This is a genomic window from Thauera sp. SWB20 (assembly GCF_000831325.1).
GTDB classification, from domain to species: Bacteria; Pseudomonadota; Gammaproteobacteria; order Burkholderiales; family Rhodocyclaceae; genus Thauera; species Thauera aminoaromatica.
Genome location: NZ_JTDM01000019.1, coordinates 168,708 through 280,339, shown reverse-complemented (window position 1 = coordinate 280,339; position 111,632 = coordinate 168,708). Strand labels below are relative to the sequence as shown.

General features: G+C 68.3%; 108 protein-coding genes, 1 tRNA gene and 1 pseudogene (2 of these 110 cut by a window edge). 38 read left to right on the top strand and 72 right to left on the bottom strand.

Translation table 11 applies throughout. From position 1 onward, the window contains the following. Positions 1-1,573, top strand: the 3' portion of a protein-coding gene (locus tag PO78_RS13135) for an ABC transporter ATP-binding protein/permease (protein WP_004323406.1). Its footprint begins 236 nt before the window's first position; the window shows 1,573 of its 1,809 coding nt (coding positions 237-1,809); its start codon lies beyond the left edge, outside the window; it ends in the stop codon at positions 1,571-1,573. On the opposite strand, the gene PO78_RS13130 is transcribed toward PO78_RS13135, so the two are convergent. Next, entirely contained in the window at positions 1,559-2,665 is a 1,107-nt protein-coding gene (locus PO78_RS13130; protein WP_043744299.1) for a glycoside hydrolase family 5 protein, read from the bottom strand. The two genes, PO78_RS13135 and PO78_RS13130, sit on opposite strands and share 15 nt — an antisense overlap. Positions 2,666-2,926: 261 nt before the next feature. On the opposite strand from PO78_RS13130, the gene PO78_RS13125 reads away from it, so the two are divergent. After that, positions 2,927-3,943 (top strand): nucleoid-associated protein, encoded by a 1,017-nt coding sequence (locus tag PO78_RS13125; RefSeq protein WP_043744296.1) that lies wholly within the window; start codon positions 2,927-2,929, stop codon positions 3,941-3,943. Between the two features lie 347 nt (positions 3,944-4,290). Here the strand turns inward: PO78_RS13125 and PO78_RS13120 are convergent, their stop codons facing one another. The 4 genes from PO78_RS13120 to PO78_RS13105 form a co-directional block, all read right to left on the bottom strand. Then, a complete protein-coding gene (locus PO78_RS13120; RefSeq protein WP_043744293.1) occupies positions 4,291-5,631 on the bottom strand; it encodes a chromate transporter in 1,341 nt (446 codons plus the stop codon). A 135-nt stretch (positions 5,632-5,766) separates the two neighbouring features. Next, positions 5,767-6,609: a cation transporter gene (locus PO78_RS13115; protein WP_231570714.1), complete on the bottom strand. Its 843-nt coding sequence runs from the start codon at positions 6,607-6,609 to the stop codon at positions 5,767-5,769. Positions 6,610-6,688: 79 nt separating this feature from the next. Beyond that, complete coding sequence (locus tag PO78_RS13110; RefSeq protein WP_043744287.1) at positions 6,689-7,123, bottom strand: bacteriohemerythrin; 435 nt, start codon at positions 7,121-7,123, stop codon at positions 6,689-6,691. Between the two features lie 74 nt (positions 7,124-7,197). Further along, positions 7,198-7,827, bottom strand: a complete 630-nt coding sequence (locus tag PO78_RS13105) for a DUF938 domain-containing protein (protein WP_012584677.1) — start codon at positions 7,825-7,827, stop codon at positions 7,198-7,200. A gap of 123 nt (positions 7,828-7,950) precedes the next feature. On the opposite strand from PO78_RS13105, the gene PO78_RS13100 reads away from it, so the two are divergent. Continuing rightward, on the top strand, positions 7,951-9,150 hold the full coding sequence (locus PO78_RS13100) for a CaiB/BaiF CoA transferase family protein (RefSeq protein WP_043744285.1): 1,200 nt from the start codon (positions 7,951-7,953) through the stop codon (positions 9,148-9,150). A 117-nt stretch (positions 9,151-9,267) separates the two neighbouring features. Here PO78_RS13100 and PO78_RS13095 read toward each other — a convergent pair whose 3' ends face one another. The 7 genes from PO78_RS13095 to PO78_RS13065 all read right to left on the bottom strand — a co-directional run bounded on the left by PO78_RS13095 (position 9,268) and on the right by PO78_RS13065 (position 16,033). Next, positions 9,268-10,452 (bottom strand): Bcr/CflA family efflux MFS transporter, encoded by a 1,185-nt coding sequence (locus tag PO78_RS13095; protein ID WP_043744282.1) that lies wholly within the window; start codon positions 10,450-10,452, stop codon positions 9,268-9,270. A 182-nt stretch (positions 10,453-10,634) separates the two neighbouring features. Beyond that, positions 10,635-11,279 carry a maleylacetoacetate isomerase gene (gene maiA, locus PO78_RS13090; RefSeq protein WP_043744279.1) on the bottom strand — a complete coding sequence of 215 codons (645 nt, stop codon included), beginning with the start codon at positions 11,277-11,279 and terminating at the stop codon, positions 10,635-10,637. Between the two features lie 5 nt (positions 11,280-11,284). Beyond that, positions 11,285-12,295, bottom strand: coding sequence for a fumarylacetoacetate hydrolase family protein (locus tag PO78_RS13085; protein WP_043744274.1), 1,011 nt, complete (start codon positions 12,293-12,295; stop codon positions 11,285-11,287). Then, positions 12,292-12,843, bottom strand: a complete 552-nt coding sequence (locus PO78_RS13080) for a VOC family protein (protein WP_004299450.1) — start codon at positions 12,841-12,843, stop codon at positions 12,292-12,294. Before PO78_RS13080 ends, PO78_RS13085 begins: the two co-directional genes overlap by 4 nt. Before the next feature lie 153 nt (positions 12,844-12,996). Continuing rightward, positions 12,997-13,233, bottom strand: coding sequence for a DUF2783 domain-containing protein (locus tag PO78_RS13075; RefSeq protein WP_004299452.1), 237 nt, complete (start codon positions 13,231-13,233; stop codon positions 12,997-12,999). 11 nt (positions 13,234-13,244) lie between these two features. Further along, positions 13,245-14,912, bottom strand: a complete 1,668-nt coding sequence (locus tag PO78_RS13070; protein ID WP_004299454.1) for an FAD-dependent oxidoreductase — start codon at positions 14,910-14,912, stop codon at positions 13,245-13,247. A 155-nt stretch (positions 14,913-15,067) separates the two neighbouring features. Beyond that, on the bottom strand, positions 15,068-16,033 hold the full coding sequence (locus tag PO78_RS13065) for an MBL fold metallo-hydrolase (RefSeq protein WP_043744268.1): 966 nt from the start codon (positions 16,031-16,033) through the stop codon (positions 15,068-15,070). 146 nt (positions 16,034-16,179) lie between these two features. On the opposite strand from PO78_RS13065, the gene PO78_RS13060 reads away from it, so the two are divergent. Together PO78_RS13060 and PO78_RS13055 are read left to right on the top strand one after the other, a co-directional pair. Beyond that, positions 16,180-17,007 carry an IclR family transcriptional regulator gene (locus PO78_RS13060; RefSeq protein ID WP_004299458.1) on the top strand — a complete coding sequence of 276 codons (828 nt, stop codon included), beginning with the start codon at positions 16,180-16,182 and terminating at the stop codon, positions 17,005-17,007. A 67-nt stretch (positions 17,008-17,074) separates the two neighbouring features. Then, entirely contained in the window at positions 17,075-17,689 is a 615-nt protein-coding gene (locus PO78_RS13055; RefSeq protein ID WP_012584671.1) for a hypothetical protein, read from the top strand. 94 nt (positions 17,690-17,783) lie between these two features. Here PO78_RS13055 and PO78_RS22320 read toward each other — a convergent pair. The 12 genes and pseudogenes from PO78_RS22320 to PO78_RS13000 all read right to left on the bottom strand — a co-directional run. Further along, positions 17,784-18,146: pseudogene (locus PO78_RS22320) on the bottom strand (sulfite exporter TauE/SafE family protein); the annotation flags it as partial. 16 nt (positions 18,147-18,162) lie between these two features. Further along, a complete protein-coding gene (aroQ, locus tag PO78_RS13050; protein WP_043744267.1) occupies positions 18,163-18,600 on the bottom strand; it encodes a type II 3-dehydroquinate dehydratase in 438 nt (145 codons plus the stop codon). A 204-nt stretch (positions 18,601-18,804) separates the two neighbouring features. Continuing rightward, positions 18,805-20,268, bottom strand: coding sequence for a glutamate synthase subunit beta (locus tag PO78_RS13045; RefSeq protein WP_043744264.1), 1,464 nt, complete (start codon positions 20,266-20,268; stop codon positions 18,805-18,807). Continuing rightward, positions 20,269-24,951, bottom strand: a complete 4,683-nt coding sequence (locus PO78_RS13040) for a glutamate synthase-related protein (protein ID WP_043744262.1) — start codon at positions 24,949-24,951, stop codon at positions 20,269-20,271. A gap of 413 nt (positions 24,952-25,364) precedes the next feature. Beyond that, positions 25,365-26,489 (bottom strand): deoxyguanosinetriphosphate triphosphohydrolase, encoded by a 1,125-nt coding sequence (locus tag PO78_RS13035; protein WP_012584668.1) that lies wholly within the window; start codon positions 26,487-26,489, stop codon positions 25,365-25,367. Between the two features lie 87 nt (positions 26,490-26,576). Next, positions 26,577-27,659 carry a 3-dehydroquinate synthase gene (gene aroB, locus PO78_RS13030; protein WP_012584667.1) on the bottom strand — a complete coding sequence of 361 codons (1,083 nt, stop codon included), beginning with the start codon at positions 27,657-27,659 and terminating at the stop codon, positions 26,577-26,579. Beyond that, on the bottom strand, positions 27,647-28,177 hold the full coding sequence (locus PO78_RS13025) for a shikimate kinase (protein ID WP_004299493.1): 531 nt from the start codon (positions 28,175-28,177) through the stop codon (positions 27,647-27,649). The genes aroB and PO78_RS13025 overlap by 13 nt, the downstream gene beginning before the upstream one ends. A 91-nt stretch (positions 28,178-28,268) precedes the next feature. Continuing rightward, entirely contained in the window at positions 28,269-30,404 is a 2,136-nt protein-coding gene (gene pilQ / locus PO78_RS13020) for a type IV pilus secretin family protein (RefSeq protein WP_197068774.1), read from the bottom strand. Next, positions 30,401-30,925, bottom strand: a complete 525-nt coding sequence (locus PO78_RS13015) for a pilus assembly protein PilP (protein WP_004299495.1) — start codon at positions 30,923-30,925, stop codon at positions 30,401-30,403. Before PO78_RS13015 ends, pilQ begins: the two co-directional genes overlap by 4 nt. Beyond that, positions 30,922-31,596, bottom strand: a complete 675-nt coding sequence (locus PO78_RS13010; RefSeq protein ID WP_004299496.1) for a type 4a pilus biogenesis protein PilO — start codon at positions 31,594-31,596, stop codon at positions 30,922-30,924. The genes PO78_RS13015 and PO78_RS13010 overlap by 4 nt, the downstream gene beginning before the upstream one ends. Further along, a complete protein-coding gene (locus tag PO78_RS13005; protein ID WP_004299497.1) occupies positions 31,593-32,198 on the bottom strand; it encodes a PilN domain-containing protein in 606 nt (201 codons plus the stop codon). Before PO78_RS13005 ends, PO78_RS13010 begins: the two co-directional genes overlap by 4 nt. Further along, the gene (locus tag PO78_RS13000) at positions 32,195-33,271 is read right to left on the bottom strand and encodes a pilus assembly protein PilM (protein WP_004299498.1); all 1,077 of its coding nucleotides are present in this window, start codon (positions 33,269-33,271) and stop codon (positions 32,195-32,197) included. The genes PO78_RS13005 and PO78_RS13000 overlap by 4 nt, the downstream gene beginning before the upstream one ends. A 187-nt stretch (positions 33,272-33,458) precedes the next feature. On the opposite strand from PO78_RS13000, the gene PO78_RS12995 reads away from it, so the two are divergent. Further along, positions 33,459-35,882, top strand: a complete 2,424-nt coding sequence (locus PO78_RS12995) for a penicillin-binding protein 1A (protein ID WP_043744258.1) — start codon at positions 33,459-33,461, stop codon at positions 35,880-35,882. A gap of 134 nt (positions 35,883-36,016) precedes the next feature. On the opposite strand, the gene cyaY is transcribed toward PO78_RS12995, so the two are convergent. Beyond that, positions 36,017-36,343: an iron donor protein CyaY gene (gene cyaY / locus PO78_RS12990; RefSeq protein WP_004299500.1), complete on the bottom strand. Its 327-nt coding sequence runs from the start codon at positions 36,341-36,343 to the stop codon at positions 36,017-36,019. Positions 36,344-36,430: 87 nt separating this feature from the next. Here cyaY and lptM point away from each other — a divergent pair, with 87 nt between their 5' ends. After that, positions 36,431-36,598, top strand: a complete 168-nt coding sequence (gene lptM, locus PO78_RS12985; protein WP_231570712.1) for an LPS translocon maturation chaperone LptM — start codon at positions 36,431-36,433, stop codon at positions 36,596-36,598. Continuing rightward, positions 36,595-37,866, top strand: a complete 1,272-nt coding sequence (lysA, locus tag PO78_RS12980) for a diaminopimelate decarboxylase (RefSeq protein ID WP_004299502.1) — start codon at positions 36,595-36,597, stop codon at positions 37,864-37,866. The genes lptM and lysA overlap by 4 nt, the downstream gene beginning before the upstream one ends. A gap of 94 nt (positions 37,867-37,960) precedes the next feature. On the opposite strand, the gene PO78_RS12975 is transcribed toward lysA, so the two are convergent. Further along, positions 37,961-38,311, bottom strand: coding sequence for a hypothetical protein (locus PO78_RS12975; protein WP_004299503.1), 351 nt, complete (start codon positions 38,309-38,311; stop codon positions 37,961-37,963). Between the two features lie 143 nt (positions 38,312-38,454). On the opposite strand from PO78_RS12975, the gene dacB reads away from it, so the two are divergent. Continuing rightward, on the top strand, positions 38,455-39,888 hold the full coding sequence (gene dacB / locus PO78_RS12970) for a D-alanyl-D-alanine carboxypeptidase/D-alanyl-D-alanine endopeptidase (protein WP_043744251.1): 1,434 nt from the start codon (positions 38,455-38,457) through the stop codon (positions 39,886-39,888). A 173-nt stretch (positions 39,889-40,061) separates the two neighbouring features. Here dacB and PO78_RS12965 read toward each other — a convergent pair whose 3' ends face one another. The 10 genes from PO78_RS12965 to PO78_RS12920 all read right to left on the bottom strand — a co-directional run bounded on the left by PO78_RS12965 (position 40,062) and on the right by PO78_RS12920 (position 49,239). Next, the gene (locus tag PO78_RS12965) at positions 40,062-40,475 is read right to left on the bottom strand and encodes a DUF4870 family protein (RefSeq protein ID WP_004299505.1); all 414 of its coding nucleotides are present in this window, start codon (positions 40,473-40,475) and stop codon (positions 40,062-40,064) included. 111 nt (positions 40,476-40,586) lie between these two features. Further along, positions 40,587-42,077: a 4-hydroxy-3-polyprenylbenzoate decarboxylase gene (gene ubiD / locus PO78_RS12960; RefSeq protein ID WP_043744248.1), complete on the bottom strand. Its 1,491-nt coding sequence runs from the start codon at positions 42,075-42,077 to the stop codon at positions 40,587-40,589. Between the two features lie 87 nt (positions 42,078-42,164). Beyond that, a complete protein-coding gene (gene pyrF / locus PO78_RS12955; protein WP_004299508.1) occupies positions 42,165-42,989 on the bottom strand; it encodes an orotidine-5'-phosphate decarboxylase in 825 nt (274 codons plus the stop codon). Positions 42,990-43,036: 47 nt separating this feature from the next. Further along, complete coding sequence (ubiA, locus tag PO78_RS12950; RefSeq protein WP_012584657.1) at positions 43,037-43,915, bottom strand: 4-hydroxybenzoate octaprenyltransferase; 879 nt, start codon at positions 43,913-43,915, stop codon at positions 43,037-43,039. Further along, entirely contained in the window at positions 43,912-44,505 is a 594-nt protein-coding gene (locus PO78_RS12945; protein WP_197068773.1) for a chorismate--pyruvate lyase family protein, read from the bottom strand. The genes ubiA and PO78_RS12945 overlap by 4 nt, the downstream gene beginning before the upstream one ends. Positions 44,506-44,782: 277 nt before the next feature. Continuing rightward, the gene (gene recG, locus PO78_RS12940; protein WP_269429744.1) at positions 44,783-46,906 is read right to left on the bottom strand and encodes an ATP-dependent DNA helicase RecG; all 2,124 of its coding nucleotides are present in this window, start codon (positions 46,904-46,906) and stop codon (positions 44,783-44,785) included. Positions 46,907-47,000: 94 nt separating this feature from the next. Further along, positions 47,001-47,381 (bottom strand): RidA family protein, encoded by a 381-nt coding sequence (locus PO78_RS12935; RefSeq protein WP_004326450.1) that lies wholly within the window; start codon positions 47,379-47,381, stop codon positions 47,001-47,003. Positions 47,382-47,462: 81 nt separating this feature from the next. Beyond that, positions 47,463-47,900, bottom strand: coding sequence for a flagellar assembly protein FliW (gene fliW / locus PO78_RS12930; RefSeq protein WP_004326451.1), 438 nt, complete (start codon positions 47,898-47,900; stop codon positions 47,463-47,465). A gap of 74 nt (positions 47,901-47,974) precedes the next feature. After that, positions 47,975-48,634, bottom strand: a complete 660-nt coding sequence (locus PO78_RS21925) for an SPOR domain-containing protein (protein ID WP_052484417.1) — start codon at positions 48,632-48,634, stop codon at positions 47,975-47,977. Next, a complete protein-coding gene (locus PO78_RS12920) occupies positions 48,631-49,239 on the bottom strand; it encodes a DUF2802 domain-containing protein (protein ID WP_004300947.1) in 609 nt (202 codons plus the stop codon). The genes PO78_RS21925 and PO78_RS12920 overlap by 4 nt, the downstream gene beginning before the upstream one ends. Positions 49,240-49,403: 164 nt before the next feature. Between PO78_RS12920 and PO78_RS12915 the strand changes: the two genes are divergently transcribed. Next, positions 49,404-50,183, top strand: a complete 780-nt coding sequence (locus tag PO78_RS12915; protein ID WP_004300946.1) for a YdcF family protein — start codon at positions 49,404-49,406, stop codon at positions 50,181-50,183. Between the two features lie 141 nt (positions 50,184-50,324). On the opposite strand, the gene nqrF is transcribed toward PO78_RS12915, so the two are convergent. From nqrF to PO78_RS12850, 13 genes are all read right to left on the bottom strand, one after another. Next, on the bottom strand, positions 50,325-51,548 hold the full coding sequence (gene nqrF / locus PO78_RS12910; RefSeq protein WP_004300944.1) for an NADH:ubiquinone reductase (Na(+)-transporting) subunit F: 1,224 nt from the start codon (positions 51,546-51,548) through the stop codon (positions 50,325-50,327). Between the two features lie 15 nt (positions 51,549-51,563). Next, entirely contained in the window at positions 51,564-52,172 is a 609-nt protein-coding gene (nqrE, locus tag PO78_RS12905) for an NADH:ubiquinone reductase (Na(+)-transporting) subunit E (RefSeq protein WP_004300942.1), read from the bottom strand. Between the two features lies 1 nt (position 52,173). Continuing rightward, the gene (locus PO78_RS12900) at positions 52,174-52,842 is read right to left on the bottom strand and encodes an NADH:ubiquinone reductase (Na(+)-transporting) subunit D (protein WP_004300940.1); all 669 of its coding nucleotides are present in this window, start codon (positions 52,840-52,842) and stop codon (positions 52,174-52,176) included. Between the two features lie 2 nt (positions 52,843-52,844). Beyond that, complete coding sequence (locus PO78_RS12895) at positions 52,845-53,630, bottom strand: Na(+)-translocating NADH-quinone reductase subunit C (protein ID WP_012584651.1); 786 nt, start codon at positions 53,628-53,630, stop codon at positions 52,845-52,847. Further along, positions 53,620-54,834: an NADH:ubiquinone reductase (Na(+)-transporting) subunit B gene (locus PO78_RS12890; RefSeq protein WP_043744241.1), complete on the bottom strand. Its 1,215-nt coding sequence runs from the start codon at positions 54,832-54,834 to the stop codon at positions 53,620-53,622. Before PO78_RS12890 ends, PO78_RS12895 begins: the two co-directional genes overlap by 11 nt. 2 nt (positions 54,835-54,836) lie before the next feature. Next, positions 54,837-56,177: a Na(+)-translocating NADH-quinone reductase subunit A gene (locus tag PO78_RS12885; RefSeq protein ID WP_004300934.1), complete on the bottom strand. Its 1,341-nt coding sequence runs from the start codon at positions 56,175-56,177 to the stop codon at positions 54,837-54,839. 351 nt (positions 56,178-56,528) lie between these two features. After that, on the bottom strand, positions 56,529-57,728 hold the full coding sequence (locus tag PO78_RS12880; protein ID WP_043744237.1) for an acetyl-CoA C-acyltransferase: 1,200 nt from the start codon (positions 57,726-57,728) through the stop codon (positions 56,529-56,531). 14 nt (positions 57,729-57,742) lie between these two features. Beyond that, entirely contained in the window at positions 57,743-60,124 is a 2,382-nt protein-coding gene (locus PO78_RS12875; protein ID WP_043744233.1) for a 3-hydroxyacyl-CoA dehydrogenase/enoyl-CoA hydratase family protein, read from the bottom strand. A gap of 155 nt (positions 60,125-60,279) precedes the next feature. Continuing rightward, a complete protein-coding gene (locus PO78_RS12870; RefSeq protein WP_043744230.1) occupies positions 60,280-61,575 on the bottom strand; it encodes an OmpP1/FadL family transporter in 1,296 nt (431 codons plus the stop codon). A gap of 222 nt (positions 61,576-61,797) precedes the next feature. Beyond that, a complete protein-coding gene (locus tag PO78_RS12865) occupies positions 61,798-63,834 on the bottom strand; it encodes a 3-hydroxyacyl-CoA dehydrogenase NAD-binding domain-containing protein (protein WP_043744228.1) in 2,037 nt (678 codons plus the stop codon). After that, on the bottom strand, positions 63,834-65,183 hold the full coding sequence (locus tag PO78_RS12860) for an acetyl-CoA C-acetyltransferase (RefSeq protein WP_082047758.1): 1,350 nt from the start codon (positions 65,181-65,183) through the stop codon (positions 63,834-63,836). The genes PO78_RS12865 and PO78_RS12860 overlap by 1 nt, the downstream gene beginning before the upstream one ends. Beyond that, a complete protein-coding gene (locus tag PO78_RS12855) occupies positions 65,180-67,666 on the bottom strand; it encodes an acyl-CoA dehydrogenase (protein WP_043744225.1) in 2,487 nt (828 codons plus the stop codon). The genes PO78_RS12860 and PO78_RS12855 overlap by 4 nt, the downstream gene beginning before the upstream one ends. Positions 67,667-67,718: 52 nt before the next feature. Then, the gene (locus tag PO78_RS12850; protein ID WP_043744221.1) at positions 67,719-68,384 is read right to left on the bottom strand and encodes a TetR/AcrR family transcriptional regulator; all 666 of its coding nucleotides are present in this window, start codon (positions 68,382-68,384) and stop codon (positions 67,719-67,721) included. A 151-nt stretch (positions 68,385-68,535) separates the two neighbouring features. On the opposite strand from PO78_RS12850, the gene PO78_RS12845 reads away from it, so the two are divergent. The 3 genes from PO78_RS12845 to PO78_RS12835 are packed head-to-tail and all read left to right on the top strand — an operon-like array spanning position 68,536 to position 73,241. Continuing rightward, positions 68,536-70,410 carry an ABCB family ABC transporter ATP-binding protein/permease gene (locus PO78_RS12845; protein ID WP_043744218.1) on the top strand — a complete coding sequence of 625 codons (1,875 nt, stop codon included), beginning with the start codon at positions 68,536-68,538 and terminating at the stop codon, positions 70,408-70,410. A gap of 31 nt (positions 70,411-70,441) precedes the next feature. Beyond that, positions 70,442-72,193, top strand: coding sequence for a cation:proton antiporter domain-containing protein (locus tag PO78_RS12840; protein ID WP_043744216.1), 1,752 nt, complete (start codon positions 70,442-70,444; stop codon positions 72,191-72,193). A gap of 25 nt (positions 72,194-72,218) precedes the next feature. Continuing rightward, a complete protein-coding gene (locus PO78_RS12835; protein ID WP_004300911.1) occupies positions 72,219-73,241 on the top strand; it encodes an asparaginase in 1,023 nt (340 codons plus the stop codon). A 33-nt stretch (positions 73,242-73,274) separates the two neighbouring features. Here PO78_RS12835 and cysB read toward each other — a convergent pair whose 3' ends face one another. Further along, positions 73,275-74,216, bottom strand: a complete 942-nt coding sequence (cysB, locus tag PO78_RS12830) for an HTH-type transcriptional regulator CysB (RefSeq protein ID WP_043744211.1) — start codon at positions 74,214-74,216, stop codon at positions 73,275-73,277. A 104-nt stretch (positions 74,217-74,320) separates the two neighbouring features. Between cysB and PO78_RS12825 the strand changes: the two genes are divergently transcribed. The 9 genes from PO78_RS12825 (at position 74,321) to PO78_RS12790 (ending at position 82,080) form a co-directional block, all read left to right on the top strand. After that, a complete protein-coding gene (locus tag PO78_RS12825; RefSeq protein WP_004300907.1) occupies positions 74,321-75,103 on the top strand; it encodes a sulfite exporter TauE/SafE family protein in 783 nt (260 codons plus the stop codon). Positions 75,104-75,171: 68 nt separating this feature from the next. Next, positions 75,172-76,854, top strand: coding sequence for a nitrite/sulfite reductase (locus PO78_RS12820; protein ID WP_043744208.1), 1,683 nt, complete (start codon positions 75,172-75,174; stop codon positions 76,852-76,854). Then, positions 76,847-77,401 carry a DUF934 domain-containing protein gene (locus PO78_RS12815; RefSeq protein ID WP_004300903.1) on the top strand — a complete coding sequence of 185 codons (555 nt, stop codon included), beginning with the start codon at positions 76,847-76,849 and terminating at the stop codon, positions 77,399-77,401. The genes PO78_RS12820 and PO78_RS12815 overlap by 8 nt, the downstream gene beginning before the upstream one ends. Continuing rightward, positions 77,398-78,168, top strand: a complete 771-nt coding sequence (locus tag PO78_RS12810; protein ID WP_004300901.1) for a phosphoadenylyl-sulfate reductase — start codon at positions 77,398-77,400, stop codon at positions 78,166-78,168. Before PO78_RS12815 ends, PO78_RS12810 begins: the two co-directional genes overlap by 4 nt. A gap of 3 nt (positions 78,169-78,171) precedes the next feature. After that, the gene (locus PO78_RS23200; RefSeq protein ID WP_004300900.1) at positions 78,172-78,324 is read left to right on the top strand and encodes a hypothetical protein; all 153 of its coding nucleotides are present in this window, start codon (positions 78,172-78,174) and stop codon (positions 78,322-78,324) included. A 7-nt stretch (positions 78,325-78,331) separates the two neighbouring features. After that, entirely contained in the window at positions 78,332-79,246 is a 915-nt protein-coding gene (cysD, locus tag PO78_RS12805) for a sulfate adenylyltransferase subunit CysD (RefSeq protein ID WP_004300898.1), read from the top strand. A gap of 76 nt (positions 79,247-79,322) precedes the next feature. Continuing rightward, positions 79,323-80,603: a sulfate adenylyltransferase subunit CysN gene (gene cysN, locus PO78_RS12800; RefSeq protein ID WP_004300897.1), complete on the top strand. Its 1,281-nt coding sequence runs from the start codon at positions 79,323-79,325 to the stop codon at positions 80,601-80,603. Between the two features lie 239 nt (positions 80,604-80,842). Then, positions 80,843-81,580 carry a complement resistance protein TraT gene (locus PO78_RS12795; RefSeq protein WP_043744203.1) on the top strand — a complete coding sequence of 246 codons (738 nt, stop codon included), beginning with the start codon at positions 80,843-80,845 and terminating at the stop codon, positions 81,578-81,580. A 98-nt stretch (positions 81,581-81,678) separates the two neighbouring features. Continuing rightward, positions 81,679-82,080: an RNA-binding S4 domain-containing protein gene (locus tag PO78_RS12790; RefSeq protein ID WP_004300894.1), complete on the top strand. Its 402-nt coding sequence runs from the start codon at positions 81,679-81,681 to the stop codon at positions 82,078-82,080. A gap of 68 nt (positions 82,081-82,148) precedes the next feature. Here the strand turns inward: PO78_RS12790 and PO78_RS12785 are convergent, their stop codons facing one another. From PO78_RS12785 to PO78_RS12770, 4 genes are all read right to left on the bottom strand, one after another. Continuing rightward, positions 82,149-83,024, bottom strand: coding sequence for an AEC family transporter (locus PO78_RS12785; protein ID WP_004300892.1), 876 nt, complete (start codon positions 83,022-83,024; stop codon positions 82,149-82,151). Between the two features lie 118 nt (positions 83,025-83,142). Further along, positions 83,143-84,480: an ATP-dependent protease ATPase subunit HslU gene (gene hslU, locus PO78_RS12780; RefSeq protein WP_004300891.1), complete on the bottom strand. Its 1,338-nt coding sequence runs from the start codon at positions 84,478-84,480 to the stop codon at positions 83,143-83,145. 10 nt (positions 84,481-84,490) lie between these two features. Continuing rightward, entirely contained in the window at positions 84,491-85,027 is a 537-nt protein-coding gene (gene hslV, locus PO78_RS12775) for an ATP-dependent protease subunit HslV (RefSeq protein ID WP_004300889.1), read from the bottom strand. A gap of 43 nt (positions 85,028-85,070) precedes the next feature. After that, positions 85,071-86,252 carry an STAS domain-containing protein gene (locus PO78_RS12770; RefSeq protein ID WP_043744199.1) on the bottom strand — a complete coding sequence of 394 codons (1,182 nt, stop codon included), beginning with the start codon at positions 86,250-86,252 and terminating at the stop codon, positions 85,071-85,073. 159 nt (positions 86,253-86,411) lie between these two features. On the opposite strand from PO78_RS12770, the gene ybgC reads away from it, so the two are divergent. The 11 genes from ybgC (at position 86,412) to PO78_RS12715 (ending at position 94,374) form a co-directional block, all read left to right on the top strand. Further along, positions 86,412-86,864: a tol-pal system-associated acyl-CoA thioesterase gene (ybgC, locus tag PO78_RS12765; RefSeq protein WP_043744196.1), complete on the top strand. Its 453-nt coding sequence runs from the start codon at positions 86,412-86,414 to the stop codon at positions 86,862-86,864. Beyond that, entirely contained in the window at positions 86,861-87,529 is a 669-nt protein-coding gene (gene tolQ / locus PO78_RS12760; RefSeq protein ID WP_004300886.1) for a protein TolQ, read from the top strand. The genes ybgC and tolQ overlap by 4 nt, the downstream gene beginning before the upstream one ends. Before the next feature lie 19 nt (positions 87,530-87,548). Beyond that, a complete protein-coding gene (gene tolR, locus PO78_RS12755; RefSeq protein ID WP_012584638.1) occupies positions 87,549-87,965 on the top strand; it encodes a protein TolR in 417 nt (138 codons plus the stop codon). Then, positions 87,962-88,900 (top strand): energy transducer TonB, encoded by a 939-nt coding sequence (locus PO78_RS12750; protein ID WP_043744194.1) that lies wholly within the window; start codon positions 87,962-87,964, stop codon positions 88,898-88,900. The genes tolR and PO78_RS12750 overlap by 4 nt, the downstream gene beginning before the upstream one ends. A 40-nt stretch (positions 88,901-88,940) precedes the next feature. Next, entirely contained in the window at positions 88,941-90,218 is a 1,278-nt protein-coding gene (gene tolB, locus PO78_RS12745) for a Tol-Pal system beta propeller repeat protein TolB (RefSeq protein ID WP_004300883.1), read from the top strand. Positions 90,219-90,286: 68 nt separating this feature from the next. Beyond that, the gene (gene pal / locus PO78_RS12740) at positions 90,287-90,799 is read left to right on the top strand and encodes a peptidoglycan-associated lipoprotein Pal (RefSeq protein ID WP_004300882.1); all 513 of its coding nucleotides are present in this window, start codon (positions 90,287-90,289) and stop codon (positions 90,797-90,799) included. A gap of 12 nt (positions 90,800-90,811) precedes the next feature. Further along, a complete protein-coding gene (gene ybgF, locus PO78_RS12735) occupies positions 90,812-91,609 on the top strand; it encodes a tol-pal system protein YbgF (RefSeq protein WP_043744192.1) in 798 nt (265 codons plus the stop codon). 3 nt (positions 91,610-91,612) lie between these two features. Next, entirely contained in the window at positions 91,613-92,284 is a 672-nt protein-coding gene (gene queE / locus PO78_RS12730) for a 7-carboxy-7-deazaguanine synthase QueE (protein WP_043744189.1), read from the top strand. A 70-nt stretch (positions 92,285-92,354) separates the two neighbouring features. Continuing rightward, positions 92,355-93,056: a 7-cyano-7-deazaguanine synthase QueC gene (gene queC, locus PO78_RS12725; RefSeq protein ID WP_043744186.1), complete on the top strand. Its 702-nt coding sequence runs from the start codon at positions 92,355-92,357 to the stop codon at positions 93,054-93,056. Positions 93,057-93,070: 14 nt separating this feature from the next. Further along, complete coding sequence (locus PO78_RS12720) at positions 93,071-94,177, top strand: YeeE/YedE family protein (RefSeq protein ID WP_043744183.1); 1,107 nt, start codon at positions 93,071-93,073, stop codon at positions 94,175-94,177. Between the two features lie 121 nt (positions 94,178-94,298). Beyond that, positions 94,299-94,374: transfer RNA gene (locus tag PO78_RS12715), tRNA-Lys, on the top strand. Between the two features lie 318 nt (positions 94,375-94,692). Here the strand turns inward: PO78_RS12715 and PO78_RS12710 are convergent. The 5 genes from PO78_RS12710 to PO78_RS12690 all read right to left on the bottom strand — a co-directional run bounded on the left by PO78_RS12710 (position 94,693) and on the right by PO78_RS12690 (position 96,411). Then, complete coding sequence (locus PO78_RS12710; RefSeq protein WP_043744179.1) at positions 94,693-95,076, bottom strand: hypothetical protein; 384 nt, start codon at positions 95,074-95,076, stop codon at positions 94,693-94,695. Positions 95,077-95,268: 192 nt separating this feature from the next. Then, the gene (locus tag PO78_RS12705) at positions 95,269-95,526 is read right to left on the bottom strand and encodes a helix-turn-helix transcriptional regulator (protein WP_052484416.1); all 258 of its coding nucleotides are present in this window, start codon (positions 95,524-95,526) and stop codon (positions 95,269-95,271) included. Next, a complete protein-coding gene (locus PO78_RS12700; RefSeq protein WP_043744176.1) occupies positions 95,523-95,738 on the bottom strand; it encodes a hypothetical protein in 216 nt (71 codons plus the stop codon). The genes PO78_RS12705 and PO78_RS12700 overlap by 4 nt, the downstream gene beginning before the upstream one ends. Then, positions 95,735-96,067 (bottom strand): hypothetical protein, encoded by a 333-nt coding sequence (locus PO78_RS12695; RefSeq protein WP_043744172.1) that lies wholly within the window; start codon positions 96,065-96,067, stop codon positions 95,735-95,737. Before PO78_RS12695 ends, PO78_RS12700 begins: the two co-directional genes overlap by 4 nt. Next, positions 96,064-96,411, bottom strand: coding sequence for a hypothetical protein (locus tag PO78_RS12690; protein ID WP_043744170.1), 348 nt, complete (start codon positions 96,409-96,411; stop codon positions 96,064-96,066). The genes PO78_RS12695 and PO78_RS12690 overlap by 4 nt, the downstream gene beginning before the upstream one ends. A 443-nt stretch (positions 96,412-96,854) precedes the next feature. On the opposite strand from PO78_RS12690, the gene PO78_RS21920 reads away from it, so the two are divergent. Then, complete coding sequence (locus PO78_RS21920) at positions 96,855-97,907, top strand: hypothetical protein (RefSeq protein WP_052484415.1); 1,053 nt, start codon at positions 96,855-96,857, stop codon at positions 97,905-97,907. Between the two features lie 65 nt (positions 97,908-97,972). On the opposite strand, the gene PO78_RS23195 is transcribed toward PO78_RS21920, so the two are convergent. The 8 genes from PO78_RS23195 to PO78_RS12650 form a co-directional block, all read right to left on the bottom strand. After that, on the bottom strand, positions 97,973-98,308 hold the full coding sequence (locus PO78_RS23195; protein ID WP_197068772.1) for an HGGxSTG domain-containing protein: 336 nt from the start codon (positions 98,306-98,308) through the stop codon (positions 97,973-97,975). 472 nt (positions 98,309-98,780) lie between these two features. Further along, positions 98,781-99,266: a hypothetical protein gene (locus PO78_RS12680; protein ID WP_043744169.1), complete on the bottom strand. Its 486-nt coding sequence runs from the start codon at positions 99,264-99,266 to the stop codon at positions 98,781-98,783. An 11-nt stretch (positions 99,267-99,277) separates the two neighbouring features. After that, the gene (locus PO78_RS12675; protein WP_043744166.1) at positions 99,278-99,793 is read right to left on the bottom strand and encodes a hypothetical protein; all 516 of its coding nucleotides are present in this window, start codon (positions 99,791-99,793) and stop codon (positions 99,278-99,280) included. Between the two features lie 71 nt (positions 99,794-99,864). Further along, complete coding sequence (locus tag PO78_RS12670) at positions 99,865-100,803, bottom strand: DUF7146 domain-containing protein (RefSeq protein ID WP_043744164.1); 939 nt, start codon at positions 100,801-100,803, stop codon at positions 99,865-99,867. Continuing rightward, positions 100,796-102,355: a DEAD/DEAH box helicase gene (locus PO78_RS12665; protein WP_052484414.1), complete on the bottom strand. Its 1,560-nt coding sequence runs from the start codon at positions 102,353-102,355 to the stop codon at positions 100,796-100,798. Before PO78_RS12665 ends, PO78_RS12670 begins: the two co-directional genes overlap by 8 nt. Continuing rightward, positions 102,355-102,948: a hypothetical protein gene (locus PO78_RS21915; RefSeq protein WP_052484413.1), complete on the bottom strand. Its 594-nt coding sequence runs from the start codon at positions 102,946-102,948 to the stop codon at positions 102,355-102,357. Before PO78_RS21915 ends, PO78_RS12665 begins: the two co-directional genes overlap by 1 nt. Further along, entirely contained in the window at positions 102,948-103,310 is a 363-nt protein-coding gene (locus PO78_RS12655) for a hypothetical protein (protein ID WP_043744160.1), read from the bottom strand. The genes PO78_RS21915 and PO78_RS12655 overlap by 1 nt, the downstream gene beginning before the upstream one ends. Then, positions 103,311-103,541: a hypothetical protein gene (locus PO78_RS12650; RefSeq protein ID WP_043744157.1), complete on the bottom strand. Its 231-nt coding sequence runs from the start codon at positions 103,539-103,541 to the stop codon at positions 103,311-103,313. 169 nt (positions 103,542-103,710) lie between these two features. Here PO78_RS12650 and PO78_RS12645 point away from each other — a divergent pair, with 169 nt between their 5' ends. Continuing rightward, the gene (locus PO78_RS12645; RefSeq protein ID WP_004357889.1) at positions 103,711-105,072 is read left to right on the top strand and encodes an IS1380 family transposase; all 1,362 of its coding nucleotides are present in this window, start codon (positions 103,711-103,713) and stop codon (positions 105,070-105,072) included. A gap of 308 nt (positions 105,073-105,380) precedes the next feature. Here the strand turns inward: PO78_RS12645 and PO78_RS12640 are convergent, their stop codons facing one another. Beyond that, a complete protein-coding gene (locus PO78_RS12640) occupies positions 105,381-106,196 on the bottom strand; it encodes a hypothetical protein (protein WP_043744154.1) in 816 nt (271 codons plus the stop codon). Between the two features lie 98 nt (positions 106,197-106,294). Then, positions 106,295-107,704, bottom strand: a complete 1,410-nt coding sequence (locus PO78_RS12635) for a tyrosine-type recombinase/integrase (RefSeq protein ID WP_043744150.1) — start codon at positions 107,702-107,704, stop codon at positions 106,295-106,297. 311 nt (positions 107,705-108,015) lie between these two features. On the opposite strand from PO78_RS12635, the gene PO78_RS12630 reads away from it, so the two are divergent. From PO78_RS12630 to PO78_RS12620, 3 genes are all read left to right on the top strand, one after another. Continuing rightward, positions 108,016-108,240 carry a hypothetical protein gene (locus PO78_RS12630; RefSeq protein WP_043744147.1) on the top strand — a complete coding sequence of 75 codons (225 nt, stop codon included), beginning with the start codon at positions 108,016-108,018 and terminating at the stop codon, positions 108,238-108,240. A gap of 335 nt (positions 108,241-108,575) precedes the next feature. Continuing rightward, the gene (gene infA, locus PO78_RS12625) at positions 108,576-108,842 is read left to right on the top strand and encodes a translation initiation factor IF-1 (RefSeq protein ID WP_002925671.1); all 267 of its coding nucleotides are present in this window, start codon (positions 108,576-108,578) and stop codon (positions 108,840-108,842) included. Between the two features lie 160 nt (positions 108,843-109,002). Then, the gene (locus PO78_RS12620) at positions 109,003-109,905 is read left to right on the top strand and encodes a dienelactone hydrolase family protein (protein WP_012584632.1); all 903 of its coding nucleotides are present in this window, start codon (positions 109,003-109,005) and stop codon (positions 109,903-109,905) included. Positions 109,906-110,128: 223 nt separating this feature from the next. Here the strand turns inward: PO78_RS12620 and PO78_RS12615 are convergent, their stop codons facing one another. The 3 genes in view from PO78_RS12615 to rapZ are tightly spaced (each overlapping or abutting the next) and all read right to left on the bottom strand, a layout consistent with a single transcriptional unit that may run on beyond the window. Beyond that, entirely contained in the window at positions 110,129-110,680 is a 552-nt protein-coding gene (locus tag PO78_RS12615) for a Gx transporter family protein (protein WP_012584631.1), read from the bottom strand. After that, the gene (locus PO78_RS12610) at positions 110,661-111,050 is read right to left on the bottom strand and encodes a NusG domain II-containing protein (RefSeq protein ID WP_004307994.1); all 390 of its coding nucleotides are present in this window, start codon (positions 111,048-111,050) and stop codon (positions 110,661-110,663) included. Before PO78_RS12610 ends, PO78_RS12615 begins: the two co-directional genes overlap by 20 nt. Then, positions 111,047-111,632, bottom strand: the 3' portion of a protein-coding gene (gene rapZ, locus PO78_RS12605; protein WP_004307996.1) for an RNase adapter RapZ. The gene runs 314 nt beyond the window's last position; only the last 586 of its 900 coding nucleotides appear in the window; its start codon lies off the right edge, out of view; the stop codon is at positions 111,047-111,049. Before rapZ ends, PO78_RS12610 begins: the two co-directional genes overlap by 4 nt.

Sequence of the window (111,632 nt, the reverse complement as noted above, 5' to 3'; positions counted from 1 at the left end):
GTCCGAGCTGATGAAGCTGGTCGGGGTCTTCGTGCTGATCTTCGCGCTCACCATGGGGGTGACCGCGCTGCACATGCACGTCAAGCGCCGGCTGCAGCTCGACTGGCGGCGCTGGCTCACCGACCTGCTGCTCGAGCACTGGCTGGCGCACGGCCACCTGTACCGCCTGCAGTTCACCGCCGGCGAGCACGACAACCCCGACGGCCGCATCGCCGAGGACATCCGCATCGCCACCGACGTGGCGGTCTCGCTCGCCCACTCGCTGCTGTTCGCGCTGCTGATCCTGGGCAGCTTCATCGACATCCTGCTGCGCGTATCGGGCAGCGCGCCGCTGCCGGGGACCTCGATCGCGGTGCACGGCTACATGGTGCTCGCCGCCTTCCTGTATGCGGGCGTGGGCGCGGCGCTCGGGCTCATGCTCGGTCGCCCGCTGATCCGCGCCACCAACCGCCTGCAGACCGTCGAGGCCAACCTGCGCTTCGGGCTGGCGCGCGCGCGCGAGCACGCCGAGCCGATCGCGATGATGCACGGCGAGCCGCACGAGCGCCGCGAGGCGGCGCGCCTGTTCGACGACGTCGGGCGGGGCTGGAACCGGCAGACTCTGGCCTACCTCGGCATCGTGTCCTTCTCCACCGGCTACGGCACCCTGCTGCCGGTGTTCCCCATCCTGATCGCCGCGCCGCAGTACATCGCCGGGGCGATGACGCTGGGCGTGCTGATGCAGGCGGCGCAGGCCTTCCAGCGCCTGACCACGGCGCTGTCGTGGCCGATCGACAACCTCGGCGAGCTGGCGCGCTGCCGCGCCTCGATCGACCGCGTCGCCAGCCTCTACGAGGACATGCTCGCGCTCGAGCGCGCCGAAGCCCGCAGCCGCGGCCGCGAGCGCATCGCGGTGTGCAGTTCGCCCCACCCCGAGCTCGAACTGCGCCAACTGCGCCTGCAGACGCCTGCGGGCGAGATCCTCCTCGACGACTTCGACCTGCGCGTGCGCCGCGGCGAGCGCGTGCTGATCTGCGGCGACCCTGCGGTCACCGTGAGCCTGTTCAAGGCGGTGGCCGGGCTGTGGCCGTGGGGCAGCGGGGAGGTGAGGCTGCCGCTCGGGCGCGACCTGATGTTCGTGCCGCGCCAGCCCTTCCTGCCCGCGGGCAGCCTGCGCATGGTGCTGAGCTATCCCGACGACGCCGACCGCCACGCCGACGCCGTGCTCGAGCGTGCGCTCGAATGCGCCGGCATCGCCTGGCTGGCCCCCAAGCTCGACACCCAGGAGGACTGGGGGCGCGAGCTGCCGCTGCGCATCCAGCAGCGCCTGGGCGTCGCACGCGTGTTCCTGCACCAGCCGGGGTGGATCTTCATCGAGGAGGCCACCGACGCGCTCGCGCCCAAGGAAGAGGTCGACACCCTGGAGCTGCTGCACCACGAGCTGCCCAGCTCGACCCTGCTGGTGATCAGCCGGCGCGCGCGCCAGAACCACTTCTTCGAGCGCCGGCTGCTGCTGCAGCGCCCGCGCCCGGGCCTGCAGCCGCCGACCGCGCCCGCGGCGCGGCCGGAAACGCCCTCCCTACCCGAAGCGTGAGGGCAGCCAGCCGCGCTCCACGCACGCGCGCAAGCACCAGGCGGGCGTGGTCTCGGTCTTGTAGCTCCAGAAGAACCAGCCCGCCAGGCGCTCGAAGGTCATCAGCTGGCTGTCGCCGTAGGCGCGGCTGGCCACGTCCTGCTGGAAGTCGTCCATGTGCTCGAGGGCGTGGTTGAACGGCCCCTCGGCCCACAGCGACACCACCTTCAGGTCCAGCCCCAGGCTCCACTCGCCGCACACCGCCGGCAGGCCGAGCTCGGCGTTGATCGCGTCGGCTTCCTCGCGCCAGTCCACCGCCGCCTTGCGGATGTGGCCGTGGATGTCCATGTCGATGTCGCCGCGCTCGAAGCACTGGTAGCGGTGATAGTCGAACACCACATTGCGGAAGGCCGGCGCCTGCATGAAGCCGAGGTACTCGCGGAAGCTGCGGAAGCCGTCGTGGAACACCACTGCCACCGTCTCCGGCGCGCAGTGCTTGCGGATGCGCGCGTAGGCCTTGAGGTAGTAGGACTTCAGGTAGTCGGTCGGCACGTCCCAGCGCGGCTCGTTGAGCAGCTCGATGCCGTGCAGCGCCGGGTGCGCGCGGTAGCGCTCGGCCAGGCGCTCGAGCACGGCGAGCGAGTGCTCGAGGTATTCCTTCTTCGTATGCCACTCCACCACGTCCTTGATGCCGCCGTTATCGAAGCCGTTCTGGCAGCCGGGCGCGGCGTGCAGGTCGATGATCACGCGCAGGCCGAACTCCTGCGCCCAGTCGAGGGCGCGGTCGAGCACCTCGATGCCACCGGTGACGAAGGGGTGGCGGTGGGCGCCGTACTTGGGGTGGTAAGGGTAGTCGGGGCCGAAGATCCAGTGCCCGATCGGGATGCGCACCGCGTTGAGGCCGCGTGCGGCGATCCAGGCGAAGTCCTCGCGGGTCACGAAGCTCGCCCAGTGCCGGCGCAGGCGCTCGGCCGCGGCGGGACCGAGCTCGGCGCACCAGGTGGTCTCGTCGGTCGCCTCCAGGCCCTCGAACAGGCTGGGCACCATCCACTTCTCCAGCAGCAGCCAGCTACCCAGGTTCACCCCGCGCAGCTTGGTACGCGTCGTTTCCATGAGAACCTCCCCTTGCCCGGATCGGGCGTGATGGACATGGCTCATTCTGGCAGTCAAACGCCTCGCCCGACCGTGAAAAAGCTCGCGCCCACAGTGCGCCGCCCTTTCGCGACTCGCGTCGCTCCCACGGGCCGGCCCACGCCGCGGCGGCAATGTGATTCTCGTAGGAGCGACGCAAGTCGCGATCGTGACTCGACACGGCGACACACGTGGCAGAATCGCCCCCCGCCCCCCGCCCCCCGCCCCGCCCGAGCCCGCCCCATGCGCACCGTCGAACACGTCGTCACCCATCTGATCCTCCACGCCCTGGTGCGCGAGCCCGGCGCACCCTCGCGCCTGGTGCTGCGCGAGGCGCCCTGCGCACTCGACGCTGCGGCGCTGCGCCTGGCCGAGCACCTGTGCGCGCAGTACGAGAGCCGCAGCGCCAAGGGCTTCGGCCGCTTCGAGGAGGACGAGGAGCGCTTCCCGCTCGCGCGCTGGCTCCGCGAGCACCTCGTCGACGACACGCTCGACTTCACCGCCCTGTCGCGCCAGCTCGCCGAGCGCGTGCAGGCGATCGCCGACGAGGAAGAGCTGGAAGACGGCGGCCATCTCGTGCTCGCGCGCATCCGCGAGGGCGAGGGCGACAGCCTGTGGGTGGCGCTGCTCGGCAGCAGCGACGGGGTGGCGATCGGCGGCGACCTCGCACCGCTCGACTGCACCCATGTGGACTTCTCCGCCCTGCACGCCGCCGGGCGGGTCGACCTCGCCGGCTGGCGGCGCGGCGACGAGCGCTACCTCGGCTTCCTGCGCGGACGCGGCAAGGGCGGTGCCTGGTTCAAGCGCGTGCTGGGCTGCAGCGACGTGATGGTGGCGCTGCAGGAGACCAAGAAGCTGGTCGCCACCCTCGACCGCTTCGTCGACACCGAGCGCCTCGCCCCCGCCACCCGCGACGCCGTGCTCGAACGCGCCCACGACTACCTCGACACCCTCGGCGAGGCCGGCGCCCCGGTGGTGTTCGAGGAGCTCGCGCGCGAGGTCTTCCCCGAACAGCCCGAGCGCCTGGACGCGCTGCTGCGCGCCGAGGAGACGAAGATCGCCCCCGGCTTCGTGCCCAACCGGCGCGCCATCCGCCCGCTGGTACGCTTCAGCGCCAGCGCGGAGAACTGGAAGCTGGAGTTCGAGCGCAGCGGCCTGCATTCCGGCGCCGTGCACTACGACCGCGCCACCGACACCCTGGTGCTGTCGGGCGTGCCGGATTACCTCAAGCGCATGCTGGAGGAAGACGCCAAGGGCTGAGGAGACCGCCGGGGCCGCGCAGGACGGCGGCGAGCGTTTGCGCGCGCGATCGTCGCCGCGCGCCTTCCACCGCCGCGATCGCGACTTGCGTCGCTCCTACATTCCACCCGGGGCGTTACGGATTTCTCGCAGGAGCGACGACAGCCGCAATCGCGACTTGCGTCGCTCCTACGCTCGCCCGCGAGCGCGGCGGTACGCGTAGGCGCCCACGCTGCCCGATCGCGACTTGCGTCGCTCCTACATTCCACCTCGGGCGTTGCGGGCTTCTCGTGGGAACGACTCCACCCCGGGCGTTGCGGGCCTCTCGTGGGAGCGACGCAAGTCGCGATCGGGCTCTCGGTCCCGCGCTACGCGGCCAGCCCCCCCAGCACCCCGCCCGCCACCCCGCACGCCGCCACCACCAGCCAGGGCGGCCACTTCCACGACATCAGCGCGACCAGCGCCACCAGGCCGAGCGCGAAATCCTGCGGGCGGTGGATCGCGCTGGTCCACACCGGCTGGTACAGCGCAGCCAGCAGCAGCCCCACCACCGCCGCGTTGATGCCGGCGAGCGCGGCCTGCATGCGCGCATCCCCGCGCAGGCGCTCCCAGAAGGGCAGCGCGCCCGCCACCAGCAGGAAGGACGGCGCGAACACCGCGAGCAGGCACACGATTCCGCCCACCCATCCGCCATAGCCGTCCTGCGCCGCGGCACCGAGGAAGGCGGCAAAGGTGAACAGCGGCCCCGGCACCGCCTGCGCCGCGCCATATCCGGCGAGGAAGGCCTCCCCGTCCACCCAGCCCGTCGGCACCACCTCGGCCTGCAGCAGCGGCAGCACCACGTGCCCGCCGCCGAACACCAGCGCGCCCGAACGGTAGAAGGCATCCACGCGCGCCAGCCAGCCATCGGGCTGCAGCGCGACGAGCAGCGGCAGGGCGGCGAGCGGCGCGAAGAAGGCCGCCAGCCACAGCCACCCCGAGCGCGGCCCCGGCGCACCCGTATTCGCCCCCAAGACCCCCGAGTCCGGCTCGGACACGCCCGCAAGTGGCACCGACACACTCGGAAGCGGCCCGAGGTCCCCCGCACGCGCGCCCGAGGAAGCCGCGCGCCGCGTCGCCGCCGAGGGCTCGCGCACCCCGGCCTCCGCCTGCGCTCTGAACACCGCCAGCCCGGCCAGCCCCGCGAGCGCGATCACCCCGACCTGGGTCCACGCCGTCGGCAGCGCCAGCACCATGCACGCCGCGAGCGCCATCAGGGTGATGCGGGCGCGGCCGATGCAGAGCTTGCCCGCCATGCCCCACACCGCCTGCGTCACCACCGCCACCGCCACCACCTTCAGCCCGTGCAGCACGCCCGGCGGCAGCGCGTCGCCATGGCGGGCGAGGCCGAGCGCGAAGAGGATCAGCGCGATCGCCGAGGGCAGCGTGAAACCCGCCCACGCCGCGAAGGCGCCGGCGTAGCCGGCACGCTGCAGGCCGAGCGCCATGCCCACCTGGCTGCTCGCCGGCCCGGGCAGGAACTGGCACAGCGCCACCAGATCGGCATAGGCGCGTTCGCCCAGCCAGCGCCGGCGCGCGACGAACTCGGCGTGAAAATAGCCCAGGTGCGCCACCGGCCCGCCGAAGGAGCTGAGCCCCAGGCGCAGGAAGATCAGGAAGACCGCCCAGGGGCTGTGCTCGGCGTCTTTCGCGTCATGCGCTTCGTTCATGTCGGCTTTCACAGAAGTTGATCGGGTCTTGCTGGATGTTCGGAGCCTGCGTCACCCGGCGCAGGCGCACCCGCATCGACGAGGCCCGGTCGAGCATCACCCATCCCAGGCAAGGTACCGGCCCCCCCGTGGCGTTCACCCGAGTCGCAGGATGCGCACCGCGCCCATCAGCACCACCGCGCCGATCACCAGGCCGATGATCCAGTCCGGCCACGCGCTGCCGGTCCACGCCACCAGCACGCCGGCGACGATCACACCGAGGTTGGCGACGACGTCGTTGGCCGAGAAGATGTAGCTCGCCTTCATGTGCACGCCGCCCTCGCGATGGCGGGCGATCAGCACCAAGCAGGCGACGTTGGCGGCGAGCGCGAGCAGCGCGATGCCCATCATGCCGATCGGCTCCGGCGTGGCATCGCCGACGATGCGACGCACGACCTCGGCAAGCGCGCCAAGGGCCAGCACCAGCTGCAGCCCCCCCGCCAGGCGCGCGGCACCCAGCTTGTAGCGCGCGGCCCGTCCCACCGCGTAAAGCGCGACGCCATAGACGGCGGCGTCGGCGAACATGTCCATCGCGTCGGCAACCAGGCCGGCCGAGCGCGCCCAGATGCCGGCGCCGAGTTCGACCACGAACATCACGGCATTGAGCGCCAGCAGGATCCACAGCACGCGGGCCTCGGCCGCGTCGTCGGCGGGCGCGGCGGGCGCGGCCTCATCGGCGGCGAGCGTATGCGACTCCGCCAGCTCGGCGCCGTAACCCAGCGGGACGAGACGGGCGAGGATCGCCTGCGGGTCGCCGTCGTGCTCCACCGTCAGCCGCCGCCCGGCGAGGTCGAACGCCAGCGCCGCCACCGGCGCCTCGGCCAGGCGCAGGCGGATCATCTGCTCCTCGGACGGGCAGTCCATGCCGGGGATGCGAAACACGCTGCGCGTGCGCGCCTCGGCGGCCGCCAGCGGCTGCAGCCGCGGCTTGGGCGCCACGCCACCGCACGTGCCGCAACAGCCGCCCGCACCAAGATCTTCTCCATCCATCGAGGGCTGCCCGCTCAAAGCGGAGCTCCTAACGCACGACCGGCTTGCGGAACAGCGGCACGAGCTGCATGTCCGACTTCATCACGTGATCCACCAGCCATTTGCGCAGAAAGGCGGTGATCTCGCCGCTCTGCGCCTTGACACCTTCCACCCCGCCATCGGGATCCTCGAGCGTGGCGTGGATGCGCTGCACGAGGATGTCGAGCTCGGCCAGCAAGGCGCGGTGTTCGAGCTTGTGCTGGTCGAGGTGGAGGTAGCCGTAGGCGATCTGGATGCGCTCCTCGCGCTCGAAGTGGTCCTCTGCGTAGCGTCGCAGCTCGGTCAGCGCCAGCTCGACATTGCGCGGGTCGTCCGGAAAGCGCAGCACGAGCTCCACCGTGTTGATGAGCAGGATCAGGTAGCGGTGGTCGGCGTCGATGTCGTCGTGGCCAATGCGGAACTGCGGTCGCCAGAAGATGGGCATGGGAGTCTCAAGAACGGTTCAGGGGCGTGGAAACGCGGCAGCATCGATTGTCGCCGATGCGCCGGCCGCGCACATCATGCGCGCACGCCGAGCCCCCCACCGCGACGGAAGACCAGGCTGAAGTTGTTCGCCGGCATGTCGACCACCGCCTCCAGCCCGAAGCCACAACGCCGGGCCTCGGTCTCCACCGCCTCCAGGTCGCGCACCGCGAAGCGCGCATCGACGCTGCGCAGCCACTCGTCGAAGTCGGCGTTGCTCGGCGCGGTGTGGGCGCCACCGCGGCGATACGGGCCGTAGCACACCACCACGCCGCCTTCCGGCACGACCGCCGCCGCGCCCGCAAACAGCGCCGGCGTGCTCTCCCAGGGCGAGTAATGCAGCACGTTGATCGCCACGATCGCGTCCGCGGCGGCGACCGGCCAGGGGGTGGCGGCGAGGTCGAAGCACACGGGCGCCAGCAGGTTGGGCAGCCCGCTGTGCGCCACCCAGTCCGTGATCGAGGCCAGCGCCGCGGGGTCGGCGTCGCTCGGCTGCCAGCACAGCGCGGGCAGGTGGCGGGCAAAATGCACCGCATGCTCGCCGGTGCCGCTGCCGAGTTCCAGAACCAGCCCGTCGACCGGCAGCACGCGCTGCAGCACGGCGAGGATGGGGCCGCGGTTGCGCGCGGCGGAGGGGGAGAACTGGCGGCGGTCGAGGGTGGGCATGGGGCGCGGCGGGCAGGATGGAAGACGTCGCGATTATCGCCTGCTCCGGTTCGGCCAAGTGACGCAGGATGCACGCCCGGAGGCTGAGATAATGACGCACCCACTTCACGGCCCTACCCCACCATGACCGCACCCGCCAAACCCCTCGCCGGCATCAAGGTCGTCGAGCTCGGCACGCTCATCGCCGGCCCCTTCGCCGCCCGCATCCTCGCCGAGTTCGGCGCCGAGGTGATCAAGATCGAAGCGCCCGACGGCGGCGACCCGCTGCGCAAGTGGCGCAAGCTCTACGAGGGCACCTCGCTGTGGTGGTACCTGCAGGCGCGCAACAAGAAGTCGGTGACGGTCAACCTCAAGCACCCCGACGGCGTCGAGGTGGTGCGCCGGCTGGTCGCCGAGGCCGACATCGTGGTGGAGAACTTCCGCCCCGGCGTGCTCGACAAGCTCGGCCTGGGCTGGGAGGCGCTGTCGAAGATCAACCCCGGCCTCGTCATGGTGCGCCTGTCCGGTTTCGGGCAGAGCGGGCCGATGGCGCAGCAGCCGGGCTTCGGCGCGATCGGCGAGTCGATGGGCGGGCTGCGCTACGTGACCGGCTTTCCCGACCGCCCGCCGGTGAAGACCGGGATCTCGATCGGCGACTCGATCGCCGCGCTGTGGGGTGCGCTCGGGGCGCTGATGGCGCTGCGCCACAAGGAAGTGAATGGCGGTGCAGGCCAGGTGGTGGATGTCGCGCTCTACGAGGCGGTGTTCGCGATGATGGAGTCGCTGGTGCCCGAGTTCGACGTGTTCGGCTTCGTGCGCGAGCGCACCGGCAACATCATGCCCGGCATCACGCCGTCCAACACCCACACCACCCGCGACGGCCGCCACATCACCATCGGCGCCAACGGCGACGCGATCTTCCGCCGCCTGATGCGTGCGATGGGGCGCGACGACCTCGCCGAGGACGCCACGCTCGCTGACAACGCCGGCCGCGACGCTCGCCGCGAGGAGTTGTACGCGCTGATCGACGCCTGGGTGGCGCAGCACGACGAGGCCGCGGTGCTGGCGACGCTGGCCGCCGCCGAGGTGCCGGCCTCGCGCATCTACTCGGTGGCCGACATGTTCGCCGACCCGCAATTCCTGGCGCGCGAGATGTTGCACACGGTGAAGCTGCCCGACGGGCGCGACTGCCGCATGCCGGGCGTGGTGCCGAAGCTGTCGGGCACGCCCGGCGGCAGCGAATGGATCGGGCCGGCGCTGGGCGCGCACACCGACGCGGTGTTGGCGGGCCTGGGTTACGACGAGGCCCGCATCGCCGCGCTGCGCGCAGCCGGCGCGATCTGATCCGGCAAACTCAATGCAGGCGCCCCGTGCAGGAGCGCCGCAAGGCGCGAATGCGGCGGAGGAGCGAGCGCCGTTCCGATCGGAGCCGCCCCGCTTCGCGCCAGCCGCCCCATGCATTCAAGCCTGGCGCGGCACCCGGCCGACCAGCCCCCAGGCCACCGCGGCCGTCGCCACGCCCCAGAACCACATGCCGTGGGTCATCGGCAGCGGCGTCCCGTCCATGCTCGCGCCCAGCCACTGCCCCATCGCGAACGCCACCACCATCATCAGGAAGCCGCTCATCGCCGAGGCGGCGCCCGCCGCCTTCGGGAAGGGCCCGACCGCGCCCGCCTGGCCGCAGGGCTGGTGGATGCCGTGGCCGACCATGTAGATCAAGGCGGGGAGCAGGATCGGCCACACGCCCTCCAGGCCGGCCAGCCCGCCGAGCCCGAGCAGGCTGCCGCCCGCGAGCGAGAACACGCCGCCGATCGCCACCGTGCGCTGCACGCCGAAGCGCACGAGCAGGCGGCGGCACAACAGGGTCCCGCCAACGTAGGCGAGCACGATCACGAACATCAGCGCGCCGTACTCGATGCGCGACAGCTCCATCAGACGGATGAACACGAAGGACGAGGCCGCCAGCAGGGTGAACAGGCCGCCGTAGGTCGCCGCAGCCAGCAGCGCGAAGGCGAGGAAGGTGGGGTTGCGCAGGATGGTGATCCAGGTGCGCACCAGCGTGGCCGGGCGCAGCGCATCGGGGTCGGGACGCTGCAGGGTCTCCTCGAAGCGCAGCGCGATCAGTGCCAGCGTGGCCGCGCCGAACAGCGCCAGCGCCGACAAGGCGCTCCGCCAGCCGAAGAACTCGGCGAGCACGCCGCCGAGCGGGATGCTCAGGCAGGCGATCACGCCCAGCCCGGTGAGCCCCTTGCTGATCGCGCGCGCCCCGACCTCGGGGCTGTAGAGGTCGCGCACCAGCGCACGCGCGCACATCACCGACGCCCCCATCGCCGCGCCCTGGGCGATCCGCCACAGCAGCAGCGCCTCCATCGACCCGGCGAGCGTGCTGCCCACCGCCGCCACGACGTAGATCGCCAGCCCGAGCAGGAGCACCGGCCGGCGCCCGAAGCGGTCCGAGATCGGTCCCCACACCAGCTGCGACAGGCCGAAGGCGAGCAGCAGGCCCGACAGCGTGAGCTGCGCCTGCGCCACCGAGGCGCCCAGGTCCTGGGTGATCGAGGGCAGCGCGGGCAGATAGAGATCGGTGGTGACCGGCTGGAGGCCGAGCAGCAGCGACAAGGCAAGGACGACGAAAGCGGTCGACATCGGGACTCCGAAAACGGGGACCAAGCCCGCGGAAGATACCGCCGGTGGCAGGACGAAGGGCAAAAAAAGATCGTCGCCGGGCATCCCTGCGCGACTCGCGCACGCGCCCCGGTCTCCCTCGCCTGCGCGCGCAGCCATTCGCAACCGCTCACCCGCAAGGCCGGAAAGCCCGACTGCGCCGCTCACTCGGCGTCGGGCTGGGCCTCGGGCGCGGCGCGCTGGAAAGCCTCCAGCCCGGCGCAGGTCTCCGCGATGCGCAGCACCGTCGGCATCGCTGACAGCTCGCAGCCGAAGCGGCGGGCGTTGAAGACCTGCGGCACCAGGCAGCAGTCGGCCAGGCCGGGCGTATCACCGTGGCAGAACGCACCGGTACGCGCATCGCCGGCGAGCATCGCCTCCACCGCCTGCAGGCCGACGCCGATCCAGTGCCGGTACCAGGCGTTCTTCTGCTCTTCGCTGGCATCGAGCTCGCGCGTGAGGTACTGCAGCACGCGCAGGTTATTCACCGGGTGGATGTCGCAGGCGATCGCCTGCGCGATCGCACGCACGCGGGCGCGGTCGAGCGGCGCGGCCGGCAGCAGTGCCGGCTGTGGATGGCTCTCCTCGAGATACTCGATGATCGCCAGCGACTGGGTCAGTACCTGGCCCTGGTCCTCCAGCGCCGGCACCAGGCCGGCGGGATTGAGGCCCAGGTAGGCGGGCTGGCGGTGCTCGCCGCCGCCGCGCACCAGATGCACCGGCACGGCCTGGTAGTCCAGGCCCTTGAGGTTCAGTGCGATGCGCACGCGATACGCGGCCGAACTGCGGAAGTAGGTGTAGAGCTTCACTTGCCTCAGCCCTTGCGCGCCGTCACCCGGTTCTCGATCGTGCCGAAGACGTTGCGGCCCTGGCGGTCGAACATCTCGATGCGGACGACGTCGCCGTCGCGCATGAAGGGCGTGGCCGGCTTGCCCTGCTCGATGGTCTCGTAGGTGCGTACTTCGGCGAGGCAGCAGTAGCCGACGCCGCCGTGATCGATCGACGAGCCCCACAGGTCGCCCTGCTTGTTGGAGACCGTGCCCGAGCCGATGATCGAGCCCGCCTCGAGCTCGCGCGTCCTGGCGACGTGGGCGACGAGCTGGCCGAAGTCGAAGGTCATGTCGACGCCGGCCTCGGGTTTGCCGAAGAGCTTGCCGTTGAGGTGCACCACCAGCGGCAGGTGCACCTTGGCATCCCTCCAGGCTTCGCCGAGCTCGTCGGGCGTGACCGCGACCGGACTGAAGGCCGAGGCCGGCTTGCTCTGGAAGAAGCCGAAACCCTTGGCGAGCTCGTTGGGAATCAGATTGCGCAGCGACACATCATTCACCAGCATCACCAGCCGGATCGCCTGCGCCGCCTCGGCGGGGGTGGCGCCCATCGGCACGTCGCCGGTCACCACCGTGACCTCGGCCTCGAAGTCGATGCCCCAGGCCTCGTCGGCCACCACCGCGTCGCGCGGGCCGATGAAGCTGTCCGAGCCGCCCTGGTACATCAGCGGGTCGGTGTAGAACGAGGGCGGCATCTCGGCATTGCGCGCCTTGCGCACCAGCTCGACGTGGTTGATGTAGGCCGAGCCGTCGGCCCACTGGTAGGCGCGCGGCAGCGGCGAGGCGCAGGCGGCCTGGTCGAAGGGCTGGGCGTCGACCGCGCCGCTGTTGAGCGCCTCATACACCTGGCGCAGCTGCGGCTCGCAGGCCTGCCAGTCGTCGAGCGCGGCCTGCAGGGTGCGGGCGATCGCCGGCACGGCACGGCAGCGGGTGAGATCGCGGCTGACGACGACCAGGGTGCCGTCGCGGCCGCCTTGCTTGAGGGTGGCGAGTTTCACTGGAACATCTCCTTGTAGCGGCCGTCGTGCATCCAGGCCGCGTGCCTGGGGGCCTTCTTCGTCTGCGCCCACTCCTCGAGCATGTCCCATTTGACCTTGTCGAGCGCCTCCAGCATGCCCGGGCGGTTCGTGTTGCAGGCGAGCTCGAGGCGGTGGCCGTTCGGATCGAAGAAGTAGATCGACTGGAAGAGCGCGTGGTCGGTGGGACCGACCACCTGGATGCCCTCGGACTCGAGGCGGGCCTTGGTGGCGAGCAGGGTCTCCATCGAGTCGACCTCCATCGCCAGGTGCTGGGTCCACGCCGGGGTGTTCTCGTCGCGGCCCATCGGCGCACGCGTGGGCAGCTCGAAGAAGGCGAGCACGTTGCCCATGCCGGCGTCCATGAAGATGTGCATGTAGGGATCGGGCTCGCCGGTAGAGGGCACGGCGTCCTCGGCGATCGACAGCACGAGCTTCATGCCGAGGTGCTTCTCGTACCAGCGCGCGGTCTCGAGCGCGTCCTTGCAGCGGTAGGCGACGTGATGGATCTTCTTCACGATCGGGGTCATTGCGGTCTCCTCGTCCTTGGTTCAGTGCCGAAGCTCCGTTGCGGCATTTCGGGAAGATAACGGAGCGCTCCGGTCCGGGCATCATCATTGCAGCGATCCCGCTCGCTGCACGTCGTCTGCAGCACGGCCACCATCGACCGGCTCGCGTAACGATCAGTCCTTTGCGACCACCCCTGCGCGAGCGATGCTCATCGCCTCGCGCAGCACCGCGATGTCGCCGATGTGGTTGGCGAGCAGCAGGATCAGGCGGGCGTTGACCATCTCGCTCTGCTCGTCGCTCAGATCACGGTGGGTCTCGATCAGGGCTTCGTAGAAATCGTCGCCGGGCGAGAAGGCACGGAAGTAGCGCTTGCCGGGTTCGAACAGGTTGGGCTGGGTGTTCAGGGCCATGACGGTCTCCTTCAGGCGTTGCAGGTGGCGCGGGCGACGGCGGCGCGCACGCGGGCCGGGTCGAGGGCGCGCCAGCGCGCGGCGACGTGCTGGTCGGGGCGGGCGAGGTAGGTGGTGCCGGGCTGCAGGTCGTAGCGCTCGCGGATGCGGCCCTTGGCGTCGATCAGCGTGCGCAGTCCGGCCGGCGCCCGGCCGCGCGCCGCGACCACGATCGGCTCCACCGGAATCGGCCCTTCCGCGAGCGACTGCAGCGCGGCCACGCTGGCGGCGTCGAGGTCGGCGGCGTCGGCCACGTAGTGCAGCAACTGGAAGCGGTCGCCGAGCACCTGCAGCAGCCAGGGCTCGCCGCCGACGGACTCGATCGGGGCGTCGTCCATCGGCGCGCCCGGCACCATGTTGCCGGCGAACACCGCATCGTCGGCGGTGTTGAGCCGCGAATCGACGAGGAAGCTCGGCACCGACAGGCGCCCGGAGTTGACCAGGGCGCGCGCGAAGGGATGGTGCTCGGCCAGGCCCAGCACCGCGTTGCGGAAGGTCCTGCTGGTGCGGCTCTTGGGCGTGATGAAGTCGGTCGAGCGCGTCGAGTTCATGATGTTCTCGTCCGCCGCGAAGCCGCGCTCGTCGCCGTAGGTGTCGAGCAGCGTGGCGGGCGCCTTGCCGTCCATCACCAGCGCGAGCTTCCACACCAGGTTGTCGGCGTCCTGGATGCCGGAGTTGGCGCCGCGCGCCCCGAAGGGCGAGACCTGGTGCGCCGAGTCGCCGACGAAGAGCACGCGACCGTGATTGAAGCGGTTCATGCGCCGGCACTGGAAGGTATACACGCTGACCCACTCGAGCTCGAACTCGCGATCGTCCCCGATCATCGCCTGGATGCGCGGGATCACGTTCTCGGGCTTCTTCTCCTGCTCCGGATCCGCCTGCCAGCCGAGTTGGAAGTCGATGCGGAAGACGTTGTCGGCCTGGCGGTGCAGCAGCACCGACTGGTTGGGATGGAAGGGCGGGTCGAACCAGAACCAGCGCTCGGTGGGGAAGTCCGCCTTCATGACCACGTCGGCGATGAGGAAGCGGTCCATGAAGACCTTGCCCTCGATATCCAGCCCGAGCATGGTGCGGATCGGGCTGCGCGCGCCGTCGGCCACCACCAGCCAGTCGGTGGTGAGCGTATAGGCGCCATCGGGCGTCTCCACGCGCAGGCTCGCCTGCTTCTCGCCGGGGGTGACCGCGATCACGTTGTTCCTGAAGCGCATCTCGAGGTTCGGGAGCTTGCGCGCGCGCTGCACCAGGTAGTCCTCGAGGTAGTACTGCTGCAGGTTGATCATGCCCGGGCGGTGGTGGTCGGGTTCGGGGCAGAGGTTGAAGTTGAATACCTCGTCCTCGCGGAAGAAGGTGCGGCCGACGTTCCACGACACGCCCTTCTGCACCATCTCCTCACCACAGCCGAGGCGGTCGAGCACCTCGAGGGTGCGCTTGGCGTAGCACACGCCGCGCGAGCCGATCGACACCGTGTCGTCGTTGTCGAGCAGCAGCACCTGCCGGCCCTGGCGGGCGAGGTCGATCGCGGTGCACAGACCCACCGGGCCGGCGCCGACGATCACCACCGGGTAGTGGCCGTCGCGCCCTTCGGCGATCTCGGGCGGACGGACGTATTCGAACTTGGGGTATTGGTACGTGCTCAGCACGGCGGTCTCCTCCGGGTTTGTTCGTGTGCGCCGGGGCCGCGTCTTGGCGCGCGGTCCTGCGGTGCGGTGCGGGGCGCCGCAGCCGGCGCCGGACGCTGCTGGAAATCAGGGGTGCGAGAGGCGCGGCGCCACACGACGCCCTGCCCGCTGCAGGCTCAGCCCTGCTGCAGCGCGTGCCACATCTGCTGGTCGCGCTCGGCGGTCCAGATGCGCGGATCGCGGATGCCGCTCGCCTCGTCGTGGGCGCGGGTGACGTCGAAGGGCAGGCAGTGCTCGTAGATGAAGACCTGGCCGAACTTCGGGTCCATGTTGGCGCGGGTGTGCGCCATCGTCGCCTTCAGGTCCATGCCCTTCGCGACCGCCTCCTGCGCGCTGCGGTACAGCGTGGAGACAAAATCGCGCGTGTAGGCGAGGCCGGCCTGGACCTTCTCCGGCGTCATCAGCGCCGGGCCGCGGCCGGGCACGAGCTTGGCGAAGTTCATCGCCGCCAGGTTGTCGAGGGTCTGCGGCCAGTCGGCGAGGTAGGCGTCGCCGGTGTAGCAGGCGGCGTCGGCCTCGACCAGGTCGCCCGAGAAGCAGATGTCCTGGGCGGGCAGATAGACGATGGTGTCGCCCTTGGTGTGGCCGCGGCCGAGCTGCTTGATGCGGACCTCGAGCTTGCCCATCCACACGGTCATCTCGCCACTGAAGGTCATGGTCGGCCAGGTCAGTCCGGGCACGCTCTCGACCGCCTGGAACAGGCGCGGGAAGCGGCCGATCTCGGAGTCCATGTCCTGCTGGCCGCGCTCGGCGATGAGGTCCCAGGTGTCCTTGCTGGCGATGATCTGCTCCAGGCCCTCGGCCTTGTAGCCCGAGGCGCCGAGCACGCGCACCGCGTGGTAGTGGGTGAGCACCACATACTTGATCGGCAGGTCGGTGATCTCGCGCACCTTGGCGATCACGCCCTGCGCGGCCACCGGGGTGGCGGTGGCGTCGATGATCATCACGCCGTCGTCGCCGATGATCACGCCGGTGTTGGGGTCGCCCTCGGCGGTATAGGCATAGGCGTTTTCGGACAGTTTCTCCCAGCTGATCTTCTTCTCTTCGAGGTCGGCCTGGGAGGCGAATTTCTTGGTGCTCATGAGGGGAGGTCTCCGGTGATGTGCAGCGATGGATCCATACTAGTTGCGAGTTCGTTAATAGTCAATACGTTTGTTATAGGCGAATCTTTCGGATACGCGGCCAGTCCGGTGGACTGTTAAGATGCGCCGCGAATCCGGAGAGCAGCATGCAGGACATCCCTAATCCCTCCCCCTCGACCGCACGCGATGCGGCCGAGTCCGCCGCCGAGCGCCGCGGCATCCAGTCCATCGAGGTCGGCGGCAGCCTGCTGTCCGCCCTGGTGCGCGAAGGCAAGCCGATGATGCTGAAGGACCTCGCACGCGAGGCCGGCATGCCGGCGGCCAAGGCGCATCCCTACCTGGTGAGCTTCGGCAAGCTCGGCCTGGTGGAGCAGGACGCGCTCACCGGCCGCTATGGGCTCGGCCCGTTCGCGCTGCAGATGGGCCTGAGCGCGCTGCACGGCCTCGATCCGATCAAGGCGGCCCTGCCCGAAGCCGCCCGGCTCGCCGACGACATCGAGCTCAACGTGGCGATCGCGGTGTGGGGCAACCACGGCCCCACCGTCGTGCACATCGAGGAGTGCAGCCGCCAGATCCACATCAACATGCGGCCCGGCACGGTCATGACGCCCTTGCTGCTGTCGGCCACCGGGCGCGTGTTCGCGGCCTTCCTGCCGCAGCGCATCGTCGCCCCCGTGCTCGCCGCCGAAGCGGCGGCGGTGGGCGCCCCACCGCTGGAGATGTCCCCCGCCGACGTCCGGGCGGTGCTCGACGAGATCCGCACGCAGCGCCTCGCGCGCGCACTCGGCAATCCGATCCCGGGCATCCATGCGTTTTCCGCGCCGGTCTTCGACGGCGGCGGCCAGCTCGCGCTCGCGATCACCGCGATGGGACCGGTCGGGAGCGTCGATCCGGACTGGGAAGGCCTCACCGCATGCCGGGTGCGCGCGGCAGCGAAGGCGATCGAGCGCCGCCTCGGCAAGCAGGCGGCCTGAGCCACGTCAAGGCGGCCGACACCGGCGCGGACGGAGAATCGGCGCTCCCCAACGCCCCGGAGCGAGCATGTCCAGCGAACGTTTTCCCGCTTTCTTCGACCAGGTGCCACGCCTCGTGGTGCGCGATCCGCTCGCCGAGTTCCTCGGCGCCGCCGAGGGGGGCGTGCTCGAGTACGGCTACGCCGACGCGGTGCGCCTGGCCGGCCATTCCTGCCCGACGGTGGCCTCGGCCTACGCCCTCGCCCATCACGCGATGACGCGGCTCTTCCCCGGCGCATTGCCCGTGCGCGGCTTGGTGCAGGTGGGCTTCCAGCATCCTCTCGACGAGGGCGTGACCGGCGTCGTCGCCGCGGTGGTCGGGCTCCTCACCGGCAGCGCCCAGGACGGCGGCTTCAAGGGCATCGCCGGGCGCTTCGTGCGCCGCAACCTGCAGCGCTTCGGCGAACCGCAGCCGCTCGCGCTGCGCTTCAGCCGCAGCGACACCGGCGCCTCCGTGGACGCTGCCGCCGAACTGGCAAAGGTGCAGCCCCACCCCGAGATGGCCGAGCGCATGGGCCGCTGCATGCGCGGCGACGCCGACGCCGGCGAACTGCAGCGCTTCGGACAGCTGTGGCAGGACCGCGTCCGGCGCGTACTCGTCGAGCACTGGGACGACCCCGAGGTGTTCCACTTTTCCGGCTGATCGGCCGGCTTCCGCCGCCCAGCCCGTCCCATAGCAGCTTGGCGCCGCACGACCGGGCGAAGGGCAGCACGCGCGGTCCTTCGCCGGTCGCGGCGACCGCGGTGCGCCGGCGCAGCAGGCGGTCGGCAACGAAGGCGAGCACGATCAGCCCGAGCACGAGCTTGACCATGCGGTCGGAGAGCACGCCGCAGAGCAGCGTCCCCGCGCCGATGCCGAGCAGCGCGGCCGGGATCAGGTGGCGGAGGTCGCCGCGATCGGCCTTGCCGCGCCACACCCGGATGCCGACCATGTCCATCACGATCAGGATCGGCAGCACCACCGCGACCGCGTCGCGCGGCGGGATCCACATCGACATGAAGGGCACCGCCAGCCCGCCGAGCGCCCCGCCCAGCCCGGCCTTGGAGATGCCGGTGAGCACGATGGCGATGGCGGTGACGAACCAGCCGAGCGCGTCCATCTCGGCGCGGGCGCGGTCAGCGCAGGCGGAGGGCGATGTATTGCAGCGCGAGGCCGTAGCCGTGCACGCCGAAGCCGGCCATCACCGCCTCGGCGACGTCGGACAGGTAGGAGTGGTGGCGGAAGGCTTCGCGCCTGTGCACGTTGGAGATATGCACCTCGACGAAGGGGATCGCCACCCCGACGAGCGCGTCGCGGATCGCCACGCTGGTGTGGGTGTAGGCACCCGGGTTGATGAGGATCCACGCCACGCCCTCGGCGCGCGCGGCGTGAATGCGATCGACGATCGCGCCCTCGTGATTGCTCTGGAAGCACGACAGCTCGATGCCGACCGCCTCGCCCTGCGCGCGCAGTCCGTTCTCGACGTCGGCGAGCGTGGTCGCGCCGTAGATCTCGGGCTCGCGGGTGCCGAGCAGGTTGAGATTGGGGCCGTTGATGACGAGGACCTTGGGCATGGGTGGCGCGCTCCGGAAGACAGGGTCGAAAAAAAGGCGGTCCGCGGACCGCCTTTCGCAAATCGCTTCAGCGCAGAGGATATCAGCGCGGCAGCAGGCTCTCACCCATCAGGAACGCATCGACCGCGCGGGCGCACTGGCTGCCCTCACGCCTTGCGGGCCGGTCGGCCCGCAATCGTCAACTCCCCCCCGTGGGCGATTCGCCTATCGGGGCAACAAGCTCTCACCCATCAGGAACTCATCGACCGCGCGGGCGCACTGGCGGCCCTCACGAATCGCCCACACGACCAGCGACTGCCCGCGGCGCATGTCGCCGGCGGCGAAGACCTTGGGCACGTTGGTGGTGTAGCAGCCGGCGCCGTCGGTAGTGGCCTTGGCATTGCCGCGTGCGTCCTTGTCCACGCCGAAGGCCTCGAGCACGCCGCCCACCGGCTGGGTGAAGCCCATCGCGAACAGCACTAGGTCGGCCTTGATCTCGAACTCCGAGCCTGGCACCTCGGACATCTTGCCGTCCTTGAACTCCAGGCGACAGGCCTTGAGCGCCTTGACCTTGCCGTTCTTGCCGATGAACTCCTTGGTGGCGACGGCGAAGTCGCGCTCGCAGCCCTCCTCGTGCGAGGACGAGGTGCGCAGCTTGGTCGGCCAGTAGGGCCAGGTCAGCGCCTTGTTCTCCTGCTCGGGCGGCATGGGCATGAGCTCGAACTGGGTCACGCTCGCCGCGCCATGGCGGTTGGAGGTGCCGACGCAGTCCGAGCCGGTGTCGCCACCGCCGATCACCACCACGTGCTTGCCCTTGGCCGAGATCGGGTTGGGCTTGTCGCCGGCGACCTGCTTGTTCTGCGGGATGAGGAACTCGAGCGCGTAATGCACGCCGCCGAGTTCGCGGCCGGGCACCGGCAGGTCGCGCGGGATCTCGGAGCCGCCGGCGAGCACCACGGCGTCGAAGTCCTGCTGCAGCTGCTCGGCGCTGATCACCTGCTTCGCATCATTGACGATGCCGGCGGGCACGTTGGCGGCGCCGACCAGCACGCCGGTGCGGAACGCCACGCCCTCGGCCTGCAGCTGCTCGACGCGGCGGTCGATCAGCGACTTCTCCATCTTGAAGTCGGGGATACCGTAGCGCAGCAGGCCGCCGATGCGGTCGTTCTTCTCGAACACGGTGACGTCGTGGCCGGCGCGCGCGAGCTGCTGCGCGGCGGCCAGCCCCGCGGGGCCGGAGCCGACCACGGCGACCTTCCTGCCGGTCCTGGTTTCGGCGGGCTGCGGCACCACCCAGCCCTCTTCCCAGGCCTTGTCGATGATCGCGTGCTCGATCGACTTGATGCCCACCGCGTCGGTGTTGATGTTCAGCGTGCAGGCCGCCTCGCAGGGCGCGGGGCAGATGCGGCCGGTGAACTCGGGGAAGTTGTTGGTCGAGTGCAGCACCTCGATCGCCTCGCGCCAGTGGCCGCGATACACGAGGTCGTTCCAGTCCGGGATGATGTTATTGACCGGGCAGCCGTTGTTGCAGAACGGGATGCCGCAGTCCATGCAGCGCGCGCCCTGCACCGACGCCTGCTCGTCGGTGAGGCGGACCACGAACTCCTTGTAGGTCTTCAGGCGCTTGTCGACCGGCTCGTAGGCCTCGGACAGACGCTGATATTCCATGAATCCGGTGGGCTTGCCCATTTATGCGGCCTCCTTCTCAGCTTCGCGCTGCTGCGCCATCTCGGTCAGCGCACGGCGGTACTCATGCGGGAACACCTTGACGAACTTCTGCCGCCAGACGCCCCAGTTGTTCAGGATCTCGCGCGCGCGTACGCTGCTGGCGAAGCGGACGTGGCGCTCGATCAGGCCCTTGAGGATGAGCTCGTCGCCCATCGTCAGGTGGTCGATGTCGACACGGCCGTGGGACTCGAGTTCGTCGCCCGACTCCGAGCCCTTGCGCGCGGCGATCTCGTCGGGCAGCGGCTCGAGCGCGACCTGCGCCATGTTGCAGCGCTGCTCGAACGTACCGTCTTCGTCGAGCACGTAGGCCACGCCGCCCGACATGCCGGCGGCGAAGTTGCGCCCGGTCTGGCCGAGCACCACCACGGTGCCGCCGGTCATGTACTCGCAGCCGTGGTCGCCCACGCCCTCCACCACCGCGGTGGCGCCGGAGTTGCGCACCGCGAAGCGCTCGCCGGCGACACCGGCGAAATAGACTTCGCCCTCGGTCGCGCCGTAGAGCACGGTGTTGCCGACGATGATGTTCTGCGGCGTGTCGCCGCGGAACTCGGCCTTCGGACGCACGATGATGCGACCGCCCGAGAGACCCTTGCCGACGTAGTCGTTGCCCTCGCCCACCAGCTCGAGCGTGACGCCACGCGCCACGAAGGCACCGAAGCTCTGGCCGGCGGTACCGTTGAGGCGGATGTGGATGGTGTCGTTGGGCAGGCCGGCGTGGCCGTAGCGCTTGGCCACCTCGCCCGAGAGCATCGCGCCCACGGTGCGGTTGATGTTGCGCACCGGCAGGTCGATGTTGACCTTCTCGCCCTTCTCCAGCGCCGGCTTGGCGAGGGCGACGAGCTGGCGGTCGAGCGCCTTGTCGAGGCCGTGGTCCTGCGTCTCGCTGTGCAGGCGCGGCACCTCGGCAGGCACGTTGGGCAGGTAGAAGATGCGCGAGTAGTCCAGGCCTTGCGCCTTCCAGTGCGCGATGCCCTTCTTCATGTCGAGCAGATCGGCGCGGCCGATGAGCTCGTCGAAACTGCGTACGCCGAGCTGCGCCATGAGCTCGCGCACTTCCTCGGCGACGAAGAAGAAGTAGTTGACCACGTACTCGGGCTGGCCGGAGAAGCGCGCGCGCAGCACCGGGTCCTGGGTGGCGACGCCGACCGGGCAGGTGTTGAGGTGGCACTTGCGCATCATGATGCAGCCCTCGACGACCAGCGGCGCGGTGGCGAAGCCGAACTCGTCGGCGCCGAGCAGCGCGCCGATGACGACGTCGCGACCGGTCTTGATCTGGCCGTCGACCTGCAGGCGCACGCGCCCGCGCAGACGGTTCAGCACCAGGGTCTGCTGGGTCTCGGCCAGGCCCAGCTCCCACGGCGAGCCGGCGTGCTTAATCGAGCTCCACGGCGAGGCGCCGGTGCCGCCGTCATGGCCGGCGACCACGATGTGGTCGGCCTTGGCCTTGGCGACGCCCGCGGCCACCGTGCCGATGCCGATCTCGGACACCAGCTTGACCGAGATGCTGGCCACCGGGTTGGTGTTCTTGAGGTCGTGGATGAGCTGCGCGAGGTCTTCGATGGAGTAGATGTCGTGGTGCGGCGGCGGCGAGATGAGGCCGACACCCGGCACCGAATGGCGCAGGAAGCCGATGTACTCCGAGACCTTGTGGCCGGGCAGCTGGCCGCCCTCGCCGGGCTTGGCGCCCTGGGCCATCTTGATCTGGATCTGGTCGGCGTTGACCAGGTACTCGGTGGTGACGCCGAAGCGGCCCGAGGCCACCTGCTTGATCGCAGAGCGCAGCGAGTCGCCGGCGTTGAGGTCGAGGTCGCGCGCGATGCGCTTCTCGCCGATCACCTGCGACAGCTTGATCGCCTCGGTCAGCGGCTTGAAGCGCATCGGGTCTTCGCCGCCCTCGCCGGTGTTCGACTTGCCGCCGATACGGTTCATCGCCACCGCCAGGGTGGTGTGCGCCTCGGTGGAAATCGAGCCAAGCGACATCGCGCCGGTGGCGAAGCGCTTGACGATCTCCTTGGCGGGTTCGACCTCGTCGAGCGGCACCGGGGTAGTCGCGGCCTTGAGCTCGAACAGGCCGCGCAGCGTCATGTGGCGGCGGCTCTGGTCGTTGATGATCTTGGCGTATTCCTTGTAGGTGTCGGCCTTGCCCGAGCGTGTGGCGTGCTGCAGCTTGGCGATCGCGTCCGGCGTCCACATGTGCTCCTCGCCGCGGATGCGGAAGGCGTACTCGCCACCAGCATCGAGCATGTCGTGCAGCACCGGGTCGGTACCGAAAGCGGCCTTGTGCAGGCGGATGGACTCCTCCATCACCTCGAACACGCCGATGCCCTCGACCTGGCTGGTGGTGCCGGTGAAGTACTTGTCGAGCAGCGCCTGCTTGAGGCCGACGGCCTCGAAGATCTGTGCGCCGGTGTAGGACATGTAGGTCGAGATGCCCATCTTGGACATGACCTTCATCAGGCCCTTGCCGATCGCCTTGACGAAGTGCTTGACGTACTGGGCCGCGGCCTCGCCATCGTCGGCCAGGTGGGCCAGGGTCTCGAGCGCGAGGTAGGGGTGCACCGCCTCGGCGCCGTAGCCGGCGAGCACCGCGAAGTGATGCACCTCACGCGCCGAGCCGGTCTCGACCACGAGGCCGGTGCGGGTGCGCAGGCCTTTTTCCACCAGGTGCTGGTGGATCGCGGACAGCGCCAGCAGCGCGGGGATGGCGACGCGATCGGCGGCGAGCTTGCGGTCGGAGACGATGAGGATGTTGGTGCCCGCCAACACCGCGTTCTCGGCGTCGGCGCACAGCGAGGCAAGGCGCGCCTCGACGCCCTCGTTGCCCCACTCGGCCGGGTAGCAGATGTCGAGCTCGGCCGAGCGGAACTTGTTCTGCGTGTAGCGCGCGATGTTGCGGATCTTGGCCATGCCCTCGAAGTCGAGCACCGGCTGGCTCACCTCGAGGCGGAACGGCGGGTTGATCTCGTTGATCTCGAGCAGGTTGGGACGCGGGCCGATGAAGGACACCAGCGACATCACCATCTGCTCGCGAATCGGGTCGATCGGCGGGTTGGTGACCTGCGCGAACAACTGGCGGAAGTAGTTGAACAGCGGCTTGTTCTTCGAGGACAGCACCGCCAGCGGCGAGTCGTTGCCCATCGAGCCGGTGCCCTCCTCGCCCGCCTTGCCCATCGGCTCGAGGATGAACTTGATGTCCTCCTGGGTGTAGCCGAAGGCCTGCTGGCGGTCGAGCAGAGGCGCGACGCGCTCGTCGGCGGCGGCGGTGTCGATCACGGCCGGGGCCTCGAGGGTGTCGAGCTTGATGTTGATGCGGCGCAGCCAGTCGGCGTAGGGGCGCGCGTGGGCGAGCGACTCCTTGATCTCCTGGTCGCCGATGATGCGGCCCTGCTCCATGTCGATCAGGAACATCTTGCCCGGCTGCAGGCGCCACTTCTTGACGATCTTGCTGTCGGGGATGGGCAGCACGCCGGACTCGGAGGCCATCACCACGAGGTCGTCGTCGGTGATCAGGTAGCGCGCCGGGCGCAGGCCGTTGCGGTCGAGGGTGGCGCCGATCTGGCGGCCGTCGGTGAAGGCCACCGCCGCGGGGCCGTCCCAGGGCTCCATCATCGCCGCGTGGTACTCGTAGAAAGCGCGGCGCTTCTCGTCCATCTGCGTGTGCGATTCCCAGGCCTCGGGGATCATCATCATCATCGCGTGGGCGAGCGAGTAGCCGCTCATCACCAGCAGCTCGAGCGCATTGTCGAACGAGGCCGAGTCGGACTGGCCGGGGTAGATCAGCGGCCAGATCTTCTGCAGGTCGTCGCCGAGCAGCGGCGAATGCACGCCCTTCTCGCGCGCGCGCATCCAGTTGTAGTTGCCGCGCAGGGTGTTGATCTCGCCGTTGTGCGCGATGTAGCGGAACGGGTGGGCGAGGTTCCACTTCGGGAAGGTGTTGGTCGAGAAGCGCTGATGCACCAGCGACAGCGCCGACACGGCGCGCTTGTCGAGCAGGTCGGGGTAGTACTCGCCGACCTGGTCGGCGAGCAGCAGGCCCTTGTAGTTCACGGTGCGCGCCGAGCACGACACCATGTAGAACTCCTTGGCGTGCTTGAGCTTGAGCGCGCCGATGGCGTTGGCCGAGCGGCGACGCACGACGTAGAGCTTGCGCTCGAGCGCCTCGGTGACCATGACGTCGGGGCCGCGGCCGATGAAGATCTGGCGGATCACCGGCTCCATGGCCTTGACCGTGGGCGACATCGGCATGTCGCGGTTGACCGGCACGTCGCGCCAGCCGAGCACGACCTGGCCTTCGGCCACGACCGCACGCTCGATCTCCTGCTCGCAGGCGAGGCGCGAGGCGGCTTCCTTGGGCATGAACACCATGCCGACGCCGTACTCGCCGGGCAGCGGCAGGGTGACGCCCTGCGCGACCATCTCCTCGCGGTAGAGCTGGTCGGGGATCTGGATCAGGATGCCCGCGCCGTCGCCCTGCAGCGGGTCGGCGCCCACCGCGCCGCGGTGGTCGAGGTTTTTCAGGATCTCGAGGCCCTGCAGAATGATGTCATGACGTTTCTCGCCCTTGATGTGGGCGATGAAACCCACGCCACAGGCATCGTGTTCATTGGCGGGGTCGTACAGACCCTGCTTTTGGGGCAGATCCATCTTCGATTCCTCAAACGACACTCAAGATCACGCGCTCGGAGCCGGAAAAATCGGCCGCAAGGCCATCACCGACAAACCGAACGCGCACAAAAAAGCCGGGCGCGCGCGCACCGGCTTTGTAGTCTGCACCAATCTGGTGCAGAAACAGCGACTAGACGGGGTCGAAGGCTAGCCTTTTCAGGCCTCATGCACCATTTTGGACACTACCGTCCTGTTCGCTGCGGTCGAAAAAACTATACCCCCCAAAGCTCGCCGGATTCAACAGTTTTTTTGCACTGCGGCACGCGGCGAAAACCCCAACCACGACGCTTTCCGCAGCAGCGCCAAACGGCGCGAATGCGACCGTGACGACGGCGAAACGCTTCGACCGCAGGAAGGCGGCCTTCCCCGCCTCACACCTCACGCCTCACGCCTTAATGGATCTCCCCCACCGCGAACAGCCGCCGGTGCTCCTTCATCGCATAGCGGTCGGTCATGCCGGCGATGTAGTCGGCGATGGCGCGCGGCTTGTCCTCGCGCGCCATCGCCTGATACTGCGGCGGCAGGATGTGGGGGTCGTCCATGAACGCCGTGAACAGGTCGCCGACGATGCGGCGCGCCTTGTTGGTCATGCGCAGCACCTGGTAGTGGCGATAGAGCTTGTCGCGCAGGAAGACCTTGAGCTCGCGCAGGCGCGGCAGCAGCGTGTCGGAATACGCCACCAGGCGCGGCGCGGCATGGACGTCGGCGAGCGTCCGGACGCCTTCGGCGGCGATGTTGGCGCGGGTCTGCTCGATGAGGTCGATCACCATCAGGTGGATCATGCGTCGCACCGTCTCGTTGATCAGCTTGCGCCCCGACAGCCCCGGCCAGCGCGCCTCGGCCTCGCGCCGCTGCACCGCGAAGATCGGCACCTCGTCGAGCTGCTCGAGCGTGATCAGCCCTGAGCGCAGGCCGTCGTCCACATCGTGGTTGTTGTAGGCGATCTCGTCGGCGAGATTGGCGAGCTGGGCCTCGAGTGAGGGCTGGGTGCTGTCGAGGAAGCGCTGGCCGAGCTCGCCGAGGCGCTCGGCGTTGGCGCGCGAGCAGTGCTTGAGGATGCCCTCGCGGGTCTCGAACATCAGGTTGAGCCCGTCGAAGCCGGCGTAGCGGTCTTCGAGCAGGTCCACCGTGCGCAGCGACTGCAGGTTGTGCTCGAAGCCGCCGAAGTCCTTCATGCAGGCGTTGAGCGCATCCTGCCCGGCGTGGCCGAAGGGGGTGTGGCCGAGGTCGTGGGCGAGCGCGATCGCCTCGGCGAGGTCCTCGTTGAGACCGAGCTCGCGCGCGAGGCCGCGGGTGAGCTGGGCGACCTCGAGGCTGTGGGTGAGGCGGGTGCGGAAGAGGTCGCCCTCGTGGTTCACGAACACCTGGGTCTTGTATTCCAGGCGGCGGAAGGCGGTGGAATGCACGATGCGGTCGCGGTCGCGCTGGAACTGGCCGCGCGCGACCGGGGCGGGCTCGTCGTGGACGCGGCCGCGCGAGGCGGCCTCGGTGACGGCATAGGGGGCGAGTTGCTGCATGCGGGCTCCTCAAATGACGCGGCATGACGAAAACAGCCAGGCGTTTGTGCGGCACCACGCGCGGGCGAGCCTGCGCCCGCCGCCGGCTCAGCGGCAGCGCGCCTCGATCGCCGCGGCGATCTCGGAGGCCGGCGCCTCGCCGTGCATCACCGCGCGCCCCATCTCGCGCAGCAGTACCAGGCGCAGCTTGCCGGCCTCGACCTTCTTGTCGTGCGACATCAGCTCGACGTAGCGCTCGACACCGAGCCGCGGCCCCCACACCGGCAGGCGAGCGCGCTCGAACAGCGCCTCGATGCGCGCCACCGCGGCGGCGTCGATCCAGCCCAGGCGGCACGACAGCTCGGCGGCCATCATCGTGCCGGCGGCAACGGCCTCGCCGTGCAGCCACTCGCCGTAGCCGAGGCCGGTCTCGATGGCATGACCGAAGGTGTGGCCGAGGTTGAGCAGCGCGCGCTCGCCCTGCTCGGTCTCGTCGGCCGCCACCACCTCGGCCTTGTTGCGGCAGGAGCGCTCGATCGCCCACGCCAGCGCGTCGGTGTCGCGCGCCACCAGGCGGTCGAGGTTGACCTCCAGCCAGGCGAGGAACTCGGGGTCGCGGATCAGCCCGTACTTGATGACCTCGGCCAGGCCGGCGGAGAGCTCGCGGTCGGGCAGGGTGTCGAGGGTGTCGATGTCGGCCAGCACCATACTGGGCTGGTAGAAGGCGCCGATCATGTTCTTGCCGAGCGGGTGGTTGATCGCGGTCTTGCCGCCCACCGAGGAGTCGACCTGCGAGAGCAGCGTAGTCGGCACCTGGATGAAGGGCATGCCGCGCTGGTAGCAGGCCGCGGCGAAGCCGCCCATGTCGCCCACCACCCCGCCGCCGAGCGCGACCAGGGTGGTCGAGCGCTCGCAGCGCTCCGCGAGCAGCATGTCGAAGATGCGGTTGAGCGTCTCCCAGTCCTTGTGCGCCTCGCCGTCGGGCAGCACCACCGCTGCGGTGCGCACCCCCGCCCCTTCCAGCCCGGCGCGCAGACGCTCGAGGTAGAGCGGCCCCACCACCGCGTTGGTGACGATCGCGACGCGCCGCGTCTTGAGGTGGGGGAGGATCAGGTCGGTGCGTCCGAGCAGGCCGCGGCCGATGTGAATGGGATAGGCGCGCTCGCCGAGCGCCACGTTCAGGGTCTGCATGTGTCGGCCTTGTAGCGGGCGAGCGCCTCCTCGATCTGGCGCACCATGTTGCAGGGGTTGCCGCGCCCGCCTGCGAGGATGATGTGGGCGGTCTCGCGATAGAGGGGGTCGCGCGCGCGGTGAAGCTCCTCGATGCGCTGGCGCGGATTTTCGACCTGCAGCAGCGGGCGGTTGCGGTCGTGGCGGGTGCGCTCGAACAGCACCTGCGTCGGCACGTCGAGGTAGATGACGATGCCGCGCTCGCGCATCAGCTCGCGGTTGAGCGGGGTGACGACGACCCCGCCGCCCGTGGCGAGCACGAGGTCGGGCTCGCGGGTGAGCTCGTCGATCATCTGCGTCTCGCGGCGGCGGAAGCCCGCCTCGCCCTCGAGCTCGAAGATGGTCGGAATGCTGACGCCGGTGCGCGCCACGATCGCCTGGTCGCAATCGGCGAAGCGCATCCTGCGCCTGCGCGCCAGTTCCTTGCCGACCGTGGTCTTGCCGGCGCCCATCATGCCGATCAGTATCAGACAGCTCACGCGTGACTCGCCGGAAATCCAGATGAAAAAGGGCGGGCATCCATGCCGGACGCCCGCCCCGAGGATTGTATCAGCAGAAGGAGCGTTAGCCTCAGCGCAACGTAAGACTTTCGGAGACAAGTCGAGGCGTTATGAAAACCAACAACTCCTTCTTCTCGGCAATCGTCGATCGAGTTCGGAACAGGCCGCCAAGGACCGGCAGTTCGCCTAGCACGGGCACTCGGTCCTCTCCATTCAGCTCTTGCTCTTCGTACACACCACCGATGACAAGCGTTCCCCCATTTTCAACTGTAACTTCAGTCTGGACGCTCTTCGTGTCAATCGACGGGCGACCGAGAACAACGTTCGTAAAATCCGGCCGATCCTTGTTTACCAATACCGATAACTGGATTCGGCCATCTGGAGTGATGCTGGGCCTAACTTTAAGCGAGAGAACGGCATCCTTATACTCCACCGTTGGCTCTCCACCGACTTGCGTCGATGGAATCGGGATTGGGATTTGCGTGCCCTGCTTGATCAACGCTTCGACTTGGTTAGCGGTTAAAACCCTCGGGCTCGAAACAACCCGACCACGCCCGTCAGACTCAAGAGCCTGCAATTCCAGATTAAGGAAACGCGTAACGCTGCTGTTAAAGATGCTTAGCGCAAAAGATCCGTAGGGATTTTGAATATCAGCGCCACTTGTAGCTGTCTCTGGTCTAAAGGAGCCGGAAGATCCTGCGGAGCCTCCCAAGGTAGAGGACCCAAATCCGATCTGGGCACCACCGTCGTTTATCTTCCAAGGCTTGGACTTTCCTAAACCGAGCCTCACCCCAAGATCCCGGGAAAATGTCTTGTTTGCCTCCACGATGCGTGCCTCTATAAGGACCTGTCGCGGAGCGACATCGACATCACTGATGAGGTTGCGTACAGACTGCAATCGAGACGACACATCTGTGACAAAGATACGATTAGTGCGCTCGTCGAATGCAACCTTTCCCCTCTTTGAAAGAAAACCGCGATCACCTTTTCCACCACTCGACAGCAAATCGCCAATCTCTCTCGCTTTGTGGTAGTTTAATCGGATGCTCTCTGTGCTCAGCGGCTCCAAGGACTCGATGTCCGCCAGCGCCTCGTTCTGAGCCTTTTCACGCAATGCAAGTTCATCCCTCGGCGCCACCCAAATCACATTGCCGTTCTTTCGCATATCCAAATCTCTGGCCCGCAAGATAATGTCAAAGGCCTGATCCCAGGGCACGTCCTTCAGGCGCAGGGTCAAATTTCCCTGTACCGAGTCGGAGGTGATGATGTTGAAGTCGGTGAAGTCGGCGATGACCTGCAGCACCGAGCGCACGTCCACGTTCTGGAAGTTGAGCGAGAGCTTCTCGCCCTTGTAGTCGCTGCGCCCGCCGCCGAGCTTGGCGGGGTCCTCGGCGACGCGACGCACCTCGAGCACGAAGCGGTTGTCGCTCTGGTAGGCGTTGTGCTCCCACAGGCCGTTGGGCGTCACGGTCAGGCGCACGCGGTCGCCCACCTGCTGCGCGGTCATCGAGGTGACCGGGGTGGCGAAGTCGGTGACGTCGGAGCGGCGGCGCAGGTGCTCGGGCAGCGCGGCCTGCAGGAAGTCGATGACGAGGTTGCCGCCCTGCTGGCGGATGTCGATGCCGGTGTCCGGGTTGGACAGGTCGACCACCACGCGCCCCTCGCCGCCCGTACCGCGGCGGAAGTTGATGTCGCGCACCGCCAGCCCGCCCGCGGCCGCCGCATTCGAACGCGGCGCGGCGAAGTTGGCCGCAGCTTCGCTCACCACCGTGCCCTGCACCGCGCGCGCAGCGGCCGGCGAGAGCGCGATGATGAGGTCGCGACCCTGCACGCGCGCCTCATAGGGGCTCATGCGGGTGAGGTTGAGCACGAGCCGGGTGCGGTCGCCGGCCTGGACGATGTTGGCGCTGCGCAGGTCGCCCTGGTCGATGGTCTGCACGTTGCGCCCGAGGGCGTTCGCGGTACCCGGAAAATCGAAGGCGATGCGCGCCGGGTTGGCCACGCTGAAGCTCGGCGGCGGGCTGGCGAGCGGCTCGCGCAGGGTCAGGCGCACGTAGATCGCGCCGCCCTGTTCGGCGACCTCCAGCGCCTCGATCCGGTTGTCGAAGCTCTGCGTCTGCGACGCGTCCTGGGCCAGCACGGCAGGCGCGGGCGCCAGGCCTGCGAAAGCGGCTGCGGTCAGCAGCACTCCGATGCGGTGTCTCATTTTCCTGCCTCCTGGCGCTCCTGCAATGTCAGCGTGCTGGTCCGTTCAACCCAGTCGCCATAGACATCCTCGACCAGTTCGCGCAGCTTGATCTCGTTCTCGGTGACCAGAGTGATCACGCCGAAATTCTGTCCCATGTAGTTCCCGGCCTTCACCTGATGGAGCACGGTCCCCGCCTTGACCAGCGCATGGGTGTTGTTTCCCTGCATCAGCACGCCCACCATCTGCAGCGATTCGAGCGGGAAGGCCTCGAGCGGCTCGCGGCGGCGATCGAGGTCGGGGCGCAGCGCGCTCGCCGAGGCCCGCCGCTCGGGCTCCATGCGCGCACTGCGGAAGGGATCGTCTCCCTGCGTTCCCGCATAGGCGACGACCGCGACCTGGCGCAATTCGGGCAGGGGCCGCACCGCGCCGCGCATGGTCTTGGCCTGCTCGCCCATCCAGGCCTCGAGGTCGTCCTGGCCACCCCCGGCACAGCCGGCGAGCAGTACACAGGCGCCGATCAACACGGCCCTGTTCATCATTTGTTCCCCTGCTTCGCGGCCTGCGCCGCCTTGCGTTGCTGCGCGAGCTCTTCCTCGTCGAGGTAGCGGTAGGTGACCGCCTTGGCCTGCAGCTTGAGGCGTCCATCCTTGTCGGCCTCGATGCCGACGTCGCCCAGGGTCACCACTCGCGGCATGCTGGCGAGGTCGGCGACGAACTCCCCGAGATCGTGATAGACGCCGGTCACGCGCACGTCGATCGGCATCTCGGCGTAGAACTCCTTGATCACGTCCGCGCCCGGCTTGAAGAGCTCGAACTGCAGGCCACGCCCGAGGCCGGCCTGGTTGATGTCCGAAAGCAGCGAGTCCATCTCGGCGCGGTTGGGCAACTGCTTGAGCAGGGCGCCGAACTGGCGATCGATCTCGGCGAGCTGGCGGCGGTGCTCCTCGAGATTGACTGCCTGGCGCTTCTTCGTCACCCAGCTCTCGCGCAGCTGCACCTCCTCGGTCTGGCGCGCCTCCAGGGTCTCGACCTGGCCCTGCCAGTCGAACCACCAGAACCCGGCGACCGTAAGCAACAGCAGACAGACCGCGACCACCACGCGCGGCGCGGCGGGCCACATGCCGGGATCCTGCGGATCAAGGCCGCGGAAATCCTCCGCCAGGCGGCGAAAGTCGATGCCGTCGCGCAGCGCGCCCAGATCGAAGCTCATTTTTGCGTCCCCTTCGCGGCCGCCTTCGCGGCGCCGGCGGCCCCCTCGGGCTCCGCCTGCACCGGCGGGCGGATGGCGATGTCGAGGGAGAACTCGCTCAAGCGGCGGTTATCCTGGGTGACGGCCTTGGCCTCGATCAACCGGGGCTGCTCTAGGAAGGCGGAGGCCTCGACGTTGCGCATGAAGTGCGACACCCGCGCGTTCGACTGCGCCAGCCCGACGACCCTCACCTGCCTGCCGGTCTGCTTGACCGATTTCAGATATACGCCGTCGGGCAGGCGCTGGGCGAGCTCGTTGAACAGATGCACGGTTTCGGCCCGGGTCCCCTGCAGCGACTCGATCACCTGCTTGCGCGCCAGCATCGCATCGATCTGTTCGCGCAGGCGGCGGATCTCCGCGATTTCGCGGTCGAGCCGGACGATCTCCTCCTTGAGGAAGGCGTTGCGCGCCTCCTGGTCCTCGATGTGTGCGGTGTAAACCATGTGCACGCCGAAGCCGATCAGCGCCCCCAGCAGCACCATGCTGCCGGCGAGCGCGTAGAACTGCCGCCTGCGCTGCCTGCGCTTGGCAATCCGGTGCGGCAGCAGATTGATGCGGATCATGCGTCGAACCTCCGCAGCGCCAGCCCGCACGCGACCATCAGCGCCGGCGCGTCGGCGAGCAGCGCCTTCGGGCGGACCTTGCCGCTCAAGGTCATGCTCGCGAAGGGATTGGCGATGAGCGTATCGACCTGCGTACGCGCCGCGACGACGTCGCCGAGTCCCGGCAGCACCGCGCAGCCGCCCGCAAGCACGACGTGGTCGACCTGGTTGAACGGCGTGGAGGTGAAGAAGAACTGCAAGGCGCGCGAGACCTCGAGCGCGAGGCTGTCCATGAAAGGACGCATCAGGTCGCGCGGGTAGCTGTCGGGCAGCGAGCCGGCGCGCTTGGCGGATTCCGCTTCCTCGAAGCTCATGCCGTACTGGCGTGCGATGTCCTGGGTCAACTGGCTGCCGCCGAAGGCCTGCTCGCGCGAATAGATGGAGTGGCCGTTGCGGAACATCGTCACGTTCATGACCGAGGCGCCGATGTCGACCAGCGCGATCACCTGGTCGGCTCCGCCGCGCGGCAACTGCCGGCACACCAACTCCAGGGCGGACTCGGTGGCCAGCGACTCCACATCGACGATCACCGCCTTGAGCCCGGCCGCCTGCGCCACCGCGACGCGATCCTCCACCTTGTCCTTGCGCGAGGCGGCGATCAGGACCTCGACATCCCCGGGGCTGCCGGGTGCGGGGCCGATCCTCTGGAAGTCGAGATTGACCTCCTCGAGCGCGAAAGGGATGTACTGATTGGCCTCGGCCTCGACCGCGAACTCCATCTCGGTCTCGCGCAGGCCTTCGGGGAGAATGATCTTCTTGGTGATGACCGAGGACGACGGCAACGCGAGCGCCACGTTGCGCACGCCGGAGCCGAAGCGGCGCAGCGCGCGCCGCACGGATTCGCTCACCGCGTCGAGGTTGGCGATGTTGCCATCGACCACCGCATCGCGCGGCAGGGTCTCGACCGCATAGCGCTCCACTTTGTAAGCGTCCTTTTCCCCGGCCGATAGCTCGACGAGCTTCACGGATGAAGACGAGATGTCGAGCCCGACGAGCTGGCGCGCCGAAGGGCTGAAAAAGGGGAGGTCGATCACAAAGAAAACCCTTGTATTTCTTTATGTTACGCGCTATTGCTCAGCAACGCTCTAGCATGCTAGCAACAAGCCATTGGGGTGTAAAGCGAACCCCGTCACGGTCGAGACCGGCTCATCCACGGACACACGAGCCACGCGGGCGCATCCCGTATAATGCCGCTCCGCTCGAAACCATCCTGGATTGCCCATGCGCTGGGTCCTGTATCCGATCGCAGCGCTGCTCGCGCTGGCCATTCTCGGCATCGCCACGCTCGCGGCGATGGCGTTCTTCGCCTGGCCCAACCTGCCCGCGCTCGACACGCTCACCGACTACCGGCCGCGTGTTCCGCTCCGAGTATATACGGCCGATGGCCACCTCATCGGCGAGTTCGGCGAGGAGCGCCGTGACGTAGTTCGCATCGCGGAGGTTCCCTCCCACCTCAAGCACGCCATCCTCGCCGCCGAGGACGAGCGCTTCTACGAACACCGCGGCATCGACCCGCTCGGCCTCGCCCGCGCCGCACTCGCCAACCTGTCGTCCGGGGGCCGCGGCCAGGGGGCCTCGACGATCACCATGCAGGTCGCGCGCAATTTCTTCCTCTCCCGGGAGAAGACCTACAACCGCAAGCTCTACGAGATCCTGCTCTCGCTCAAGATCGAGCAAAACCTCGGCAAGGACCAGATCCTCGAGCTCTACATCAACCAGATCTTCCTCGGCCAGCGCGCCTACGGCTTCGCCGCCGCCGCACGCGCCTACTACGGGAAGACACTCGAACAGCTCACCCTGCCAGAAGCGGCGATGCTCGCCGGCCTTCCCAAGGCCCCCTCGGCCTTCAACCCGATCGTGAACCCCACGCGCGCCGCAGTGCGGCAGCAATACGTCCTGCGCCGCATGCTCGAAGCCGGCTTCATCGACGACGCCCAGTATCAGCATGCGCTCGCCTTCGCCACTCCGAAGCAAAGCCAGCGCGACATCGCCGCGGCCCGCCGCGTCCAGGACATCGTCGTCCCCGGAGACTACGTCGCCGAGATGGCGCGCCAGATCGCGGTGGAACAGTTCGGCGAGCAGGCCTACGAGCTCGGCATCCGCATCATCACCACGGTCACCCGCAAGGACCAGGAAGCGGCCTACGCCGCGCTGCGCCGCGGCGTGCTCGACTACGACCGCCGCCACGGCTATCGCGGCCCCGAGGCCTTCGTCGAGCTGCCCTCCGGGCAGGTGCCCGACGAGCAACTCGACGAGGCACTCGGCGAGACCAACGACCACGACGACCTGCTTGCCGCACTGGTGCTCAGGGCCAGCCCGAAGGAGGTGCTCGCCTACCGCCGCGGCCAGGAGATCCGCATCACCGGCAAGGGCCTGTCCTTCGTCGCGCCGATGCTCTCGGACAAGGCCCCGCAAGCCCGACGCGTGCGCCGCGGGGCGATCGTGCGCGTGCGCAATACCGGCAAGGATGGTTGGGAGCTCGCACAGCTGCCGGAAGTGCAGGCCGCGCTGGTGGCGATCGACTCGCACAGCGGCGCGGTGCGCGCGCTGATCGGCGGCTTCGACTTCCACCGCAACAAGTTCAACCATGTGACCCAGGCGGTGCGCCAACCCGGATCGAGCTTCAAGCCCTTCATCTTCTCGGCCGCGCTCGACCGCCAGTTCGGTCCGGGAAGCGTGCTCGAGGACAACCCGCTCTACTACCCGGCGGGGGTCACGGGCAGCAAGGCCTGGGAGCCGAAGAACTACGACGGGCGCTATGCGGGGCCGATGACCCTGCGCGACGGCCTGGCGCGCTCGAAAAACATGATCTCGATCCGGCTGCTGGAGAAGATCACCCCCGACTACGCACGCGACTACCTCGCCCGCTTCGGCTTCGACCCTGCGCAGAATCCCCCCTACCTGACCATGGCGCTCGGCGCCGGCGCCGCCACCCCCTGGCAGATGGCGGCGGGCTACGCGGTGTTCGCGAACGGCGGCTACCGGGTCGATCCCTTCGTGGTCAAGGAAATGTACGACGGCAGCGGCCGCCTGATCGCGCGTACCGACCCGCCGGTGGCGGGCCAGAGCGCGCCGCGCGTGATCGATGCGCGCAACGCCTGGCTGATGGACTCGATGATGCGCGACGTGGTCCAGCGCGGCACCGCGACACGCGCGCGCAGCCTCAAGCGCGAGGACATCGCCGGGAAGACCGGAACCACCAACGACTACGTCGACGCCTGGTTCTGCGGCTACAACCCGGACCTCGTCGCGGTGAGCTGGGTCGGCCACAGCCAGCCGCGCAACCTCGGCAAGGGCGAGACCGGCGGCGCGGCCGCGCTGCCGATCTGGATCAACTACATGGCCTCCGCGCTCGAAGGCGCGCCGCAGGTCGAACTGCCGCGCCCCGAGGGCCTGATGCAGGTGCAGAACGGTCTGGGCACCAGCCAGGACTGGCAGTATGCCGAATACGCTCCGCCCGCGCCGCCGCCGGTTCCGGACTGGCTGCGCGACATGTTCGCCAACGACAGTGCACCGGCGATGGAGGCCGAAAGCGAGGCGATCCCGCCCGGCCCGGCACCGCTGATCCTGCCGCCGCCCAGCCCGGCGCGCGCGCAGGCGCCCGCCCCGGTCGAGGAACGCCGGCCGATGCCGATCCGGCCTTGAGCAGGCGGGCGCTCGCGGGATGGCGATTCGCGTCGATCCTGCAAGGGGCGGAACCCGCGATGACGACTCCGCGGCCGCCGTGCAGGAACGACGCAAGTCGCCATCGGGCGCCCCGGAAGGAGCGCCCCTTCCGCTCAGTTCGGCCGCAGCAGCCTCACCGCTTCGCCGGACTGCTCGCCCACCAGCGCGGCGAGCATCGCCCACAGCTCGCGACCATCGCGGGTGTTGACCCAGCCCCCGTCCAGCGGACGGAAGTGGAAGCCGCCCGACTTCGCCGCCACCCAGATCTCGCGCGCCGCGGTGTGGCGGTTGATGATCATCTTGCTGCCGTTGTCGAACTCGATCTCGAGGATCCCACCCGGCTTGGGCTCGACGTCGAGCTCGGCCCCGCAATCCTCCAGGGCCGTCTCGATGCGCGCCAGCTCGGCCTCGGCGAGTGCATTGAACACAGACTCTTCCATGCTGATTCCTTCTGTTAGCATTCCGGTTTTTTGCGAAGAACGGCGATGCGAGTCCCTCAGCGAGTCCCGTTGCGAGTCCCCCTACGCGTGCAATTCCCCGCGATCGCGATCGCCTGCGCGCTGCTGACGGCCTGCGGCATCAAGGGCCCGCTCTATCTGCCGGCGCCCGGCACCGCCTCGGCGCCCCCGGCGGGCGCCGATCATAGCAAACCCGTCGTGCCGAAGGATCTGATCAAGGAATCGCCGCTCGAATGAACGCCCCCGCCTCCCGCTGGCCCGCCCCCACCCTGTCCGCGCGCGACGGCGCGCTCTGGCTGGAGGAGCTGCCGCTCGCCGAGATCGCCGCGCGCTTCGGCACCCCTACCTATGTGTACTCGCGCGCCGCGCTCGAGGCCGCCTTCGCGGCCTGGAAGGACGCGCTCGCCGGGCGCCGAGCGCTGGTGTGCTACGCGGTCAAGGCCAACTCCAACCTCGGCATCCTGTCGGTGTTCGCGCGCCTGGGCGCAGGCTTCGACATCGTCTCGGGCGGCGAGCTCGCGCGCGTGCTGGCCGCCGGCGGGCGTGCCGACAAGGTGGTGTTCTCGGGCGTCGGCAAGACCCGCGCCGAGATGCGCCAGGCGCTGCAGGCGGGCATCCGCTGCTTCAACGTCGAGTCGGCCGCGGAACTCGAGCACCTCGACGCGGTGGCGGGCGAGCTCGGCGTGCGCGCGCCGGTGTCGCTGCGCGTGAATCCGGACGTCGACCCCAAGACCCACCCCTACATCTCCACCGGCCTCAAGGGCAACAAGTTCGGCGTCGCCTTCGCGGACGCCCCGGCGCTCTACCGCCGCGCCGCGGCGCTGCCCAACCTGCGCATCACCGGCGTCGCCTGCCACATCGGCTCGCAGCTGCTCGACCGCGCGCCCATCGCCGAGGCCGCACAGAAGCTGCGCGGCCTGGTCGAAGGCCTCGCCGCCGACGGCATCGTGCTGGAACACATCGACCTCGGCGGCGGCCTGGGCATCCGCTATCGCGACGAGACCCCACCACCGGTCGCGGAATACCTCGCCCCGCTGCTGGAGGTCTTTGCGGATCGCGAGGAAGAGCTCTGCTTCGAGCCCGGCCGCTCCCTGGTCGGCAACGCCGGTCTGCTGCTGACCCGCATCGAATACCTCAAGCCGGGCGAAACGAAGAACTTCGCGATCGTCGATGCGGCCATGAACGACCTCGCCCGCCCCGCGCTCTACGACGCCTGGCACGAGGTGGTCGAGGTCACGCCGCGCGCCCTCGCCCCCACCACCTACGACGTGGTCGGGCCGATCTGCGAGAGCGGCGATTTCCTCGCCCGTGCGCGCAGCCTCGCGGTGGCCGAGGGCGACCTGCTCGCGATCCTGTCGGCAGGCGCCTACGGCATGACCATGGCTTCAAACTACAACACCCGCCCACGCGCTGCCGAGATCCTGGTCGACGGCGCCAGCGCGCACGTGGTGCGCGAGCGTGAGACGGTGGAAGAGCTGTTCGCGCGCGAGCGCACGCCGGGGTAAGACGGCGGGAGCCCGGTGGCGAGGGCAACGGCCGCAGATCCCGCGATCGGCCCGCGATCGGACCGACGCACCTGCTCGGCGTATGGGGCCCGCCTCAGGCGCTCGCCACCGGCGGGCGCGCCCCGGCGTCGTATTCCTCGTTGAGCGCGCGCCCGAAGGCCTTCCAGGCCGGTCCGCCGTGCGTTTCGAAGCCGATCTCGGCGCTCTGGCGCATGTTCTGCAGCATCAGCTCGGAGAGCGCGAAGAGCTCGCCGGTGAGCTTGTCCTGGCGCACCGGGCTGCGCAGCAGCTTCATCATGCAGGCGGGCGTGCAAGTCAGCGCACGGTGTGCCAGCTCGCGCATCCTCGACGCGTCGTCCCAGTCGATGCCGATCGCGATGCCGCGCTTGACGATTTCACGCTCCAGTTCATCCGCGGTGCGCGTGTAGTGTCCGAATCCGCTCATCTTTCCCGTGTATGCCTGCCGCGTGACTGCAGATGCGCGGCGGGTGTGCCGCTCCGAATGGAAACCGCCGCGCAGCTGCGCCGGCGAAGGGCGCATTCTAGCGCCTCGCCCGCCTGCACTCGATCAGGATCCCTGTGCTGCCCATGAAGAATCCTTCCCTTTGCGCGCTATTCATCGCCGGCCTGCTGCTGGCCCCGATCACCCACGCCGGCGTCGCCGGCCTGCCGCCCGGGGTGCGCCTTGCACTCGACAGCGCGCGCATCCCGGCAGAGGCGGTGAGCCTCTGGACCCGCCCTGTGGACCACGCCACGCCCACGCTCGCAATCAACGCCACCGCACCGATGAATCCGGCATCGGTGATGAAGCTCGTCACCGCCTTCAGCGCGCTCGAACGCCTCGGCCCCGCCCACACCTGGACGACCCGCATCGCCCGCGACGGCCCGATCCGTGCCGGGGTGCTGGAAGGCAACCTCTACCTCGTCGGCGGCGCCGATCCGGTACTGGGCTACGACCGCCTGTGGAAGGTGCTGCGCCGCTTGCGCGCGCTCGGCATCGAGCGCGTGGCGGGCGACATCGTGCTCGATGCCTCGGTGCTGCGCCTGCCGCCGCACGACCCCGACGCCTTCGATGGCCGCGGCGTGCGCCCCTACAACAGCGGTCCGTACGGCCTGTTGCTGCAGTACAACACCCTGCTGCTCGGCCTGACCCCGGGCAAGGCGGCCAACGCGCCGGTCGCCCTGGCCGCCGAGCCGCCGCTCGCCGGCCTCGTCATCGACAACCGCGTCCTCACCTCGGACGCCCCTTGCGGCAGCTGGTACCAGGACCTGCAGGCCGTGGTCGAACCCGGTCGCCGCCTGGTACTGAGCGGCAGCCTGCCCGCCGCCTGCGGCCCGCGCACCTGGAGCGCCGCGCCGCTGCCGCCAGCCGAATTCGGCAGCGCACTGGTCGCCGCGTTGTGGAGCGAGGTCGGCGGACACCTGGGCGGGACGGTGCGCGAAGGCCGCCTGCCGACCGGGGCGGAAGAACTGTTCTCCGATGACTCGGATCCACTCGCGGACGTGGTGCGCGACATGAACAAGTGGTCGAGCAATGTGATCGCGCGCCAGCTGCTTGCCACGCTGGGCCGGGTGAGCCTGCGCGAGGACGCGACCGAGGACATGGTGACCGCGGGCGCACGCGCGGCCGCCGCGACGCTGGCCGCCGCCGGCATCGACACCGACGGGCTGGTGATCGAGAACGGCTCGGGGCTGTCGCGGATCGAGCGCATCCGCGCCGACAGCCTGGGAATGCTGCTGCTGGCCGCCTGGCAGCGGCCGTGGATGCCGGAGTTCATCGCCGCCCTGCCGGTGGCGGGCGTCGACGGCACCGCCCGCCGCCGCCTCGGCGACAGCCCCGCACGCGGCCAGGCCCACATCAAGACCGGCACGCTCAATGGCGTGCGCGCGATGGCCGGCTACCTGCTCGACCGCAATGGCCAACGCCACGCGGTGGTGATGATGGTCAACCACCCCGAGGCCGCTGCCAGCGCCGCGGCGCAGGACGCCCTGCTGGAGTGGCTATGGAGCGGCGGGGAATGAGGCCCACGCGCAACGGCGGCGCCGCATTCGCGCCTTCCGGCGCTCCTGCGGGTCAGGAAGCACCGCGGCTCCTGTAGGAGCGGCGCAAGCCGCGAATGCGGCGCTCCGGCAAGCGCTGCGGCAAGCACAGGCGCCCGCTGGCTCGCGCCAGCCACGACTCCTCCATCGCGACGTCACGCCATCGGCATCGTCTGCCGCTGCATCAGGTTCCACCACCCGCGCACCACGCGGTAGAGGATCCACAGCCCGGCGATCAACAGCAGCGCGAGCGCGAAGGGCACGCCGATGATGGTCACCACCATCAGCACCGACACCGCGATCCACAGCACCGCGAACCAGAAGGTGCGGATCTGCCAGCGGAAGTGGCTCTCCAGCCAGGTACCCCGCACCGCATTCTGATTCCAGTAGTTCAGGATCACCGCAGCGATCGAGGGCAGGCTGGCCACGAAGCTGAAGATGATGGTGGCCGAGCCCACCACCGCCGAGAACACCGCGAAGGCATGCAGCGCATACACCAGGTGGGTGACGGTGACCATGTTCTCGGACGGCTGGCCGGCCTCGAGCGGGGCGGGGTAGGGACTGTTCATCGACTTTCCTCGAACGGAAGCCCGCGCCGGGGACATCCGCAGCGCATGACGAGGGCTTCGACCGCGGACCATGCCGGGTGTTCGGCTGCAGTGCAACAACAAAACGTAAGCCTACAGCCCCAGCTCGCCCCACATCGCATCCACCTTCGCCTTCACGGCCGCATCCATCACGATCGGCGTCCCCCACTCGCGGCTGGTCTCGCCCGGCCACTTGTTGGTCGCGTCCAGCCCCATCTTGCTGCCCAGCCCCGCCACCGGACTGGCGAAGTCGAGATAGTCGATCGGCGTGTTGTCGACCAGCGTGGTGTCGCGCGTGGCGTCCATGCGCGTCGTGAGCGCCCAGATCACCTCCTTCCAGTCGCGGATGTTCACATCCTCGTCCACCACGATGATGAACTTGGTGTACATGAACTGGCGCAGGAAGCTCCAGATGCCGAACATCACCCGCTTGGCGTGGCCCGGGTACTGCTTGCGGATGCTGACCACCGCCAGGCGATACGAGCAGCCCTCCGGGGGCAGGTAGAAGTCGACGATCTCGGTGAACTGCTTCCGCAGCAGCGGCACGAAGACCTCGTTCAGGGCGACGCCGAGCATCGCCGGTTCGTCGGGCGGCTTGCCGGTGTAGGTGCTGTGATAGATCGGATCGCGCCGCATGGTGATGCGCTCGATCGTGAACACCGGGAAATCGGAGACCTCGTTGTAGTAGCCGGTGTGGTCGCCATAGGGGCCTTCGGGCGCCATGTCGCCCGGGTGAATCGCGCCCTCGAGCACGATCTCGGCCGACGCCGGCACCTGCAGGTCGCTGCCGAGACATTTCACCAGCTCGGTCTTGGCACCGCGCAGGAGGCCGGCGAACTGGTACTCCGAGAGCGAATCGGGCACCGGCGTCACCGCGCCGAGGATGGTCGCCGGATCGCAGCCCAGCACCACCGCGACCGGGAAAGGCTCGCCCGGATGCGCGCGCTGGTGCTCGAGGAAGTCGATCGCCCCGCCCCGGTGCGCCAGCCAGCGCATGATCACCCGGTTGCGGCCGATCACCTGCTGGCGGTAGATGCCCAGGTTCTGGCGCTTCTTGTGCGGCCCGCGCGTCACCACCAGGCCCCAGGTGATCAGCGGCGCGGCGTCGCCCGGCCAGCAGTGCTGGATCGGCAGCTTCGCCAGGTCGACCTCGTCGCCCGACCACACCACCTGCTGGCAGGGCGCGGAGCGCACCTCCTTGGGCGCCATGTTGAGCACCTGCTTCAGCACCGGCAGCTTGTCCCAGGCGTCCTTCAGCCCCTTGGGCGGCTCGGGCTCCTTGAGATAGGCGAGCAGCTTGCCGACCTCGCGCAGGGGCGTGCTCCAGTCGCCGTCGGCGACCTCCTCCCCCATGCCCATCGCCACCCGCTGCGGCGTGCCGAAGAGGTTGGCGAGCACGGGGATCGCCTGCGCCACGCCCCTGGTCACCGGCCTCTCGAACAGCAGCGCCGGCCCGCCGGCGCGCAGCACGCGGTCGGCGATCTCGGTCATCTCGAGGTGGGTGTCGACGGGGGTCTTGATGCGCCGGAGCTCGCCACGGGCTTCGAGCTGGGCGAGGAAGTCGCGGAGGTCGTCGTATTTCATTCGTGCGTCTCGTGATGGGTGCGAAGCAGCGGCCGGCGTTGACGCACCCGCCGCCGGTAAGTTGCCGCCGCGAGCGATCGGACTCGATCAGCGGTACGCATTGATCGCGTCCCGCGTCTCCTCCGCCACCCTCCGCGCCGCTTCCGCGAAGTCTTCCCCCTTCCCCGCATACAGCACCGCGCGCGAGGAATTGATCATCAGCCCGGTGCCGTTCTCCGTGCGCCCCGCCGCCAGGGTCGCGGCGATGTCGCCGCCCTGGGCGCCGATGCCCGGCACCAGCAGCGGCAGCTCGCCGACGAGCGCACGCACGCGTGCGATCTCGGCCGGGAAGGTGGCGCCGACGACGAGCGCGCAGTTGCCGCTGGCGTTCCAGTCCTCGGCGACGGTGCGCGCGACGTGTTCATACAGCTTCATGCGGCCCTTCGACGTATCGACCTCCAGAAACTGCAGGTCCGAACCGCCCGGGTTGGAGGTGCGGCAGAGCAGGATCACGCCCTTGTCGGGGTAGGCCAGGTAGGGATCGACCGAGTCGCGGCCCATGTAGGGATTGACCGTGATGGCGTCGGCCTTGAAGCGCTCGAAGGCCTCGATGGCGTACTGCTCGGCGGTGCTGCCGATGTCGCCGCGCTTGGCGTCGAGGACGACCGGGGTGCCGGGATGGCGGGCGTGGATGTGCTCGACCAGCGCCTCGAGCTGATCCTCGGCGCGGTGCGCGGCGAAGTAGGCGATCTGCGGCTTGAAGCAGCACACCAGGTCGGCGGTGGCGTCGACGATCTGCGTGCAGAACCGGAGGATGGCGTCGGAGCGCCCCTGCAGGTGGGCGGGGAACCTGGCGGGGTCGGGGTCGAGGCCGACACAGAGCAGGCTGTCGCGCTGCTGCCAGGCGGCGCGGAGGGCGGTCATGAAGTGCATGGGGATCGGTCCGGTGTGAGGCAGAGCGCGCCGCGCGCCGACAGGGCTCAAGCGCGCAGCAGGAGGTCGATGAAGAGGCCGGCGAAGATCGCGCCGCCGACCCAGTTGTTGTGGCGGAAGGCCTTGAAGCAGTCGGCGCGGTCGCGCGCGCGGATCAGGGTGTAGTGGTAGCCGGCGATGGCGCAGGCGACGACCAGGCCTGCGTACCAGGCGAAGCCCAGCCCGGCGAGCGCGCCGACGACGGTGAGCAGCACGAAGGTGGCGGCGTAGCACAGCATGACCGCCAGCACGTCGTGGCGGCCGAAGGTGATCGCCGAAGTCTTGATGCCGATCTTGAGGTCGTCCGGGCGATCGACCATCGCGTATTCGGTGTCGTAGGCGACAGCCCAGAAGATGTTGGCCAGCAGCATCAGCCAGCCGGTCGCCGGCACCGTGCCGGTGACGGCGGCGAAGGCCATCGGGATGCCGAAGCCGAAGGCGATGCCGAGGTAGGCCTGCGGGATCGCGAAGAAGCGCTTGGTGAAGGGATAGCTGCCGGCGAGCAGCAGCGCGGGCACCGAGAGCAGGATGGTGAGGGTGTTGAGCGGCAGCACGAGGACGAAGGCGGCCGCCGACAGCGCGGCGGCGAGCGCGAGCGCCTCGCCGGGGCTGACCACGCCGGTGGCGAGCGGGCGAGTGCGGGTGCGCTCGACGTGGCCGTCGAAGTCGCGGTCGGCGTAGTCGTTGATGACGCAGCCGGCGGAGCGCATCAGGAAGGTGCCGACGATGAAGATCACCAGGATGTGCAGCGGCGGCCAGCCTGCCGCGGCAATCCACAGCGCCCACAGCGTGGGCCACAGCAGCAGCAGGGTGCCGATCGGCTTGTCGATCCGCATCAGGCGGGCATAGTGGGGAAGCTTGTCGCTCAGGCTCATGGCGGGGGTCATTTGCGCAGTTCCAGGATTGCGGGGAGGAAGGCCTCGCTCACCATCAGCGCGCGGCCCCGCAGCAGGAAGACCGAGCGCCGCGCCCACAGCGCGCGCGGCAGTGCCGGCGCGCGGGACTGGCGGGCGAGCGCCGCGGCCGCGCGATGATACCGCGCATCGCGCCCGTCCAGACGCCTGCAGGCGAGCGGCAGGCGCGCGATCGCCGGGTCGGAGAACAGCGCCGCGCCGAGCGGGCGGGCGCCGATGCCGTGGAAGAGGTTCCACGCCCCGCGCAGGTTGCGGCGGGGCAGCAGCGAGCGCGCGAACACCACCGGACGGCCGTCTGCCACCAGCAGCACCTCGCGCAGCCAGGCCAGCTCGCCGACGCGCAGGCCGAGCAGCCACGCCTCGTCGCGCCGCACACGGGCGAGGCGCTGGCACAGCACGCGCACCTCGAAGCGGGTGCAGCGCGCGCGGATGCGCGCGGTGAGCGAGCCGGCATCCTTCAGCCAGGGCAGCAGCGCGGGCGGGAGCAAGACGCGCGGCGGATGGGCGAGCCAGGTCTCGTGGCGCGGGCCGGTGTGCAGGGGGAAGGCGGTCAGGGGGCGCATCGGGTCAGGAGCGGGTTTCGGTTTCTTCGTGCAGGAGCAGGCCGCTTGCAACGCAAGGGCACGCGAGGGGCGTCCGGACGGCAGCAATCGCGACTTGCGTCGCTCCCACGGGAGATGCGGTGCGTCCGGGCGGCAGCAATCGCGACTTGCGGTGCTCCTGCGTCCCACACCGGGCGCTCCGGGTTTTCCGTGGGAGCGACGCAAGTCGCGATCTGCCGTTCTCCACCCGATGCGCGGCGAAAAGTGCCACAGGGCACCGACAGCACTCGCCAGCCCATCATGCGCGCAGCAAGGCTTCGCGCCCGCCCAGCCAGCGCCGCATCAGCGCGTTGGCGGCGGCGGGGTCGTGGGCGAGCAGGTGCTCGGCGAGCTCGCGCGCGGGCTCGGCCAGCCCGGCGTCGAGTTCGAGATCGGCGTAGCGCAGCAGGGGCACGCCGCTCTGGCGCGCGCCGACGAATTCGCCCGGACCGCGGATGCGCAGGTCCTCGCGCGCGATCGCGAAGCCGTCGATGTTCTCGTAGATCACCTTGAGGCGCTCGCGGCCGGTCTGCGACAACGGCTGGGCATAGATCAGGATGCATACCGACTCCGCCGTGCCGCGCCCCACCCGGCCGCGCAGCTGGTGCAGCTGGGCGAGCCCGAAGCGCTCGGCGTGCTCGATCACCATCAGGCTGGCGTTGGGCACATCCACCCCGACCTCGATCACCGTGGTGGCCACCAGCAGATCGAGCGCGCCGGCGGAGAAGGCGGCCATGGTGGCGGATTTCTCCTCGTTCCTGAGGCGGCCGTGCACCAGGCCCACGCGCAGCTCGGGGAGCGCCTCGACCAGCGTCGCGAAGGTGTCCTGCGCGGTCTGCAGTTGCAGCGCCTCGGACTCCTCGATCAGCGGGCACACCCAGTAGGCCTGGCGGCCCTCCAGACAGGCCGCGCGCACGCGCGCGACGACCTCGTCACGACGCACGTCGGAGACCAGGCGGGTGCGGATCGGCGTGCGCCCGGGCGGCAGCTCGTCGAGCACCGACACGTCGAGATCGGCGTAGTGGGTCATCGCCAGCGTGCGCGGGATCGGCGTCGCCGACATCATCAGCATGTGCGGCCGCCGCCCGCCCTCGCCCTTCTCGCGCAGCGCCAGGCGCTGGCGCACGCCGAAGCGGTGCTGCTCGTCGACCACCACGAGCGCCAGCCGCGGCAGGGTCACCGGGTCCTCGATGAGCGCATGGGTGCCGACCGCGAGCAGCACCTCGCCGCTCGCCAGGCGGGCGAGCTCGGCCTCGCGCGCGCGCTTCCTGCGGCTGCCCGACAGCCAGGCGACGCCGATGCCCAGGGGCTCCAGCCAGGCCGAGAGCTTCTTCCAGTGCTGCTCTGCGAGGATCTCGGTGGGCGCCATCATCGCCGCCTGCCACCCGTTCTCGGCCGCCTGCAGCATCGCCAGCGCGGCGACCAGGGTCTTGCCCGAGCCGACGTCGCCCTGCAGCAGGCGCTGCATCGGATGCGGCGCCGCGAGGTCGGCGGCGATCTCCGCGCCCACCCGCGCCTGCGCCCCCGTGGGACGGAAAGGCAGCGATTCGAGCAAAGCCGCGGTCAGCAGGGCGCGCGCCGGCAGCGCCACCGCCGCCTGGGCACGGCGCGCGAGCCAGGCGCGGCGCAGCGAGAGCTGCTGCACCAGCAGCTCCTCGAACTTCATGCGCTGCCAGGCGGGATGCTCGCGCTGCTCGAGCGCGAAGGGGTCGGCGTCGGGCGCGGGATGGTGCAGCGCATGCAAGGCCTCGGCGAAGCCGGGCAGCCCCAGGCGGTGCAGCCAGGCGGCCGGCAGCAGTTCGTCGAGCGGCTCGCTCTGCAGCGCCTGTGCGACCAGCTTGCGCAGGGTGATCTGGCCGACGCCGGCGGTGGTGGGATAGACCGGGGTGAGCGCATCGGGCAGCGCCTCGCCGGGCGCCACGGCGCGCAGGCGCGGATGCACCATCTCGAGCCCGAAGAAGCCGCCGCGCGCCTCGCCGAACAGGCGCACGCGCCCGCCCGGCGCGAGCGGTTTCTGCTGCGAGGGGTAGAAGTTGAGCCAGCGCGCCACCAGGGTGCCGCTGTCGTCGGCGATCCGCGCCACCAGCTGGCGGCGCGGACGCAGCACCACCTCGCTACCGAGCACCTCGCCCTCGACCTGAGCGGGAAAGCCGGGGCGCAACCGGGCAATCGGGGTCAGCCGGGTCTCGTCCTCGTAGCGCAGCGGCAGGTGGAGCAGGACATCGCGTGGCCCGCGCAGGTCGAGCCTGGCCAGCCGCCCCGCCAGCTGCGCCCCGACCCCCGGCCAGCCGCGCGGCGGCTGCGTCGCGTTCAATCGTCGATCCTTCTCGGAAGGAGGAAAGGGGCAACAGGTCTCGCGCGCCCGCCGTTGATCGGCCGGCACGCGACCGGGACACCGAAGCGGTATGCCAAGGAGGCAGCGCTCCGAGCGCCCCGCCCCTTAAGTTTCACACCTCGTGCCTTGCCCCTTGCAGGCCTCAGCCGAGCACGAGCACCAGATCCGCCTCGACCAGCGCGCCGCGCGGCAGCTCGCGCACGCCGACGGTGGCACGTGCCGGATAGGGCTCGGCGAAGCAGGACTTCATGATCTCGTTGACCACGCCGAAGTTGGCCAGGTCGGTGAGATAGATGGTGATCTTGACCACGTCGGCGAAGGAGCCGCCGGCCGCCTCGGCCACCGCGGCGAGGTTGTCGAACACGCGACGCGCCTGCGCCTCGACGCCCTCGACCATTTCCATGGTGACGGGGTCGAGACCGATCTGGCCGGAGAGGAAGACCTGGTTGCCGACCTTTACCGCCTGCGAATAGGGGCCGATGGCGGCGGGTGCCTTGGGGGTGGAGATGATCTGACGGGCCATGGTTTTGCCTCTGCTTGGGGAAAGCCGGCATTGTACCCGCGGGCGCGGGCGGACATGCCGCCCGCAGGGCACCCGGGCGGCTCAGCCGCCGGCGCGCAGGGTGATCTCGCAGCCGAGGCGATCGATCAGTTTCTGCAGGCCGACACGCTCGCCGGTGTTGATGACCAGCGGCGCCATGAAATTGGCGCGCAGGCCGGTGCCGGCCGGGCTTTCGCCTTCGTCCTTGCGCACGATCACCGCGACCGCGGCATCCTCGGGCGTGCGCAGGCGCAGCATCGCGACTTCCTCGTCGCTCAGCGGGAATTCCAGGTGAACGCCGAGGCGCTCGGGCGCGGTCACCGAGAAGGCGACATCGGGCTCGTCCACGCTCTGCAGCAGGAACACATGCGCCTCGCGTCCTTCCTCGTGCAGCAGGGTGAAGCGGCGGCACTCCTCGAAGCCGGGCAGGCCCTTGGGAAACTCGATGATCTTGTCTTCGGCAATCTCGGCGCTGCCGAACAGCGGACTCTTGATCTGCATGACTGGAACCTCGCTTCAAAAAAACATCATCATCCGAGGCACGGCGGACCCGCCGTGACACGCTTCACGTCCGCTCAACGCGGGCGTTCTGGGGGGATCAACACGCCAGGCCCGGCACCCGCCGCCTGCAGCCGCTTGCGCGCATGCTCGGCGGCCTCGCGGTCGACGAAAGGACCGAGCACCACCCGGCTCTGGATGTGCGCCGGCTGCCCCGCGGCTGCGGCCTGCTGGTAGATGCGCAGCGCGTTGTCGGGGGCGGCGAAGACGCCGAGCTGGACGAGATAGCCGGAGCCGGCGGGCGCCACGGCGGCACGGGGAAGCAGGACACCATCGAGCTTTGCGGTGGGAACCGGAAGCGGAGTGCATGCCGGCGCAGGTGGCGGAGTCGGGCAGGAGGGTGGGGGCGCGGATGGGGGCGCGCATGCAGCCCCCTGCCCGGCCCCGAGCGGCACGGCGGCCTCGTACGCTGGCGCACCGGGGCCGGGCTTTCCGGCCGCCGACAGCGGGTTCGCGGGCATGGCAGGAGGAGTCGAGGCCGCAGCGCCGGGCGCCGCCCCACCAACCGCCGCGCCAGCGCCCGCGCGCGACGGCACCGGACGGTCGCGGTCGAGCAGCCCGAGCACCAACAGCACGAGAGCGGCGGCCAGCGCCGCGGCTGCGCGGAGCAGCGCTGCGCGCCGCGGCGAGCCGCGCGGCAGCGCGGAGCGGGTGGCCGGAAAGCGCGGCAGCTTCATCCGTGCCCTTCCGCACCGCGCCCGAGTGCGAGGACCAGCTCGGCCTCGGCGAGGGTGATGCCGCAGCGCACGGCGATCATCTCGGCGTTAAGCCCCTGCCTGGCGAGCACCATGGCTTCGGAGTATTCGGGCGAGCTGGCGACGGACGACGCCTGGGCGTCCAGTTCGTCGCGCAACGCGGCGATGTCCTCCACCAGACGATCGATCTCGGTCTGCTGCAGCGCCACCAGGTCCCGCTGCGCCTGCAGTGCCTGGCGCAGCCGGGAGTTCTCAAGCTCGAGCTCGAAGCGCGCTGCGGCGGCCGCCTCGGCCTCGGCAGCGCCGGAAGAGGCGGCAGGAGCGGAGGTGGGGGCGGAAGGCGCAGCGCCTGCAGGCGCCGCAGAGGAAACGGAGGAAGGCAAGGGTGCGTAGGCGAGGAAGTCGTCATCCTCGTCATCTCTCGCGTCGTGGGCTGCCGCGGCCGCCGCCGTCCGCGTCCCCGTGACGGGCTGCGGCCCGACGGCAAGCCCGGACGCCCCTTCGCGCGGCAGGCGCAGCGCGCGCAGGAACTCGAACGCGGCATAGGCCGCCAGCAACAGGGCCAGCGACCACAAGGCCTCACGCATGAGCGGCGATCCTCCACGAGGCACGGTCACCCACGCGGAATCGGCAGCGATCTCGCAGCGGGCGACGGCGGGAGTTCAGGAGAGGGCGCATGAGGGCAACAGAGGCTCGATGCACCGATAATACTTGGCCGCGGCAGCCGCCGCCAAACCCGCCCCGACCGACCATGGAACTCGACCCCGACACCCTGCTCTTCTGGCTCAAGAAGCTGGTCGCAGTGCTCGCGCTGCCACCGGTGCTGCCGCTGCTGCCGATCGTGATCGGCCTGATCACCCTGCGCCGACGGCCTCGGCTCGGCCTGGCGCTCGCGTGGGCGGGCGTGGCGCTGAACCTGCTGCTGATCTTCCCGCCGAGCGTGGGGTGGCTGGTGGCGCGCGTCGAATATCCGCAGATGCTCGATCGCGCGCGGGCGCGCGAGGCGCAGGCGATCGTGGTGCTCGGCGCCGGCAAGCGCACGCACGCGCCCGAGTTCGGCGGCGAGACGGTCAACCGGCTCGCGCTCGAGCGCCTGCGCTACGCTGCCGCGCTCGCACGCGAGACCCGGCTGCCGGTCCTGGTGAGCGGCGGCGCACCGGCCGGCGACACCCCCGAGGCCTACCTGATGGAGGCCTTGCTGCGCGACGAATACGGCGTGCCGCCGCGCTGGGTGGAATCGGCCTCGCGCGACACGCGCGAGAACGCACGTTTCTCGGCGGTTCATCTGCAGGCTGCGGGGGTGAAGCGGATCCTGCTGGTGACCCACGCGATGCACATGGAGCGCGCGCGCCCCGAGTTCGAGGCCGCCGGACTCGACGTGATCCCGGCTCCGACGGCCTGGCTGGGCGGCGGCGACAGCCCCGGCGACGCCCAGCCCCTGCCTTTCGCGCCAAGCCAGAACACCGCCTACGCGGCCTGGTTCGCGCTGCACGAGCTGCTGGGCCGGCTCGCCTACCGCTGGTCGCGCTGAGACCTGCGGGGAGGTCAGAACACGACGACCGCCCCGTCGTACCGCAGGGCACCGGCAGACCGTCTCGCCGTTCATGAAAAAACCCGCGCCCGTCTCTGAAGGCGGATGCGCGGGCGGGTGCGGTCGCGGATGCGGCAGCCTTCAGCCGCCGAAGTCGTCGAGCATGATGTTCTCGCGCTCGACACCGAGGTCGAGCAGCAGCTTGATCACCGCGGCGTTCATCATCGGGGGACCGCACATGTAGAACTCGCAGTCTTCGGGGGCCGGGTGGTCCTTGAGGTAGTTCTCGTACAGCACGTTGTGGATGAAGCCGGTGTAGCCGGTCCAGTTATCCTCGGGCAGCGGGTCGGAGAGCGCGAGGTGCCACTTGAAGTTGGGGTTCTCGGCAGCGAGCTTGTCAAACTCCTCGACGTAGAAGGCCTCGCGCATCGAGCGCGCGCCGTACCAGAAGCTGATCTTGCGCTTGCTGTGCAGACGCTTGAGCTGGTCGAAGATGTGCGAGCGCATCGGCGCCATGCCCGCGCCGCCGCCGACGAAGACCATCTCGTGGTCGGTGTCGCGCGCGAAAAACTCGCCGAAGGGACCGTACACCGTGACCTTGTCGCCCTTCTTGAGGTTGAACACCCAGGACGACATCTTGCCGGGCGGGACATCGTCGCGCCCCGGCGGGGGCGAAGCCACGCGGATGTTGAACTTCACCACACCCTTTTCGTCGGGGTAGTTCGCCATCGAGTAGGCGCGGATCGTGGTCTCGTCGACCTTGGAGACGAAGCGCCACAGGTTGAACTTGTCCCAGTCGCCGCGGTACTCGTCCTGGATGTCGAAGTCCTTGTAATTGACCACGTGGGGCGGGCACTCGAGCTGCACGTAGCCGCCGGCGCGGAAGTGCACGTCCTCCCCTTCGGGCAGGCGCAGGGTGAGCTCCTTGATGAAGGTGGCGACGTTGGGGTTGGACTCGACGGTGCACTCCCACTTCTTGACCCCGAAGACCTCTTCCGGGACCTCGATCTTCATGTCCTGCTTGACCGGGGTCTGGCAGGACAGACGCCAGCCTTCCTTGGCGTCGCGCTTGGTGAAGTGGGACTCCTCCGTGGGCAGCATCGAGCCGCCGCCTTCCATGACCACGCACTTGCACTGCGCGCAGGTGCCGCCGCCGCCGCAGGCCGAGGGCAGGAAGAGACCGTTGCCGGCGAGCGTCTGCAGCAGCTTGCCGCCGGCGGGGACGACGATCTTCTTCTCGCCGTTGATGTCGATGGTGACGTCGCCCGACGAAACCAGCTTGGAGCGGGCAGCGATGATGAACACGGCCAGTGCGAGCACGATGGCGGTGAACATCCCGATGCCGAGGATGATTTCGGTATTCATCGTTGCACGGTCTCCTTAGAGCTGCACGCCCGAGAACGACATGAAGCCGAGCGACATCAGGCCGATTGTGATGAAGGTAATGCCCAGGCCCTGCAGGCCCTCGGGCACGTCGCTGTACTTGAGCTTCTCGCGGATGCCGGCGAGCAGCGCGATCGCCAGCGCCCAGGATGCGCCCGAGCCCACGCCATACACCGCGCTTTCAGCAAGCGTGTAGTCGCGTTCGACCATGAACAGCGAGCCGGCCATGATCACGCAGTTGACCGTGATCAGCGGCAGGAAGATGCCGAGCGCGTTGTAGAGGCTGGGCATGTACTTGTCGAGCAGCATCTCGAGGATCTGCACGATCGCCGCGATCACGCCGATGTAGGACAGCAGGCCGAGGAAGGACAGGTCGACCTCCGGCAGCCCCGCCCACGCCAGCGCGCCTTCGCGCAGCAGCAGGTTGTACATCAGGTTGTTGGCCGGCACGGTGATCGCCTGCACGACGACGACCGCCACGCCCAGGCCGATCGCGGTCTCGACCTTCTTGGAGATCGCGATGAACGAGCACATGCCGAGGAAGAAGGACAGCGCCATGTTCTCGATGAACACGGAGCGCACGAACAGGCTGATGAGGTGTTCCATTTCAGTAGGCCTCCTTTTCCACGACCTGCGGCGCCATCCGGAAGGCAGGCTTCTCGACCTGCTCCTTCTTCCAGGTGCGCAGGCCCCAGATGATCAGGCCGATCAGGAAGAAGGCCGAGGGCGGCAGCAGCAGCAGCCCGTTGGGCACGTACCAGCCGCCGTCCTTGGCGAGCGCGATGATCTCGATGCCGAACAGCTTGCCGGCACCGAAGAGCTCGCGGATCACGCCGAGCGTGATCAGCATCGCGCTGTAGCCGAGACCGTTGCCGATGCCGTCCATGAAGGACAGCAGCGGCGGGTTCTGCATCGCGAAGGCTTCCGCACGGCCCATCACGATGCAGTTGGTGATGATCAGGCCGACGAACACCGAAAGCTGCTTGGACAGGCTGAAGGCGTAGGCGCGCAGGAGCTGGTCCACCACGATGACCAGCGAGGCGATGATCACCATCTGCACGATCATGCGGATCGAGCTCGGGATCTGGCTGCGGATCATCGAGATGAACATGCTCGAGCACGCCGTCACCAGGGTCAGCGCGATCGACATCACGACCGCGGTCTTGAGGTTGGAGGTGACCGCGAGCGCCGAGCAGATGCCGAGGATCTGCAGCGCGATCGGGTTGTTGTTGAGGATGGGGTTGAGGAGGACTTCCTTGACGGTGGGCTTGGACATGATCAGACCCCCTGGGTGCGGAGTTTGGCGAGATAGGGGCCAAAGCCCTGTTCGCCGAGCCAGAACTGGAGCAGCCGGTCGACGCCGTTGCTGGTCAGCGTGGCACCGGCGAGGCCGTCGACCTGGTGCTTCGCGTCGGGGCTGGCCGGATCGACCCCGCCCTTGACGATGTGGATCGCGGGCTTGCCTTGCGCGTCGAACAGCACCTTGCCGGGCCACAGCGCCTTCCACTTCGGGTTGTCGACCTCGCCGCCGAGGCCCGGTGTCTCGGCGTGCTGGTAGAAGCCGAGGCCGACCACGGTGTTGAGGTCGCCCTTCAAGGCGACGAAGCCATGCAGCGTGGACCACAGGCCGTAGCCGCGCACCGGCAGGATCAGCGATTCGAGCTTGCCGTCCTTCTCCACCATGTAGACCGTGGTGAAGCGCTCGCGGCGCTTGATCAGCGCGATGTCTTCCTCGCCGTCGAGGGCGTCGGAGAGCTTGGGATCGCGCGCAGCCTTGAGCGGGTCGAAAAGCTGGGCATCGTGGGCGTCGGTGTATTCGCCGGTCTGCAGATCGACCACGCGCGCCTTGATGCGCCCGGCGAAGAGATCCTTGACCTCGCGCGAAGACATCTCGGCATCGCCCAGGCCGGCAATCGAAAGGATGCTGCGCTGCTTGTCGAGCAGGCGGTTTTCCACCTGCACCGGCTTCAGCGACACCGCCGCGCCGGCGACGAAGACCGAGCTCACCAGACTGACCGCGAGCGCCACCATCAGCGTTCGGCTTGTGGATTCTCTATTGGACATTGCGCGCAAGCCTCCGCTTGATGTTGGCCGTGACCACGAAGTGGTCGATCAGCGGCGCACAAAGGTTGCCGAACAGGATGGCGAGCATGATGCCTTCGGGGAAGGCGGGGTTCACCACGCGCACCAGCACGGTCATGATCCCCACCACCGCACCGAAGATCCATTTGCCGGTGTTGGTCATCGAGGCCGACACCGGATCGGTGGCCATGAACATCATGCCGAAGGCGAAGCCGCCCATCACCAGGTGCCAGTGCCAGGGCACGGCGAACATCGGGTTGGTGTCGGAGCCGATCGCGTTGAACATCAGGCTGGTGGCGACCATGCCCAGCATGACGCCGGAGACGATGCGCCACGAGGCGATCTTCATCACCAGCAGCACCGCACCGCCGATCAGGATGGCGAGCGTGCTGGTCTCGCCGATCGAGCCATGCACCGTGCCGAGGAAGGCGCTCATCCAGTCGATGCCGGCGCCGGCCACCGCCTCGATCCCGCCGGCAGCGCCGAGAGACAGCATGGTGGCCCCGGTGAAGCCGTCGACCGCGGTCCACACCGCGTCGCCCGACATCTGCGCCGGGTAGGCGAAATACAGGAAGGCGCGGCCGGCGAGCGCCGGGTTGAGGAAGTTCTTGCCGGTGCCGCCAAAGACTTCCTTCGCGATCACCACACCGAAACTGATGCCCAGCGCCACCTGCCAGAGCGGGGTGTCGGGCGGCAGGGTGAGCGCGAACAGCACCGAGGTGACGAAGAAGCCCTCGTTGACCTCATGCTTGCGGATCGAGGCGAACAGCACCTCCCAGAAGCCGCCGACGATGAAGGTCGTCAGGTAGATCGGCAGGAAGTAGGTCGCCCCGTGCAGGAAGTTGGCCCACAGGCTCGCGGGATCGAGCCCGGCCAGCGCGCTGGTGAGCGCGATGCGCCAGCCTTCCTGCGCCGCCATCAGCTCGGCGCTGCCGGCGAGGATGGTGTTGGCCTGGTAGCCGACGTTCCACATGCCGAAGAACATCGCCGGGAAGGTGCACAGCCACACCGTGATCATCATGCGCTTGAGGTCGAGACCATCGCGCACATGGGCGGTGTTGCGGGTGACCAGGGGCGGCTTGTAGAGCGCGGTGTCCACGGCCTCGTACAAGGCGTAGTACTTCTCGTACTTGCCGCCCTTCTCGAAATGATGCTCGATGCTGTCGAGCCAGGAGCGCAGACTCATGCTCAACCCTCCTTCTCGATGCGGGTCAGGTTGTCCCGCAGGATGGGACCGTATTCGTACTTGCCCGCGCACACGTAGGAACACAGCGCGAGGTCTTCCTCGTCCAGCTCGAGACAGCCGAGCTTCTGCGCCATGTCGGTGTCGCCCACGATGAGCGCGCGCAGCAATTGCGTGGGCAGGATGTCGAGCGGCATCACCTCTTCGTAGTTCCCGATCGGCACCATCGCGCGCGGCGAGCCGTTGGTCGAGGTGGTGAAGTCGAACAGCCTGCCCGGCGAGAGCTTGGAGATGTAGAGGTTCATCACCGAGTGCTTGTTCGCCCCGGCGCGCAGGTAGTGCAGCATCTCGCGCTCGGAGCCTTCTTCCAGGCAGGACACCTGCAGGTGGTAGCGCCCGAGGAAGGCGCAGGCTCCGCGCGAGGTCCGCCCGCCGAACACCGAGCCGGAGATCACGCGCACCTTCTTGCCGGTCTTCAGTTCGCCGGCGACGAGCTCGTCGAGGTTGGCGCCGAGGCGGGTGCGCACGAGGCGCGGCTTCGCGGCCATGGGGCCGGCGATCGACACCACGCGCTCGGTCCACAGGCGGCCGGTGGAGAAGAGCTTGCCGATCGCGATCGCGTCCTGGTAGTTGAGCGACCACACCGACTTCTCGGCATGCACCGGATCGAGGAAATGGATGTGCGTGCCGGCGAGGCCGGCCGGATGCGGGCCGGCGAAGGTCTCGGTGCGCACGTCGGCCAGCCCGGAACAGGGCATCCGGGTCCCATCGGCGTGGCACACGACGACCGGCGCGATGCGCGCGAGCACACGCACGCCGCGAGCGAAGTCGTCCGTGTGCTCGGCGATCACTACGGTCGGGTCGGCGGCGAGCGGATGGGTGTCGATCGCGGTGACGAAGATCGAGTGCGGATTCGCGTCGATCGCCGGCACCTTGCTGAAGGGCCGCGCGCGTAGTGCGGTCCACAGTCCGGAGTCGATCAGCTTGCTGCGCACCGTCGCGTCGTCGAGCCTGTCGAGTTCGGCGTCCGTGTAGCGCGTGAATTCGACCGCATCATCGCCGTCGAGGTCGATCACCACCGACTGCAGCACGCGCTGCTCGCCGCGATGGATGGCGCTGACGGTGCCGGCACCCGGCGCGGTGAAGACCACACCGGGCGTTTTCTTGTCGGAGAACAGGACCTGGCCGAGCTTCACCCGGTCACCGACCTGCACCGCCATGGTCGGTTTCATGCCGTGATAGTCGAAGCCGACGACGGCCACGCTGCGCACCGGCCTGCCGGCCTCGATGCGCTGCTCGGGCGCGCCGGCGATGGGCAGGTCCAGACCGCGTTTGATTCTGATCATGCGCTTCTCGCCCGTTGATTCCACTGGAGGCACGGGCGCCGTCAACGCATCCGGGAGCGCCAGGCGTCCGGACGCCGGAGGCGGTCCCGCGTCGATAAACGCGCGGATTATAAAAGATTGTTACCAGACGATCACGCCGGGGAATACCCGAAGGCAGCGAACTAGGTGAAATCCACAATACGCCGAGCGCGCCATCAACCGGCCAAGAAATTCCGTTCGCATGAGAATGCTGCAAATGGGATGCGCTCCCGAAGCACGCGAGGCGCCCTCCAAAACGACAGCTCACGCTCAGCATGGTAGAAGCTCGGCGCAAGGGAAGTCGGGGATGGACTTCCCGTGCGCCGGTCACGCTCACACGCGCTCGAACACCCCCGCCGCACCCATGCCGGTGCCGATGCACATGCTGATCATGCCGTAGCGCAGGCCGGGGTCGCGCTGCATCGCCGCCATCAGGGTGGCGGTGCGGATCGCGCCGGTGGCACCGAGCGGGTGGCCGAGGGCGATCGCCCCACCGAGCGGGTTGACCTTCGCCGGATCCATCCCGAGCTGGCGCATCACCGCCAGCGCCTGCGCGGCGAAGGCCTCGTTGAGCTCGGTCCAGCCGATGTCGGCCAGCGCCACGCCGGCACGCGCAAGCGCACGCGGGATGGCCTCGACGGGGCCGATCCCCATGACCTCGGGCGGCACGCCGGCGACCGCGAAGCTGGAAAAGCGCGCGATCGGGGTCACGTCGTAGCGCTTTAACGCGGTCTCGCTCATCAGCAGCACCGCCGCGGCGCCGTCGGACATCTGCGAGCTGTTGCCCGCGGTCACCGAGCCGCGTGCGGCGAACACCGGCTTGAGCTTGCCGAGCCTGTCGGCAGCGGCGTCCGGACGCGGGCCCTCGTCGTGCTCGACCAGGCGCTCGGTGATGCGCACCGTGCCGTCGACACCCGGGGCATAGGACTTCACCGCATAGGGCAGGATCTCGTCCGCGAACTGGCCGGCGGCGATCGCGGCGCAGGCGCGCCGGTGCGACTCGACGGCGAACGCATCCTGGTCCTCGCGGCTCACCTTCCACTGCTGCGCGACCTTCTCCGCGGTCAGGCCCATGCCGTAGGCGATCGAAACGTTCTCGGCGCGGGCGAAGACCTCGGGGTTGAGGCTGACCTTGTTGCCCATGATCTGCGGCATGGCGCTCATGCTCTCGGTGCCGGCGGCAATCATCACGTCCGCCTCGCCCAGCCGGATGCGGCTGGCGGCGTCGGCCACCGCCTGCAGACCGGAGGCGCAGAAGCGGTTGATGGTGATGCCCGGCACACGATCGGGCAGGCCGGCCAGCAGCAGGCCGATGCGCGCCACGTTCATGCCCTGCTCGGCCTCGGGCATCGCGCAGCCGGTGATGACGTCGCCGATCTCGGTGGCGTCTAGGCCGGGCACCTTGGCGACCACCTCGCGCAGCACCCTGGCGAGCATGTCGTCGGGGCGCACGTGGCGGAAGGCGCCGTTGCGCTTGGCCACCGGCGTGCGCACTGCGGCGACGATGTAGGCGTCCTGGATCTGTTTGCTCATTGTCTGGTTCTCCCTCAGTTGCGCAGCGGCTTGCCGGTCTGCAGCATGTGCGCGATGCGCTGCTGGGTGGGCTCGGTCTTGAGCAGCTCGACGAACTGCGCGCGCTCGACGTCGAGGATCCACTGCTCGCTCACGCGCCGGTTGGTGTCGACCTCGCCGCCGCACAGCGCGGTGGCCGCGGCCTTGGCGACGCGGTAATCGTGGGCGGAGATGAAGCCGCCCTCGGCCATGTTCACCAGCATCATTTCGCAGGTGGCGATGCCGTTGCGCCCGGCCACGGTGACCGCCGGGTTCGGCAGCGCCGGGCGCCAGGCCGACTCGGCCATGGCGCGCGCGCGGCGGATCGCAGCAAAAAGGATCTCGTGCGCGTTGAACAGCACATCGTCGCCCGCCCGACCGAAGCCGAGCTGCACGGCCTCGAGCGCGCTCTTGGCCACGGTCGCCATGGCGATGGTCTGGAAGGCGTTCTGGATGTAGGGGAACACGTCGCCGCCCGCAGCGCGCTGCGCCAACGCATGCGCCTGCAGCGCGAACTCCTTGCAGCCGCCACCGGCCGGGATCAGGCCGACGCCCGCCTCGACCAGGCCGACATAGCTCTCGAGCGCGAACACCCGGTGCGCGGCGTGCATGACGAACTCGCAGCCGCCGCCCAGCGCCATGCCCTGCACCGCGGCCACCACCGGCACCTGTGCGTGCTTGATCGCCATCGAGGTGCGCTGGAACTTGGCCACCATGGCCTCGAGCAGGTCGAACTGCCCGGCACGGCAGGCCTCGCCCACCTGCTGCAGGTTGGCACCCACCGCGAACGGCGCCGGCTGCCAGATCACCAGGCCATCGAGCTCGCGTTCGGCGCGTGCGATCGCCTCGAGCAGGCCGTCCATGACCTCGTCGCCCACGGCGTGCATCTTGGAGGTGATCGACACGATGCCGATGCGCGCATCCTGATCGGCGCGCCGCCAAAGGCGCACGCCGGCGTTTTCCCACAGGGTCTCGCCGCGGTCGTCCGGCGCCTCGCCGAGCACGCGGTCGGGGTAGAGCTGGCGCTGGTACACCGGCAGCGCGGAGCGCGCCTTCAGGGTGTCCTCGGCCGCGCTGTAGGAGCCGGCCGGCGCATGCACACCCTCGCGCTCGAACACCCAGGCCGGCAGCGGCACCGCGGACATGGCGCGGCCATGCGCGATGTCGTCGCGGATCATTTCGGCGACTGCCCTCCAGCCCGCAGCCTGCCAGGTCTCGAACGGCCCCTGCGCCCAGCCGAAGCCCCAGCGCATCGCGAGGTCGATGTCGCGCGCGCTGTCTGCGATGTCGCCCAGATGCACCGCGCAGTAGTGGAACACGTCGCGAAAGATCGACCACAGGAACTGCGCCTGCGGATGAGGGTGCGCGGCGAGCTGGGCGAACTTCTCCGCCGGGTTCTTGAGCTTGAGGATCTCGGCCACCTCGGGGAGCACCTCGCCGCCGCTCTCGCGGTAGTCCTGCAGATGCAGGTCCAGCACCTGGATCTGCCTGCCCTGCTTGCGGTAGATGCCGCATTTGGTCTTCTGGCCGAGCGCGCCCTTGGCGATCAGCGCCTGCAGCCACTCGGGCGTCCTGAAGTGCGCGCACCAGGGGTCGTCGGGCAGCGTCGCCTGCATGGTGCCGAGCACATGCACCAGGGTGTCGAGGCCAACCACGTCGGCGGTGCGGAAGGTGGCGCTCTTCGGACGGCCGATGCGCGGGCCGGTGAGCAGGTCCACCTCGTCGAAGGCCAGCCCGAGGCGGGCGGTGTGGTGCAGCACGGCGAGGATGGAGAACACGCCGACGCGGTTGGCGACGAAGTTGGGCGTGTCCTTGGCACGCACGATGCTCTTGCCCAGGTGCGTGGTCAGCCAGGCCTCGAGGCCGTCAAGCAGCGCCGCGTCGGTGGCGGCAATGGGGATCAGCTCCACCAGCGGCATGTAGCGCGGCGGGTTGAAGAAGTGGATGCCGCAGAACTGGCTGCGGCGATCGGCCGGCATGCCCGTGGCGAGCGCCTCGATCGACAGTCCGGAGGTGTTGGAGGCGAAGATCGCCCCCGCCTTCAGGTGCGGCGCGACCTTGGCGTAGAGGTCGAGCTTCCACTCCATCTTCTCGGCGATCGCCTCGATGACGAGGTCGCACTCGCCCAGGCGGGCGAGGTCGCTGCCGTAGTTGGCGGCCTCGACGTACTGCGCGCGGTCCTTGGCGGCGAAGGGCGCGGGGTCGAGCTTCTTCATGCCGGCGAGCGCCTTGTCGACGACGCCGTTGGCCGGGCCTTCCTTGGCCGGCAGGTCGAACAGGATCACCGGCACGTCGGCGTTGGCGCAATGGGCGGCGATCTGCGCCCCCATGACACCGGCGCCGAGCACGGCGACTTTACGGATGATGAGACGGCTCATGCGGTTCTCCGGATGGCGGGAAAATGCTGAACTCAAGCATTGGTTTTGGGAGATGCGCGTCCCGTGCGCGCATGGCTCTCACGTTACGCCCGGCGATCGGCAGCAATCAAAACGGCCCGCACCGCCAGGAGCGCGGGCCACGGATGAAGCGTCGTTCAGAACGACATCGAGTACTGTGCGCCAAGGATCCAGACGCTGGAATCGTATTCGCCCTTGACGAGGCCCTTGCTCAGATCAGCCGCGTTGCCGTTGTTGATCTTCGTGTCGTCCACGTACAGGTAGGACACGCCCATGTCGAGCGCGGAAGCCTTGCTCGGCTTCCACTGCCCACCGAACGAAAACCAGATGCGGTCGTTGTCGGGCAGCGAGGTCAGGCGCTTCTCGGCGTTCTTGACCGGCGTCTCGTCGAAGGCCACGCCGAACTTCAGCTTCCATGCGTCGTTGAGCTGGTAGTTGGCGCCGAGCGCGACGCGCCAGGTGTCCTGGAAGTCGGTATCCAGGGTCTGAGCCAGGGCTCCGGAACTGCGCATGATGTCGACCTTGTCGACGCTGCTCCAGCCAGTCCAGGAGATATCACCAAGCAGCTCCCACTTCGGGTCAAGCTCGTGGGCGACACTGAAAATAAACGTATCAGGCAGTTCCACTGTGGCATTCGCACCAGACGAGCCCACAGTGTTGAACACCGGATTCGGCCCCGTCACCGACAGGCTTCCCTCAAGTTCGTGCTTGATCTTCGAGCGATAGGAGACGCCGACCTTGGTCGCATCGGAAACAGTGAAGAGTGCCCCGACGTTCCAGCCCCAGGAGTCATCATCCGCATCAAGCGTGGCGAACGACTGGCTCAAAGGACGGGGAATAGGCACCCCACCTGCACCCGCCGGGAGATCCACGATACCTGCCCGGCGCACGTACTCCGCCTCCATGCGCTGCCAGTTCAGACCAAAGCCGAACGAGACCTTCTCATTCACGCGCCACGCAATCGACGGGTTGATGTTGATCGTCTTGATATCGAACTTGATCGAGTGTGCCGAGCCGATCCAGTCACGGTTGTACTCCGTCACGAGGCCAAACGGGGCGCCCATGCCGACACCGACGTAGAGATCCTTGTTCAGCGCCCACGACAGGTAAGCATTCGGCAGCGCCGCCCAGTCTCCTGCGTCCTGAGCGTTGCCGGAGAGCACGCCCGCGCTCGACCCCTGATCCGTAAACTTGAAACTCGGCCGCACCAACGACAGCCCCGCGGACACCTCGCGCGCCTGCAACTGCGTCATGCCGGCCGGGTTGAAGAAGATCGTGCTGGCGTTCTCGGCCACCGCGGCCGAGCCGGCGTAGGCGTTGCCGATGCCGCTGGCGTTCTGTTCCAGCAACTGGAAGCCGGCCGCCGAGGCGGTGCCGCTGGCAAGGGCCAGCATTGCTGCAGGCAGCACACGGGCGATCAGGGTTTTCTGCATTTCGGGTCTCCTCACTTCGATCAAAAAATGCCCCGGGTTTCTCCCGGTGGCGTGCCTGGCACCTGGTATCGGAATCTGCACCCCGGCGCCCTGGGGGGGTGCGACTGATTGCTGCAAACCATCCTGCATGCCCGGCTGCGGTCGCCATCTCTCGCAGCAAGGTGGCCGTACATGCGAGTCACCTATGATGTCCGCACCATCCGCCACCTCGCTGAGGGGTTTCTAGTCGGGTTTTCCCTTGCTTTCACAATAGTTCAACGGACCGCCCGTATGCGGCGCGAAGCCGGTGCCGAAGATCACGCCGGCATCGGCCAGATCGGCATCGGCAACCACGCCCTGCTCGACGCAACGCCGGGTCGCGGCCAGAAGGGGCGCGAGCACACGCTCGGCCAGGCCGGCGGGGATGGGCGGCGGCGCCTCCGACGCGGGCTTGCCCCGCAGCCTGCTCAGAAGTCCGCCGAGCAGCCCCTTCGCCGCGTCTTTGCCTGTTCCCTTCACCACCTTGCCATCCACCCAGCGGTAGTACCCCTCGCCGCTCTTGCGTCCGAGCTTGCCTTCGCCGACCAGCTTCAGCAGCCGCGCGGGCGGCTCGGCGCCCTCGCCCGCGAGCGCCTTGCCCGCGGCCACGGCGATGTCCAGGCCCACGGTATCGACCAGTTCCACCGGTCCCATCGGCATGCCGAATTCGACCAGCGCAGCATCCACCGTCTCGGGCGCGACGCCTTCCTCGACGCAGCGCAGGGCCTCGAGCATGTAGGGGCCGAGCACGGCATTGACCAGAAAGCCGGGCGCGCTCTTCACCGGCAGCGGCAGCTTGTCGATGCGGCGCACGAAGCCGGTGGCGCGGCGCAGCACCTCGGCGTCGGTAGCCTCGCCCTGCACCACCTCGACCAGCGGCAGCATCGGCACCGGGTTGAAGAAGTGGATGCCGACCAGGCGCGAGGGGTTCTTCAGCGCGGTGGCGATGTCTTCCAGGCGCAGGCTGGAGGTGTTGGTGGCGAGCACCGCATCCGGCTTCGCGCGTGCCTCGAGGTCGGCGAACAGCGCGCGCTTCGCGTCCAGGTTCTCGAAGATCGCTTCGATGATCACGTCGGCGCGCGCGGCGCCCTCGCCCTTGGGGTCGGGGATCAGGCGGTCGAGGGTGAAGCGCACCTGCTTCGCATCGCCCTTGTGGCGGCGGTCGAAGAGCTTGGCGGCGCGGGCGATGGCGGGGGCGATGCGCTCGACCGACTGGTCCTGCAGCGTCACCGTCATGCCGCGCAGCGCGCACACCGCGGCGATGTCGCCGCCCATCACGCCGGCGCCCACCACATGCACATGACGCGGCGCGAAGTCGCTGTCCTTGCCGAAGGCCTTCAGGCGCTCCTGCAGGTGGAAGACGCGCACCAGGTTGCGCGCGGTGGGCGAGGTGAAGATGGCGTCGAGCGAGGACGGGTCGCTGGCTGGCACGTCGAGCGCGTTACCGCCGTACTTTTCCCAGATATCGACGATGGCGAAGGGCGCCGGATAGTTGGCACGGCTGACCTTGCGTGCGGCCTGGGCGCGCGCCTTGTCGGCGACCATCTTGCGCAGCGGGCCGTTCATGGCCCAGCGCGTGGCACGCTCCTGCACTGGCAGTTTTCGGGCGGGCTTGCCGCCGAGCGCCACGATGCGCGCGGCCGACTCCATCACCCGCGCCGGCACGCAGTCGTCGGCCAGGCCGAGGCGCTTTGCCTTCTTCGCATCGACGCTCTTGCCGGTCAGCATCAGATCGAGCGCCGCGGCCGGGCCGATCAGCGCGGGCAGGCGCAGCATGCCGCCCCAGCCGGGCACGATGCCGAGCATGACCTCGGGGAGCGCGAGCTTGGTGCCCGGCTCGTCGACCACGATGCGGTAGCGGCAGGCGAGCGCGAGCTCCAGGCCGCCGCCCATGCAGTGGCCGCGGATCAGCGCCAGCGTCGGGTAGGACAGCGCGGCGAGGCGCTTGAACAGCAGCCAGCCACGCTCGACCAGCATGCGCGCGGCGAGCACCGAATCCAGCCGCGAGAACTCCTCGATGTCGGCGCCGGCGATGAAGCCGGCCGGCTTGGCCGAGGCGATCACCAGCGCCTTGGGCGGCGCGGCGTCGAGCGCGTCGAGCACGCGGGCGAATTCGCTCATCACCTCGGACGACAGCACGTTCGCGCTCGCGTCCGCCTTGTCCAGCTCCAGCCAGGCCAGGCCGGTGTCTTCACGGCGCAGGCGCCAGTGCTTCCAGTCTTGTTGCATGTTCGCGCTCATCACACCGTCTCCACCAGCATCGCCCCGCCTTGCCCGCCACCGATGCAGATGGTCGCCAGGCCGCGCCCGCCGCCCTTGCGGCGCAGCACCTCGAGCAGATGCAGCACGATGCGCGCACCGCTCGCGCCAACCGGGTGGCCGAGCGCGACCGCGCCGCCATCCACGTTGAGCCGTGACGCCTCGGGAGCACCCGGCGCATCGACGCCGAAGTGCGTGCGGCAGTAGTCGTGGTCCTCGAAGGCACGCAGGCAGGCGATGACCTGCGCGGCGAAGGCCTCATTGAGCTCCCAGGCGTCGAGATCATTGGGCGCCAGGCCATGGCGCTGCAGGATCGGCATCGAGGCGTGCACCGGGCCGAGCCCCATCTGGTCGGGCGCGAGGCCCGCCCACTGGCTATCGACGATGCGCCCGAGCGGCTTCAGGCCATGGCGCGCGACCGCCTCTTCCGAGGCCAGCACCAGCCAGGCCGCGCCGTCGGTGATCTGCGAGCTGTTGCCCGGGGTGACGCGACCGTATTTCTTGTCGAAGAAGGGTTTCAGCTTGGCGAGGTTGGCCATCGAGGAGTCGCGCCGCACACCGTCATCGGCCGCATGGACCTGGCCGTCGCGGTCGATCAGCGGGACGATCTCGTCGGCGTAGTGCCCGGCGTCCTGCCCGGCGCACACGCGGCGGTGGCTCTCGACCGCGAAGGCGTCCATGTCCTCGCGCGTGATGCCGAACTTCCACGCCAGGTTCTCGGCGGTCTGCCCCATCAACTGGCCGACGATCGGGTCGGTGAGGCCCTTCATGATGCCGATCACCGGAGCGAGATGGCCGAGGCGGAAGCTCTTCAGCATCGCCAGCCGGTCGCCGGTGCTGCGTGCCGCATACCAGCCGGCGAGCCAGCGCACCATCTTTTCGGAGAACAGCAGCGGCGCATGCGAGAGCGCATCGACACCGCCGGCGAGCACGAGCTGGCTGCGGCCGCACTGCAGGTTGGCGATCGCCGAATCGATCGCCTGCATGCCCGAGGCGCAGTTGCGCATCACCGTCCAGCCCGGCACCTGGTTGCCGCAGCCCAGGCGCAGCGCCACCACGCGGCCGATGTTGACCTCGTCGGGCGAGGGGCTGGCGCAGCCGAGGATGACCTCGTCGAGCTGGTCCGTGGCAAAGGGCTGGCGCATCAGCAGCGCGCTGCCTGCGGCAGTGGCGAGGTCGGAAGCGGTGAAGGGGCCGGGCGCGTTCTTCGCCTTCAGGAAGGGCGTGCGCGCGCCATCGACGATGTAGATCGGCCTGGGCGCCGGACTCGCCGCCGTCTTCCCCGCGGGACGCGCGTGCTTGCCTTCGGAATGCCGTGCGCTCGCGTTCATGCACTCACCTGCTGCGCCGGCGAACGCTCGGGCATGGCCTGGACGGCGGCCTTGAGGTCGAGGTCGTAGGGGAAGTCATCCACGCGGATCACCTTGTTGCGCAGCGCATTGCGGCGCTCGACCAGCGCGAACTCGCGCTCGTCGATCACGCCGGCGTGCAGGGCCACGCGCCAGATCTCGTCCACATCGCCCGAGGCGAGGTTCTTCGGATCGAAGCGGCCCTGGCGGCGGGCATCCTTGAGCTTGGCCTCGACCGGCTCGGCGGCCAGCGTCGCCGCGAGCGCGGCCTCGAGCGCGCCGACCGGGTCCTCGATGTCGGTGGGAAGATGCACGTCCGCGGTCAGACGGTCGCGCGTCGGCGAGGGTTCGAGCAGCAGCGTGGCGACCTTGTGGCCGAGCTTGTCCGAGGGCACGACGTAAGGGCGACCGAGCGGGAACACCACCACGCGGCGTAGCACGAAGGCGAAGAGCTTGTTGGGGAAGTTCGCGATCACGCCCTCGAAGGCCTGCTGGATGCGGAACATGCAGTCCCAGATCGCCCAGTGCATCAGCGGCGCGTCGGCACTATGGCGGCCTTCGGACTCGTAGCGCTTGAGCGTGGCGGTGGCCAGATACATCAGCGACAGGATGTCGCCCAGGCGCGCGGAGAGCTTCTCCTTGCGCTTCAGGGCGCCGCCCATGGTGCCCATGGAAATGTCGGCGATGAAGGCGAAGGCGACCGAGAAGCGGGTGAGCTGCTGGTAGTAGCGCCGCGTCTCCGGCGCGACGTCGCCGGGGACCTTGACGAAGTGCGACCCGGTCAGGCCCATGATCAGCGCGCGCGCGGCGTTCGACACGGTGAAGCCGACGTGGCCCCACAGCGCCTTGTCGAAGGCGTTCAGGTCGCCCTGCTGCGCGGCGTGCATCTCCTTGAGCACATAGGGATGGCAGCGGATCGCGCCCTGGCCGAACAGGATCAGGCTGCGGGTGAGGATGTTGGCGCCTTCGACGGTGATGCCGACCGGGACCTGCTGGTAGGCGCGGCCGAGGAAGTTCTGCGGGCCGAGGCAGATGCCCTTGCCACCGATCACGTCCATGCCGTCGTTCACCGTCTGGCGGGCGCGCTCGGTGACGTGGTACTTGACGATGGCCGACACCACGGAGGGCTTCTCGCCGAGGTCGATCGCGCCAGCGGTCATCACGCGCGCGGCATCGGACAGATAGGTGTTGGCGCCGATGCGGGTGAGTGCTTCCTCCACGCCCTCGAAGCGGCCGATCGCGGTCTTGAACTGGTAACGCACGCGGGCATAGGCGCCAACGGCACGCGCGACCATCTTCTGCATGCCGGTGTTGGAGCCGGGCAGCGAGATGCTGCGCCCGGCGGCCAGGCACTCCATCAGCATGCGCCAGCCCTGGCCGGCCATCTTCGGCCCGCCGATGATGAACTCGAGCGGCACGAACACGTCCTTGCCGCGCACCGGGCCATTCATCCACACCGCGTTGAGCGGGAAGTGGCGGCGGCCGATGTCGACGCCGGGGTGGTCGTGCGGGATGAGCGCGCAGGTGATGCCGAGGACCTCGTCACCGCCGAGCAGCCGGTCCGGATCGTAGAGGTGGAAGGCGAGGCCGAACACGGTGCACACCGGCGCGAGGGTGATGTAGCGCTTGTCGAAATTGACGCGCATGCCGAGCACTTCCTCGCCGTTCCACTCACCCTTGCAGACCACGCCGGCGTCGGGAATGGAGGCGGCGTCGGAGCCCGCCCACGGGCTGGTGAGCGCAAAGGCCGGGATCTCCTCGCCGGAGGCCAGGCGCGGCAGGTAGTGCTGCTTCTGCTCGGGCGTGCCGTAGTGCAGCAGCAGCTCGGCCGGGCCGAGCGAGTTGGGCACCATCACGGTGACCGCGGGGGCCGAGGAGCGCGTGGACAGCTTGGTGACGACCTGGGAGTGCGCGTAGGCCGAGAAGCCCTTGCCGCCGTACTCCTTGGGAATGATCATGCCGAGGAAACCCTTGGCCTTGATGTACTGCCAGACCTCGGCGGGCATGTCGCCGTGCTGGGTGCATTCCCAGTCGCGCGTGAGGCGGCAGAGCTCGTCGGTCTCGTTGTCGAGGAAGGACTGCTCCTCGGGGGTGAGCTTGGGCCACGGGTAGGCCTGCAGCTTTTTCCAGTCGGGATCGCCGGCGAAGAGCTCGCCTTCCCACCAAACGGTGCCGGCCTCGAGCGCGTCCTTTTCGGTCTGCGACATCGTGGGCAGCGCCGCGCGGAAGGCCTTGAAGATCGGCGCGGTGACCCGGCCGCGGCGCAGCGAATCGCTCAGGAACACCCACATCGCACCGCCGAATACCAGCATCGCCAGCAGCGTCCACCCGAAGCCCCAGTTGCCCGCCCAGCCCGCAGCCAACAGCCACGCCAGCCCTGCCACCAACCAGGCAAAAAGAGGCGCTCGCCCGTAGGCGAGCGCGCCTGCCAAGGGAGGGAGGGAAACCAGCAAGATCCACAACATCGTCATCTCCTCGTACCAGCCGGGCGGCCTGCGCCGCGCCAGCTCATCGAAATCAGGCGTTCGCGCCTGGCAGCGGGGCGCGCAGCCCGCCGAGCAGGAAGCTCATCAGGCGCGGCAGCAGGCGCTGCGGGTCGTCATCGGTCGCGGACAGGCCAGCGAGTTCGTACAGGCCGCCCAGCCCCGAAATCGCGAACGCCATCGCCCCGGTCATGAAATGGAAGCGCCACAGGATCTCGGCGCGCGGCACTTCCGGCAGTGAAACGAACAGCGCACCCAGGAAACGATCCATCACCTCGGCGTATTCCTCGGCGAGAAACTGGCGTACGAAGGCATTGGGCTCGTTGTAGGTACGCGCGAGCAGGCGCATGAAGCTGCGTCCGCCGTGCTCGGTGTCGGCCGCCATGCGCAGCGCGGTGCCGAAGAAGGCCTCGACGATGCCGCTGGGCCTGAGCGGCGTACCGCCGGCTTCGCCCTCGAGCCGGTCGAGCTCGGCCAGACGTTCCTGATTCAGCGCGGTCAGCCGACGGCGGAACACCGCCTGCACCAGCGCATCCTTGCTGCCGAAGTGGTAATTGACCGCAGCGAGGTTGGCATTGGCCGCGCTGGTGATCATGCGCATCGAGGTGCCGTCGAAACCGTGTTCGACGAACAAGCCCTCGGCCGCATCGAGGATGCGGTCGCGGGTGTCCTGGGGCGCGGTCGGCGGCACTGCAGTCATCGGCGGCTTCTATTTCAAACGTTTGTTTGAATCATACCTTCGATTTATGTGCTGTCAAGCGGATTTGATTCTTCGTGTGAATCTCCCTGCGGTTTGACTCGTACCCTCGCACGCAACAGAATCGGGCGCCCCCCGCCCCAGCAGAGTCCCGATGAGACGCGCCCCCTCCGCAGCCCTGCCCTCCCCCGCAACCGGCGAGCGCCACGACTGGCAGACGCTGAAGAGCCTGTTCCCCTTCATCTGGGCCTACAAGGGCCGGGTGATCTTCGCGCTCGCCTGCCTGGTGGCGGCCAAGGGCGCCAACGTGTCGGTGCCGATCATCTTCAAGCACCTGATCGACGGCCTCACGATCACCCCCGAGCAGGCCTTCATCGTGGTGCCGGCGGCGCTGCTGCTGGCCTACGGCGTGCTGCGCTTCTCGACCTCGCTGCTCACCGAGCTGCGCGAGGTGGTGTTCGCGCGCGTGACCCAGCAGGCGGTACGCGAGATCTCGCTGCGCGTATTCCGCCACCTGCACGCGCTGTCGCTGCGTTTCCACCTCGAACGCCAGACCGGCGGGCTCACGCGCGACATCGAGCGCGGCACGCGCTCGATCGGCTCGCTGATCAGCTACACGCTGTATTCCATCCTGCCCACGCTGATCGAGATCGGCATGGTGATCGGCATCCTGCTCGCGAACTACGACGCGGTCTTCGCGCTCATCACGCTCTGCGCGCTGACGATCTACATCGTGTTCACCGTCAAGGTGACGAACTGGCGCACCGCGCTGCGGCGCGAGGCCAACGAGCTCGACTCCGCCGCCAACGCGCGCGCGATAGACAGCCTGATCAACTACGAGACCGTCAAGTACTTCAACAACGAGGAGTTCGAGGCGCGGCGCTACGACGAGCAATTGCAGAAGTGGACCAAGGCGCAGGTGACCAACCAGTACTCGCTGTCGGCGCTCAACGTCGGCCAGGCGGCGATCATCGCGGTCGCGGTGACGGCGATGATGTGGCAGGCAGCGGGCCGGGTGGCGAGCGGCGAGATGACGATCGGCGACATCGTGCTGGTCAACGCCTTCATGATCCAGCTCTACATCCCGCTCAACTTTCTCGGCGTGCTGTACCGCGAGATCCGCCAGTCGCTCACCGACATCGAGCGCATGTTCGGCCTCATGCACACCCACCGCGAGATCGCCGACGCGCCCGACGCCCATACGCTGCCCACCGGCCCGGCGAGCGTGCGCTTCGAGAACGTGAGCTTCGCCTACGACGCCAAGCGCCCGATCCTCTTCGACGTGGACTTCGACATCCCCGCCGGCAGCACGATGGCGGTGGTCGGCCACTCCGGCTCGGGCAAGTCCACGCTCGCCCGCCTGCTGTACCGCTTCTACGACGTGCAGGGCGGCGCGATCCGCATCGACGGCCACGACCTGCGCAGCCTCACCCAGGACAGCCTGCGCGCGGCGATCGGCATCGTCCCCCAGGACACGGTGCTGTTCAACGACACGCTGTACTACAACATCCACTACGGCCGCCCCGGCGCCAGCCGCGAGGAGGTCGAAGCCGCTGCGCGCGCCGCACAGCTGGAGGACTTCATCCGCCAGCTGCCCGAGGGCTACGAGACCCGGGTCGGCGAGCGCGGCCTGAAGCTCTCCGGCGGCGAGAAGCAGCGCGTGGCGATCGCACGCGCGCTATTGAAAAATCCGGCGATCCTGATTTTCGACGAAGCCACCTCGGCGCTCGACTCCCGGACTGAAAAGGCCATCCAGGCGCAGATCGAGTTGGCCGCAGAGGGGCGTACCGCGCTGGTAATCGCGCACCGGCTGTCGACGATCATGAACGCCGACGAGATCATCGTGCTGGACAAGGGCCGCATCGTCGAGCGCGGCCGCCACGCTCCGCTGCTGGCGCAGGGTGGCGCCTATGCGCAGATGTGGCTGCTGCAGCAGCAAGAAGAGGAAGCCGGCAGTACGCCGACCGACCGCGACGACGAGCACCCGGAAGGCGAGTCTTTCGCCGCGCCTGCGGGTGGCGTGGCGTAGACTGATCGGATAGTCCTCGCACAAGGCCCGCATGGAAGCCCACGAAAGCTTTCCCTTCCTCAAGGAAATCATCCTCTTCCTCGCGCTGAGCGGTGTGCTGATGCCGCTGCTGTCGCGCCTGAAGATCAACCCCGTGCTCGGCTTCCTGTCGGTCGGGGTGCTGCTCGGCCCCTACGGCCTCGCCTCGCTCGCAAAGGCCTGGCCGCCGCTGTCGTGGCTCACCTTCGCGCGCCCCGACCAGGTGGAGTTCCTCGCCGAGCTCGGAGTCATCTTCCTGATGTTCATGATCGGCCTGGAGATGTCGGTCGAGCGCCTGTGGTCGATGCGCCGGCTGGTATTCGGGCTCGGCGGCCTGCAGGTCGCGCTCTCGGCAGCGGCGGTCGGGGGGCTCGCGCTGTGGTTCGGCAACGGCATCGAGGCCGCGGTCATACTCGGCGTGGTGCTGGCCTTCTCGTCCACCGCGATCGTCATGCAGTTGCTGATCCAGCGCCACGAACTCGGCACGCCGCTCGGCCAGGCCTCGTTCGCGATCCTGCTGTTCCAGGACCTCGCGGTGGTGCCGCTGCTGGTGCTGATCAGCATCCTCGGTGCCGCCTCGGGCGAGGGCAGCTTCGCGAGCCTGCTCGGCCTCGCGATGCTCAAGGGCGTGCTCACCGTGGTGGGCATCTACCTCGTCGGTCGCCGCGTGGTCCGTCCGCTCTTCCACCAGATCGCAGTCGACAAGCAACCCGACACCTTCACCGCGCTCACCCTGCTGACCACCTTGGGCGTGGCGGCGCTGACCTGGGTGGCCGGCCTGTCGATGGCGCTCGGCGCCCTGCTCGCCGGGCTGATCATTGCCGAGACCGAGTTCCGCCACGAGGTGGAGATCACCATCGAGCCCTTCAAGGGCCTGCTGATGGGCCTGTTCTTCATGTCGGTGGGCATGGGCATCGACCTGCGCGCGCTGCTCGCCGAGCCCTTGTGGATTCCGCTCTCGGTGGTCGGTCTGCTGGCCATGAAGGCGCTCATCGTGTTCGTGCTGCTGCGCGTTTTCGGCCTGTCCTGGGGGCGCTCCGCCGAGGGCGGCCTGCTGCTCGGCCAGGGCGGCGAGTTCGCCTTCATCGTGATCGGCATGGCGCTCACGCTGGGCCTGCTCGAGCGCGATGTGGGCCAGTTCATGCTGATCGTGGTCGGCGTGTCGATGCTCGCCGCGCCGGTGATCGCGCGCCTCGGGCAGAGCCTGGGCGACCGCATCGACCGCCGCATCGCGCCGCCTGCCGAGGCGGACGACGCCGAGCTCGGCGAGCTCGGCGGGCATGTGATCATCGCCGGCTACGGCCGCGTCGGCCAGCTGGTCGGGCAGATGCTGGAAGAGCAGGGCGTGGGCTACGTCGCCATCGAGAACAATGCCCAGCTCATCGCCCACCAGCGCAAGGCGGGGGTGCCGCTGGTGTTCGGCGACGCCAGCCGCCCGGAGCTGCTGCGCAAGCTGCGCCTCGACCAGGCGCGCGCGGTGGTGCTGACCATGGACCACACCGCCGCCGCGATCCACGCGGTGCACGGCATCCGCCGCATGGTGCCGATGATGCGGATCATCGCCCGCGCGCGCGACGAGAAGCATGCCCTGCTGCTGCGCGAGGCCGGCGCCTCGGTGGTGGTGCCCGAAACCCTCGAGTCCAGCCTCAAGCTCACCGGCTGGGTGCTGGAGACCCTCGGCATACCCCCCGATGCCGCGCTACGCCTGGTCGAGCTGGAACGCGAGCGGCGCATCGTCGCGCTGCGCGACACCGGCAACGCCTGACCGCCCCCTGACGAATCCCGCCCACATGATCCCGCAGCACAACGCCCTCCAGATCCTGCGCAAGCCGCGCATCGCGCTCCTCGCCACCGGCGGCACCATCGCCGGCACGGCCGGCTCGGCCACCGACACCCGCGATTACACCGCCGGCCAGCTCGGCCCCGCGGCGCTGCTCGCCGCCGTGCCCCAGTTGGCCGAGCTCGCCCGCATCGACGCCACGCAGATCTTCAGCGTCGACAGCAAGGACATGACGCCACAGCACTGGCTGGTGCTGTCGCGCCGGGTGCAGAGGCTGATGGACGACCCCGCGGTCGACGGCATCGTCATCACCCACGGCACCGACACGCTGGAAGAGACGGCCTGTTTCCTCAACGTCACCGTCGCCACCACCAAGCCGGTGGTGATGACTGCGGCGATGCGCCCGGCCACCGCGCTATCGGCCGACGGCCCGCTCAACCTCTACCAGGCGGTCGAGCTCGCCTGCCGCCCGGCGGCCGCACGCTCGGGCGTGCTCGCGGTGGTCGGCGACCGCATCCTGCCGGCCGCGGCCCTCGCCAAGCGCCATCCCTCGGCGGTCGATGCGTTCTCGTTCGAGGGCGCGCTCACCACGCTCGCCAGCGACGCCGCGCTGCACGCGCTCGCGCCCTCGCGCTACAGCCGTGTCGTGCTGCCGGACGAGTTGCAGCACCTGCCGCCGGTGGAGCTGCTCACCGTCGCTGCGGGCAGCTCGCCCGCACTCGCCTCGGCGGTGGCGCGCGCGCTCGCACGCGCCCAGCTGCTCAATGGCGCCGCAGGCCTGGTGCTGGCCCTGCCCGGCAACGCCAGCCTGCCCGAGGCCTGGCGACCCGCGCTGGAAGAACTGCCCAACGCGGTACCGGTGGTGCTCGCCAGCCGCTGCGGCGGCGGCGTGCGGCGGCACCATGGCAACGCCCCCGCCAACTGGCTCGACGCCGGCGCGCTCGACCCGCTCAAGGCGCGCGTGCGCCTGATCGCGGGCCTCGGCGCCGGATTGCGCGGCGCACGTCTGCGGCGCTGGTTCGAGCGCGCCTGACGCGGCGGTGCTTGCGTCGCCCCGGCGCGCCCCTCACAGCCCCGGATCGGTGCCGCCGCCGGCGAGCGCGGCCTCGACCATGCGCCGCGACAGATGCGGCGCGAAACCCTCGATGAAGGCGTACACATAGGCGCGCAGCCAGGCGCGACGGCGCAGGCCGATCCGTGTCGTGCTCGACTCGAACAGGTGGGCCGCATCGACCATGCCGAGCCTGCGATCCTCCGCGGGGTCGTAGGCCATGCGCGCGAGGATGCCGATGCCCAGGTCCATCTCGACATACTTCTTGATCACGTCCGAGTCGATCGCGGTGAGCACCACCTTGGGCTTGAGGCCGCGACCGAGGAAGGCCTTGTTGATCTGGCCGCGGCCGGTGAAGGCGTCGTCGTAGGTAATCAGCGGATAGCGCGCGATCGCCTCGAGCGTGAGCGGCGCGGCCTGCAGGATGGGGTGGCGCGGGGTGGCGACCACGCAGCGGTTCCACTGGTAACAGGGCAGCATCACCAGCTCGTCGTACTCGGCGATCGCCTCGGTGGCGATCGCGATGTCGGCGCTGCCGTCGAGCACCATCTCGCAAACCTGGCGCGGATTGCCCTGGTGCAGCTCGAGCTTGACCTGCGGGTAGCGCTGCATGAAGCGGCGGATCACGTCGGGCAGCACGTAGCGCGCCTGGGTATGGGTGGTCGCAATCGACAGGCGGCCCACGGCCTCGTTGGCGAATTCGTCACCCACCTGCTGCAGGTTGTCGAGGTCGCGCAGCACGCGCTCGGCGATCGCCAGCACCGCCCGCCCCGGCTCGGTGACCGCCACCAGGCGCTTGCCGTGGCGAGTGAAGATCTCGATGCCGAGCTCGGACTCGAGCTGGCGGATCTGCTTGGACACCCCCGGCTGCGAGGTGAACAGCGCGTCGGCCGCCTCGGAGACATTGAGCCCGCGACGGGCGACTTCATGCACGTAACGCAGTTGCTGCAGGTTCATGGCGCGCTAGATATAACAACCAGTTCTTAAAGTCTAACTGCAAACCGCTTCTTGCGCTTAACTGAAGTCCTTACGATGCGCCGCAACATCCAGGAGCGCGTTACATGGACTTCGCCTACACCATCGCCGGGTTCGCAGTCGGTGCCATCGTCGGTCTGACCGGCGTTGGAGGCGGATCCTTGATGACGCCGCTGCTGGTGCTGATGTTCGGCATCCACCCCTCGGTCGCCGTCGGCACCGACCTGCTCTACGCCGCGATCACCAAGGCCGGCGGCACCCTGGCGCACGGACTCAAGGGCACGGTGGACTGGAAGATCACCCGCCTGCTCGCCACCGGCAGCATTCCCGCGGCGGCGATCACGCTGGCGCTGATCGGACACTTCGCGCCCGGCGGCATCGAAGGCGCGGCCCACCTGATCCAGGTCTCGCTCGGCGTCGCCTTGGTGCTGACCGCGGTGGCGCTGATCTTCCGCAAGCGCATCCAGGCCTATGCCGCGACGCGCTCGGGTGGCCGCCCCGCCGATCCGGCGCGCACCGCCCGCCTGACCGTGCTCACCGGCGCCGTGCTCGGCGTGCTGGTATCGATCTCCTCGGTGGGCGCCGGCGCGCTCGGCGTCACCGCGCTGTTCTTCCTCTACCCGGCGATGCCGGCGCTACGCATCGTCGGCTCGGACATCGCCCACGCCGTGCCGCTGACCGCGGTCGCCGGCATCGGCCACTGGTTTCTCGGCAGCGTCGACTGGCTGCTGCTGGGCAGCCTGCTGGTCGGCTCGCTGCCCGGCATCTGGCTCGGCAGCCACATTTCCACCAAGGTACCCGACCGCGTCCTGCGCCCGATCCTGGCGACGATGCTGGTGCTGGTCGGCGCCAAGCTGATGGCGCACTGAGCCGCAGCGACCAAGCACGCGACGCCCCTCCCCGGCCCGAATCCACGCATACGACAGAGAGAGCCCATATGTACCAATACGACGAACACGACCAGCGCCTGCTCGACCAGCGCGTCGCCCAGTTCCGCGACCAGATGCGGCGTCACCTGGCCGGCGAGCTCTCGGCCGACGAGTTCCGTCCGCTGCGCCTGCAGAACGGGTTGTACATCCAGCGCCACGCGCCGATGTTCCGCATCTCGGTGCCCTACGGCCACCTCGCCAGCCGCCAGCTGAGGAAGCTCGCCCACCTCGCGCGCAGCTACGACCGCGGCTACGCCCACTTCACCACCCGCACCAACGTGCAGTTCAACTGGCCGAAGCTGGAAGACGTGCCGGAGATGCTCGCCGAACTGGCCAGCGTGCAGATGCACGCCAACCAGACCTCGGGCAACTGCATCCGCAACATCACCGCCGACCCCTTCGCCGGCGTGGCCGCCGACGAGGTCGCCGATCCGCGCCCCTTCGCCGAGATCCTGCGCCAGTGGGCGACCTACAACCCGGAATTCGCCTTCCTGCCGCGCAAGTTCAAGATCGCCTTCAACAGCGCCGCCGAAGACCGCGTGGTGCTGCGGGTGTACGACATCGGCCTCGATCTGGTGCGTAACGAGGCCGGCGAGCTCGGCTTCCGCGTGCTGGTGGGCGGCGGCCTCGGCCGCACCCCGATCCTGGGCGAGGAGATCAAGCCCTTCCTGCCCTGGCAGCACCTGATCAGCTACTGCGAGGCCATCCTGCGCGTCTACAACCGCTGGGGCCGCCGCGACAACCTGTGGAAGGCGCGCATCAAGATCCTCGTCAAGGCGCTCGGGCCGGAAGAGTTCGGCCGCCAGGTGGAGGAAGAATGGGCCAACGGCAAGGACGGCCCCAACACCATCACCGCGGCGGAGCTGGCGCGCGTGTCGGCCCACTTCGCCCCGCCTGCCTACGAGACCCTGCCCGCGCAGGACGCCGCCTTCGACGAACTCCTCGCCGGCAACAAGGCCTTCGCCACCTGGGTCAAGCGCAATGTGCGCGCCCACCGCCAGCCCGGCTACGCGGCGGTGGTCCTGTCGCTGAAGAAGACCGGCACCGCCCCGGGCGACGTCACCGCCGAGCAGATGGACCTGATCGCCGATCTCGCCGACCGCTTCAGCTTCGGCGAGGCGCGCATGCTGCACGAGCAGAACGTCGCGCTCGCCGACGTGCGCCGCACCGACCTCTTCGAACTGTGGCAGGCGGCGCGTGCCGCCGGCCTGGCGACGCCGAACATCGGCCTGCTGACCGACATCATCTGCTGCCCCGGCGGCGACTTCTGCAGCCTCGCCAACGCACGCTCGATCCCGATCGCCGACGCCATCCAGCGCCGCTTCGACGACCTCGACTACCAGCACGACATCGGCGAGATCGACCTCAACATTTCCGGCTGCATGAACTCCTGCGGCCACCACCACGTCGGCCACATCGGCATCCTCGGCGTCGATAAGAACGACGAGGAGTGGTACCAGGTCAGCATCGGCGGCACACAGGGCAACGGCACCACGCTCGGCAAGGTGATCGGTCCGTCCTTCGCCCTCGACGAGATCGTGGGCGTGATCGAGAAGCTGCTCGAAACCTACGTCGAACTGCGCCATGAGGACGAGCGCTTCATCGACACCGTACAACGCGTCGGCACCGAGCCCTTCAAGGCACGCGTGTATGCCGACCGCCAGCCGCAAAGGAAAGCCGCCCATGTCTGACAAGATCATCAAGAACGGCCGCGTCGTCGCCGACGACCGCCTGACCGTGAGCCTCGCCGAAGGCGAGGTGCCTGCCGACATCGCGGTGCCCGCCGGCCCCGTGCTGGTGCCGCTCGCCGTATGGCAGGCGCGCCGCGAAGAGCTGCTGGCGCGTGCGCGCAGCGGCGAGGTGGGCGTGTGGCTGGCCGCGGGCGAGGACGTCGCCGCACTCGCTGACGACCTCGGGCTGCTGCAGATCGTCGGCCTGCACTTCCCCAAGTTCACCGACGGCCGCAGCTACTCCGCGGCAACCTTGCTGCGCACCCGCTACGGCTACCAGGGCGAACTGCGCGCGATCGGCCAGGTCCTGCGCGACCAGTTCAACTACATGACGCGCTGCGGCTTCGATGCCCTGCAGCCGCAAGCCGAGCGCTACACCGACGAACAGCTCGAGGCGGCGGTGGCCAGCATCGACGACTTCACCCAGCCCTACCAGCGCTCGGTGAAGGACCCGCTGCCGCTGTTCCGCCGCGTCGAACGCGGCACCGGCCGCGAGGTGCAGCAATGAACGCCGCCGTCAGCCTGCTGCGCCCCGCCCCGACCAACGCCGCCACCCGCCCGCAGCTCACCGACGCACTGCGCGCCACCGTGGGTGCCAAGTCCGCAGCCACGCTCGCACTGCTGCGCGAGGCCGTCGCCGAGTTCGGCGCGCACGGCGAGCTCGCCTTCGCCAACAGCTTCGGCGCCGAGGACATGGTGCTGACCGACCTCATCCTGTCGAACGGCCTGCCGATCACCATCTTCTCGCTCGACACCGGGCGGCTCCCCGCCGAGACCTACAGCCTGATCGGCGAAGTCGAGCGCCGCTACGGCACGAAGCTCGAGATCTACTTCCCCGACGCGGGCGCGGTCGAAACCTATGTGCGCAGCCACGGCATCAACGCCTTCTACGACACGGTCGAGCTGCGCAAGGCCTGCTGCGGCGTGCGCAAGATGGAGCCGCTGCGTCGCGCGCTCACCGGCCGCAAGGCCTGGATCACCGGCCTGCGCGCAGCCCAGTCGGTCACCCGCTCCGGCCTGCCGGTACGCGAGACCGACACCGCCAACGGGCTGGAGAAGCTCAACCCGCTGTCGGACTGGAGCGAGACCGAGGTGTGGGCCTACATCCGCCTCGCCGAGGTGCCCTACAACGCCCTGCACGACCAGTTCTACCCCAGCATCGGCTGCGCCCCCTGCACCCGCGCGATCGCGGTCGGCGAGGACGTGCGCGCCGGACGCTGGTGGTGGGAAAACCCGGAGACCAAGGAGTGCGGTCTCCACGTCAAGGCGAGCTGAGCCATGAACGGCAAGCACCCCGCCCAGGGCACGCACAGCCCCGCGATCGGTGCCGGCCGCCGCAGCCTGCAGCAGCGCCTGCTCGCGCTGCGCGCCGGACTCAGGGCAGCGCTGCGCGCCTTCAGAACCCATCCGATCAAGCATCCGCAACGGTAACCGCACCATGTCCACGCTGACCAAACAGACGCTGTCCCACCTCGACTGGCTCGAGGCCGAAGCCATCCACATCCTGCGCGAAGTCGCCGGCCAGTGCGCCAACCCGGTGTTGCTGTTCTCCGGCGGCAAGGATTCGATCTGCCTGCTGCGCCTGGCCGAGAAGGCCTTTCGCCCGGGCCGCTTCCCCTTCCCGCTGATGCACATCGACACCGGCCACAACTACAAGGAAGTCACCGACTTCCGCGACCGGCGCGCCGCCGAACTGGGCGAGCGCCTGATCGTGCGCTCGGTGGAAGACTCGATGGCGCGCGGCACCGTGGTGCTGAAGCACGCGGGCGAGTCGCGCAACAAGCACCAGTCGGTGACGCTGCTCGAGGCGATCGAGGAGTTCGGCTTCGACGCCTGCATCGGCGGCGCCCGCCGCGACGAGGAGAAGGCGCGTGCCAAGGAACGCATCATGAGCTTCCGCGACGAGTTCGGGCAGTGGGACCCGAAGAACCAGCGTCCCGAGCTGTGGAACCTGTACAACGCGCGTAGCCACAAGGGCGAGAACATCCGCGCCTTCCCGATCAGCAACTGGACCGAACTCGACGTGTGGCAGTACATCCAGCGCGAGCAGCTGGAACTGCCATCGATCTACTTCGCCCACACCCGCCCGGTGGTGCGCAAGAACGGCCTGCTGCAGCCGGTGACCGAGCTGACGCCGGCGAAGGATGGCGACGTCGTGGAGGACGTGCGGGTGCGCTTCCGCACCGTGGGGGACATCACCTGCACGGCGCCGGTGGAATCCGACGCGGACACCGTGGAGAAGATCCTCGCCGAGACGGCGACCACCACGATCACCGAGCGCGGTGCGACGCGGATGGACGACCAGACCTCGGAGGCGTCGATGGAGCAACGCAAGAAGGAAGGCTACTTCTGAGCGCATCCGCGCTCGTCGCAGCCCCCACCCCCCACTCTTCGCACCTCACGCCTGACCTTTGCACGGAATCATGACCATGTCCGCCCTCGAGCACCTCCCCGAAATCGACAACGGCTTGCTGCGCTTTCTCACCTGCGGCAGCGTCGACGACGGCAAGAGCACCCTGATCGGCCGCCTGCTGTTCGACACCAAGACCATCCTCGCCGACACCCTCAACGCCATCGAGAAGACCTCGGCCAAGCGCGGCATGAGCGCGGTCGACCTGTCGCTGCTGACCGATGGCCTGCAGGCCGAGCGCGAGCAGGGCATCACCATCGACGTCGCCTACCGCTACTTCTCCACCGGGCGGCGCAAGTACATCATCGCCGACGCCCCCGGCCACGAGCAGTACACCCGCAACATGGTGACCGCCGCGTCCACCGCCAACCTGGCGATCATCCTCATCGACGCGCGCAAGGGCGTGCTGACCCAGACCCGCCGCCACTCCTACCTCGCCAGCCTGGTCGGCATTCCCCATCTGGTGGTCGCGGTCAACAAGATGGACCTGGTCGACTACGACCAGGCGGTGTTCGAGCGCATCAAGGGGGAATACCTCGAATTCGCCGCCAAGCTCGGCATCCGGGACGTGCGCTTCATCCCGATCTCGGCGCTGGAGGGCGACATGATCGTCGACCGCGGCGAGCGCCTGTCCTGGTACGACGGCCCGACCCTGCTCGACATCCTCGAGAACGCCCCCGCAGCCCACACCGAACAGGCCGAGGACTTCCGCTTCCCGGTGCAGTTCGTGTGCCGACCGCAAGAGTCCGCCAACCCCGAACTGCACGACTATCGCGGCTTCATGGGCCGGGTCGAATCGGGCGAGGTCGCGGTGGGCGACGCGGTCACCGTACTGCCCTCGGGCGCCAGCAGCCGGGTCAGGAAGATCGAGCTCGGCGGCGTCGCGCTGCCGCGCGCCATCCACGAGCAGTCGGTGACCCTGCTGCTCGAAGACGAGATCGACATCTCGCGCGGCGACCTGATCGTGAAATCCGCCGAGGCGCGGGAGCCGGTGAAGCAGATCGAAGCCACGGTGTGCTGGCTGTCCGAGACCCCGCTGTCGCCTGCACGCACCTACCTGGTACGCCACACCACGCGCGAGGTGAAGGCCAAGCTCGCGAAGATCGACTACCGCCTGGACGTGAATACCCTGGAACAGGAGGCCACCACCGGGCTGGCGATGAACGACATCGCCCGCGTCACGCTCAAGCTCGCCCAGCCGATCATCGCCGACCGCTACACGGAGAACCGCGCTACCGGCGCCTTCATCATCATCGACGAGAGCACCAACAACACCGTAGGCGCGGGCATGATCGGCTGATCGCCGCCCTCCCTCCGCAGCGAGCGAACCCCGGCCCCCGCAAGGGCGCCGGGGTTCTCCATTTTGGGGACGAAGAAATTCCTACCGCATCACAGAACATGACAATCGGGCATCAAATTTTCTATAATGAAATTCCATACGACTATTTTCAGGTCTTTTCAGCACCTGCAAGAGTCATCCCCGGATCGCACCGAAAACCGCTGCCTGCCATCTTCATCCGTCCTCGAGGAGGTCTCCCGATGCTCAAGCGAATCACCCTCGTCACCGTCGCCACCTTGGTCCTCGCCGGCTGCGCCGCCACCCACGTCGCCATCAGCAAGCGCGACCTCGATGTGCAGACCAAGATGTCCGACACGGTCTTCCTCGACCCGGTCGGCCCTGACAAGCGCACCATCTTCCTGCAGATCCGCAATACCTCCGACAAGCCCGACCTTGCGGTGAATGACGAGATCGCCGCCGCGCTGCAGACCAAGGGTTACACCCTGCTGCAGGACCCGGAGGCGGCGCACTACGTCCTGCAGGCGAACATCCTGCAGGTCGGAAAATCGGCACCCACCGCGATCGAGGCGGCGATCGACCAAGGCTACGGGGTAGCCGCCTCGGGCGGCCTGGTCCTGGGGGCGGGAGCGGCATACGCCGGCGGCGCCAGCGGCCGTGGCATCGCCGCCGCCGGCCTGATCGGCTCGCTGGCCGAAGGCATCGCCGGCGCCGCGGTCAAGGACGTGTATTTTTCGATGATCACCGACCTGCAGATCAAGGAGCGCATCCGCGGTGCCGGCAAGGCAAGGGTGAGTTCGAACCACAGACTGCGCCAGGGCAACAGCGGTGGTTCGCAGGTGTCGTACGACGAAGAGTCGTCCTACAAGACTTATCAGACCCGCATCGGCTCGACCGCGAACAAGGTCAACCTCGCCTTCGAGGAGGCGCTGCCCGAGTTGAAGAAAGGCCTGATCAATTCGATCTCCGGGCTGTTCTGAACGCTCGCGGGCTTCATCTGCCCCAGCACGCCGCCGGGTGTTCGATAATCACGGCGGCGCCTTGCCAATCCGGCGCCCTTCGACCGAGCGCCACCATCATGACCGACCGCAATCCCTCCGACACCGCGCGTACCCGCCTCGACAAGTGGCTGTGGGCGGCACGTTTCTTCAAGCACCGTACGGGCGCAACCGAGGCGGTCGATGGAGGAAAGGTCAAGCTCAACGGAATGGCGGCCAAACCGGCACGCGAACTCAAGGTCGGTGACCGCCTCGACATCACGATCGGCGAGGATACGCGCACGGTGATCGTGCGCGCGATCGCGGACAAGCGCGGCTCGGCCGCCGTGGCGCAGGCGCTCTACGAGGAGACCGCGGAAAGCATCGAGGCGCGCGAACGCGCCCGTGAATTGCGCAAGTTCGCCGCCGCGCCCGGCACCGACCTGCACGGCCGGCCGACCAAGCGCGACCGCCGCAGGATGGACCGCTTCGGGGGATGCTGAGCTCGCGTCCCCAAGCGCGAGCCCTCGCGGTGCCCGATCCGTACCGGCTCCGCTCCGACTCCCGTGCCTCAGTCGAGTACCAGCGCCAGCGCGATCGGCAGGAAAACCACCGCAGCGAGGTTGCCGATCAGCACCATCGAGGCCACCTTGTCGGGCTCCTGGTCGTAACGCTCGGCGAACATGTAGTTCAGCACCGCCGGCGGCAGGGCGCCGAACACGAGCAACAGCGCCTGCTCGCGCGGCGGAAGCTCGAGCATCTGCAGCAGGGCCCAGGCCAGCGCCATGCCCACCACCGGGCGTAGCACCGCACCGAAGAGGCCGAAGCCGACGGCGCTGATGCGCGAATCGGCCAGGCGCACGCCGAGCGCGAACAACATCAGGGGGATCGAGATGTCGCCGACCATCTCGATCGACATCAGCAGCGGCGGCCACACCTCGATGCCGAGGAAGCCGACCGCCAGGCCCGCGATCGTCGCCAGGATGGAGGGCGAGCGCCACACCGTGGTCAGCTTGGTATGGTGGTCCAGCAGCCAGGCGCCGTAGGAGAAGTGGATCACGTTCGACACCACGAACATCACCACCGCCGGAGCCAGCGCCGACTCGCCGAAGGCGAGCACCGCCAGCGGCAGGCCGAGGTTGCCGCAGTTGTTGAACATCATCGGCGGCACCAGCGTCTTGGTGGCGATCCCGGCCGCACGCGCGACCAGCCAGCCGGCCACACCGGAGCCGACGATGATCACCACGGTCGCGAACAGCAGCGGCAGGTATTCGCCGAGGCGGAAGTCCTTGCCGACCAGCGCACCGAACACCAGCGCGGGCACGAAGACATCCATGTTCAGCTTGTTGGCGTGCGACAGGTCCGGCTTCATGCGCCGGCCGACGAAATAGCCCAGCGCGGTGATCGCGAACAGCGGGAACAGGATGGAGACGATTCGGATCAGCATTCAGGGCAAACCGGGAGCGGACTGAAGGGGGTGCGACGGATGCGGTCACGGACAAGCCCGTCGTCGCGCGGTCCCCGCGGACGAAGCGAGCTTGTCCGCGAACGGACGCGAGCCGGGATCAAAGCACGTAACGCGCCAGATCCTCGCGCTGGGCGAGCATGACGAGCCGGCTGTCGACATAGGCGGCGTCGACTACCACGGTCTGCTCCGCACTGCTGCGCCCGGCCTCGAAGGAAACCTCTTCGAGCAGCTTCTCCATGACGGTGTACAGCCGGCGCGCGCCGATGTTCTCGGTCTTCTCGTTCACCTGGTAGGCGATCTCGGCCAGGCGGCGGATGCCGTCGTCGGCGAACTCCAGCTTCACCCCGTCGGTGGCGAGCAGCGCCTCGTACTGGCGCGTGAGGCAGGCGTCGGTGCTGGTGAGGATGCGGGCGAAGTCCTCCACAGACAGCGACTCCAGCTCGACGCGGATCGGGAAACGCCCCTGCAGCTCGGGGATCAGATCCGAGGGCTTGGACAGGTGGAAGGCGCCGCTGGCGATGAACAGGATGTGATCGGTCTTGATCATGCCGTACTTGGTGGAGATCGTCGTGCCCTCGACCAGCGGCAGCAGGTCGCGCTGCACGCCCTGACGGGAGACATCTGCGCCCTGCACGTCGCTGCGCGCGGCGATCTTGTCCACCTCGTCGAGGAACACGATGCCGTTCTGCTCGACCGCGCGCACGGCCTCGAGCTTGACCTCCTCGTCGTTGATCAGGCGCGCGGCCTCCTCGTCGGCGAGCAGCTTCATGGCCTCGCGGATCTGCAGCTTGCGCTGCTTCTTCTTGCCGCCGCCGAGGTTCTGGAACATGCCCTGTATCTGCTGGGTGAGTTCCTCCATACCCGGCGGGGCGAAGATCTCGGCCTGCATCGAGGGCGCGGCGACCTCGATCTCGATCTCCTTGTCGTCGAGTTCCCCCTCGCGCAGCTTCTTGCGGAATTTCTGCCGGGTGGACGAATCCTGCGCCGGCTCGGGCTCGGCGTTGAAGCCGACCGGGCGCGCCGGCGGCAGCAGGGCGTCGAGCACGCGGTCCTCGGCGGCATCCAGCGCGCGGTCGCGCACCGACTTCATCGCACGCTCGCGCCCGTCCTTGACCGCGATCTCCATGAGGTCGCGGATGATGGTGTCGACGTCGCGGCCGACATAGCCGACCTCGGTGAACTTGGTCGCCTCGATCTTGATGAAGGGCGCGTTGGCCAGGCGCGCCAGGCGGCGCGCGATCTCGGTCTTGCCGACGCCGGTGGGGCCGATCATGAGGATGTTCTTGGGGGTGATCTCGCTGCGCAGCGGCTCTTCCACCTGAGCGCGCCGCCAGCGGTTGCGCAGCGCGATCGCCACGGCCTTCTTGGCCTTGTCCTGGCCGACGATGTGCTTGTCGAGTTCGGAGACGATCTCCGGCGGGGTCATCTGGGTCATGCGGTCAGCCTCAATCCAGCACTTCGATGGTGTGGTGGTGATTGGTGTAGATGCACAGGTCGCCGGCGATGGAAAGCGCCTTGGACACGATTTCCCTGGGCTCGAGCTCGGTATTCTCGAGCAGTGCGCGCGCGGCCGACTGCGCGTAGGCGCCGCCGCTGCCGATGGCCACGATGCCCTGCTCGGGCTCGAGCACGTCTCCGTTGCCGGTGATCACCAGCGAATGCTCGCGATCGGCCACCGCAAGCATGGCCTCCAGCCGGCGCAGCATGCGGTCGGTGCGCCAGTCCTTGGCGAGCTCGACCGCGCTGCGCAACAGGTTGCCCTGGTGCTTGTCGAGCTTGGCCTCGAAACGCTCGAACAAGGTGAAGGCGTCGGCGGTTCCACCGGCGAAACCGGCGAGGATCTGACCGTTGTAGAGCGTGCGCACCTTGCGCGCGGAGGCCTTGATGACGATGTTGCCAAGGGTGACCTGGCCGTCGCCGCCGAGCGCGACGCGGTTGCCGCGCCGCACCGACAGGATGGTGGTGCCGCGATACTGTTCCATGAAGGATTCTCCGTCCCCGCGGAAATCGGGGCTGGTGTGTTGTTCAATGACGCAGGGTGACGTGAGCCACCTTGTCGACGCTCATGACCCGCAGCAGGCCGGCGACCATGGCGTTCACGTCGCGAAGACAGACGAGTTTACCTTGAGCCTGCAACGTGGCGAGAATATTGAAGAGCGTGCCGGCGCAGACGAAATCGAGCCGGCGCAGGTGCCGGCAATCGATCCGGACCTCGCGGCGCTCGACCGCGAAGGCGGCGAGGCGCCGGAGGGTATCGTTGGCAGCCCCGCAGAGCTCGCCCTCGAACGCGAACGCCTCCGGATCGGTCGGCTGCGCCTCGTCCGCCTGCGCCGCGCGCGCCGTGGGAGCGTCGCCGCGCCCCTCCCAGGACGGCGGGGACTCCTCGAAGGTCACCGCATAGTCGACCGCGACATCCTCGAAGCGCGCCTGGTCGCCGGCGTACTGCAACAGCTCGAGCAGCATCAGCCAGGTATCGCGCGCCTGCGCCCTCCCGGGGGATACGGCCTGCGACAGGATGTCGGCGAGCGCGCGCACATTGACCAGCCTCACCTGAAGCCGCTCGGCCGCCAGCCCGGCAAGCAGGCCGCGCCAGACGGCGCAGCCCGCATCGTCCACCCCGCGCACCTTGGCGACGTCGATGCGCACCCCGCCGCTGCGGCGCGCGATCTTGGCGAGCTGGGCGAACTGGCGCTCGGCGGCTGCCGAGAGCTGCCCGCTCAGGTTGACCAGCGGCAGCTCGGTGCCCGCCGCCTTGCCCGCCACCCGCGACAGATCCTCCCAGGGCGGCGGCGAGCGCTCGAAGCGGGTGGCGTAATCGAGCACGCGCGACTCGAAGCGCTGGCGCTCCCCGCGCAGGCGGTAGAGATCGAGCAACATCAGCCAGGCACCCTCACCGCCCTCGCCACCTTCCGCGCCGACGGCGGCCTCGAGCACGGCGAGCGCGTCGTCGTCGCTACCGTTCGCATACAGCACCGCAGCCTCCTCGAAGGCCGCGCCGATCCCGCTTCCGCACTCGCGCACCTCGACCTGCCCGGCCACGCGTGCGAGCGCGCGCCCGTGGTCGGTGCCGGTGAAGTCGAGCGCGGACAACTCGGTAGGCGGGGGACGCTCGTCGCGCAGGGTGTCCGCTCCCGGCCCGGCTCGCGCGTCGCGCGGTGCGCCGGGCGCGGGCGAAACGGGTTTCTTGCCGAAGAAGGGGAGCGCCACGTCCGTATTCCGATGTCGCGGACGCCCCATGCGAGCCGCCGCAACCAACGACATTCACAGAAAAGCGCTTTTGCAACAAGCAATAAGCGCGAGAAAAATCCATCGATCAAGAACGCGACAGACGTGCATTCGGTGCCGCGGCTCGGCTAGAATGCTGCAATGCAACCGAAAACCGTTCCCGACGCGGGCGGCGAATCGCTCCCCGCGTCGTCGCGTTTTTCCCTGTCCGTCCGAGTCTATTACGAAGACACCGACGCAGGGGGTGTCGTCTATTACGCAAACTATCTCAAATTCTGCGAGCGCACGCGCACCGAATGGCTGCGTGCGCTCGGCGTCGCCCAGCACGCCTTGCTCGACGAGCAGGGCGTGGGTTTCGTGGTGCGCTCGGTGCAGGCCGACTACCGCGCTCCGGCACGCCTGGACGACGCGCTCGAGGTGAGCGCCCGCATCGCCAGCCGGCGCCGCGCGAGTCTCGTGTTCGACCACGAGATCCGCCGCGGCGGCGAACTTCTCTTCACCGCGCAGGTCCTCGTGGCTTGCGTGGACATGCGGCGCATGAAGCCCGCAGCCCTCCCCGCCTCCCTGCACGCCCTTCTCGAAAGCCCAGCATGACCGTCACCCACGACCTCTCCATCCTCAGCCTGATCTCCCAGGCGAGCGTCCTCGTCCAGCTCGTCATGGCGCTGCTGGCAAGCCTGTCGCTCGTCTCCTGGTACTGGATCTTCCGCAAGGCCTTCCAGATCCGCCAGGCGCGTGCACAGACCGACGAGTTCGAGCGCGACTTCTGGAGCGGCGGCGACCTCAACACCCTCTACGAGTCGGCTGGCCGCCACCAGTCCGAAGGCATGGAGCGCATCTTCGAGGCCGGCTACCGAGAGTTCACCAAGCTGCGCGGCAAGGGCCACGACCACGGCGCCACGCTCGACGGCGCCCGCCGCGCCATGCGCGCCACCTACCAGCGCGAGATCGACGACCTCGAGGCCCACCTCGCCTTCCTCGCCTCGGTGGGGTCGGTGTCGCCTTACATCGGCCTGCTCGGCACCGTGTGGGGGATCATGAACTCCTTCCGCGGCCTCTCCAGCGTCGGCGCCGCCACCCTCGCGCAGGTCGCGCCCGGCATCGCCGAAGCCCTGGTCGCCACGGCGATCGGCCTGTTCGCGGCGATCCCGGCGGTGGTGGCCTACAACCGCTTCGCGCACGACATCGACCGCCTCGGCATCCGCTTCGAGAGCTTCATGGAAGAGTTCTCCAACATCCTGCAACGCAACCTGCGCTGACCCGGACGGAGTTCCAACGATGCGCCAACGCCGTCTCATGAACCAGATCAACGTCGTGCCCTACATTGACGTGATGCTGGTGCTGCTGGTGATCTTCATGGTCACCGCGCCGATGATCCAGCAGGGCACGATCAACGTGCCCTCCGCCGGCGCCGGCACGCCGCCGCCTCAGTCCGAGGCCATCTTCATCGAGGTCAAGGCCGACGGGGCCTATGCGCTGCGCGCCAGCAACAGCGGGAGCTCGCGCCCGGTGCGCCGCGACCAGCTGTCGACCGCGCTCAAGGACGCCCTCGCGAAGAACCCCGAGCAGCCCTTCCTGGTCGCCGCCGACAGCAAGCTCGACTACCAGAAGGTGATCGACGTGCTCGAGACCGCGCGCGACGCCGGAGTGCGCAAGATCAGCCTGGTCACCCAGAGCGCGACTTCGCAGAAATGAGGGACCGCCCCGCACCGCACCGCCGCGAGCCGCCTGGCAAGTGGCAGTCCCTCGGGTTGACCGTGGCGGTCCACCTGGGATTGTTCCTGTTCCTGTTCTTCGGCATCCGCTGGCAGAGCCCGCCGCCCGCGGCGCTCGAGGTCGGGCTGGCTTCGGCACCGGAGCGCAGCGCGCCAGCCGCAGCGCGCCCGCAGCCGGCGCCGGAGCCCCGGCCGGAGCCGAAACCCGAACCGAAGCCCGAGCCCAAACCGGAACCGAAGCCGGAACCGAAGCCGGAACCCAGACCTGAACCGCCCAAGCCCCAGGCCAAGCCCGAGATCGTCGCCAAGGCGCCCGAGAAGAAGCCGGAGCCGCCCAAGCCCGAGCCACCGAAACTCGAACCCAAACCACAACCGAAGCCGGAGCCCAAGCCTGAACCGAAGCCCGAGCCCAAGCCCCAACCCAAGCCGGAGCCGAAACCCGAGCCCAAGCCGCAGGCCAAGCCCGAACCCAAGCCCCAGCCCAAGCCGGACACCAAGCCGATCGACGACTACATGGCGCAGCGCCTCGCGCAGGAGACCCAGCGCGCCGAGCAGGCCCGCCTGTCCAGCCTGATGGCGCAGGAAGGTGCGCGCGCGGCCGCGGCCGGTCCGAGCCGCCAGGGTCCGCCCGGTGGCGACATCGACAAATACCGCGCGGCGATCGCTGCCAAGGTGCGCGGCAACCTGTTGCGCCCGCCCGGCCTGTCCGGCAACCCGGAGGCGGTGTTCGAGGTCGACCAGCTGCCGAGTGGCGAAGTGCTCAATGTCCGCCTCAAGCGCTCGTCCGGCGTGCCCGCCCTCGACGAGGCCATCGAGCGCGCGATCCGGCGCTCGAGCCCGCTGCCGCTGCCGGACAACAAGAACCAGTTCGAGCGTACCCTCGAACTGAAATTCCGTCCGCTGGCGGACGATTGAGTCCGTCATGTCTATAATCCGCGGCTGGAGAAAACCCCGCATGATCAAAACACTGCACGCATTCCGCCTCTTCCTCGCCGGCCTGCTCGCCAGCCTCGCGCTGGGTGCGCACGCCCAGCTCTCGATCGAGATCACCGGCACCGGCGCCTCGCGCTTTCCGGTCATCATCCCGATCTTCGAGAACGAGGGCCGCCTGCCGCAGAGCGTCACCGACGTCGTGCGCGCCGACCTCGAGCGCAGCGGTCTGTTCACCCTGATCGACACCGGCCCGCTGCCGATGCCCGAATCGGTGGCGCCCGACCTCGCCGCGGTGCGCAGTCGCGGCGCCGACGCGGTGCTCACCGGCAGCCTGATCCCGATGGCCGACGGCCGCTACGACGTGCGCTTCCGGCTCTTCGACGCGCAGAAGCAGCAGGAACTCGGCGCCATGTCGCTGCCGATGAGTCCGGCGCAGAACCGCCTGGTCGGCCACCGCATCGCCGACTTCGTGTACGAGAAGCTCACCGGCCTGCCGGGTTACTTCGCCACCCGCATCGCCTACGTGATCAAGTCCGGTCCCAACTTCGAGCTCCAGATCGCCGACGCCGACGGCATGAACGCCGCCACCGCGCTGCGCTCGCGCGAGCCGATCATCTCGCCTTCGTGGTCGCCCGACGGCCAGCGCCTGGCCTATGTGTCCTTCGAGCAGAAGAAGCCGATCGTCTACGTGCACACACTCGCCACCGGCCAGCGTCGCGTGGTCGCCAACTTCAAGGGCTCGAACTCCGCGCCGAGCTGGTCGCCCGACGGCAGCCAGCTCGCGGTCGTGCTCACCAAGGACGGCCTGTCGCAGCTCTACGCGATCGGTGCCGACGGCTCCGGCGTGCGCCGCCTCGCGCAATCCTCCGGCATCGACACCGAGCCCTTCTGGGGCGCCGACGGCCACATCTACTTCACCTCGGATCGCGGCGGCAGTCCGCAGATCTACCGTATTCCTGCCAGTGGCGGCAGCGCCCAGCGGGTGAGCTTCGAAGGCAACTACAACGTGACGCCGCGCCTGTCGTTCGACGGCAAGTTGCTCGCCTTCATCACCCGCAATGCCGGCCGCTTCCAGGTGGCCGTGCAGGACGTCGCCACCCGGCAGACCACCATCCTCACCGATTCGGCACGCGACGAATCGCCCAGCTTCGCCCCCAACGGCCGCATGATCCTCTACGCCACCGACACCGGTGGCCGTGGCGTGCTGTCGGCGGTGTCGACCGACGGGCGCATCCGCCAGCGGCTCACGGTGCAGGCCGCCGATGTCCGCGAACCCGCCTGGGGTCCGCAGATCCGGTAACCATGAAGCGGCAACAAAGCCGCATACCCCTCTCTGCTGTCATCAACACTCGTACTGGAGCATCACCCATGAAGAAACTCGTCCTCCCCGCGCTGCTCGCCCTGACCCTGGCCGCCTGCTCGAGCACCGGCCCCGAGAACGGCGCCGCCTCCGTCCAGGACCGCGGCACCGGCGTCGCCACCGTGACGGCCGGCAGCGCCAAGGGCAGCGGCATCGCGGCGCTCACCGACCCCAACAACATCCTCTCCAAGCGCAGCGTCTTCTTCGACTTCGACAGCTTCGTGATCAAGCAGGAAGCCCGCCCGCTGATCGAAGCCCACGCCCGCTTCCTGGTGCAGAACCCGCAGATGAACATGCTCGTCCAGGGCAACACCGACGAGCGCGGCAGCCGCGAATACAACCTCGCCCTCGGCCAGAAGCGCGCCGACGTCGTCAAGCAGGCCCTCATGCTGCTCGGCGCCAAGGAATCGCAGATCGAGTCCGTGAGCCTGGGTGAAGAGAAGCCGCGCTGCGAAGACCGCACCGAGAACTGCTACGCCGAGAACCGCCGCGGCGACATGCTCTACACGGGCGAGTTCTAAGAGAGTCCCGACATGAAACGCCTTCTGCCGCTCGCCGCAGCGTTCGTCCTCATCCCGAGCGCCCCGGCGCACGCCCAGCTCTTCGGGGGTGACACCGAGGCCCGCAACCAGATCTTCCAGCTCCGGCAGGACGTTCAGGGGCAGATCGAGACCACCAGCCGCGGCCAGCTCGAGCTCGCCATGCAGAACGAACAGATGCGCGCCGAGCTGGCGCGCCTGCGTGGCCAGATCGAACTGCTGACCAACGAGGTGGAGACGCTCAAGCAGCGCCAGAAGGATTTCTACGTCGACCTCGACGCCCGCCTGCGCCGGTACGAATCCGGTGCGGCGGGCGCCGCCTCCGCCGCCCCGGCCTCCGGGGATGCGGCGCCGGCGGCACCGGCTGCGGCCGCAGCGCCCCCGCAGGCACCTGCCCCCGCGCCAGCCCCCTCATCCGCGAACACCGAATCCGCCGACTACCAGGGCGCCCTCGCGCTGCTCAAGAACGGCAAGCACAAGGACGCGCAGACCGCGTTCGAGCGCTTCATCACCCGCTACCCGGCAGGCAACTTCACCGCCGGCGCCCACTTCTGGGCCGGCAACGCCGCACTGCAGGCGCGCGACGTCGCCAGTGCGAATCGCCATTTCAAGACGGTGATGGACAAGTACCCCAAGGAGAACGTCGCGCCCGACGCCATGCTCGGCCTGGCCAACAGTCAGCAGGCCATGAACGACGCCGCCGGTGCCAAGCGCACCCTGCAATCGCTTGTCGAGCGCTATCCGCAGAGCAACGCTGCTCAGGTCGCCCGCCAGCGCCTGAGCGCGCGCTGATCCATGTCCGCTGTCGAAACGGCGCCGGCGACGGCCGTGCGCCTCCGTATCACCGAGATCTTCGCCTCGCTGCAGGGCGAATCCACCCGCGTCGGCCTGCCCACCGTGTTCGTGCGCCTGACCGGCTGCCCGCTGCGCTGCACCTGGTGCGACACTGCCTACGCCTTCAGCGGCGGCGAGACACGCACGCTCGACGACATCCTCGCCGAGGTGGCCAGCCACGGTCTGCGCCACGTGTGCGTGACCGGCGGCGAGCCGCTCGCACAGAAGGGCTGCCTACCGCTGCTCGCCGCCCTGTGCGATGCCGGCCACGACGTGTCGCTGGAAACGAGCGGCGCACTCGACATCGCGGGGGTCGATCCCCGCGTGTCGCGCATCGTGGACCTCAAGGCCCCCGGCTCGGGCGAGCTCGCCCGCAACCGCTGGGAAAACCTCGCGCTGCTGTGCGCTCACGACGAGCTCAAGTTCGTGCTCGCCGACGCCGCCGACTACGCATGGGCCAAGCAGCAGATCGCCGAGCACCGCCTCGCCGAACGCTGCGGCGTGCTGCTGTCGCCGGTCGCCGGCGCGCTGGACCCTGCCGAGCTCGCCGGATGGATCGTGCGCGACCGCCTGCCGGTGCGCTTCCAGCTCCAGCTCCACAAGATCCTGTGGAACGACGCCCGCGGCCGCTGAGCGCCGCTGTTCCGGCCCGGCGACGCCGCGAGCAGATCCACCCCGCCCCGCCATCCAGAATGACTACGGAATGACCAGCCTCCACACCCCGCCCCGCGCCGTCGTGCTGCTCTCCGGCGGCCTCGATTCCGCCACCTGCCTCGCGATCGCGCGCGACATGGGCTTCGAGACCTACGCGCTGTCGGTCGCCTACGGCCAGCGCCACGCCGCCGAGCTCGCCGCCTCGAAGCGCGTGGCGCAAGCGCTCGGCGCGCGCGAGCACCGCACCGCCAGCGTCGAACTCGGCCAGTTCGGGGGCTCGGCGCTCACCGACCCCGGCATCGCGGTGCCGCTCGATCAGGACAACACCGGCATCCCGGTGACCTACGTGCCGGCGCGCAACACGGTCATGCTGTCGATCGCACTCGCCTGGGCCGAGGTGCTCGGCGCCAACGACATCTTCGTCGGCGTGAATGCGGTCGATTACTCGGGCTACCCCGATTGCCGGCCGGTCTTCATCGAGGCCTTCGAGCACATGGCGCGGCTGGCCACCAAGGTCGGCGTCGAGGGCGCGCAGCTGCGCATCCACGCCCCGCTGATCGAGCTCTCCAAGGCCGACATCATCCGCCGCGGCACCGCCCTCGGCGTGGACTACGGCCTCACCGTCACCTGCTACCAAGCCGACGACGACGGCCGCGCCTGCGGCCGCTGCGAAGCCTGCCGCCTGCGCGCTGCCGGTTTCAAAGCCGCCGGCGTGCCCGACCCGACGCCCTACCAGCCGCGTTCGGCCTGAACCCCTGCCGCGCCATGGACCACGCCCTCGTCTCCGCCTCCACCATCGTCTGGCTCGGCTTCGCGATCGGCGCCGCGTTCGGCGCTTCCAGCCAGCGCACCGGCTTCTGCACCATGGGCGCGGTCTCCGACGCGGTGAACATCGGCGACTGGACGCGGATGCGGATGTGGGCGCTCGCGGTCGCGCTCGCCACCCTCGGCACCGGCGCGCTGCACGCCCTCGGGCTCTTCGACCCTGCCAAGACCCTCTACACCGGCGCCCGCCTGCCCTGGCTGTCACACATCGTGGGCGGACTCACCTTTGGCGTCGGCATGACGCTCGCATCCGGCTGCGCCGGCAAGACCCTGATCCGCATCGGCGGTGGCAACCTCAAGTCGGTCGTGGTGTTCGTCTTCCTCGCCATCGGCGCCTCGATGACGCTGCGCGGGCTCACCGGCGTGTGGCGGGTCGAGTTCCTCGACCCGGTGGCGCTGCAGCTGCCCCACGGCCAGACCCTGCCCGCCTTCCTCGCGGCGGCCGGCATGGAGGCAGGCAAGGCCGCGCTCGCCGCCAGCGTGCTCGCCGGCGGCGGCCTGCTCGCCTGGGCGCTGGCCAGCCGCGACGCGCGCCACCCCGAGGTGCTGCTCGGCGGGGCCATCGTCGGCCTCGCGGTGGTGGCCGGCTGGTACGTCACCGGCCACCTCGGCCACATCGCCGAGCACCCCGACACCCTCGAGGAGGTCTTCCTCGCCACCAACAGCGGCCGCGCCGAGTCGCTCAGCTTCGTCGCCCCGCAGGCCTTCACCCTCGAGCTGCTGCTGCTGTGGAGCGATGCCAACCGCCAGATGAGCTTCGGCATCGCCAGCGCGCTCGGCGTGATCGCCGGCGCGGCGGCGATGGCGCTGGCCACGCGCAGCTTCCGCATCGAGAGCTTCCGCGACCCCGCCGACCTTGTGCGTCACATCGCCGGCGGCCTGCTGATGGGCTTCGGCGGCGTCACTGCGCTCGGGTGCACGCTCGGCCAGGGCGTCTCGGGCCTGTCGACCCTCGCGCTCGGCGCCGCGATCACCACCGCCGCCATCATCGCGGGAGCCGTTGCGACGATGAAGCTCCAGTACTGGCTGCCGACCCGCGCAGGCTGAAGAGGCAAACCGCCGGCCGCTCTGCCCCGACGAGCCACCCTGCGGCTCCATCGGGGGACCGCGAAACCGGCAAGGCGCTTGACGACGTTTCCATCGGCCATTATCATTCGGCCTCGCTTTTGGGTCGTTAGCTCAGCTGGTAGAGCAGCGGACTTTTAATCCGTTGGTCGCAGGTTCGAATCCCGCACGGCCTACCAAATATTCAAGCACTTACGCCAATCCTTCGGGGTTGGCGTTTTGCTTTCTGGCTTCGTGTAGCCACCATGTAGCCAAATCCGGGCGGTGTAGCCATCGTGACCGGCCAGACCTCGCGAAGGTCGGCGGGGGTATCGGCGCGGGGCAGGCCTCAACGCTACCGGCTCACGGCTACCATCAGACGGCCCCAGAATCGACCAGCGGGTAGCCGGCAGGATGTAGGTCAGTACGCGGGACGTTCTCGGCTCCTGCGGAGCTTCGACGGCCCTCTCGGCAAGGTCAGCGGAAAACGCGGCTGGCCGAAAAGGAAGGCGTCATCACTACCGGTTCCAGTCTGCAAAAGCCTGCGCGCACGCCGTTCGCACGTGTGGATACCTGCGCTCGATGGCGATGGAGCGGTCAAACTTCAGGGGGGAGTCATGCAGGGCCATGTAGGCAAGTTGAGCTCGAAGTAATGGGTGAGAGATATCCCCATTCGTGATCTTCATAACCTGATCCATACTCATGGACATGGCTCTTGCACCAATGCCTCCCCATGTCAGGCTCCTACAGTCCTCGATGAGGATCTCGGCTTTGTCAAACGGGATTAGCTCTCCCTGTATGTACGCGCAATCCGCCGGATTCAGCTTGCAGTACAGCCAAGACGCTTGAGCTGGCGCAGCAAAGGCAAGCAGGCACGCCACGACCGTTGAAATTTTGCGCATGCGATGCTCCATGAATATAAACCATCGTATGCCGCTGCCACGCTAGAAGTCAAAAACTTACCGCATAGTTACAGGTCAGCGGAAAGTGGCGGCGAGGGCCGCATTACAAATCCGGCCCTGAGAACGAAAAACCCGCCACGCGGGCGGGTCTCGTTCCGGATTCATCGGGCTGCGCGCCTTGGTGCGGATTGCTCAAGCCGATGCGCCGGTGCGCGGCTTCGGCGCTCCCGTATTCGGCGGCGGCGGCAACTGCGACACCGGCCGCGACTCGGCCCATTCCTGCACCTCGCGCACCAGCCAGCCGACGCGCTGGCCGGACAACTGGCGGCGCTTGGGGAACTGTCCGTCGCGCTCCAGGCGCTCGATGGTTGCGGTGGACAAGGCGACGACCTGGGCGACGGTGGGAAGGTCCATGAAAATGGGGGTGACGGGGATCTTCTTCGCGCTCATTCTGCACTCTCCTTGAGTCCCACCTTCATTTCCTCGCTGGCGAGCACGTCGCGCAGCCAAGTCGCCCGCATCGCGGCGTGCTCTTCCCCGATCGACGCCAGGGCGCGCGCCTGGTCGACGCTCTCGGTTTCAAGGATGGACTTCAGCGGTTGGCCAACGTCTTCCAGCGCGCCGGCCGCGCGCTCCATGGTATCGACAAGTTCGGTGCTCACGGTTTCACCTCGGGCTGTTGGCTGGGGATCAGTTGTGATGCGGCGTAGCTGCCGACCTCGGCCATTGCGCCGATGCTCTCGAGCGAGTTCGACAGCGAGCATAGCAGGGCGTGCACGTTTCTCGAGTCCTGGAAGAAGCCCGAGCGGGTCGCGCTCTCGCCGTCATCGCTCACCATGTGGCCGATATGCTCGGTCACCTCGGCCAGCCGTAGCGCCTCGCTGGCGGCGGCGTCGGCAAGGTCGGTCAATTGAAACCAGTCGGCGGGCGTCAGTTGGTCGTGCGCCCGCTGCATCAGTAGGTGTATGGATTCGTAGACGGGCCGTCTCATGATGCACCCCCTTCCACCTTCGCCAGGGCAGTGCGCAGTGCAAGAAGGGTGCGCCCTTCGTCGGTGTGCTCGGTCGCGCGGAACTTCTGCCGGGTCAGCAGCCGCTCAGCGGAGGTGCACGCCTGGTGCAGATCGGGCGCGGCGGCGATCAGGTCGACGTTTGCGTCAGCCTCCTTGATCGCGGCATCGCCCGAGCCGATGGCAGACCAGACTTCGCAGACGATGCCGGCGTCGGGGCCGATCTGCCGATGGCTGTGTTCGCGCCAGGGGCCGGGGGTGAAGCTGGCGGAAATCGCGGGCGTGGACGGCGCGAGTGCGCGCGTGCCGGGTGAGGGGGTGTGCATGGTGGAGCTCCTGGATTGCGGTTTCGTTCTCCGCCTCCCGTCGCCAAACGGGGTGAGCGGAACCGTGTCGGGTTGGCGAACCGGATCCAGGGACCGGCAGACCTTGCGGTCTCCCAACACGGCCCGCCCATAGGGCAACACCATGCAACGGACGTAAAAAAACCGCGCTGCGGCGGTTGTCCGCCTGGATTTACCCGGTCGCCAAACCGGTGCGCCGTTGTCTGCAGCGCAGGCGGATCATGCACTCCGGATTCTCCCGGGTCAAGCGCTACTGCGATAGCATTGCTCAGAATCCGCAAAGCGAGGCATCGATGGCGTTCGAGACTACGGAGAGTCATTTTGACCAGTTGATACATGCCCTTCGGGATGCACGGCCGCCCCGGGCTTGGAGTTCGAGTACCGCAACTCGGATTCTTCGATCGATCGCTGCGCAGGGCTGGGCCATGAAGCATGAGATCGAGGATTTGCTCATGGCGATGGATCGGCGCCTGGACTGTTACGGCGCAGGTGATCCCGACTGTTTGCTCGCAATGTTCGGGCTTCGTTGGGACGACGTGGCCTTTCGGCCGAGGAGGTTGGCACGAGATGCGATGCTTCATGAGGCGCTGCCAGCAGCCAATGTCGCCTTCCTGTTGATCCACCTCGAAGAGCTCGGATTCCAGGTCGATCCTGCGCCATTGATAAGCGAACTGCGCCCCTCACTGGAAAAGCGCCCTCTGCTTTCAAGCGCTGAGCTCTCAGTGTTCTGGTACTCGCAGACTCGGGGAAGAAATCCTCCGTGTCGAGTGAAACCTCATGGGACTCAATACGGCATGCGGCCCTTGCAGTCCTGGAAGACCCCTGAAGGCTATCGAGTGGAGCTGCACGGGGACGAGTCTGGGCACGTCGCGCTCCTTGAGGTTCATTCGCCGCGCTTCCAGCGTCGCCCCGAGCCCGTCGAGACCGTTTGCCCGGATTGCGGACACACCTATCGCCGGGGTGATCCTGAGTCCAGCGAGTTCCATCGCCGAGAGCACAGAAAGCGGATGCGGTATCTGAATCCACAGCCACATGCGCGCATGTTGGCGGCTCGGCAGTCCGAGCCCGATCCCGAGCTGGTGACCTCATTCTCACCGGCCTGGAAGCACCGGGAAATGTATGACCGCGCTTATGCGTTCAAGCGTGAATTCCGATATGACTTCATTCAGTGGCAATCGCCCAAGGGCGAAGATGATCGCCAGGCCCACGGTTACCTGATAGCCGATGAGGCGGGTGCGATCGTTGGGGCGTGCGCCTTTCGCTGGCGTGAAAGCCAATGGGGGCTGCAGTGGGTATGGATTTCTCCGCTGCATCGCCGTCAGGGGCATCTCGGACAACGCTGGCAGGCCTTCCGCAAGCGCTTTGGTGACTTTCAGGTCGAGACTCCAGTTTCCGACGCAATGCGGGCGTTCTTGGCGCGGCGAGGCGACTCTGCTCTTATCGAGGGTGAAGCCGCTCACCCAAACGAGCGGCCGTGATTCCTGCCCGTCTGCGAATCTGCAGGGGCTGCCGACACGGGGCGAACGTAAGTTTTCTGTAGTCCTCAAGGGGTGGCATGCGCCTTGACCTTCGCCCACCGTCTTTGCGCAGCTTCTCGGCACCGCTCGCGTCCTTCGTTGCTGGTTGGCCCCGTGCTCAATCCGCCATGCAGCTTGCATCGACCGTTGCGGTAGATCGCGGCCAGCTTGCACGGCGTACCCGCCCTGGTGCGTGCGCCACAGGTCAGGCCGACGAGATCGTGCGGCAGCGGTGGATAGACGGGCGGCGGATACTGATAGCCGCGCTCACGCCATTCGTTTGCGAGGCGATCATGCTCGGCGTGATACTCGCGCCATCGGCGGCGGCGCTCTCGATCCGGATCAGTCGGCATTGCGTTCATCGTTGTTTTCCCCGTGCTGCTTCCTTCGCGCGCGCGTACTGGTCGCATAGCGGAGATTCCCTCGCGCGCGCGTACATCTCCAAGTGCGGAAGCGGTGCGTACCTCACTGCGTACCGCCTCCTTGCGTACCTGCACTGCGAGCTCGCGGGCCTCGTACTGCTCTGCCCATGCGTGAGCGGCATCGGCAGGATTGGCGGCTGTGCAGTTGCACAAAGAACTGACGGCGCCCTTTTCGCAGCTTCGATCTTGCCCTTTAGGGACTCAAGAAATGCAGGGTGCGCCTCCGCCTGCTCCGCGCGCGCGTACATTTCACCAATCGCCCTTTTAAGGACTCGCAAAACTCGCCCCTCTCGCGCGAACAGACCGCAACGAGGGGCGCCGATCTTGGCGTCGGCGAGGATGCTGTCGCGCTTGCCCTGCCTCGGACGCGAGACGGTCGCGGCCAGCGTATTCGACATCGACGCCCTGAAGGTCACACAGGTTCTGCGCGCCCATCTGGCGGGCATTCCTGGAGCTGACGCAGCTCCCGCCGAACGTCGCTCACCTGCGCGGACAGCACCGCATTGAGCCGCGCCCCCTCGTGCCCGATCTCGATTGCGACGAACTGCTGAGCGGCGCCGGTCATCACCTCGCCGAGCATGCGCGACTCGCGCGGGGTGAGGATCATCACCGCCTCGCCGATCTCGAGCACCGTCGTGCCATCGGGGCAGAGGGTGCGGGAAATGGGACGCGCGGGCTTGTGCTGCTCCATCGGAACGAACACCCCGCGCTGCACTCTGCGGATGCGGCCGTTGTCCAGCAGGTAGCCCAGCCGGTCGTCGATGGTAGTCAGCTTCAGGCCCGTCATCTCGGCCAGGACCTCGCGGGTCACGATCTGTTCGCGGGCGTGCAAGTCCTGAATCGCTTCGAGCACGATCTCTGCCGTCGATCGCTTCGGATTCGTGGTCGTGTCGGTCATTCGCTACCACCTCACTCCCCGGACATTCCAAGGTGCTCGCGCTTGAGGCGGTGCAGCAAGCGATCCAACTCGCTGCGGGCCGCTCTCAGCTCGTCGAGCTGATTGCTCTGTCCGTTGAGTTTCCGGTTCAGGGCCGCCAGGGCGGCTTCGGCCGCGGTAATTGCGCAGGTCGGGCGGCGGACTTCCTCTGCCGCGGCAAACGCGCGCCTGAACGTGATGGGGGCGTCGGCAAGGTCGTCGATCGCCGCATTGGTCACATCTGCCGAACGTTCGACCATCTCGAGGCGCAGCGCCGCAATCGCCTCGGCGAGCCGGCGGCGTTGGCACGGATCCTCTGTCAGCTCGAACCGGCGCTCCAGAAGCGCGACCCGCTCGCGGTGGCGCTTGACCTCGGGATGGTCGGCGAAGGTTGATTCGGGAACCGCCGCGATCTGGCTGGCGATCTTCATCTGCTCCGCCTTCGCGGCTTCTCGCTCGCGGATGCCGCTCAGCATGCTGGCGACTCCGTTGGTTGATTCGTTGCTCATGGCTGTATCTCCTTTACTGGTCGTGGCTCTGTTGGTGGTCGATCTGTCTGGTTGATGCGGATCTGGTGGTTTCATGGGGCTGGTGGTGGTCGTCCGTTGAGTTCATCCAGCCAGTCACCCGGCCGGGGTGGAATGCACACCTCAACCTCGATGCCTTTGAGCGCCAACCGGTGTGCGGCTCGATACGCTGCGGCCTGTCCAGCAAAGTTGGCGTCATGGTCGGCAAAGATGACGACATGCTCCACCCCTTCGGGAGGCTCGAAGGTTTCGATGCCCGACGTGCTTATGCAGGACCATGTGGGCACCTCGAACAGTTCGGACGCCGCGAGCGCAGTCTCGACACCCTCAGCTATTCCCAAAGATCGAGAAACGGGCGTCAGGCGGATTGCAGCGCCTGAGAGAGGTAGCCCCTGCATGAGCTTCTTCGGAGCCGGTACGGGCGCTTTCGTGCCGTCCTGAATGAACGTCCGGTGCATCGACAATGCGCGACCGGCTGCATCGGTTACGGTGGCGAGCATTGTCGGGAACGTACCCAGCACCGCGCCGCCGTCCCGGTATGGCATCCCCGGATGCAATCGAATCGACTCGGGCAGGTCGTACAGGCGCAGACCGCGCCCAGCCAGGTAACGGCAGGCCTCGTCTCCGCGTTCGATTGGCCGGGACTCCCGGAACACGCGGCGCAATGCACTCAGCTTGTCCTCGTCGGTGCGATCGGTCCTGGTGGTGGCCGGCCTGACCGTGCCGGCGATGCGCTCGACCTCGGCGGCCACATCCCGGAAGCTCAGGCCGGTGATGCCCATTGCCAACTGCACACCGTCACCCGCACCACAACCGGAACAGAAGTAGGTGCCTCGGCCTTCCTTGTCGTCGAAGCGGAAGCGGTCTTTGCCGCCGCACATCGGGCAGGGGCCATGCTTGCCCGATAGCGCGCGCTCGTCCATGCCCAGGATCGTCAGAATCGACCGCCAGCGGCCTTGCGCAATCTGGCGAACCTCCAGACGTTCAGACATGGTTGCGGCCCTCCTGCTGCTTCTCGCGGGCCTTGGCAAATGCAATCTGCTGCGATTTCAGCCAGGACAGCAGTTCAGCGGTCGGCGTCGCCGGCACCTCGCGCATGTTGCGCGGCCACACGTCGAACATCGCGCGGTACTTGTGCGATACCCAGCCGGAGGAATAGCCCTTGTTGCGCGCTACCTGAAGCAACTGCGAATAGACGTGCTGCTTGCGGTCGGGCGTTGCGGGCTTCTTGGCCTTGCGGTCGAATCGCTCCAGCTCACCGTCGATGACCTCGATGTCGTTCTGGCGTTCGGGCTCGAAGCTGCATTTCGGACACTTGCGGATGCCGGCCGGCTTGACGAACTTGCAGCCCGGGCAGGGCTTGGGCTCGGGCTTCTCACGCTCTTGGCGGCCTGACTTGTTCGGGCTGCCGTCGCACAGTTCCAGCGGCAGGTCATCGAACGGATGGCCAATGCGCTCCACGCTGCCGGAGTGGTCCAGCAGCAAGGCGTGAGTCTTGCCCGGCGCAGGGCGCAGGACGCGACCCACCATCTGCAAGAACCTCGTCAGCGACTTCGTGGGGCGCGCCAGAATCATGCAGGCGGTGTCCGGCACGTCGAACCCCTCGGACAGCAGCGCCACATTGGAGAGCACCGTGAAGTCGCCACGCTCGAATCTCCTGAGAATGTCGGCGCGGGTGTCGTCGTCCATGTAGCAGTCCAGGTGCTCGGCCTTCACGTCAGCGGCCTGGAGCCGCTCGACGATGTGTTTGGAGTGCGCAATCGAGGATGCGAACACAATCGTCTTGCGACCTGACCCCAGCTTTAGGAAGTGCCACACGATGTCGCCCACCAGCTCGGGGCGGTCGGTAGCTTCGTCGATGTCGGCCTGCCGGAAGTCCATCTCACCCTCGGCCGTGCGCACGCTTTTCGCGCCGCTCATGTCCGGCTTGCTCGGGCAGTAGATTTCGATGTCCGTCAGGTAGCCGTCGTCGACGAGTTCTTGTACCGTCGCGCCGACGACAAGCTCCTCGAACAGAGGCCGGCCCGCCAACTCGGGATAGCTCTTGCCCAGACCTCTGGCGAACGGTGTTGCCGACAAGCCGACGCAGGGGACGCGGTTGTAGCGGAACAGCAGGGTCCGGTACTTCTCGCTTCCGGCGACCGCATGTGCCTCGTCGATGATGAACAGCGCCACGTCCTCGAACGTGTAGTTCCGGGCGTGGATGGTGTCGATGCTGCACACCACCACCCGATGATGCAGGCCGGCGGTGTTCTCGCCTTGAGCAATGCCCACGTCCAGGCCGGCGGCGCGCAGGGCGGCGGCGAACTGGTGCACCAGTTGCTTCCGGTTCGCCAGGACGACGACGCGACCGGCGGACTTGGCGAGCGTCATCTGCACGATGGCGGTCGCCACCCTGGTCTTGCCCGCGCCCGTGGGCAGGTAGGCCAGCACGCGGCGCTTGCCCGAGCGCAGGATGGCGCGGATCGCGTCGACAAGGGCTTGCTGATACTGGCGGAGAGAAATGATCTCGGCCCGAGCCAGGAGGTTAAGGATGGTCGTCATCACTCGCCCTCCTGCTCAGGGTCGGCCGTGAAGTCACCCCACCCATCTATATCCCCTATAGAGGTGGTAGGTGAACAACCCCCCCCCTCCTTGGCTAGGGAATCTCCATTCGACTCCATTCCATTCCGGGGTCGAGGGCTCATCGAGCCTTCGCCGACTTCTCGACGATCTTTCGGCGAATACTCACCGACACAGCGGCGAGCCCTCGCTGATGTCTCGGCGATCTCTCGTCGAATTTCCGGGGTGATTTTGCCGACGGTGCCGTCTGGGGCCGGGTGCCGGTAGGTCGGGCGCTCGATCTTCTGGTGCCGGTCCCACCCTGTGACGATCAGGTACGGCTCGCCGTGGGCCGCGTACCGCGCAACGAGTCCGGCGCGGCACAACTCTTCCACCCAGGCGGCAACGTGGTCGGCGGACACATCAAGGTCCTGCGGGAACACCTCGGCCTTGATCCGGCGGGAAGAGTCGGAGTGGATGCCATTGTCGTCGCAGAAGTTCAGCAGGCCGATGAAGGTGAGGCGAGCACTCAGGCAGCAGTCGCCAATCTGCCCGGAACTCCAAAGTTCGGGCTTGATGGTTCGGATTCGGGCCATCACGCACTCCCTTTGCGCACGCGATAGCGCGCCGCGGCTTCTCGGGTTGCGTCGTCCTGGAGGTCAAGCGTGTATTCGGCAACCGTGCGGCCGTTCTCTGCGACCTCACGGCTGACGATTTCCCAGCCGTCATCCTTAAGGAAGCGGACATAAGCGGCGAGTCGCCACGACCGGACGAATCCAGATTGCCGAATGGCGCCATCGACCAGCGCCAGCAGTGCGGATTCCTTGACGCTGTTCGGCTCGGGGAAGATCGGGAGCGGCCGTGGCGGAATCGTGTCCGGAAATAGATCTTGCGCGATAGAATGGCGGCGCGGTTCCAAGGCGCTCGCATTCACTTCGGTGGGGCGGGCGCTTCGCATTTAGGCCACCTCCCCGCTGAGCAGGCGCTCGATGGCCTCGGCAGGCCACGCGAGAAAGCGGGAAGGCAGCTTGTGCGGCCGGACGCCGGCATAGTGCCCGTCACGGCAAACTGCGGCGCGCAAGGTCTGCGGTCGGATGTGCAGGGCGGCGGCGGCCTGCTCGGTCGAAAGGGTACGGGCTACGATCGGCGCATCATTGCGCCATGCGGTCGGGGTGGTTTGGCTTTGCATTGTGCGGGTTCCTTTTTCAAGAAACCGACGTTTGCGCTTGGCGGGATGCCTCGCCGCCCAACGTCAGCACACGCAAAGACCTGAATCCGTGTTCGCTTAGCCGGAAATCCAGCCTAACGCATTGATGTAATTGTATAATTACGCATCCGAGCCTTTCACCCAACCGACCATGCCGCGCTTCGAAGTCAAGCAATCCGCCAAGCTCAATCTGACGTCCTACTCGGGCCTGGCGTTGATCGGGCAGTGCTGCCAGGCGGCACAGGTCGAGGCGGTGATCGACCCGAGGCTGCCGGTGTCGCAGGGTATGCGGAGCTCGGACCTGGTCAAGTCGGTGGTGGGGCTGCTGAGCCTGGGCAAAAGCGACTTCGAGGCGATCGAGCCGTTTCGCGGCGACCGCTTCTTCAAGGAAGCGCTCGGGCTCGCCAAGGTGCCCGGCAGCGTGTGGATGCGCCAACGGCTCGATGCCCGCGCGGCCGAGCTGCGCGAGCTGACCGACGAGCTGAGCCTGCGCCTGCTCGAGCGCACCGAGGCGCCGATCACGGCGCACAAGGGCTACGTCTGCGCCGATCTGGACACCTTCGTGATGGACAACTCCGACACCAAGAAGGAGGCGGTCAGCCGCACTTACCAGGGCGTCGATGGCTACACGCCGATCGCGCTGTACCTGGGCAACGAGGGCTGGAACCTCGGCCTGGAGCTGCGCGCGGGGTCGCACCACTCGGCGCTGGAGACCGAGTATTTCTTCGAGCGCGCGTTCCCGCGCCTGCGCCGGGTGTGCGCGGCCGATGCGAAGCTGCTGTGGCGGGCCGACAGCGGCTTCGACAGCGCCCGGCTGCTGTTCGCGCTGGCCGACGAGCGCGATCGCTGGGCAGCGCTGGGGCGTTCGTTCGACTACCTCACCAAGTGGAATCCGCGCCGTCAGGACAAGACCGCCTGGGTGGACCGGGCCGAGGCCGCCGGCGTCTTCGAGGAAGTGCGCGCGGGCAAGCGGGTGGGGCTGCTGGACCTGAAGATCGACCGTGCCTGGAAGAAGGCCAAGCGCACGCTGCGTCTGGTGGTGCGGGTGACCGAGCGCACGATCGACAAGAAGGGCCAGCACCTGCTGACCCCCGAGATCGAGATCGAAGGCTGGTGGACCAGCCTCGAAGTGGCGATGGCCGACGTGATCGAGCTCTACAAGCACCACGGCACGCACGAGCAGTTCCACTCCGAGATCAAGACCGACCTGGACCTCGAGCGCCTGCCCTCGGGCAAGTTCGACACCAACGACGCGGTCATGCATCTGGCCGCGTTCGCCTACAACTGCCTGCGCCTGATCGGCCAACTCGGGCTGACCGGCGAGCTCTCGCCGATCCGTCACCCGGCCAAGCGCCGACGCATCAAGACAGTGCTGCAGGAGGTGATGTACCGTGCGGCGAAGTTCGTCGAACACGCCCGCCGCCTGGTGCTGGACTTCGGACGCGGCGTCGCCGCGCATGTGAAGGTGTTCACCACGGTGCAGGCGCGACTGTGCGCGGTGGCTTCGCCGTGATGCAAATCCGACGGCCGGATTCTCCGAATCGAGGCCATTTCGCTGCGGCGAAAGGGCGACGGCCGCGTGGGAGCAGGAAAATGACGTAGCGCACCCCCCGTAAGCCCGGCTCGCCGGGCCTCCGGGCCGTGAAAGGACGGTGCTCGGGGCTGCGGTGAGCTGAGATTGGGAGTCAGGCAGCAGAAAAATCATGCGCTGGGGCTCGCGGAGCGGGTACGCGCTGAAGACAACACGGATTCAGGAAAGATATTTACCCCTACGGTATGCCCCGCAAGTGTCCCCCTATACCCCAGTTTGGGGGACACCCCTCACTCGCCACCCCTGATTTCTTTGTATTTGCGGAGTCGGCCCCACGCCTTCTTGAATACGTGTTCCGTCATGTTCTTCAGCTTGGCGCGGACTTCCGCCCTTAGTCCAGGCTTGCCAGCTGCACGAGGCGGGAGGTGCATTGGGTCATACCCCATCTCGCGCAGTACGCGCAGAATCTCGGACTCCTGATGCCTCTGCCGGCCCAGCGGCGCGGCGACCGGCAGCACTCGCGCCGGCTCAGGCGTCGGCGCAGGGGCTTCGACCTGCTGCGCTGCGACCTGCTCGGCGAATTTGACGAGGTATCCCTTCAGGACGCAAAGCATGTCGGCAGTCACATCAACCCGCGCGCCGAACTCAATAGCTTCTGCGAGACCGGGCTGAAAGCCTCTGCTAGCGACGAGACTCAGAAAGGGCGTGCCGCGATTCAATCTTTGCACCCCATGCCTAGCCAGCAAATGCAGGTCTCGCCTCGACAGCAGATATATCCCTTCCTCATGGATAGTCTTTTCTATCTCGAGGCGGGTGGCTATGCCTTCGCTGAGTCGCCTTTTTGCGGCCTCTGCAATTTCTCTCTGAGTAAGGGGGCCTTTGCGCGCTGCCTCAGCATCTATCTCGACCTCAACCGCCTTCGCCAACATAGCGCGCTGCACGGGGCCTGAGTATTTCGGGTTCGCCTTCGACCGGGGTATCAGGGCGCAGATGGGCAACTTGTCGTGCGCGTCGATTAAGTCGGCAGCGGTGAATGTCCTGCCGGTGGTTTTCGATAGCCATTCGGCGGCGGCGTCGAGCCGCACGGTGCCGTGCTTGAGTTCCATCTGCGCTCCATCGTGCGCACCATCGGGATAGGTGCCGCCCCAGGCCGGCGATGGTGTCCGGCTTTTCCCTCCGTCGAGGTAGGGGCGGCATTGCTCGGTCAGGCCACCACGCGCAGCGCGAGGGCGGCCTCCTGCTCGGTCGGCAGTTCGATGCCGGCCTGATCCAGAATCCAGGCTTCAATCTTCGTGTGCCACTGGCGCAGCAGGTCAATCGGGCGGACACGGTAATGCTTCTCAGCGGTCGCGCTCGGCTTGTGCCCTTGGATTTGCGCCACGATGCCGGCGGGAACTTCGCACCACTCGGACAGGCTCCCGAAACTTCGGCGCAGGCCGTGAATCGTGATGTTCGGCAAGCCGGCATCCCTCAAGGCGCGGTTATGGGCAATGCGCGGCTCTTGCAGGTAGCCAGAAGCGGCGGTCTTGCTGGCGAATACCCAGGGCGAAGGCTCCCAGGCGTCGAGGTCGTTTTTGATGCGCTTGCCGTGAAGGATGCGCCACTCAGCCGGCGGGGTGTCGTTGCGGCGCTTCAGGTCGCGCAGCAGGCCGGCGACGTAGGGCGTTAGCGGAATGGTGCGCTCGCCTTCCACCTTGTCCCGGATGATGATCTTGTTCCAGCGAAAATCCACGTCCTCCCACCGCATTTCGGCCACTTCCTCCCGGCGTGCGCCAGTCAGCAAGGCCACTTGCAGATAAGCGGCCTGCACCGGGTTGGCAATGGCACGCACTTGCTCGAACCAAGGGCGCAGCATTTCGCGCTCTAGTGCGTCCTGCTTGGCTTGGCGCTTGGGCAGTTCATCGCGGGCGATGCGACCGGCGCAGGCGTCGACTTGAATCTGTCCCTGGTACTCCGGGCGGTCGGCGCACCAGTTGAGGAAGGCGCGCAGCAGGCGGAACGCGAGCGCGGCCTGAGTCGGGCGCTTGGCGGCATCGTCTTTCAGGAAGGCGCGCACGGTCGGCGCGTCAATCTTGCGCAGCGGCAGCGCCAGCAAGGCGCGCAGGGTTCCCGGCTGGGTCTTGCCGTCCTCGGTCGTCCTGCGGCCTCGGGTGATGGTCTCGCCACCCTCCTTGCTCAGGTTCAAATGGTCCTGATAGCTCCGGGCTCCCCACTTCGGCCGGCGGGCCTCGATGTAGGCATTCCAGGCTTCCAGGGCGGGCGCTTCCGTGCGGCGGGCTTCCTCGCGTCGGGCTTCGGCCTCTGCCAGCTTTGCGGCCTTTTCCTCGCGCGGGTCGGTGCCCTGGTCGACAAGCGTTTGCAGGCGGCGGGCTTCGCTGCGTGCGGCGTCGAGGTTCCAGGCTCGCACGTCCCCGATGGTGATGCGCAGGGTGCGGCGGTTTAGCTTGCTCTCGAAGATGTACGCCTTCCCCTTGCTGTCATCCCGCGTCGTGCTGCCCGGCGTAGCACGTACGGCAAGCCGGGGCGCTTCGGTGTCCCACAGGAAGGACTGCACGGCACCATCGGCGCAGGTGAAGCGGCGGATGCGGTCAGGGGTCAGGCGCTCGCGTTGCATGCTGTCAGCTCCGGCTAGTTTGGCTACACGGCGCTTCCATGTAGCCACCATGTAGCCAAATTCTACCAATACCGATCAACATCAAGCAATGCTGAAAAACATCTTTCCTCTTATTTTTCAATGATTTTACACGGTCTCACGCATGCCACTCAACGTGATAAAACGTGATTTCCCTCGGACTTTTAATCCGTTGGTCGCAGGTTCGAATCCCGCACGGCCTACCAAGTTTCACGGAAAATGCCCGGACTTCGGTCCGGGCATTTTCTTTTTGCGTCAGTCCCGCAGGAGCCCCTCCCTGCGCATCCGGGGCGATGCCGACGCCTGCCTGGTGTTCGTCAAGGACACCCCTGTTCCGCGCCGGCGAGCTCGAGGGCCGCAAGAACGTCCGCGAGCTGTTCGACCTGCGCAACTTCATGGGCACGTTGCGCGGCACCGGCAGCCCGAGCACCTTCTCCGCAGCCGATGCGCGCAGCTGCACGAACCGGCTCGATGGCTTGCTGCGACGCAATACGAAGCCATGGACCGACAAGGCCTGATCTGGTATAGTTCTATTTGGATTCTTGGCCGGTTTGGAATGTACGCATTCAATCCGGCGCGACCGTGCGTGACGCAGCGCGTCATCGTCATCCCGCAGCGATCCCGAGCGCCCCGCGTACGCTCTTCGATCTCGCCTTCGCTGCACGCCTCCGGCTTCTTGCCTGGATGCGCAATCGCAACATTCCAGCCGGCCCGCCGATCTGGTGCCGTCTTTTTTTTGGTCGCTGCCGCACAAGAACGTGGCGGTCGGCCCTTCCGAGGCCCGTGCACGGCGGAACGCGCCTCTCCGATCCCGCACACGAGCGGGCACCGGAACCCCTACAGGAGCCCCGACATGGCCAAGGAAGAACTCATCGAAATGCACGGTTCCGTCACCGAGGTGCTGCCCGACGGCCGCTACCGCGTGACGCTGGACAACGGTCACAACCTGATCGCCTACTCGGGCGGCAAGATGCGCAAGCACCACATCCGCATCATCGCCGGCGACAACGTGTCGCTGGAGATGTCGCCCTACGATCTCAGCAAAGGCCGGATCACCTTCCGCCACCTGCCCGGTCGTCCGGCCGGTGCCGCCGCAGCGCCCCCGCCGCGCCGGCGCTGAGTCCTCGAGGCGGCATCGCGGCGCCCTCGAGCCCCACGCGGCCCCTCGGGGGCCGCGCGTCGTTTACGCGCCCCCTTTCCCGCTCCACGCGCGGAACGACCAGGCACAAGGCGCTGTCTCTCCGGGGCATGACCACTACCCCCCAGAGGAGACCGCCACGATGCAAGCCACCCCCAGCCGTGCGCAACACGCCACCGAAGACGAGCGCGGCCAGTTCGACAGCCTGCTCCCCGCCGCCCGCCTCGACCGCCGCGGCTTTCTCGCAGGCATCGCCGCCACCGGCTTCGCGCTCGCCGTGCAGCCTGTCCATGCCAGCACCGTGATCAGCACGAGCGGCACCGGCCTCGCCACGGGCACGGCCGCCATCGCCGTCGAGGGCGGCGAGTTGCCGCTCTACTACGCGCGGCCCGCCGCAGGCGACAGGTTGCCGGTCGTGCTCGTGGTGCAGGAGATCTTCGGCGTCCACGAACACATCCGCGACGTCTGCCGCCGCCTCGCACACGCGGGCTACCTCGCGATCGCGCCTGAACTCTTCTTCCGCCAAGGCGATCCCACCACCCAGCCCGACATCCCCGCGATCCTGCAGAACATCGTCGCCAAGGTGCCCGACGCCCAGGTCATGGGCGACCTCGACGCCTGCGCCGCATGGTCGGCGAGCCAGGGCGGCGACCCCGCCCGCCTCGCGATCACCGGCTTCTGCTGGGGCGGGCGCATCACCTGGCTGTACGCCGCGCACAAGCCATCGGTAAAAGCCGGCGTGGCGTGGTACGGACGCCTGAGCGGCGCCGTTTCGGAGTTCACCCCGCAGCACCCGCTCGACATCGTCGGCAGGCTGCACGCGCCGGTGCTGGGGCTCTACGGCGGCCAGGACCAGGGCATCCCGCTCGCCGACGTGGAGAAGATGCAGGCGGCGCTCTCCGCTGCGGGCGGCCGCAGCACCATCCACGTCTATCCCGACGCACCCCACGCCTTCCACGCCGACTACCGGCCGAGCTACCGCAAGGCCGAGGCCGAGGACGGCTGGAAGCGCGCGCTCGCGCACCTTGGCGCGGCGCTCGGCTGAGCACTCGCCGCCGCACACTGCGCCGGCGGGTACCGCACGGCATGCGACATCCCGACGGGTGCCGCATGCACCAGGCCGGAGCCCGCGACCCAGCCGAACACCAGGCCGCTGACGACCGCGAGCACCGTGCCAAGCCACCTCCACCACCGTCCGTGCATGCCACCACCCTCCGCTGCGCCGGCGCTGCCTTGCCGGCATCGGCTGGTTGGACGGCAGGAGCGGGTCAGCGTTCCATCGGATCGCCCGCGGGCCGCTGCGCAGCCTGCAGCTCGCGCAGCAGGCGCGCGGCGATCAGCCCGTTGATCAGGCCGAACACCACCGCCGCGAGCGCGAACACCGGGGTGAGGTAGAACACCCCGTCGTGCGGCACCAGCCACAGGCGCGCGACCACCAGCTGTGCGCCGATGTGGGCGAATGCCGCAAGGATGCTGTGGCTCACCGGGCCGAACCAGCGTGCCGGCAGGCGCACCGCCAGACCGAGCGACACCAGGCTGGCGAGCGCGCCCGAAAGGCTCAGGAAGAAGCCGGGGGCGAGGAACTGGCCGAGCAGCAGGCTGCCGGCGAGCACGCGCAGCAGCGACACCCACACCGCCTCGCGCCAGCCCCAGCGTGCCAGCACCACCAGGGTCACGATGTTGGCCAGCCCCGGCTTGACCCCGGGCAGCGGCAGCGGGATCGCCGCCTCGGCCACGGTCAGCACGATCGCCGCCGCCGCATGGCGGGCGATGCGGCGGTCCTCGGCGGTGGGAGTCAGTTCAATAGTTGAGGGAGTCATAATCCGCAGCCCGCCCGGTGAGGCTCAGGCTCACCTCGTTGGGCGCGCAGATCGCCACCGCGCCGGCCTGGGTGAGCCAGCCCTGACGCACGCAATACTGGCGCGGCCCGGGATCGGAAGCGACACGCGCGCGCCCGGGCCGGATCTCGATCACCGTGACGCCAAGCGGGCCGGGCACCTCGATCGTGCGCTCGGCTGCCAGGTCCACCCGCGCCACCACCTTGCCGCCGGCACGAACCACCGCGCCGTCCGGCGCACCGCCTTGCCACAGCGCGAGCAGCGCATAGCCGCACACGAGCAGCCCGCCGATCGCCACCAGGACATCGCCGGGCCGCAGCAGCCCGCGCCAGTCCGCAAGCTCCAGCCTCACCGCCCGTTCCCGTCTCCGGCCGCATCCACGATGCCGGCAGCGCGGTCCGCCGCCCGGCGCGCCGTCGAGCGGTGGCGCACGATGACCTCGACCTGGCCGCGGAAACGCTCGGCCAGCCACTCGGCGATGTACACCGAGCGATGCTGGCCGCCGGTACAGCCGATCGCCACGGTCAGGTAGCTGCGGTTGTCGCGCACGTAGGCGGGCAGCCAGTTGGCGACGAAATCGTGGATGTCCTGCGACATCCGCCCGACCTCGGGCACGCCCTGGAGGAAGTCGATGACCGGCTGGTCGCGCCCGGTGAGCGGACGCAGGCGCGGGTCGTAGTGCGGATTGGGCAGGCAGCGCACATCGAAGACGAGGTCGGCATCGAGCGGGATGCCGTACTTGAAGCCGAAGGACTCGAACATCAGCGTCATGCCCTCGGCCGGTGCCATCTGGATGAAGTCCTTCACCCACGCGCGCAGCGTGTTCGGGTGCAGGTCGCTGGTGTCGATGCGGTGACCGAGCTCGGCCACGCTGGCGAGCGCGTCGCGTTCGCGCTGGATCGCTTCTTCGAGCGTGTAGCCGTCCACCGCCATC

Bases quoted from the DNA above. Each gene is read 5' to 3' on its own strand.
- PO78_RS12965 (WP_004299505.1), bottom strand. From the start codon at position 40,475: ATGAACAGTCCCTACCCCGCCCCGCTCGAGGCCGGCCAGCCGTCCGAG.
- PO78_RS12840 (WP_043744216.1), top strand. From the start codon at position 70,442: ATGGAAGCCCACGAAAGCTTTCCCTTCCTCAAGGAAATCATCCTCTTC.
- hslU (WP_004300891.1), bottom strand. From the start codon at position 84,480: ATGACCCAGATGACCCCGCCGGAGATCGTCTCCGAACTCGACAAGCAC.
- PO78_RS13120 (WP_043744293.1), bottom strand. From the start codon at position 5,631: ATGAACGAAGCGCATGACGCGAAAGACGCCGAGCACAGCCCCTGGGCG.
- PO78_RS12825 (WP_004300907.1), top strand. From the start codon at position 74,321: ATGGACTTCGCCTACACCATCGCCGGGTTCGCAGTCGGTGCCATCGTC.
- PO78_RS13035 (WP_012584668.1), bottom strand. From the start codon at position 26,489: ATGCAGCAACTCGCCCCCTATGCCGTCACCGAGGCCGCCTCGCGCGGC.
- cyaY (WP_004299500.1), bottom strand. From the start codon at position 36,343: ATGGAAGAGTCTGTGTTCAATGCACTCGCCGAGGCCGAGCTGGCGCGC.
- PO78_RS13015 (WP_004299495.1), bottom strand. From the start codon at position 30,925: ATGATGAACAGGGCCGTGTTGATCGGCGCCTGTGTACTGCTCGCCGGC.
- PO78_RS12865 (WP_043744228.1), bottom strand. From the start codon at position 63,834: ATGAGCGCGAACATGCAACAAGACTGGAAGCACTGGCGCCTGCGCCGT.
- PO78_RS12845 (WP_043744218.1), top strand. From the start codon at position 68,536: ATGAGACGCGCCCCCTCCGCAGCCCTGCCCTCCCCCGCAACCGGCGAG.
- PO78_RS12785 (WP_004300892.1), bottom strand. From the start codon at position 83,024: ATGCTGATCCGAATCGTCTCCATCCTGTTCCCGCTGTTCGCGATCACC.
- pal (WP_004300882.1), top strand. From the start codon at position 90,287: ATGAAGAAACTCGTCCTCCCCGCGCTGCTCGCCCTGACCCTGGCCGCC.
- PO78_RS12650 (WP_043744157.1), bottom strand. From the start codon at position 103,541: ATGCAAAGCCAAACCACCCCGACCGCATGGCGCAATGATGCGCCGATC.
- cysB (WP_043744211.1), bottom strand. From the start codon at position 74,216: ATGAACCTGCAGCAACTGCGTTACGTGCATGAAGTCGCCCGTCGCGGG.
- tolB (WP_004300883.1), top strand. From the start codon at position 88,941: ATGATCAAAACACTGCACGCATTCCGCCTCTTCCTCGCCGGCCTGCTC.
- PO78_RS12750 (WP_043744194.1), top strand. From the start codon at position 87,962: ATGAGGGACCGCCCCGCACCGCACCGCCGCGAGCCGCCTGGCAAGTGG.
- cysD (WP_004300898.1), top strand. From the start codon at position 78,332: ATGTCCACGCTGACCAAACAGACGCTGTCCCACCTCGACTGGCTCGAG.
- nqrF (WP_004300944.1), bottom strand. From the start codon at position 51,548: ATGAATACCGAAATCATCCTCGGCATCGGGATGTTCACCGCCATCGTG.
- PO78_RS12705 (WP_052484416.1), bottom strand. From the start codon at position 95,526: ATGAGCGCGAAGAAGATCCCCGTCACCCCCATTTTCATGGACCTTCCC.
- ubiA (WP_012584657.1), bottom strand. From the start codon at position 43,915: ATGACCCCCGCCATGAGCCTGAGCGACAAGCTTCCCCACTATGCCCGC.
- ybgF (WP_043744192.1), top strand. From the start codon at position 90,812: ATGAAACGCCTTCTGCCGCTCGCCGCAGCGTTCGTCCTCATCCCGAGC.
- pyrF (WP_004299508.1), bottom strand. From the start codon at position 42,989: ATGCACTTCATGACCGCCCTCCGCGCCGCCTGGCAGCAGCGCGACAGC.
- PO78_RS12835 (WP_004300911.1), top strand. From the start codon at position 72,219: ATGATCCCGCAGCACAACGCCCTCCAGATCCTGCGCAAGCCGCGCATC.
- dacB (WP_043744251.1), top strand. From the start codon at position 38,455: ATGAAGAATCCTTCCCTTTGCGCGCTATTCATCGCCGGCCTGCTGCTG.
- PO78_RS12615 (WP_012584631.1), bottom strand. From the start codon at position 110,680: ATGACTCCCTCAACTATTGAACTGACTCCCACCGCCGAGGACCGCCGC.
- PO78_RS12895 (WP_012584651.1), bottom strand. From the start codon at position 53,630: ATGTCCAATAGAGAATCCACAAGCCGAACGCTGATGGTGGCGCTCGCG.
- PO78_RS13045 (WP_043744264.1), bottom strand. From the start codon at position 20,268: ATGGGCAAGCCCACCGGATTCATGGAATATCAGCGTCTGTCCGAGGCC.
- PO78_RS12935 (WP_004326450.1), bottom strand. From the start codon at position 47,381: ATGGCCCGTCAGATCATCTCCACCCCCAAGGCACCCGCCGCCATCGGC.
- pilQ (WP_197068774.1), bottom strand. From the start codon at position 30,404: ATGAGACACCGCATCGGAGTGCTGCTGACCGCAGCCGCTTTCGCAGGC.
- PO78_RS13040 (WP_043744262.1), bottom strand. From the start codon at position 24,951: ATGGATCTGCCCCAAAAGCAGGGTCTGTACGACCCCGCCAATGAACAC.
- nqrE (WP_004300942.1), bottom strand. From the start codon at position 52,172: ATGGAACACCTCATCAGCCTGTTCGTGCGCTCCGTGTTCATCGAGAAC.
- aroQ (WP_043744267.1), bottom strand. From the start codon at position 18,600: ATGCCCAAGGTCCTCGTCATCAACGGCCCCAATCTCAACCTGCTCGGC.
- PO78_RS21915 (WP_052484413.1), bottom strand. From the start codon at position 102,948: ATGGCCCGAATCCGAACCATCAAGCCCGAACTTTGGAGTTCCGGGCAG.
- PO78_RS13105 (WP_012584677.1), bottom strand. From the start codon at position 7,827: ATGCCCACCCTCGACCGCCGCCAGTTCTCCCCCTCCGCCGCGCGCAAC.
- PO78_RS21920 (WP_052484415.1), top strand. From the start codon at position 96,855: ATGAAGCATGAGATCGAGGATTTGCTCATGGCGATGGATCGGCGCCTG.
- PO78_RS12655 (WP_043744160.1), bottom strand. From the start codon at position 103,310: ATGCGAAGCGCCCGCCCCACCGAAGTGAATGCGAGCGCCTTGGAACCG.
- PO78_RS12885 (WP_004300934.1), bottom strand. From the start codon at position 56,177: ATGATCAGAATCAAACGCGGTCTGGACCTGCCCATCGCCGGCGCGCCC.
- PO78_RS12630 (WP_043744147.1), top strand. From the start codon at position 108,016: ATGCCGACGCCTGCCTGGTGTTCGTCAAGGACACCCCTGTTCCGCGCC.
- PO78_RS12915 (WP_004300946.1), top strand. From the start codon at position 49,404: ATGGAACTCGACCCCGACACCCTGCTCTTCTGGCTCAAGAAGCTGGTC.
- PO78_RS12680 (WP_043744169.1), bottom strand. From the start codon at position 99,266: ATGACCGACACGACCACGAATCCGAAGCGATCGACGGCAGAGATCGTG.
- PO78_RS13095 (WP_043744282.1), bottom strand. From the start codon at position 10,452: ATGTCGACCGCTTTCGTCGTCCTTGCCTTGTCGCTGCTGCTCGGCCTC.
- PO78_RS12795 (WP_043744203.1), top strand. From the start codon at position 80,843: ATGCTCAAGCGAATCACCCTCGTCACCGTCGCCACCTTGGTCCTCGCC.
- aroB (WP_012584667.1), bottom strand. From the start codon at position 27,659: ATGCAGACCCTGAACGTGGCGCTCGGCGAGCGCGCCTATCCCATTCAC.
- PO78_RS12820 (WP_043744208.1), top strand. From the start codon at position 75,172: ATGTACCAATACGACGAACACGACCAGCGCCTGCTCGACCAGCGCGTC.
- PO78_RS12920 (WP_004300947.1), bottom strand. From the start codon at position 49,239: ATGCGTGAGGCCTTGTGGTCGCTGGCCCTGTTGCTGGCGGCCTATGCC.
- PO78_RS12880 (WP_043744237.1), bottom strand. From the start codon at position 57,728: ATGAGCAAACAGATCCAGGACGCCTACATCGTCGCCGCAGTGCGCACG.
- PO78_RS12640 (WP_043744154.1), bottom strand. From the start codon at position 106,196: ATGGAACTCAAGCACGGCACCGTGCGGCTCGACGCCGCCGCCGAATGG.
- cysN (WP_004300897.1), top strand. From the start codon at position 79,323: ATGTCCGCCCTCGAGCACCTCCCCGAAATCGACAACGGCTTGCTGCGC.
- PO78_RS12645 (WP_004357889.1), top strand. From the start codon at position 103,711: ATGCCGCGCTTCGAAGTCAAGCAATCCGCCAAGCTCAATCTGACGTCC.
- PO78_RS12995 (WP_043744258.1), top strand. From the start codon at position 33,459: ATGCGCTGGGTCCTGTATCCGATCGCAGCGCTGCTCGCGCTGGCCATT.
- hslV (WP_004300889.1), bottom strand. From the start codon at position 85,027: ATGGAACAGTATCGCGGCACCACCATCCTGTCGGTGCGGCGCGGCAAC.
- PO78_RS12620 (WP_012584632.1), top strand. From the start codon at position 109,003: ATGCAAGCCACCCCCAGCCGTGCGCAACACGCCACCGAAGACGAGCGC.
- queE (WP_043744189.1), top strand. From the start codon at position 91,613: ATGTCCGCTGTCGAAACGGCGCCGGCGACGGCCGTGCGCCTCCGTATC.
- PO78_RS12855 (WP_043744225.1), bottom strand. From the start codon at position 67,666: ATGTTGTGGATCTTGCTGGTTTCCCTCCCTCCCTTGGCAGGCGCGCTC.
- PO78_RS12875 (WP_043744233.1), bottom strand. From the start codon at position 60,124: ATGAGCCGTCTCATCATCCGTAAAGTCGCCGTGCTCGGCGCCGGTGTC.
- ybgC (WP_043744196.1), top strand. From the start codon at position 86,412: ATGCAACCGAAAACCGTTCCCGACGCGGGCGGCGAATCGCTCCCCGCG.
- tolR (WP_012584638.1), top strand. From the start codon at position 87,549: ATGCGCCAACGCCGTCTCATGAACCAGATCAACGTCGTGCCCTACATT.
- PO78_RS23200 (WP_004300900.1), top strand. From the start codon at position 78,172: ATGAACGGCAAGCACCCCGCCCAGGGCACGCACAGCCCCGCGATCGGT.
- PO78_RS13100 (WP_043744285.1), top strand. From the start codon at position 7,951: ATGACCGCACCCGCCAAACCCCTCGCCGGCATCAAGGTCGTCGAGCTC.
- PO78_RS12690 (WP_043744170.1), bottom strand. From the start codon at position 96,411: ATGCACACCCCCTCACCCGGCACGCGCGCACTCGCGCCGTCCACGCCC.
- PO78_RS12900 (WP_004300940.1), bottom strand. From the start codon at position 52,842: ATGTCCAAGCCCACCGTCAAGGAAGTCCTCCTCAACCCCATCCTCAAC.
- PO78_RS12850 (WP_043744221.1), bottom strand. From the start codon at position 68,384: ATGACTGCAGTGCCGCCGACCGCGCCCCAGGACACCCGCGACCGCATC.
- PO78_RS12890 (WP_043744241.1), bottom strand. From the start codon at position 54,834: ATGAGTCTGCGCTCCTGGCTCGACAGCATCGAGCATCATTTCGAGAAG.
- lysA (WP_004299502.1), top strand. From the start codon at position 36,595: ATGAACGCCCCCGCCTCCCGCTGGCCCGCCCCCACCCTGTCCGCGCGC.
- PO78_RS12665 (WP_052484414.1), bottom strand. From the start codon at position 102,355: ATGACGACCATCCTTAACCTCCTGGCTCGGGCCGAGATCATTTCTCTC.
- PO78_RS23195 (WP_197068772.1), bottom strand. From the start codon at position 98,308: ATGAACGCAATGCCGACTGATCCGGATCGAGAGCGCCGCCGCCGATGG.
- fliW (WP_004326451.1), bottom strand. From the start codon at position 47,900: ATGCAGATCAAGAGTCCGCTGTTCGGCAGCGCCGAGATTGCCGAAGAC.
- PO78_RS12870 (WP_043744230.1), bottom strand. From the start codon at position 61,575: ATGCAGAAAACCCTGATCGCCCGTGTGCTGCCTGCAGCAATGCTGGCC.
- PO78_RS12635 (WP_043744150.1), bottom strand. From the start codon at position 107,704: ATGCAACGCGAGCGCCTGACCCCTGACCGCATCCGCCGCTTCACCTGC.
- PO78_RS13125 (WP_043744296.1), top strand. From the start codon at position 2,927: ATGCGCACCGTCGAACACGTCGTCACCCATCTGATCCTCCACGCCCTG.
- PO78_RS13080 (WP_004299450.1), bottom strand. From the start codon at position 12,843: ATGACCCCGATCGTGAAGAAGATCCATCACGTCGCCTACCGCTGCAAG.
- PO78_RS13075 (WP_004299452.1), bottom strand. From the start codon at position 13,233: ATGGCCCTGAACACCCAGCCCAACCTGTTCGAACCCGGCAAGCGCTAC.
- PO78_RS13005 (WP_004299497.1), bottom strand. From the start codon at position 32,198: ATGATCCGCATCAATCTGCTGCCGCACCGGATTGCCAAGCGCAGGCAG.
- PO78_RS12975 (WP_004299503.1), bottom strand. From the start codon at position 38,311: ATGAGCGGATTCGGACACTACACGCGCACCGCGGATGAACTGGAGCGT.
- PO78_RS12790 (WP_004300894.1), top strand. From the start codon at position 81,679: ATGACCGACCGCAATCCCTCCGACACCGCGCGTACCCGCCTCGACAAG.
- PO78_RS12710 (WP_043744179.1), bottom strand. From the start codon at position 95,076: ATGCGCAAAATTTCAACGGTCGTGGCGTGCCTGCTTGCCTTTGCTGCG.
- PO78_RS21925 (WP_052484417.1), bottom strand. From the start codon at position 48,634: ATGAAGCTGCCGCGCTTTCCGGCCACCCGCTCCGCGCTGCCGCGCGGC.
- PO78_RS12945 (WP_197068773.1), bottom strand. From the start codon at position 44,505: ATGCGCCCCCTGACCGCCTTCCCCCTGCACACCGGCCCGCGCCACGAG.
- queC (WP_043744186.1), top strand. From the start codon at position 92,355: ATGACCAGCCTCCACACCCCGCCCCGCGCCGTCGTGCTGCTCTCCGGC.
- PO78_RS12720 (WP_043744183.1), top strand. From the start codon at position 93,071: ATGGACCACGCCCTCGTCTCCGCCTCCACCATCGTCTGGCTCGGCTTC.
- PO78_RS12815 (WP_004300903.1), top strand. From the start codon at position 76,847: ATGTCTGACAAGATCATCAAGAACGGCCGCGTCGTCGCCGACGACCGC.
- PO78_RS12860 (WP_082047758.1), bottom strand. From the start codon at position 65,183: ATGAACGCGAGCGCACGGCATTCCGAAGGCAAGCACGCGCGTCCCGCG.
- PO78_RS13065 (WP_043744268.1), bottom strand. From the start codon at position 16,033: ATGAGCACCAAGAAATTCGCCTCCCAGGCCGACCTCGAAGAGAAGAAG.
- PO78_RS13010 (WP_004299496.1), bottom strand. From the start codon at position 31,596: ATGAGCTTCGATCTGGGCGCGCTGCGCGACGGCATCGACTTTCGCCGC.
- PO78_RS12675 (WP_043744166.1), bottom strand. From the start codon at position 99,793: ATGAGCAACGAATCAACCAACGGAGTCGCCAGCATGCTGAGCGGCATC.
- PO78_RS13130 (WP_043744299.1), bottom strand. From the start codon at position 2,665: ATGGAAACGACGCGTACCAAGCTGCGCGGGGTGAACCTGGGTAGCTGG.
- PO78_RS12670 (WP_043744164.1), bottom strand. From the start codon at position 100,803: ATGTCTGAACGTCTGGAGGTTCGCCAGATTGCGCAAGGCCGCTGGCGG.
- PO78_RS13060 (WP_004299458.1), top strand. From the start codon at position 16,180: ATGCAGGACATCCCTAATCCCTCCCCCTCGACCGCACGCGATGCGGCC.
- ubiD (WP_043744248.1), bottom strand. From the start codon at position 42,077: ATGAAATACGACGACCTCCGCGACTTCCTCGCCCAGCTCGAAGCCCGT.
- PO78_RS13110 (WP_043744287.1), bottom strand. From the start codon at position 7,123: ATGCCCATCTTCTGGCGACCGCAGTTCCGCATTGGCCACGACGACATC.
- tolQ (WP_004300886.1), top strand. From the start codon at position 86,861: ATGACCGTCACCCACGACCTCTCCATCCTCAGCCTGATCTCCCAGGCG.
- PO78_RS12810 (WP_004300901.1), top strand. From the start codon at position 77,398: ATGAACGCCGCCGTCAGCCTGCTGCGCCCCGCCCCGACCAACGCCGCC.
- PO78_RS12695 (WP_043744172.1), bottom strand. From the start codon at position 96,067: ATGAGACGGCCCGTCTACGAATCCATACACCTACTGATGCAGCGGGCG.
- PO78_RS13055 (WP_012584671.1), top strand. From the start codon at position 17,075: ATGTCCAGCGAACGTTTTCCCGCTTTCTTCGACCAGGTGCCACGCCTC.
- infA (WP_002925671.1), top strand. From the start codon at position 108,576: ATGGCCAAGGAAGAACTCATCGAAATGCACGGTTCCGTCACCGAGGTG.